The organism is Rhodococcus artemisiae (genome assembly GCF_036327795.1).
GTDB classification, from domain to species: domain Bacteria; phylum Actinomycetota; class Actinomycetes; order Mycobacteriales; family Mycobacteriaceae; genus Rhodococcus; species Rhodococcus artemisiae.
The window spans coordinates 168,614-283,956 of the sequence record NZ_JAUTXY010000008.1; the positions used below are offsets into that span (position 1 = coordinate 168,614).

Below are 115,343 nucleotides of genomic sequence, written 5' to 3' on the forward strand. Positions count from 1 at the left end.
GATCGAGGTCCGGCTCTACGCCGAGGACCCCGCCCACGACTGGCAGCCGCAGACCGGTGTCGTGCACCGGATCGCGGTACCGGGAACTGATACCGAATTCGGGGTACTGCGCAGTACCGGGATACGTCTGGACTCCGGCGTCGTCGACGGGTCGCACGTGGGGATCCACTACGACGCGATGCTCGCCAAGGTGATCTCCTACGCACCGACGCGGACTCAGGCTGCGCGGTTGCTTGCCAAAGCGCTCGTGGGAGCCGAGATCCACGGCGTCCGCACGAACCGCGACCTACTGGTCAACGTCCTGCGGCATCCCGCGTTCCGTGCGGGAGACACCGACACCGCGTTCTTCACCACGCACGGTCTCCCCGCGCTCTCGGAACCGGTCGCGACCCCGGAGGCGGAGGCGATCTCGGCTCTCGCCGCCGCCCTCGCGGATTCCGAACGCAACCGCGCCGCCGCAACGGTCGATGCGGGACTGCCCACCGGATGGCGAAATCTGACGTCGGCGCCGCAGGTCAAGACGTTCACCGGGATCCACGGTGAGCACGAGATCCGCTACCGCCGTGCTCGGAACGGGCTGGTAGCCGACGATTTCACGGACGCCGTCGCCGTCGAATTCGCAGCCGACCGTGTCGTCCTCGACCGAGGCGGGATTCGCCGTGAGTTTGTCGTCGCCCGGTACGGCGACACCGTATACGTCGACTCGTCTCTCGGGCCTGTGCGACTGGACGTGGTGCCCCGATTCACCGACCCTGCATCGCACCGCCCGGTGGGTTCACTGCTCGCTCCGATGCCGGGATCGGTGATCAGATTGGGTGCGGCCGTCGGCGACACCGTCGCCGCAGGCCAGCCCGTCCTGTGGCTCGAGGCGATGAAGATGGAGCACACCGTCACCGCGCCCGGAGCCGGGACGCTCACCGAACTCAACGTCGACGTCGGTTCGCAGGTCGATGTAGGTGCAGTGCTGGCCGTGGTGTCCAGCGAAGATCAGCCGTCGGACGAAGAACAATCCGCAACCTCAGGAGTAGGCGAATGATCGTCACCGAATCCGAAGAACAGCAGGCACTCCGATCGTCCGTAGCGGCTCTGGCGCAGCGCTACAACTACGTCGACTATGTGCTGCCGAAATCGCGCAGGCACGAGCCTCTGACCGAACTGTGGTCGGAAGCATCGAAACTCGGATTCCTCGGCGTGAACCTTCCCGAGGAATACGGCGGCGGCGGGGCCGGGATCTACGAATTGGCCCTGGTGCAGGAGGAACTCGCCGCGCACGGATGCGGCCTCCTGCTCGTAGTGGTGTCGCCGGCCATCTGCGGAACAATCATCTCCAAGTACGGCACCTCCGGCCAGAAGGAGCAGTGGTTGCCCGGACTCGCCGACGGATCGAAGATCATGGCCTTCGGAATCACCGAAGCCGACGCGGGTTCCAACTCCCACAAGATCGGAACCGTTGCCAAGCGTGACGGCGACGACTGGATCCTGTCGGGCAACAAGGTGTTCATCTCCGGCGTCGACCAGGCGGACGCCGTACTCATCGTCGCGCGCACCGAGGATGCCGCCAGCGGTAAGCTCCGTCCCGCACTGTTCATCGTGCCGACCGAGACCGCCGGGTTCGTCAGGACCCCGATGGAGATGGACATCATCGAACCCGACCGCCAGTTCGCTCTCTTCCTCGACGACGTCCGCCTTCCCTCGAACGCACTCGTGGGCGAACCCGATGCGGCGCTCGCGCAGTTGTTCGCCGGACTCAATCCCGAACGCATCCTCGGTGCAGCAATGGCTGTCGGTATGGGCCGCTACGCGCTCGATGCCGCGGTGAAGTACGCGAACGAGCGGACCGTGTGGAAGACGCCCATCGGTGCGCATCAGGGAATCGCACATCCCTTGGCGCAGCGCAAGATCGAAGTGGAACTGGCCAAGTTGATGATGCAGAAGGCCGCATCGCTCTACGACAGTGGCGACGACTTCGGTGCCGCGGAGGCCGCGAACATGGCCAAGTACGCGGCGGGTGAGGCTGCGATCGCGAGCCTGGACCAGGCCATCCAGACTCATGGCGGAGGAGGGCTCACCCAGGAGTACGGACTCGCGGCGATGCTCGGTGCCGCCAGGATTGCGCGGGTGGCCCCCGTCAGTCGCGAGATGATCCTGAACTTCGTGTCGCAGCACTCGCTGGGACTGCCACGCTCATACTGAGACAGGGGAACTCGATGACGTCCACCGAACCTGCGGATCCGTTCGTTCACTACGACGTCGCGCACGGTGTCGCGACACTGACATTGGACTCGCCGCACAACCGCAACGCCCTGTCGTCGACCCTGATACGTCAACTGCGGCAAGGGCTCGCTGACGCGGCCGCGGACCCTCACGTGCGCTCGATCGTCCTCACACACGCCGGCGGAACATTCTGTGCCGGAGCGGATCTTCGTGAGGCCGGCCGGGCCGGTTCGGGGGGGACACCGGACGTAGCGGCCGCGGACCGGACACATCAGATGATCGACCTGCTGCGACAGATCCTCGAAACACCCAAACCCGTTGTCGGGCAGATCGACGGCCATGTCCGGGCCGGAGGGATGGGGATCGTCGGTGCGTGCGACGTCGTTGTCGCGGGCCCGCGCACCACGTTCGCCCTCACCGAGGCGCGTCTGGGGCTGGCTGCCTCGATCATCTCCCTCACGGTGTTGCCGCGACTGTCGCCACGGGCAGCCTCGCGGTATTTCCTCACCGGGGAGCGCTTCGGCCCGGAAGTGGCCCTCGCACATGGGCTGGTGACGATCGCCGCCGACGACCCCGCCGACACCGTCGCGGAACTGCTCGCCGAGTTCCGCGAGTGCTCACCACAGGGGCTCGCGGAGTCGAAGCGGCTGCTCACCCGGCAGATCCTCGAGGAGTTCGATCGGCACAGCGGTGACCTCGCCGCACAATCGGCCCGGCTGTTCGGTTCGGATGAGGCGGTCGAGGGGATGACCGCCTTCCTTCAGCGGCGACCACCGTCGTGGGCCAGGCCGTGACGAACCGGTCGCCGATCCTCGGTCTGTCGGACTCAGGGCTCCGAGGTGGCAAGCAGCTCGCGCAGAATTCGTTCGAGTCCCCACCGCAGCGTGTCCGGTTCGGGCAGCGGCACCGTCTGCTGATACCCGACGAGGCAGTAGAGCGCCGTGCGAGCGAAGCCCTCGGCTACGGCACTTGCGCCCAGGATGGCCGACGTGGCCTCCACCACCACCAGATACCGCTGGTAATCGACGGTGGCCTGCACCGAACGCACCTCCGCGTCGGTGTGCGCCCATCCTCGGATCGACGATTCGGCACTGTGGGGGAGCCCGCACGCGAATTCGATCAGCATCTCGAGGCGCCGGACCGGGGAGGCTTCGAGGCGCGCCGTCGCGACGAGCCGGATCGTCTGCCGTTCGAGCCAGTTCTCGAGAAACTCCTTGCGGAACTGCGCCCAGCTGGCGAAGTAGTTGTAGAACGACCCCGTGGTGACGTCGAGGTGTGCACACAATTGAGCCTGCTTGAGCGCCCCGTAATCGTTCGACGAGAGAAGTTCGATCGCAGCGTCGAAATAGTCCTCGCGTCTCACCAACGTCGCCACAGTGAAACTGCCCTTCTGTCTCGTCCTGGGGTACGAGTGTACGGAGCCGTGATGTCCACAGACGGTCTCGGGACCAGGAGAATGCACTTCGATGACGCGCGAACCGAAGCAGGACCGAAGCAGAGCGACACGTCTACGCCTGCTCGAGGCCACCATCGACACTCTGGCCGAATCCGGCTGGGCTGCGACTACGGTCGGAGTCGTCGCGCAGCGCGCGGGGGTCTCGCGCGGCGCAACGCAACACCACTTCCCGACCCGGGAGGACCTCATCACCGCGGCGCTCGAGTACATGTTCGACAGTCGTATGGATCAGGTCCGCGATGAGAACCTCGACGTCGTTTCCGGCGTCGCGCACACCGAGCGGGTGGTCGCGGGCCTCATCGAGCAGTACTCCGGAACCCTGTTCAAGGCGGCGTTGCAGGTGTGGACGGCGGCCGCCGCCGATCCCGCTCTGCGTGAACGCATCGTTCCCCTCGAAGAGCGGTTCGGACGGGTCGCGCACCGTGCCGCGATCGAACAGCTCGGTGCCGATGATTCCGACCCCGTCGTCCACCGCATGGTCCAGGCGACCCTCGACCTGGCACGTGGACTGGGTCTCGCGGATGTGCTGACCGACGATTCGCGCCGACGCGCCGAGATCGTGCGGCATTGGGCGGCTCAGCTCGACGCCATCCTGGTCGATGCGCGAGGTCGACAAGCGAGCGGACGCACGGCTGGGTAGTGTCTGTGCACATGCCTGTCGAGGGGAACGGGAGGATGCCGACGATCGTGGCGATGGCCGCGCTCGCCGCGGTGTTCGTGACGGGGTGCGGATCATCGGACGATGACGCGCGCGGTGGCGCCCCGGAGACCACGGCGCTACAGGTCACCGAACCCGGGCCGTTCTTCGGCGAGTGCGGTTCGATCTCGGACGACGAGGTCGAAGCGGCCTTCGCGCTGGGAGAGTTCTCCGCGGTCACCCGGAACTCTGTGGGATGCGAGTGGGAGACCTACGTCGGTGGCCCGAGCGTGAGTTTCTCGTGGTATCGGGGCAGCCCGATCGGCCGTGAGCGTGCGGGTTCGGATCTGATCGGCCGGCCTGCGGCGGACGTCGAGGTCGGCGGCCGTCCCGGATTCATGGGGTCCGCTCAGAACGAACTGGGCCAGACCGTCCTGTGTGAGATCGGTGTGGATTTCGGTGGCGATTTCATCCACTGGTCTGTGACGTACGCGAACTTCACGCCTACGGCCGACTCCTGTGCCGTAGCGCGGGACCTCGCCGAACTCAGCGTGGAGAGGGCACAGTCATGAGAGCGGACGTGCACACGAACCGCGGCTCGCACCCGGCCTCCGTGCGCCCCAGGTCTCGTCGCATGGCCCTGAGCCTCGTCATGCTCTGCACCACCCTGCTGCTGGTCGCCGGATGCGCGCGCAGCATCGAAGGCCGCGCGGTGCCGCAGGGCGCGGGCGGCGGGCCGGGGCTGTCAGCGGAGTTCACGAAGTTGCTCACCGAGTGCGACGCCGTCGCCGACGACAAGATCGCGGAGACGGTGGGTGCGGCAGCGGTGTACCGAGGGTTCTTCGGCGCCATCTGCCGCTGGGAGGGGGACGGCCCGGCGGGCGTAGTGAAGGTCACGTTCAATTGGTTCGAGACCGGGTCGCTCGATCATGAACGCAAGGCGGGTGAGGAACTCGGCTACACGGTCGAGAACACCACCGTCGAAGGCAGGCGGGCCCTGCAGATGCGCAGGCCGAACGACCCGATGTCCTGTGGTGTTTCCGCCGGCGCAGCGACCACAGGGATCTTCGGATGGTGGGTGCAATACACGGCCGCCGGCACGGACCCGTGTGAGGCTGCTGCTACGTTGGCACGGCTCACCCTCAACCTCAGCAGTTGACTTCTCGCTCTCGCCGCGCGACGTGCGCGGTCATTCGTCGCGTCTCGCTTTGACCGCATGCGCCGCCGCCGGGTATCGTTGTGGGTCGTGTCCGGCATGCCCGGACCGATCTGTGTGCCTATGCGAGGCGATGCCGTACGCGCGGTCTGTAGATACCTGCAGGTGCGAGTCCCCGGCTGCCTGTGTGGGGGTACGCGACACACCCGACCTCGTGTGCGCACGGGGTGCGAGTGCGGGGCAGTTGCTTCCTTGCCCCAACCGATGGATCCCTAATTTCAGAACAGCCAGTGTTGCTCGCCTGAGCAGCTCCAGACAACGAGAAAGCCGATAGATGCCAACTATCAATCAGCTGGTCCGCAAGGGTCGCCGCGACAAGACCGCCAAGGTCAAGAGCGCGGCCCTGAAGGGCAGCCCGCAGCGTCGTGGCGTGTGCACCCGCGTGTACACCACCACCCCGAAGAAGCCGAACTCGGCGCTTCGTAAGGTTGCTCGTGTGCGCCTGACCAGTTCTGTCGAGGTCACCGCTTACATTCCGGGCGAGGGCCACAACCTCCAGGAGCACTCGATGGTGCTCGTGCGTGGCGGTCGTGTGAAGGACCTCCCCGGTGTTCGTTACAAGATCATCCGTGGCTCCCTCGACACCCAGGGTGTCAAGGGCCGCAAGCAGGCACGTAGCCGCTACGGAGCGAAGAAGGAGAAGGGCTGATGCCACGTAAAGGACCCGCTCCGAAGCGCCCCCTCATCGCCGATCCGGTCTACGGTTCGCCGCTGGTCACCCAGCTCGTGAACAAGATCCTCCTGGACGGCAAGAAGTCCACGGCCGAGCGCATCGTCTACCAAGCACTCGAGCAGGCTCGCGAGAAGACCGGCACCGATCCGGTCGTCACGCTCAAGCGCGCGCTCGACAACGTCAAGCCCGCACTCGAGGTGCGCAGCCGTCGCGTCGGTGGCGCCACCTACCAGGTGCCGGTCGAGGTTCGCCCCGGCCGTTCCACCACGCTGGCGCTGCGCTGGCTCGTCACCTTCTCGCGTCAGCGTCGCGAGAAGACCATGGTCGAGCGTCTCGCCAACGAGCTTCTCGATGCGAGCAACGGCCTCGGTGCTGCTGTGAAGCGTCGCGAGGACACGCACAAGATGGCTGAAGCCAACAAGGCGTTCGCGCACTACCGCTGGTGAGTCGACGCCGGTCGGGTGGATCATCGAATGTTCCCCCGACCGGCTGCTCGCACATCTGTGTCGGTCCCGTAAAGGCCGGCTGACATCATAAGAAATGTGGTCCGCACCCAAGGGCCGACACGAGCTACGAGCGGGGTTTACCTGTGGCACAGGAAGTGCTGACCGACCTGAACAAGGTCCGCAACATCGGCATCATGGCGCACATCGATGCCGGCAAGACCACGACGACCGAGCGCATCCTCTTCTACACCGGTGTGAACTACAAGATCGGTGAGACCCACGACGGTGCTTCCACCACCGACTGGATGGAGCAGGAGAAGGAGCGTGGTATCACCATCACCTCCGCCGCGGTCACCTGTTTCTGGAACAACAACCAGATCAACATCATCGACACACCCGGCCACGTCGACTTCACGGTCGAGGTCGAGCGGTCGCTGCGCGTCCTCGACGGCGCTGTTGCCGTGTTCGACGGCAAGGAGGGCGTCGAGCCCCAGTCCGAGCAGGTCTGGCGCCAGGCTGCCAAGTACGACGTCCCCCGCATCTGCTTCGTCAACAAGATGGACAAGATGGGCGCGGACTTCTTCTTCACCGTGCAGACCATCATCGACCGTCTCGGCGCCAAGCCGCTGGTCCTGCAGATTCCGATCGGTGCCGAGGACGACTTCGACGGTGTCGTCGATCTCGTCGAGATGAAGGCGCTCACCTGGCGCGGCGTCACTCCGATCGGCACCGAGGCCACGGTCGAGGAGATCCCCGCCGAGCTCGCCGACAAGGCCGCCGAGTACCGCGAGAAGCTGCTCGAGACCGTCGCCGAGTCCGACGAAGAGCTCATGGAGAAGTACTTCGGTGGTGAGGAGCTCACGGTCGCCGAGATCAAGGGCGCCATCCGCAAGCTGACCGTCAACTCCGAGCTGTACCCCGTGCTCTGTGGCACCGCGTTCAAGAACAAGGGCGTTCAGCCCATGCTCGACGCGGTCATCGACTACCTGCCCACTCCGCTGGACATCGGTGAGGTCATCGGCCACAAGCTGAACGACGAGGAAACCACCCTCACGCGCAAGCCGAGCAAGGAAGAGCCGTTCTCGGCCCTCGCCTTCAAGATCGCTGCGCACCCGTTCTTCGGCAAGCTGACCTTCGTCCGCGTGTACTCCGGTCGGGTCGAGCCGGGCGCCCAGGTGCTCAACGCCACCAAGGGTAAGAAGGAGCGCATCGGCAAGCTCTTCCAGATGCATGCCAACAAGGAGAACCCGGTCGAAGAGGCCGTGGCCGGCCACATCTACGCGATGATCGGCCTGAAGGACACCACGACCGGTGACACCCTGTGCGCGCAGGACGCTCCGATCGTCCTCGAGTCGATGACGTTCCCGGACCCGGTCATCCAGGTCTCCATCGAGCCGAAGACCAAGTCCGACCAGGAGAAGCTGGGCACCGCGATCCAGAAGCTCGCGGAAGAGGACCCGACGTTCTCCGTCGAGCTCGACGAGGAGACCGGCCAGACCGTCATCGGCGGCATGGGCGAGCTCCACCTCGACATCCTCGTCGACCGCATGCGTCGCGAGTTCAAGGTCGAGGCCAACGTCGGCAAGCCGCAGGTCGCGTACCGCGAGACCATCACCAAGCCTGTCGAGAAGCACGAGTTCACGCACAAGAAGCAGACCGGTGGCTCCGGCCAGTTCGCGAAGGTCATCATCGCCCTCCACCCCTTCACGGGCGAGGACGGCGCGACCTACGAGTTCGAGAACAAGGTCACCGGCGGTCGCGTCCCGCGCGAGTACATCCCGTCGGTCGACGCCGGTGCGCAGGACGCCCTGCAGTACGGCGTGCTCGCGGGCTACCCGCTGGTCAACGTCAAGGTCACGCTCCTCGACGGTGCGTACCACGACGTCGACTCGTCCGAAATGGCGTTCAAGATCGCCGGCTCTCAGGCACTGAAGGAAGCGGCCCGCAAGGCTGCCCCGGTGATCCTCGAGCCGCTCATGGCCGTCGAGGTCACGACACCCGAGGAGTACATGGGTGACGTGATCGGCGACCTCAACTCCCGCCGTGGCCAGATCCAGGCCATGGAGGAACGCAGTGGTGCCCGTGTCGTGAAGGCGCTGGTTCCGCTCTCGGAGATGTTCGGTTACATCGGGGACCTGCGGTCGAAGACCCAGGGCCGCGCGAACTTCTCCATGGTGTTCGATTCCTACGCAGAGGTTCCGTCGAACGTCTCGAAGGAAATCATCGCCAAGGCCACCGGCGAGTAACCTTCGGGTTGGAACCGGTCGCCTGCACGACCAAGTAATACAAACCGCACTGCTGCATACTGCACGCAACAACAGTCCAGGAGGACATTCCAGTGGCGAAGGCGAAGTTCGAGCGGACCAAGCCGCACGTGAACATCGGCACCATCGGTCACGTCGACCATGGCAAGACGACGACCACGGCTGCGATCACCAAGGTGCTGGCCGACAAGTTTCCGGATCTCAACGAGAGCTTCGCGTTCGACCAGATCGACAAGGCTCCCGAGGAGAAGGCTCGTGGCATCACGATCAACATCTCCCACGTCGAGTACCAGACCGACAAGCGCCACTACGCGCACGTCGATGCTCCGGGTCACGCGGACTACATCAAGAACATGATCACCGGTGCTGCTCAGATGGACGGCGCGATTCTCGTTGTCGCCGCTACTGACGGCCCGATGCCGCAGACGCGCGAGCACGTGCTGCTCGCTCGCCAGGTCGGCGTGCCCTACATCCTCGTCGCCCTGAACAAGGCCGACATGGTCGACGACGAGGAAATCCTCGAGCTCGTCGAGATGGAGGTCCGCGAGCTCCTCGCGTCGCAGGAGTTCGACGAGGACGCTCCGGTCATCCCGATCTCCGCTCTCAAGGCTCTCGAGGGTGACGAGAAGTGGGTTCAGTCGGTCGTCGACCTCATGCAGGCCGTCGACGACTCGATCCCGGACCCGGTCCGTGAGACCGAGAAGCCGTTCCTCATGCCCGTCGAGGACGTCTTCACCATCACGGGTCGCGGCACGGTCGTCACCGGCCGTATCGAGCGTGGCGTGGTCAACGTGAACGAAGAGGTCGAGATCGTCGGTATCCGTCCCGACGTCACCAAGACCACGGTCACGGGTATCGAGATGTTCCGCAAGCTCCTCGACCAGGGCCAGGCGGGCGACAACGTCGGCCTTCTGGTTCGTGGCATCAAGCGTGAGGACGTCGAGCGCGGCCAGGTCGTCATCAAGCCCGGCACCACGACTCCGCACACGGAGTTCGAGGGCCAGGCCTACATCCTCAACAAGGAAGAGGGCGGCCGTCACACGCCGTTCTTCAACAACTACCGTCCGCAGTTCTACTTCCGTACCACGGACGTGACGGGCGTTGTGACCCTTCCCGAGGGCACCGAGATGGTCATGCCCGGTGACAACACCGAGATGTCCGTCAAGCTGATCCAGCCGGTCGCCATGGACGAGGGCCTCCGCTTCGCGATCCGCGAGGGTGGCCGCACCGTCGGCGCCGGTCGCGTCACGAAGATCATCGCGTGAGCTAGTACTCACCGACGCTCGAACGGCGTCCACCCTCCGGGGTGGGCGCCGTTCGGCGTTCAGTGCGCATCCCATCGAACTCGATGCGGTGGAGTTCTGCCGGATTCTGCCGGGGCGGGGGTCCGGCAAGAGGCATCCTCTGCCGTGCAGAGTCCGTTCTGACCGGACAGCCAGGAGCCTGCCGCGGATCAGCGAACCTCGGCGGCGGGGTCCAGATGCAGGAGAACCTGGGTCGCGACACGGGCACCACCGACCGCGGCGGCGGCACGACGCGCGGCGTCCTCAGCGGCGGCCGTGAACTCGGGCACATCGATGCCGGACTCGGCGTGGACGGTTACCGAGAGTGTCGGGAGGTGACGTTCCACGACCGCGCGGCCACGCACGGACCGGACACCGGGGAACGTTTCGAGTTCTCTCGCCACCCCGGTGGCGACCGGACCGAGGTCGACGCCGAGCGTCGCATCGGTCACCTCGTCGTACAGTTCCACGGTCGAGGTCCGCCTTCGCGACAGGTTCACGACCAGAAGCACGATCCCGATCGCGCACCCCGCGGCCAGGACGGTCCACAATGCCGGCGTCCACCACGGCTGATCGGGCAGGTCCATGATGAGCGGCCGGTCGAGGTCGGCGAGTCGCTCGCGTGCGAACGGCACCCGCCACACCCACGCCAATGCGAATGCGCCTGAGCCGAGGAGAGCACACCCCACCACGAAGGCGAAGAACCTGTTGACGAGTACGGTGCGGAGCTTCACGGCAGGGTTCCCGTTTCGGTGGTGGGGGTGTGCGCCTCGTGGCGCGACACCTTCAGAACCAGCGGAATCGGATCTGTCAGCAGCGCCAGCCGCGGTTCCACTTCGGCGCGGATGGTGGCGCTCAGATCGTCGATCGAGCTGTCGGACGCCGCGACCACACGGATCAGCGCGCGCCTGCGGTCGACGACGGTCCGTGCGCTGAGCACACCGGGCAACGCGGATGTGCGTGCGCTGCACATGCGGGCGACGTCGGTCCGCCGCATCCAGACGGTCGGAACCGCGCCGGACAGCCTGAGCGGCAGGTGGGTGCGCCTGCGTGGCTTCAATGCCACCACGATCGAGGCGAGACCGAGCACGACGAGCACCACTGCAATGGGCGCGATCCACGGATGCCAGTGCAGCCGGCCGAACCATTCGAACGAGTTGCGGATCCACGGCGCTCCGTCGTAGGTGCCGCGGACGATGAGCAGTTCCCGTGCCGCGACGAACGCGAGACCGAGTGCCCCGATCGCGATGAGGGCCGCGGCGGGTGCCGCGGCCGGTGTGGCGAGTGGCGGAAGCGGCGACACCACCGGGATGTCGGAGCGGGGCCCGGTGTGTCCGGCGACGATGTCGGACTCCAGATATTCGACGGGCACGGGCTGCTCCGCCGGCTCGTCTTCGACCGCTCGCGCAGTCGACACGATCAGCACGTTGAGTTCGTGCACCACGAGACCGGTGTACTCGTGCAGATGCCAGGCGACGGCGTCGTGCACCCGCCGCGTGAGCGCAGCGGCGTCGTAGGGCCATTCCGCCGCGATGTAGAGGTTGACTGCCACGGCACTGCCCGCGGTGATCACCTCGGCGCGGGGTAGTTCGCGGCCTGTGAGCAGGCTCAGGTTGCTGCTCTGCCGGACGACGTGGGGTACCTGCAGTGCGGCGGACGCGGCAATCCGCTCGATGGCACGGTCCTTGATGGTGAGACTGCCGCGTGATCCTGCGAGACCGACCGATTCCGGGTCGGAGGGCGCGGTCGGTGTTGCAGGTTCAGCCACGGCCACGGCTTCGCAACAGCGCACCCAGGTCGAGGATGCCGTCGCGGTGCGCGCCGATGGCAGCGCCGAGGGCGCCCAGCAGTACTGCGAACAGCAGCCCGCTGAATCCACCCAGGATTCCTGCCAGGGCGAGCAGCAGGCCCGCGATGAGTCCGACAACGGTGTTCGTCGTTGGGTTGTGGTTCACGATGGCACCTGTTTCTCTGCGGAGACCTGGTCGGCAAGGGGTTGTCGGATGTCCTGGAACACCACGCGGACCGGACCGTCGACGATGGGTTCGACGTATCGCCGCACAGCTTCTCCGAGCGCGGGAAGGTCGGCGGGGTAGAGGGCGATCACGTGGATTTCGCACCCGGCGGGGCCGCCCAGTCGGATACCGGCGACACGCCGGCCCGGCAGATATGTGGCGATCTCACCGAACTCACCACCGTGCAGACCTGCGATTCCGGAGATGCTCAACACCGTGTTCGCGACGTCGTCGACGAGATCGGCCGCGGTGCGGTCGGTGCGGACAGGGGCCTCACGGTGAGAGGTCCCGCCGTTCGAAGTCCCGCCGTCAAGTGTCACTGCACGCGCGGTTTCTGTTCCGCTGCGGCGTCCGCTGCCTCGTCCGGGAGGACGACGTCGAACACGGTGATGTTGACTTCGGTGACCTCGAGTCCGGTCATGCGCTCGACGGCCACGATCACGTTGTGGCGGATGGCGACGGCCAGTTCGTGGAGTGCGACGCCGTACTCGGCGACGATTCCGATGTCGATCGCGGCCTGTTTCTCACCGACCTCGACTGCGACGCCCTGTCCGTGGTTGATCCGGGCGCCCGGAATCCGGTCGCGAAGGGCACCGACGACGCGTGCGGTACCGGCGCCGACGTCGAACACTCCGCTGATCTCGCGGGTCGCGATTCCGGCGATCTTCGCGACGACGGCGTCCGCGATGATCGTGCGCCCCTGGGTATCGACGGGGCCCGGAGACGAACCGACCCCGAATTGCACGCGGCTGAGTCCTGCGCCGCTGTCACTTGTCATGAAAACTCCCTCGTGGCTGTGTCGCGTGGGGCTGTGCCGGTCGCGTGTGGGGGTCTGCGTGTACGTTCGACTCTAATTATCCGCCAGGCCGGACGTGATGTGCCGCGCAGAAGGATCGACGCTCTGTTCACCGTCACCTGTATTTGGTATGAAGACCCGAAGCACTCGCGTGGCACACGTCACGAAATCAGGAGGATGGACTCAGGTGGCAGTTGATCGGATCGTCGTTGTCGGAGCGGGGCTCGCCGGTGTGCGAACCGCGGAGGAATTGCGCCGCGCAGGGTTCGAGGGGGAACTGGTCCTGGTGGGTGACGAGGCGCACCTGCCGTACGACCGTCCTCCGCTGTCGAAGGATGTTCTCCGTGGCGACCGCGACGACACGACGTTGCGCCCGCGGGAGTTCTTCGAGGAGCAGGCGATCGACCTGCGGCTCGACAGCCCGGCTGCTTCCGTGGACACGGGTGCGCAGACTGTCACGCTGGCCGACGGGACGGAGCTGAGGTACGACGAGTTGGTGATCGCGACGGGTTTGCGCCCGCGCCGGATCCCGGGTCTGAAGGAACTCGCCGGCGTGCACGTCCTGCGATCGATGGACGACAGCCGTGCGCTGCGGGACGAGGTCGTGTCGGGAGCGCGTGCTCTCGTGGTCGGTGCCGGGTTCATCGGGTGCGAGGTGGCGGCGAGCCTGCGCGCGAAGGGCGTAGAGGTCGTGCTCGTCGAGCCCCAGGAGACGCCGCTCGCGTCCGTTCTGGGTACCGAGGTCGGTTCGTTGGTCTCGCGGCTGCACGCCGAAGAGGGTGTCGATGTGCGGGCAGGAGTCGGCCTGACCGAACTGCGCGGTGGTGAGCGCGTCACGTCTGCGGTGCTCGGCGACGGTTCCGAGGTCGACGTCGATCTGGTGGTGCTCGGTATCGGATCGATCCCGGTCACCGAGTGGCTCGACGGTTCGGGCATCGAACTCGACAACGGCGTCGTGTGCGACGAGGTGGGTCGTGCGTCGGCGCCCCACGTCTGGGCGGTCGGCGACGTCGCATCCTGGCAGCTTCCGGACGGAGGCCGCAAGCGCATCGAGCACTGGACCAACGCGGGTGAGCAGGCAACCGTGCTCGTGAAGGCCCTGGTCTCGGGAGATGTGGGTGTCGCGTCTGCGGTGCCCTACTTCTGGAGCGACCAGTACGAGATCAAGATCCAGGGGCTCGGTGCAGTACGCGGCGACGACACCGTGCATGTGGTGCGCGACGACGGTCGCAAGTTCCTGGCCTTCTACGAACGTGATGGCCGACTCGTCGGTGTCGTCGGCGGTGGTATGCCGGCTCAGGTCATGAAGAACCGGATGAAGATCGCGGCGGGCGCACCCATCGAAGAGCTCTTGGCCACCATGGCGTGAGCCCGATCGCCCGGACCCGTTAGATTCGTAGGGTGATCGTTGCTCTCATCGACTCGGGTTTCGGGCTGCTTCCGACGTCCGCGTGCCTGCGGCGCTTGCGCCCCGACCTCGATCTGATGTTGTCGATGGATCCCGCAGGCTCCCCGTGGGGACCGAAGCCGTCCGATTGGGTGATCGAGCGTGTGATCACGACTGCGCGGCGGGCAGTGGATCGGGGAGCCGACGTCGTGGTGTTGCCGTGCAATACCGCATCCGTCACCGCCCTCGACCACGTGCGCGCCGACCTCGGCGACGCTGTACCCGTCGTGGGCACGGTTCCCGCGATCAAACCGGCGGCTGCCGCGTGTGAATCGGTCGCGATCTGGGCGACCGCGGCGACCACCGCGAGCCGGTACCAGGCGGATCTGATCGCGCAGTTCGCGAACGGCAGTGAGGTCGTCGGGGTCGCGTGCCACGGTCTCGCCGATGCGATCGATCGCGGCGACCGCGCCGGCGCATCCGCTGCGATCGCGTCGGCCGTCGAGCGCACACCCGACGATGTCCAGGGGGTCGTCCTCGGGTGCACGCACTATCCGCTGGTCGCGGACACGATTGCCGCGCAGTTGCCGACGGGGGTGCGTCTGTTCGACAGCGCCGAAGCGGTCGCGCAGCAGACGCTCCGACGCATCGACGCACTCGGCCGTGAATCGACGGGATCGGGGCGGGTCGAGGTGTTTCTCAGCGGCGCGCGCGGGATCCTCCCGGCCGGCGCCCGCGCCTTCGCGGCCGGTCGTGAGTTGCTCGGGACGGCGCCGAACCCGATCGGTTGACTCGTTCCGTGCCCGATGCCTCGTCACGTCCACGCGCGGGCCAGCATCCTCGGCAACGGTGTCATCCCCGACATGCCCGCCGCGATCAGGCGTGCAACGTTCTGCAGTTCCTCGTGGGCCCGCGGTAGTCCGTCGCGTCCGAACAGGCGGTCGGTCGTGGCGGCGGAGAGCATCGCCGACACCCATGCCGTTGCCGCAGTGCGCACGGCGCTGACGGACACGGGCGCCGGTGAACTCGCTTGGAGCACGCGCATCGTCGTGTCGTGGAGGTGCGCGCGGAGGGTCCGCACGTGGGTGCGTACGTCGGTGTGTGTTTCTGCCTCCCGCCAGATGATCACGCGGAGCACCGAGGAGTCGTTCTGTCCGAGGTTCAGTGCGGTGTCCAGATTGACCAGGCTCGTTGCCGGATCGCCCGGTGCGACGAGCGCGACGACGTCGGAGATCGGTTCGGTGGGGAGTCGTTCGGCGATCAACGCGTCGAGGATCGCCTCCTTGGTGGGGAAGTAGTAGAAGATCAGGCCCTTCGGCACGTGCGCTGCCGTCGCGATGGCAGTGGTGGCGGTCGAGTCGAATCCTTGCTCCGCGAACAGTGCCTCGGCCGCATCGAGGATGCGGGTGCGCGCAGCCTGCGCTGTGCTGCGAATTCCGTCACGGCGGTTGCCGCTCGAGGGATCGGGGTGCCTGCTCACTGATCACCTCCGGGTAGGAGAATGCCGGTGAAGTCGGCCGGGACGGCTCGCCCTCACCGGCGGGACGGTGATCGGATCAGTGATGGGTTGCCAGGCCGCCTCCGTGCATGCGGGTGTTCATGGCGGGCAGTGCCGCGACGGCGACCACCACGCTCAGTACGCCGACGATCCACGCGGTCCACGATGCACCGCTGAAGGCGGTGTAGCTCATGACCCACGGCGAGATGAACAGCAGTGCGCCGAAGAGTCCCATCGCATAGTCGATCCCGGCCATCGTGGGGCGCGCGATCTGCGCGATGCCACATAGAGCGACGAGCACGCCGAGGACGATGAGCGACCACATTGCGTTGGTGTTGGTGTCCAACCAGAGCGGAGACAGGGCGGCGAAGACGCCCAGGACGACGGCTACGTAATCCTGAAGCCGGCTGTCGGAGAACATGGTGAGCCTCCTTCGGGTGATGGTTCGTGAGAATGTGTCCCCTCTACTCGGTATAGGCCTGATCGACCGGTCGGTCAATGTCGAGGAGAGTTGCTAAGTGATAAATCTTTCTGCAGGTGGAGTGACCTTTTCGAAGTTGATCGTGACGTAGGCGAAATATTTCCTCCGCGGAGGGTGTTCATACAAGCAGCAGCGCCGCGTGGCGGCGCTGCTGCTTGTATTCGTAGCTTTGGTTCCTATTCGCTGTTTCCCTGCTGGAGGTTCGATGGTCTCGCCCGCCCCATCCGCTACCGGGTCTCGTGTGTTCGGATTCGCGGTCATGGGGGTGGGGGCGTTCACCCTCACCGGATCGTCGTCGGTGCCGTCGCCTCTGTATCCCGTCTACCAGGAGATGTGGGGATTCTCGGCGGCGGTGCTCACCGTGGTCTTCGCGATCTACGTCGTTTCTCTCCTCGCGACGCTGCTCACCGTCGGTGCGTTGTCCGACCGCATCGGTCGTCGTCCGATCATCGGGGCAGCGATGGTGATTCTCGCGATCTCGATGGTCGTGTTCATCTTCGCCGACAATGTCGGGTGGTTGATCGCGGCGCGCATCATCCAAGGGTTGGCGGTGGGCACTGCCACGGGAGCAGTCGCCGCGGGGATGATCGATCTGCAACCCAACCCTCGGGTCGGTCCGCTGATCAACAGCATCGCGCCGTCGTTGGGGCTCGGCCTGGGCGCGGCGGGCGCCGGTCTGCTGGTTCAGTTCGCGCCGTTCCCGACGGTGTTGAGCTATGCGCTCATCGCGGTCCTCGCGATCGGAATCGTCATCGCTCTCCTGTTCGTGCCGGAGAATTCGCAGCCCACAGGCTTCTCCTCTCGGGGAGACGCACTGCGTGCACTGAAACCGAGCGTGGCGTTACCCCAGGACGTGCGTGCGCAGTTCTTCTTGGTATTGCCCTGCTTGATGTCGGCGTGGGCGCTCGGCGGCCTGTACATGTCGTTGGGGACGTCGATCGTCGATGTGGTGTTCGGCATCGACGATCGGCTTGTTGCCGGGCTCGCCGTCGCGACCATGTTCACGTCGGGTTCGGTCGCGGCAGTGGTCATGCGCCGCTTCGCCGAACTTCGCGTCGTGGTGACGGGCGTGGTCCTGCTCGCGACCGGTGTCGTCGTGGTGGCGGGTGCGCTGTTGTCCGGCGTGGTGGTGCTGTATTTCGTGGGCACGGCAATCGCTGGGTTCGGCTGGGGATCGACGTTCTTGGGTGCCATGGGCATCGTCGCCGGGCTGGGTCGTCCGAACCAGCGCGCGCAGGTCTTCGCGACCACATTTGTTGTCTGCTACATCGCGTTCTCGGTTCCTGCGATCGGAGCAGGCGTGGCCACAGGACGGTTCGGCCTCACCGCCACAGCGGTCGGTTACAGCGCGATCGTCGCGACGCTCGCGCTCGCGTCCGGGGTCGCGCTGGTGCTACGTCGCCCGAAGCCGGAGCCGGTGCGTCTCGAGGAGGTCGCGCCGGCGCCGGAGCGGCAGGCAGGCTGACGGCCGTCAGAACTCGATCTTGAGTGTGTCCGTGACGGGACGCGCCTGGCAGCCCAGGATGTATCCCGCCTCGATGTCCTCGGGGTCGAGGACATCGCAGTGTTCCATCTCGACCTTGCCTTCGAGGACGGTGCACGCGCACGAGCCGCACTCACCCTCCTGACACGAATACGGCACGTCGATGCCCTTGGCGAGCATGATGTCGACGAGTGTCTGCTTGCGGGGCCACGACAGGGTGTGTACCTCGCCGTCGAGTTCGACTTCGACGGTCGCTGCATCGGCGGCCTCGTCGTCACTGATCTCGACGGGCTCGTGGTCGGCGAACGGATCGCCGGCGAGCGAATTGAACACCTCGGCGTGCACGCTGGTGCGCGGCATTCCGGCATCGTGTAGCGCCTGGTGTACCGCGTCCATGAACGGGCCGGGGCCGCACATGAATGCTTCACGGTCGGCGAACGGCGCTGCGACGGTGGCGAGCTGTGTAGCCGTGGGCAGGCCCTGCACCGACTCGAGCCAGTGGACGATCGTGAGCCGCTCGGCGTGCTTCTCCCCGAGTGCGCGTAGTTCCTCGGCGAAGATGACCGACTTCTCGTCGCGGTTGGCGTAGACGAGCGTGACTTTGCCGGATCCCTGGGTCAGCGCGGACTTGAGGATCGAGACGACCGGGGTGATGCCGCTGCCTGCCGCAAAGAGCAGGAAGTCGTGGTCGAAGGACTTCGGGGTGAACACACCGGACGGGGGGAGGACCTCGAGGCTGTCGCCGGCGGAGATGCGGTCGCAGAGCCAATTGGAGCCGTACCCGTCCGCGGTGCGCTTGATCGTCACCTTGGGGGCGTCGTCGCTGAACGGTGAACTCGCCAGCGAGTAGCAGCGCGCGACCGAGCCGGTGCGGTCGCTCGGGATGCGCAGTGTCAGGAACTGGCCGGGCCTGTACTCGAACTTGTCGCGTAGATCCTCGGGCACGGCGAAGACGATCGAGCGGCTGTCGGACGTCTCCTCGATAACGGCAGACACGGTGAGAATCACCGATCGCGATCCGTGCGGCACCTCGACTGTCGTCATAGGTATGTCACCTCTCGTGCAAGCGTGGGGCCGCAGTGTGCTGCTCACCACAATTCTAGAACGTGTTCTAGTTTGAGAATACCAGCCGGAAGGCGGCACCGACACGCTACCGGGAGTGGGGCCGGGATGTGCTGCCCACCCGTTCGGTCCTGGCCCGCCTGCCCGATCGGACGGTCCTGCCGCCGCGACCGGACGGTTTCCGTGCGCAGCCCTTCTCCGAGCGAACCCCCTGGTCGATTGTTGGTCGTGCATGAGGCGTACATCACACCCGCCGATCATCCCCGCCGATAATCGAGGAGAATCACGATGGCAATCGAGCTCAACCAGATCTGGGACTTTCCCATCAAGGAGTTCCACCCCTTCCCGCGCGCTCTCATGGGAGTCGGGGCGCACGACATCATCGGTGTCGAGGCCAAGAATCTCGGGTTCAAGCGCACCCTTCTGATGACCACCGGCCTGCGCGGTTCCGGGATCATCGAAGAACTCGTAGGCAAGATCGAGTACCAGGGTGTCGAGGTCGTCCTGTACGACAAGGTCGAGTCCAACCCCAAGGACTACAACGTCATGGAAGCAGCGGCGCTGTATCAGAAGGAGAAGTGCGACTCGATCATCTCCATCGGCGGCGGTTCGAGCCACGACGCTGCGAAGGGCGCGCGCGTCGTCATCGCGCACGACGGCCGCAACATCAACGAGTTCGAGGGTTTCGCGAAGTCCACCAACAAGGAGAACCCGCCCCACATCGCGGTGTCCACCACAGCCGGTACCGGCTCGGAGACCTCCTGGGCCTACGTCATCACCGACACCTCCGACATGGATCACCCGCACAAATGGGTCGGTTTCGACGAGGCGACGATCGTCACGCTGGCCATCGACGATCCGCTGCTCTACTACACCTGCCCGCAACACTTCACGGCGTACTGCGGGTTCGACGTCCTCGCTCACGGTTCCGAGCCCTACGTCTCGCGCCTGGATTTCGCACCGTCGCTCGGTAACGCCCTGTACTCGATCGAACTCGTCGCGAAGAACCTGCGGGAGGCGGTGTACGAGCCCCGCAATCTCAAGGCGCGTGAAGGCATGATGAATGCCCAGTACATCGCCGCACAGGCGTTCAACTCGGGCGGTCTCGGCATCGTGCACTCCATCTCGCACGCGACGTCGGCGTTCTTCGACAGCCACCACGGCCTCAACAACGCGATCGCGCTTCCCCGGGTGTGGGAGTACAACCTGCCGTCGCGGTACGAGAACTACGCGCGCATTGCGACGGCGATGGGTGTCGATACCCGCAACATGACGACCGTGCAGGCTGCCGATGCTGCAGTCGAGGCCGCGATCCGGCTGGCGCAGGACGTCGGGATTCCCGACAACTTCGGCCAAGTCCGCACCGACTCGTACGAGAAGAACCGGATGAACACCGGCAAGTACGCCGGCCGCGGCGAGACGATCCCGGGCGACGAGAAGACCGTGCGGGCGATCTCGGAGCACATCCAGGGTGACTGGTGCACCCCGGGCAACCCCCGTGAGGTCACGGTCGAGTCGATGATCCCCGTCGTCGATCACTGCATCAATCGGTCGTACTGACCCGACCAGACCCCGCGCCCGGGGGCGGCTTGCCCCCTGCCCGCTCCCGGGCGCGATCCTGAGCACTGCCCGCTCCCGGGCCCGAGCCCGCACGCACCGGAGGACCCATGACCATCTTCTCCAACGGCGCCGAACTGCAGGACGAGCTGCGTCGGCACGACTACATCGCCGACGACGAATTCGCGACCGTCGTTCACCTCGCCACCGCACTCGAGCGACCGCTGCTGCTCGAAGGTCCGGCCGGTGTGGGCAAGACGGAGCTCGCCAAGGCGCTCGCCGCAGTAGGAGGTCGCAGGCTCGTCCGGCTCCAGTGCTACGAGGGACTCGACGACAGCCGCGCGCTGTACGAGTGGGACTACGCCAAACAGTTGTTGCATGTACAGATGCTGCGCGACCGTATCGGTGAACTTCTCGGCCAGTACCCTGACATTGCCGATGCGTCCCGATTTCTCGCCGAACAGGATTTCGGCCTCTACTCCGAGGCGTTCCTCTCGGTCCGTCCGCTGCTCGATGCGGTGCTGTCGCCGGAGCCGGTGGTGCTCCTCGTCGACGAGGTGGACCGCACCGAGGAGTCCATGGAGGCGTTGCTGCTCGAGGTTCTCGCCGAGCGTCAGGTCACGATTCCCGAGGTCGGTACGTTCACCGCCCGTTCGATGCCGTGGGTGATCCTCACCTCCAACGACACCCGGGAGCTGTCCCCGGCCCTCAAACGCCGCTGTCTGCACTATCACGTGGGTTACCCCACCCTCGAGCGCGAACGCGAGATCGTGACCGCCCGCGCACCCGAGGTGTCCTCGGGTACTGCGGGGCAGGTCGTCGAGCTGGCCCGCACACTGCGCGATCTGCCATTGCGGAAAAGCCCGTCCATCTCCGAGGTGATCGATGCGGCTCGTGCCGCATCGGTGATGGAAGGCGTTGCACCCGAGTCGAATCCGGTCATCGATATGCGCGACGTACTGTTGTCGACGTTGCTCAAATACACCGGTGATGTGGACCTCGTCAAGAACCGCCTCGACGGTACGGCTCCGGCTCCGGCTCCGGTACCCGCTGCGGCGACGGTGCCCGCGGAACGTGTGACCGTGGCGTCGAATCCTGCCAACACCACCACTGCGGTCTTCCGAGGTCGTGGTGGAGGCGGTCGCGACGCGGCCGCCAGCGGTGCGCGGCGGTGACTGCGTCATGCATGTGAGTGCTCCCGAGCGCCGGCGCGCCGGGAATCCGCTGGACGTGGTGTCCGCGGTGTTCGGTCTGCTGCTGCGTAAACACGGTGTCGCGGCTTCACCCGCCGAAACCATCGAAGTGCGGAGGGTGTTCGGCCTTGTGGGGGCCCGTGAGCGCGTGGCGTTGCGGTCGTGTCTGCGCGCAGTGTGCGCGAAATACCCGCACGAACGTGCCGGTTTCGAGCGCGCTTTCGACGAGCTGTTCGGTGCGGTGGACGCGGCAAAGGCCGACGCTCACGACCCGCTGCGTGCCCAGTTCGCCGACTCCCTTCCTGCCGCTCTCGAGATCGACGACGATCCGAGCATCGCCCGTTACGCCGAATACAACGAGCGTGCTGCAGAAGTCGGCGACCACTTCGACACTCCCGAGGCCGAGAAGGGCTTCAATCCGCACAAGGACGACGACGATGTGTCGATGACGTCGTCCGATGCCGAGCTGTCTGTCGACACCGGTGTGGACTCGGGCCGGCGCGGCGTGACCTACACGGTCGACGTCGAGCGGGCCGGTTCGACGACGGTCGGCGATCTGTCCGCGGATCCTGGTGCCGCGGTCGTCGGGTCGTTGTCGTGGGACGACCCGACGTCCATCCTCGCGTGGCTCGATGCATACGATCCCCACCGAATGTACGGCGGCGACGTCCTCGACGGGCCACTCAGCGAGGCGCAACTGAGCCGTCTCGTAGACGCGGTCGAGGCGTTCGTGGCATCGCTGGCCGAGGTGAGTCCGTCAGGTACCGGGGAGGTCGAAGCTCCGGAGTCCCGTGACGCGGCGGGTGTCGATCGTGCCGAGATCGAGCTCGCGTGCCACGAGGTGCTGCGACGGATGCGCGGCCCCGCGCGACCACGCCCTCGTGAACTGACCCGCGGCCGGCTCGACATGCGCCGCACCGCGCGCGCCGGGATGCGCACCGACGGAGTGCCGTTCCACCTCGTCGTCCGCGCCCCGCGTCCCGATCGCGTGCGATTGCTCGTGCTCGCCGACGTGTCGCTGTCGGTCCGTCCGATCACTGCGTTCACGCTGCGTCTTGCACAGGCGATGCATGGTCGAGCGCATCGCTGCAGGGTGGTCGCGTTCGTGGATCGCCCGGTGGACGTGACACAGCAGCTGCTCGCTGCCGATGGAGACGGTGCGCTCGCGGCGGTGCTTGCGCATCCCGGCGTGGATCTCGAGGCCAGCAGCGACTACGGCAGGATGTTCGACGAACTGCTCGCCGAACATGCGGGCTCGATGGACAATCGAACCTCGGTTCTGGTCGTGGGGGACGGGCGGTGCAACGGGTTGCCGGCGCGGGTCGATCAGCTCGAAGAGTTGCGGCGACGGGTTCACCGCCTGGCGTGGATCACGCCTGAACCGGAGCGGTACTGGGCCCAGGCGACATGCGCGATGTCCGACTACGCGGACGTGTGCGATCACGTGGTCGTTGCGCGTGACGGCGAACAATTGCTTTCGCACGCAGCGGAACTCGGCCACGCACTTCGATGAATCGGTGCGTGGCCGAGCCCGGCTGTTCACGGCGCCGACACGCGTGCCAGAACTTCGTCGAGCTGGTCGTAGCCCTGGCTCATGCCGGTCTCCATCCCGGACGATGCCATTCCGTCGCGAGCTTCCATGCTCGGGTACACAGCGTGGCCTCTGAGCTTGCAGCGCCCGCCGCCGAGATCGGTGAAGGTGAGGAACTCGATGCTCACCACATCAGCGAAGCCGTCGAATTCGAACGTTTGAACGGCGAATTCGTTCTCGCGCACGGTGTGGAACATTCCCGTGAACGTGTACGAACCGTCGTTGTCGGTGTGGGTGTACCGGTAACTGCCGCCGGTGTGGAAATCGTAGTGGTCGATCGTCATCTCCATGCCGCGTGGGCCGAGCCACTGCACGATGAGATCAGGGTCTTTGTGGGCGCGGAACACGTCGGCGACAGGAAAGTCGAATTCGCGCTCGTAGTCGATGAAGGGGACGCTGTCGGGGACTGTGACGTTCAGGGCATTACTCATGACGAACCTTGCGAACCTTTCTGGGAGGTCCTCGGGGAACCCCTATGGTTTCGGGTCGGCCGATTCCCCGGCCAGCACGGCGTCGAGATCGCGGAACTGCTGTTCCTTGACCAACCGGTAGCGGTCGATCCAGGCGGTCAGCATCTCCAGCCGCGCGGGATTCAGATGGACGGGGCGACGCTGGGCGTCGCGTGTGCGCGTGACGAGTCCGGCGTGTTCCAGCACCTGAATGTGCTTCGAGATCGCCTGTTTGGTGATCGCGAAGGGTTCCGCGAGTTCGTTGACGGTGGCGGGCCCGCGGCTGAGCCGGGCGACGATGCGGCGGCGGACCGGGTCGGCCAGGGCAGTGAATGCCAGGTCGAGTCGGTCGTCGTTCGCGTCGTCGTGCATAGTCGGGCCTCCATTCCGCAACCTTCTGGTTTATCAACCATCTGGTTGAATAAAGGATGCGCTCGTACGCGCCTCCTGTCAAGGCCGTTCGGAGAAGTTCGAATGGCCGTGTAGTTCGAAGGCCGTGTAGTTCGAATGCCCGCGCAGCTGCGATCACCCGGTTACCGTCGGAGGATGATCTCGGGGGTGCGAATTCGGTCGGGAATCAGGGTCGCTGCGGCAGCGGCGGTGTCGCTCGCGCTCGTCGGCGCGTGCGCGTCGGGGTCCGAGGGCGAGGGAGGCGACGACACGCAGGGTGCCGCCGCGACCTGTACCGCGGCGCCCAACGGCACGCCGCTCACGGGCGCACCACCGTCGCCGGAGACGGGTGAACGCGACATCTCGACCAATCCCGAGATCGCGACCGGCTATCGCACGGGCATGACCGCGGTGACCGCCGATTCGTATGCGGTCTCGACCGCGAATCCCGTCTCCACCGAGGTGGCGTGCGCAGTCCTCCGCGATGGTGGCACCGCGGCCGACGCACTGGTGGCGGCGCAGATGGTGCTCGGACTCGTCGAACCCCAATCGTCCGGCATCGGTGGTGGCGCGTTCCTGGTGTACTACGACGCCGAATCCGGCGAGGTCCAGGCCTACGACGGCCGCGAGACGGCCCCCCTGTCCGCGACCGAGAACTACTTGCGCTGGATCAGCGACACCGACCGCACGGAACCGAAGCCCGACGCGCGCGCCAGCGGGCGGTCGATCGGAGTGCCGGGCGTGTTGCGCATGCTCGAAACGGTGCACGCCGAACACGGCTCGACGGGCTGGGCGGACCTGTTCGACCCCGCAATCGAACTCGCCGACCAGGGAATCGTGATCAGCGATCGCATGGCCGATTCGATCGCCGATTCCTCGGCGCAACTTGCGGTCGACGACGACGCCCGCGCGTATTTCCTGCTCCCGGACGGGAGCCCCAAACCGGCGGGGGAGACACTCACCAATCCGGCCATGGCCAAGACTCTGGGCGCGATCGCCACTGGTGGCGCCGACGCTTTCTACACAGGCGACATCGCGCAGGCCGTCGTCGACGCGACGGCAACCGACTCGGGTGGGCGCACCCCCGGCACGATGACCCTCGACGATCTCGCCGGATACGAGGCGAAGGTGCGCACACCCCTATGCACCTCGTACCGCGACTACGAGATCTGTGGGATGCCGAATCCGTCGTCCGGTGGTATGGCGGTGGCGGCAACACTCGGCATCCTCGAGAACTTCGACCTCGCCGGGTTGCCGCCCAGCGACGTCGATGCCGACGGTGGTGTGCCGAACGCCGATGCCGTCCACCTGGTCTCGGAGGCCGAGCGACTCGCCTACGCGGATCGCGACAAGTACGTCGCCGATTCCGATTTCGTTCCGCTGCCCGGCGGTTCGCTCGACACCCTCGTGAACCCCGACTACCTCGCAGAACGTGCCGGTCTGATCGATCCGGGTAAGAGCATGGGCGAAGCGCAGCCGGGCGACTTCGGCCCCGTACCACTCGGTGTTCCCGCGCAGAGCCCCGAACACGGAACCAGTCACATCTCGGTTGCCGACAGCTACGGCAACGTCGCGTCGATGACCACCACCATCGAGTCGGCATTCGGGTCGTTCCACATGACCGACGGATTCCTCCTGAACAACGAGCTGACGGACTTCTCCGCCGAGCCGGTCGACGAGGAGGGCCTGCCCGTCGCCAACCGCGTGGAACCCGGTAAACGGCCGCGCAGCTCGATGGCCCCGACCCTGGTGTTCGACCGCACCCCCGACGGTGGACGCGGCGATTTGCAGATGGTCGTCGGATCGCCCGGTGGCTCGGTGATCATCCAGTTCGTGGTCAAGACCCTCGTCAACTCGCTCGATTGGGGACTCGACCCGCAGCAGGCCGTCTCGGCGGTGTCGTTCGGGTCTGCGAACACCCCGGTCACCGGAGTCGGTGGAGAACACCCCGCGATCGATGCGTCCGACGACGGCGCACACGACCCCGTCGTGCAACAGCTTCGCGACATGGGGCACGAGGTGTCCGTCGCCCCGCAATCCAGCGGGCTCAGTGCGCTCCAGCGCGACGGCGAGGGCTGGATCGGCGGCGCCGATCCGCGCCGTGAAGGCGCCGTCATGGGAGACACCGGTCAGTGACCACGACCTGCACCCGACGAGACCTGTCGCGACCGGACCTACCCGATCGGGTAGGTCGAGCGCCCGCCCGCAGGTCCGGTGCGTGCCTGTCCGCAGCGGCCTAGGCTCGAGGTGCCCCGCGTAAGCTGGATCACAGCAATTTCGTCCGGATCGTCAGGAGTGAGAAGTGGCCGTCGTCGTGCCGGAACCCGGGTATGCAAGGGCGGGCCACCATATCGGCGAGGGGAGCCGCCCCGGGGTCGTGAAGTTCCACGCTCCCGAGATCGTGTTCGGGGAGGGATCGCTGGTCGAGGCGGCACACGCCACGGCGCGCCTCGGCGGGGTCCGGCCGATGCTTGTCACCGACCCGGGACTGACGGCAGCCGGCTGGGTCGACGAGTTGCGACGCCACCTCCTCGACCGGGGCCTGAGCCCCACCGTCTGGTCGGACCTGACTCCGAACCCCAAGGACTACGAGGTCACGGCAGGTCACGAGGTGTACCGGGAGGCCGGCTGCGACGTGCTCGTGGCGCTCGGTGGAGGCTCCGTGATCGACGCCGCGAAGGGGATCGCGATCCTCGCCGCGAACGGCGGCAGCATCCTCGACTACGAGGGCGTCGACCGCGCGAGCCTGCCGATCCCGCCGATGGTGATGGTGCCGTCGACGTCCGGTACGGGTGCCGACGTATCCCAGTTCTGTGTGGTCACCGACACCGCACGCGGCAGCAAGATCACCATCATCGGGCGGTCCCTGGTGCCGGATCTCACGGTGATCGACCCGCGCCTGCTCACCACCATGCCCGACGACCTCAACGCGGCAACCGGCCTCGACGCGCTGACGCACGGCGTCGAGGCATTCGTCTCCCTCGCACACAATCCCCTCACCGACCATCACGCGCTGCGGGCGATCGACATGGTCACCGGCACGCTGGTCCGCACGATCGACGACCCACACCACATGGCGGCGCGCGCGGCGATGGCACAGGCGAGCCTGGAGGCCGGGCTGGCCTTCACCAACGCGATTCTGGGTGCCACGCATGCAATGAGCCATCAGGTAGGTGGTCTCCTCGATCAGCCCCACGGCGTCATCAACGGGGTGTTGCTCCCGCATGTCATCCGATTCAACGGCGCGTCCGATCCCGACCCGTACGTCACGATCGCCGCGACACTCGGGCTCGACGAAGCACGTGGACCCGCAGCCGACGCAGTCGAAGCGGTGGCCGCGCGGATCGACGACCTCTCCCGCCGGGTGGGTGTGCCACGAGGGCTGAAGCAGCTCGGAGTCACCGAGGGCGACCTCCCGCGGCTCGCCGAGGGGGCACTCCGCGACGCCTGCATGTCCACAAATCCGCGTACCGCAACTCACGAGCAGATGATCGAACTGTTCCGGACGGCGCTGTGAGCGCGCCGGATCTCTCGGCGCTTACTGGCCTCAGGTCGGGAAAGCCGACGTTCTATCCTCAATATCGCGGTGCGGCAGAACGTCTCGAACGGGTTGTGTATGCGCTCGAATTGATCTCCCGAGCCCTGGTCCGCACCGTCGAGGGCCCCGAGACATTGATCTGCGCAGTTGCGGAGGCTGCCCGCGCACATCTGAGCGCCCGCTGGGTGGCGTTCGCACTCACCGACGGCACCCTGCCGGATGCGGGCCCGCGCCGGCTCGTGCTCGGGCCCGACGCCACCCCGTTCCTGGTCGACAACGTCGAAGGGCCACCGTTGCCCGACGAGGTGGTCTCCGTCCTCGAGGACATCCGCCGCGGATCGATCGAACAGGACACCGAGGTCGCGCCGCACCGTGCGTTCGTGCCGATCGTCCTCGACGGGGGTACGGCCGGAGCGATCGCGGCGTGGACACCCGAGCACCGCGTCCTCGACACCACGGATCGGGCGGTGCTGTCGATCCTGGCGAGCCAGACCGCGGTCGCGCTCCAGAACTCGGCGCTGTATCAGCGGGGTCAGTTGCTGCTTCACCGCGCCGAGCTGGCGTACCAGGAAGCCAATCGGTCGGCGGCCGACTTGCAGGCACGCAACGAAGAACTCGAGGCGACGCTGCGCGAGTTGGCACTGACCCAACGCAGGCTCGGTGCGGCGCACCGACATCAGGCGCTCGACGAGGAACGGCACCGTATCGCACGTGAACTCCACGACAGCGTCACCCAGGCCGTGTTGTCCGCCGGAATGCAGATAGAAGTGTGTCGCAGCGAGATTCCCACCGAGGAGCGCAGCGAGCGGCTCGATCTGGCCAAGGAGTTGACCCGCCGCGCCGTCGAACAACTCCGGTCCGCCATCTACGCCCTCAACCGCACCTCCGACGCCGATCGCTCGTCGCTCCCCGAGATGCTCGAGCAGCTCCGGGTCGCGCACACGCCCGCAGAACTCGACATCGCGGTACGGGTGGGCGGCACACCCGTCGAACTGTCCGGCGACGCCGAACACTCCCTCCTCCGGATCGCGGGTGAGGCCCTGTTCAATGCTGCCGTGCACGCGAACGCGACCAGGGCGATCCTGCGCCTGACCTACAGCCCCGATTCGGTGCTGTTGTCCGTCGCAGACGACGGTGACGGCGACCCTGCACGCATGCGGCTGATGTTGAAACTGGCCGACGGCAACGACCTCGACGGTCGTCATCGCGGGCTGGCCAACATGAAGGCCCGCGCACACGAACTCGGCGGCACCCTCGAGGTGCGCCGAGCCAGGATCGGCGGGGTTCGCATCGCCGTCCGGATCCCGGTTCGCCGCCCGGCTGCACCGGCCACGACGGGAGAACTGCAATGACCTTGCCGCAACAGCACACACAGCGTGCCCATTCCGGCACCATCAGGATCGCGCTGGTCGATGATCACGCGATCCTCCGCCAGGGATTGCGTTCGATCCTCGACCGCGAACCCGACCTCGAAGTGGTGGGGGAGGCGTCCACAGATGTGGAGGCGGTCGCGCTGGTGGACCGGATGCGCCCGGACATCGTCCTGCTCGACCTGAAGCTGTCGGCCGGGTCCGACTTCGAAGGTCTGGCCCTGTGCGGGCAGTTGTCCGCATCCCACCCCGGCACTGGATTGCTCGTACTCACTACCTTCCTCGACGAGCAGATCGTCGTCCGTGCGGTGCATGCAGGTGCCCGCGGCTACGTCGTCAAGGATGTCGACACCACCGAACTCGTTCGTGCCATTCGCGCGGTGTCGCGTGGGGAGAGCGCATTCGATTCGCGCAGTGCGGCGGCGGTGGTGCGGTCCCTCAACGGTCAGGGCGTCTCGGTCGAACAACTGACCGGGCGGGAACTCGAGGTGCTGCAACTGCTCGCGGGTGGCCTGTCGAACGCGAAGATCGGTGAGCAGCTGTATATCTCGGCGACCACCGTGAAATTCCATGTCAGCAACATCATGCGCAAGCTCGGAGTGAGCCGACGTGCGGAGGCGGTGTATGCGGCGAGCAAGCAGGGCCTGATCTGACCTCGTCAGGATGAGGGCAGCTGCTCCTCGAAGTTCTTGCCCCACTGGTCGAGCCAGGCGACTGCGGTGTCGAGTGTCCGCCCGAGGTCGGTCAATTCGTACTCCACCCGCGGCGGCACCTCGGCGAAGACGGTACGCGAGACGATGCCGTCGGTTTCGAGGTCGCGGAGCTGCCGGGTGAGGACTCGCGGACTGACAGGTCCGACGAGTCGTCCCAATTCCCCGAATCGACGCGGTCCGTCGAGCAGGTACTTGACGATCGTCAGCTTCCACGCCCCGCCGAGGACCGCGACCGCCACCTCGACCGGACATACCTGCAGCGCCGTCTCCACCGCTTTCCTGTGCATCGGACCTCCAATGCTTACATTTATGTCACTATCGGACATGAATGTGCGTACTTCACAATAGAGCTGCAGCATCAGAGTATGGGAGTATGACGTCGAACGAAAGCGTGCTGTGGGTGCACGCGCATCCCGATCGAACCTCGTTGAATCATGCGCTGTTCCGGTCCGGTACGGATCGACTGCGGTGCGTCGGCCATGATGTGTCGATTTCGGATCTCTATGCGCAGAACTGGAATCCGGTGCTCTCCGGCGCGGATTTCGTCGGTCCGGTGGGCGACACCTTGTCGGCGCAGCAGAAGCATGCCACCGCGACGGGAGGGCTCGCTGCCGACATTCGTCGTGAACAGGACGCCGTGCGGGCGGCACGGTACATCGTCGTGCAGTTCCCGCTGTGGTGGTACGGCATGCCCGCGATACTCAAAGGCTGGTTCGACCGCGTGTTCACCAACGGGTTCGCGTTCGGAGTGCACGACGAGCACGGACATGTCGTCAAGTACGGGGACGGCGGCCTCGCGGGCAAGACGCTCCTCGTCGTGGTGACCGCGGGTGACCGGGAGTCGGCGCTGGGGCCGAGAGGAATCAGCGGTTCCATCGATCACGTCCTGTGGCCGCTGCTCCACGGCACCGGCTTCTACACCGGAATGCGGGTGCTGCGACCGCATCTGATCGCGAGTGCGAACTTCATCGACGCGCAGGGTTTCGACGTGGAGGAGAAGCGGTTGCACGCCCGGCTCGGCAAGCTCGATGCCGAACCGGCAATCGATTTCCGGTCGCTACGCTCCGGTGACTACGACGCCGATCACGTGTTGTTGCCGCACATCCCTGCCGGTGAAGGCGGTCCGGACAGCCATGTGCGTCAGCGGGCGTCGAGCACCAGCCAGCCGCCGTGGTGCTCGAACGCCTCGTAGGGCAGGCCCGTGCCGCGACCCAGCGCCTCGAGCGCAGTGAGATCGAACGTCCGGATGTGCCCATGGCACGCGGTGGCCTCGTCCTCGAACGGCACGGCAACCACGACGCGCTCTCGTGCGACCCGCAGGGCCTCGCGCAGCACGGCATCGCCTATCTCGTCGTCGACGTGTTCGAGCAGGTGGATGGCGGTGACGGTGTCGGAGCTGTTGTCGGGGACAGGCACGTTCGCGGCGTCGCACACGATCGTGTCGAGTTCGATGCCGAGCTCGGGCGCGACGGCGTCGAGCAGGCGCATGGTGCCGGGCAGGATGTCGGTGGCCGTGACGCGAGCACCGGCGCGGGCAAGGCGGAGCGGGAGGAAACCGAAGCACGACCCGAGGTCGAGCACGTGGCCCCGGACGAGCTCTTCGGCCTTGTCGTGGATCGGGGCGAAATCTGCCGTGCCGTCGAGGAGCTCGCCCAGAGAATTGCGGTAGTAGGTAGCCCACGCGTCGAGTGCGCCGGTAACCGTGGAGCGGACGAGCCCCACCATGGTCAGTTCGAACTCCTCCTGCCCGAATGCGGCGTCCTGCACCGACGCGGTGACTGCGGCAACGAGCCGTTCGCTGAGCTGGTCGGCGGTGAGTGAGTGCGTCACGTGCAACCGGTCGTCGCCGCGACGCAGGGTGAGACCGCCGGACGGAACGTGCTCGACCGTCACGTGGTCATGAGACCAGCGTCCGGGAGGGCACGGGGCGAGGGAATCGAGCACGGTCATGGCAGGCCAACCTCGGTGGAGTGTGGAGCGACGGTGAGACCACTGTAGTCGAGTCCTGCTGTGAGGGGCTGCATTCCGGTTGCGAGAAGCTCTCGGAGATTCGCCGCGGGATTGTCGAGCCACTCCTCGTACGCGGCGAGTGCCACACCGAGGAGCAGGTACCCGCATGTGCGCGGCATGTGGTCGTCCGGGGACGCGCCGGTGCGCCGCGCGGTGAACTCGGCAACGACGCGTCGCCACCCTTCGTACATCACCGACGAGTACCCCTGGAGCGCCGGCGTGCGCAGGATCAGGCTCATCCGTGCACGATGGCGATCGGCCTCCGAGTCCGGGAAGGTGTTGAAGTCGAGTATCGCGGTGGTGAGTGCTTCGGTCAGCGGGACATCGTCGGGGATCGCTGCGAGGAGATTCCGCATGTGATCGAGGTGCGCATCGAAATCACCCCAGGCCAGAGCGTTCTTCGAGGGGAAGTACCGGAAAAAGGTACGCCGCGCGATACCGGCCTCCTCGGCGATGTCGTCGACGCTGGTCTCGTCGAAGCCGGCCCTCTGGAACAGCTCGATACCGATCGCGGACAGGCCCTCCTTCGTGGTGGACGGGCGTCGCCCTACCCGAGCGGACGGTTTTCGCCGGCTTCGCATCGTTGTTGCCCTCCTTGCGTGACATTCTGCACCCGATGCCATTACAGTGGTGAACCGGGTCACAGCGCAAGTGTCGTGTGACACCGGCTCCAGCCCTGGAGCGTGAACCAACCCGAGGAGGAAGCATGTCCGATCGTGACAACGCGGTGATCGAGTCCGGCCTGATCGAGGAATCCCTCGTCGAAGAGGTGTCCATCGACGGTATGTGCGGCGTGTACTGACATGACCGCGCCCGGAGCCACCGACGTGTCCCCCGAAAAGATGGATACCGAAACGTTCGATCCGGGTGCCACCTGGCGGCTCCATCCGCAGGTAGCGCTTCGCCCCGAACCCTTCGGGGCGTTGCTCTACCACTTCGGCACCCGCAAATTGTCGTTCCTGAAGAACACCGTCATCGTCGACGTCGTCAAGTCGCTCGACGACCATGAATCGGTGCGAGAGGCGTTGCGCGCCCACGGGATCGACGAAAGCGCCGAGCGGCCCTATGTGCGTGCCCTCGGCACGCTGGCCGCTTCGCACATGATCGTTCCCGCCTGACGTTCCGACCCAGCAAGGATCCGCCATGACGTCTCTGCTCGAACCGCCCGTTACCGCTGCTCCACCGAAGGTGGGTCGCCTCGTCGACCAGTTCGAGAAGGGCCTCGACGCCCCGATCTGCCTGACCTGGGAACTGACCTACGCCTGCAACCTGTCGTGCGTGCACTGCCTGTCGTCGTCCGGTAAGCGCGACCCGCGCGAGCTGAGCACAGAACAGTGCAAGTCGATCATCGATGAGCTCCAGCGCATGCAGGTGTTCTACGTCAACATCGGCGGTGGCGAACCGACGGTGCGCTCCGACTTCTGGGAGCTCGTCGACTACGCCACCGAGCACCAGGTCGGAGTGAAGTTCTCGACCAACGGCGTGCGCATCGACAAGAAGGTCGCCGCACGCCTCGCCGCCTCCGACTACGTCGACGTGCAGATCTCCCTCGATGGCGCGACCGCCGAGGTCAACGATGCTGTGCGCGGTCCCGGTTCGTTCGCGATGGCCGTGCGGGCACTGGAGAATCTGTCCGAGGCCGGATTCCGCGATGCCAAGATCTCCGTGGTGGTCACCCGCCAGAATGTCGACCAGCTCGACGAGTTCAAGGCCCTCGCCGACCAGTACGGCGCGACGCTGCGCATCACGCGCCTGCGACCGTCCGGGCGTGCCGTGGACGTATGGGACGATCTGCATCCCACTCACGAGCAGCAGCGGCAGCTCTACGACTGGCTCGTCGCGCACGGCGAAGGTGTGCTGACCGGCGACTCGTTCTTCCACCTGTCCGCCTTCGGAGGCTCCGACGGTGGAGGTGGGCTGCCCGGCCTGAACCTGTGCGGTGCGGGCCGCGTCGTGTGCCTGATCGACCCGATCGGCGACGTCTACGCCTGCCCGTTCGCGATCCACGACAACTTCCTCGCCGGCAACATTCTCACCGACGGTGGTTTCTCGCAGGTGTGGAAGACCTCCGAGCTGTTCCGATCACTGCGAGAGCCTCAGTCGGCCGGTGCGTGTGCGTCGTGCAACTTCTACGATTCGTGCCGTGGCGGCTGCATGGCCGCGAAGTTCTTCACCGGTCTGCCGATGGACGGACCGGACCCGGAATGTGTTCAGGGATACGGACAGTCGGCCCTCGAAGGGGAGCGCACCGTACCTCAGTCGAGTGTCGACCACTCGCGCACCGGTAAGCGTGCCGAGCGTCGCACTCCGGCGGCGCCGGTACCTCTGACCTTGCTCACCAAACCCCCCGCCAAGTTCTGCGACGAAAATCCGCTCGCAGGCCTGTAACTCCCGAGGAGACCACTTCAGATGGCCAAGCCCTCCTGGCTGAAGAACCCGTGGGCGCAGGACCCCTGGTTCGAAACGGTCGCGATCGCGCAGGAACGCGCCCGCAAGCGACTGCCCAAGTCCGTCTACGGCGCGCTGGTCGCCGGGTCGGAAGCCGGTCTCACGGTGGACGACAACACGGCTGCGTTCCGCGAACTCGGATTCGCTCCGCATGTTGCCGGGCTCTCGGACAAGCGTGAGATGAACACCCATTTCCTGGGGCAGGACGTGTCGCTGCCCGTGATGATCTCGCCGACGGGTGTGCAGGCCGTGCACCCCGACGGCGAGGTCGCGGTGGCGCGTGCCGCCGCTGCCCGAGGCGTCGCGATGGGACTGAGCTCGTTCGCGAGCAAATCCATCGAGGAGGTCGCGGCCGTCAACGACAAGACCTTCTTCCAGATGTACTGGGTGGGCAGTCGCGAGGTACTCGTCCAGCGAATGGAACGTGCGCGCGCAGCAGGCGCCAAGGGTCTGATCATGACCCTGGACTGGTCGTTCTCCAACGGTCGCGACTGGGGTAGCCCGGCAATCCCCGAGAAGATGAACTTCGACGCGATGGTCAAGTTCGGCCCCGAGGGCATCACCCGCCCCAAGTGGTTGCTCGAATGGGCCAAGACGGGTGCTGTTCCCGACCTGACCACCCCGAACCTCACGCCCCCGGGTGGGCGGGCTCCGACGTTCTTCGGTGCCTACGGCGAATGGATGACCACCCCGCTGCCCACGTGGGAAGACGTCGCGTGGCTGCGCGAGCAGTGGGGCGACGGCCCGTTCGTGCTCAAGGGCGTCATGCGTGTCGACGACGCCAAACGTGCCGTCGACGCCGGAGTCACCGCGATCTCGGTGTCCAACCACGGTGGCAACAACCTCGATGGCACCCCGGCGCCGATCCGTGCGCTGCCGGCCATCGCCGAGGCGGTGGGCAAGGACGTCGAGGTGCTGCTCGACGGCGGCATCCGCCGCGGTAGCGACGTCGTCAAGGCGCTCGCGCTGGGAGCCAAGGGGGTCCTCATCGGACGCGCCTACCTGTGGGGTCTCGCCGCGAACGGCCAAGCGGGTGTGGAGAACGTCCTCGACATCCTCAGCGGCGGAATCGGTTCCGCCCTGATGGGTCTCGGGAAGAACTCCATCCACGAGCTCACCCCGGACGACGTGTTCGTCCCCGACGGTTTCCGCCGGGACCTCGGAATCTGACGACCCGCCTCGGCCCGAGACAGATGAGCGCCGGCTCCGACGTTCCGACCAGGCTCACCGATCCGATCACCCTCGCCGGACGCACCGCTCCGGCGAGGGTGATCTTCGGTCCCCACGAGACGAATCTCGGTGAGGGAAGGTCGTTCTCGCGCCGTCACGTGGCCTACTACGAGCGGCGGGCACGTGGCGGCGCCGGGATCGTCGTCACCGAGGTCGCGTCGGTCCACCGGCTCGACCACCCTTACGAACGCGCACCCCTTGCCGAGACCAACGGTGACGGATGGGCGCGGATCGTCGCCGCGTGCAGGCCTCACGGATCTCTCGTCCTCGCCGGCCTCGGACATTGTGGCCTGCAAGGGTCGAGTGCCTGGTCGCAGTCGGCGCTCCGGTCGCCGTCGCGGGTACCGGATCCGTCGACCCGCGAACTTCCCGCCGAGATGACCGGCGCCGACATCGATGCCGTGATCGAGGGATTTCGGCGTGCCGCGGCGATCGCCGTCGTGGCGGATGCCGACGGTGTGGAACTCGATGCGGGAGCGACCGCGCTGCTGCGCCAGTTCCTGTCCGGGCTCACCAACCATCGCGAGGATGAATACGGTGCGGACAGACTGCTCCTGTTGCGCGAGGTGCTGACCGCAGTTCGCGACGAACTCGGAACGAAACGAATAGTGGCACTGCGCCTCTCGTGTGACGAGAACGCTCCCTGGGCAGGTGTCACCCCGGATGCTGCGGCCATGTGGGCCCGCGACCTCGCCCCGCACCTCGACCTGCTCACCGTCGTGCGAGGTGGCCTGTACACGCCCGAGACCTACCGGCCCGACGCACACACTCCCGAGGCATTCAATGGCGACCTGTGTAGCGGGATACGCCATGCCGTCGACGGCGCCGTGCCGGTGGTCCTCCAGGGCAGTGTCGTCGACCCTGTTCGTGCGGCACGCGCTCTCGGCGGGATCTGTGACATGGTCGAGATGACGCGCGCTCAGATCGCTGATCCCGATCTCGTGCGAGCGATCCGGGATGGGCGACAGCCGAGACCGTGTGTGCGCTGCAACCAGGCGTGTCTCGTCCGGGATTTTCGCAACCCTACCGTCGGATGCATCGGGAACGCCGAAGCAGGTCGAGAGGTACGACCGCCGGTTCGGCCCGCAAGGGCCGTCCGCGACGTGATGGTCGTCGGTGGGGGACCGGCGGGACTCGAGGCTGCGCGCGTGCTCGCCGAACGTGGGCACCGCGTCGTGGTGACCGAACGGGACGACCATGTCGGGGGCCTGCCGCACCTGATCTCGGTCGGGCAAGGGCGCGCCGACTTCGCTGCGCTCACCAGCTGGCTCGAGAGTCGGTGTCGTGCCCTCGGTGTCGAGATTCGGACCGGCGCCGAGACCGTCGAGACCGACATCGAATCGGCAGTTGCACAGGGCGTCGTCGTGGTGCTGGCCACCGGTGGTGAATCCCGCCCGCCGGTATTTCCCGTCACAGGTGAAGGCCGGTACCTCACGGCAGCCGAGGCGCTGACGAAGTTCGGCCGAATCTCGGGCCGGGTGGTCGTGTGGGACCCGGCCGGTGGCCCGATCGCCGTCGCGGTGGCCGAACGCCTCGCGGAGCTCGGAGCGGAGGTGCACTACGCGACCGTCGACCCGATCGCCGGGTCCCGGTTGGCACCCACCGGCGATCTCGTTGCGGCAAATGCTCGGTTCGCGCGGGCCGGGATCACCCGGCACCTCGACGTCACGATGTGTGCGGTCGATGGTGACGGTGTTCACCTCGAGCACCGCCACGCGAGCGGATCGACCATGGTGGAGGGCGCGATGCTCGTCGACTGCACACCGCTGCGTCCTGGTTCCCCGGGGGCTCGGCCGGGGATGACTCGTATCGGCGACTGTAGTGCACCGAGAACTGTCCGATCAGCGGTCGAGGAAGGGTACGACCTGGGGTGCACGCTGTAACCTCAAGAAACTGAAACAAGTTCTACTCGACTATCGAAGGGAACGGCTGCAATGGGCGAATTCGACGGAAAGGTCGTCTTCATCACCGGCATCGCGCGTGGACAGGGCCGAAACCATGCCCTGCGGTTCGCGCGCGAAGGCGCATCGATCATCGGAATCGACGTCGCGAAACCGGTCACGGAGTACGCCACCTACGAGCAGGCGACGGAGGACGACTTCCAGCAGACGGTCCGGTCGGTCGAGGAAGCCGGCGGCAAGATCGTGGCCCGAATCGGAGACGTCCGCGACAGCGCCGCATTGAAGGCCGTCGTCGACGAGGGCGTGGCGCAGTTCGGCAGGCTCGACGTGGTGGTGGCCAATGCTGGTATCTGCACGTGGAACCGATTCTGGGAAATGCCCGACGACCAGTTCGAAGAGCTCATCGACATCAACCTCACGGGCGTGTTCAAGACCCTCAAGGCTGCGGCACCCGCGATGATCGAGGCGGGCAACGGCGGTTCCGTCATCGTCGTCAGCTCGGTCGCGGGACTCAAGGCGATGCCTGGTCAGATCAACTATGCAGCAGCAAAATTCGGCCTCGTCGGACTCACGCAGGCTGCAGCCAAAGAACTCGGCGAGTTCAACATCCGCGTGAACTCCATCCACCCGTACGGTGTGAACACTCCCATGGGTACCGACGTCGCCGTCCTGAAGCTGTTCGAGAAGTACCCGTCGTGGGGTCCGAACTTCGTCCCGATCCTCACCGAGAAGCCCATCGCCGATCCCGACGACATCTCCGACTCGGTGCTCTTCCTCGCAAGCGACCGCGCGAAGACCATCACCGGAAGCCAGATGGCGCTCGACCAGGGCAATTCGAAGGTCTGACCGGTGTCGCGCGACGTGGGCGGAGCCGATCCGCAGAAAACCCTGCGGATCGGCCCGTTCACGTTGCGCAACCGAATGATCTTTCCCGCCCACCTCACCAACTTCTCGTCCGGCGGCACGATCACCGAGCAGCACATCGCGTACTACGAGGCGCGTGCACGCGGCGGTGCGGCCATGATCATCACCGAGGAACACACCGTGCACCCCTCCGATCGGCCGTACGAAAAACTGATCCGCGGGTGGGATCCGGCGGTGCTTCCCGGATATCGGCGACTCACCGACACCGTGCATCGACACGGAACCCGAATCCTCGCGCAGCTCAATCACAACGGCGCACAAGGTAGCTCGATGTACACCGGACGTCCGCTGTGGTCGCCGGGAACGGATCCGGACCCGTTGTTCCGGGAAGTGCCGATGGCGATCGGTGAACCCGAGATCGCCGAACTCGTCGACGGATACTCCGACGTCGCGCGTCGATGCATCGACGGCGGATTCGACGGCGTCGAGATCCAATGTTCGCAGGCCTCGATCCTGCGTGCTTTCCTGGCGTCCGGTACCAATCCGCGCACCGACCTATACGGCGGCGATCTGCACGGACGTGCACGGTTGCTGCTCGAGGTGGTAGCTCGTGTCCGGGCCGAGATCGGGCCGGACCATGTGGTCGGGGTGCGGCTGAGCGGATACGACGGCACCGACGGCGGTATCGACGTCGACGACGCGGTGCAGGTTGCCCGGATGCTCGAGACCACCGGTCACATCGACTACCTCAACACCTCGGTGGGTGTCGCGACCGAAACTCTGCACCTCATCGAGGCGCCGATGTCGACCCCGCATGGCTATTCCCTGTTCGTGCCCAGCACGATCCGCGCCGCGGTGTCCCTGCCGGTGGTGGGTGTCGGGCGGTTCACGAGACCGGACCAGGTTCGAGCAGCCCTGTCCGACGGTGTGTGTGATCTCGTCGGCGCCGTGCGAGCCCAGATCGCCGATCCGGAGTTCGCGGGCAAGGTTCTTTCGGGCCTCGACGACGAGGTGCGCCCGTGTATCGGGTGCAACCAGGAATGCATCGGCCGCGTCGGTCTCGGCCGGTGGATCGGTTGCACCGTGAATCCGCGCGCGGGCCGGGAGTCGGTGCTGTTGCCCGAGGTGCGGTCGCCGGGCCGCAGAGTGCTCGTGGTGGGCGGCGGACCGGCCGGTCTACAGGCTGCGGCGACGGCTGCACATCGGGGACACGTCGTCACCCTGTGCGAGCGGGAGGCATCGCTGGGAGGCCAGGTTCGAGGTGCAGCAACGGCACCCCACCGCGCTGAACTCCTCTCGATGGTGACGAGCCTCGAAGCGGAATGCCTGCGGGCCGGTGTCGAGATCCGGACCGGTATCGACGTCGTTATCGCGGTTGTCGAGGAACTGCGACCCGACGCGGTGATCGTCGCGACGGGCGCGCGCCCACTCCGTCCCGCATGGGCAGGTGAATCGCAGCGGGTCGTCGATGTGCGCGACGTGCTCGAGGGTCGCGCGGAGCCGTCCGGCCGGATACTCGTCGTCGACGATCTCGGATTCCACGAGGCGACGTCGGTCGCCGAGCTACTCGCCGACCGCGGCTGCGACGTGACGGTGTGTACCCCCGGAATGATCGTCGGCCAGGACCTCGGCCTCACTCTCGACATGGACGGCTGGCTGCGTCGCGCACACGAGAAGGGCATCGGGATGGTGCCCGACGTGGCGGTCGCGGGGCTGGTGGTCCGCGACAACAGTCTCCATGTGTCGCTGGTCCATCACCCCACCGGGAAGACTCGGGTGCTCACGGTCGACGGAGTGGTCGTCGCGACGCACCAAGCGCCGGTCGACGAACTGTGGACAGCTCTGTCGGAGAGCGGGATCTGTGTGTCGCGAGTGGGCGATGCCGTGGCCCCGCGCCGCGCCCACGCCGCGATCCTCGAAGGCGACCGTGCGGCACTGGAGTTGGGAGTCTGACGTAGGTGTCGCGAATGTCGGTTTGTGTATCGAAATATGCGACACCTACTGTCATTTCTGACCCCAACAGTCGTGCCGTGGAGAAAACGTCAGACAGACAGTGCCGTCAGACAGACAGTGCAGCGTGGTGCCGACGTAGCGCCGGATCCGGGACGGGCACCGCGTCGATGAGCGCTCGGGTGTACGGCTCGCGCGGTGAAGTGAAGACCGCATCGACCGGACCGGTCTCGACGACCGCCCCCGACTGCAGCACCACGACGCGGTCGGCGACCTGGTGTACCACAGCCAGGTCGTGACTGATGAACAAGCACGCGAACCCGAGTTCGCGCTGGATCTCGGCGAACAGGTCGAGCACCTCGGCTTGCACCGAGACATCGAGGGCGCTGGTGGGTTCGTCCGCGATGAGCAGTCGCGGCGTCAGAGCCAGCGCTCGGGCCAGCGCGACACGCTGCCGCTGTCCGCCGGAGAGCTGATGTGGGAAACGGCCGGTGAGGGCCGCAGGCAGGCGCACCGCGTCGAACAGATCGAGAACACGCTTCCGTCGTTCTGCCGGGGTACCCACGGAATGCACGTCCAGGGGCTCCCGGACACTGGCTCCGACGGAAAGCCGCGGATCGAGTGAGGTAGCGGGATCCTGCTGCACGAACGCCACATCGCGACGTAGGGTGCGGAGCCGAGTGGCGGAGATGGAGGCCAGGTCCTGGCCCTCGACGGACACCCGCCCGGATGTCGCCTGCACGAGACCGATCGCGACGCGACCGAGAGTGGACTTGCCGGAACCGGATTCGCCGACGAGGCCGACCACTTCGCCGGCGTGCACGGTCAGGTCGACGGAGTCGACAGCGCGGAACGCCGCGGTGCCGCGCCGCGCAGGATAGGTGACGCCCACCTTGGCGAGATCGAGGACGACGTCCCCGGCGGGCTTCTCGGCAACAGTGGTGCTCGCGTGCTCGGGCAACCGGGGTACAGCGGCGAGCAGTGCCCTGGTGTACGGGTGCTCGGGCGCATCGAAGAGCGAGTGCGCCGTGTCGGTCTCGACGACGTTCCCGTTGCGCAGGACCACCACACGATCGGCGTGCTGGGCGACGACGCCCATATTGTGGGTGATGAGCAGGATGCCCATGCCTGTGCGCTCACGAATGCGACCGAGCAGTGCGAGGATCTCCGCCTGGACAGTGACATCGAGTGCGGTCGTGGGCTCGTCGGCGACGAGCAGATCGGGATCGTTCGCCAGTGCGAGCGCAATCGCGACACGCTGTTTCTGCCCGCCGGAGAGCTGATGGGGAAAGTGGTCGACCCGCTCGGCGGGCTCGGGGATCTCGACCTGTTCGAGAAGCGAGATCGCGAGTGCCCTCGCCTCGGAGTTCGAGACCTTCCGGTGTGCACGGATGGCTTCGCGTAACTGCCAGCCGATGCGGCGCACGGGATTCAACGCGCTCTGCGGTTCCTGGAAGATCAGTGCGACGTCGGACCCGCGACGTTGTTCGAGGTCCTTGTCGTCGGCGCCGATGATCTCGGTGCCGGCGAGGAGGATCGAACCTGTCGCGGATGCACTCTCGGGAAGCAGACCGAGGATCGCCCGCGCGGTCATGGACTTGCCTGATCCGGATTCGCCGACCAGCGCCACGACCTCGCCGCGCTCGATCTGGAGCGAGACATTGTCGACGGCGGGATGCCCGGTTCCGAAGTCGATGGTGAGGCCGGAGACGGTGAGCAGTGGTGTGGTCACGGGAAGGTCCTTGCTAGTGAGTGCGGCCGGTGTCAGCGGCGACGCGAACGGGCGGCCAGTGCTTGCGAGATCAGGAGCAGGCCGAGGACGAGAACGACCACCACGACCAGCGGACCTACGACGAACAACGGTGAGTGATAGGCGTTCTGGGTGCCCTCCTTGATGAGCGAGCCCAGGGACGGTGTGGGCGGCGTGATCCCGAGGCCGAGGAAGCTCATTGCACCTTCGATGAACACTCCGACAGACATCGCGAGCGCGAGCTGCACCGTGAGTGGTTCGAGGCAATTCGGGAGGATGTGCCGGCGCATGATCCATCCCTCATCGGCGCCGACGGATCGTGCTGCCTCGACGTACGGTGCCTGGCGCACCGTGAGGACCGATGTCCGCATCAGTCGTCCGAACACCGGGATCTCGGCGAGCACGATCACCGTGGCGATCGTCCATACACCCGGGCCGATCACCATCGCCAGAGCGATGGCCAGCACGATGGTCGGGAACGCGAGGATCAGATCGAACGCGCGCTGGACGAGCGTGTCGAGCCGGTCGTACCGGGTTGCGGCCAGACCGAGCAGCGAACCGAGCGCTGCGCCCACCGGAACTGCCAGGAACACGACTAGCAGGTCGATGCGGATGCCGTACAGGGTGCGGGAGAGGACGTCGCGGCCGACGGAGTCCGTACCGAGGAGATGTTCGCCGCCCGGCGGCTGGAGGGTGGCACCGGGGATCTGCTGGTCGGGGGCGAACGGGGAAAGCCACGGCGCGAGCACTCCGGCGAGGACCACGATCCCGACCAGGATCAGACCGGCGAGTCCGCGGCCGCGGCGAAGTGCGCTCCAGGCGCCGGCGCGGTCCGCGCCGACCGGGGAGAGTGGTTCAGTGGTGACAGTCGTAGTGCTCATGCCTTGTCTCCCAACCGGATTCGTGGGTCGAGTGCTGCATTGATCAGGTCGGTGACCAACTGGATGATCACGAACAGTGCCACCGAGAACAGCAGCATCACCTGCACCACCGGATAGTCTCGGCTCGAGATGGCGCGCTCGATGAGATGGCCGAGCCCAGGCCACGCGAAGATCGCTTCCACGAGTACGGCACCTCCGAGCAGGTGGCCGATCTGGATGCCGAGGACGGTGATCGATGCAGGAAGAGCGTTCGGGAGGGCCTGTGTGAGCACGATCCGACGCCGGGAGATGCCCAGAGCCCGTGCTGTCGTGACGTAGGGCTCCTCGAGTTGGGTGCGCAGCGATTCGGTGAGGAATCGCGTCAGAGAGGCCGCGATCGGCAACGCCAGGCACACTGCGGGCAGGACCAGGTACTGCGCCGAGATGCCGATGTCGTCGAGAAATCCCCTGCGGGGTGTGCCCCCTGCCGGCAGGACGGCCCACACGACACCGAAGAGAACCACCAAGGCCGCACCGGTGACGAAGTTCGGAATGGCGACGGCGACAGTGCCGAAAGTGGTCACGACGCTGTTCAGCCACTTGCGGTCCACGATCACCGACACGGTGCTCAGAGTCAGTGCCACGGCAACAGCGAGGACCAGGGCCGACAGCGCAAGAACGAGGGTGTTCCCGAGTGCATCGAGCAGGAGCGAACTGATCTCACCGCCGAGGATCAGTGACCTGCCCGGATCGAACGTGATGATCCCGGATATCCACGAGAAATACTGTGCAATGGGAGATCCGGTGAGTCCGAGTTCGGCGCGCAGGGCGTCGATCGCTTCCGGGGGTGCGTCCGGTCCCGCGAGGACCATGGCGGGATCGCCGGGGACCAGGCGGAGCAGCGCGAAGATCAGAACGGATCCGACGGCGAGGACGATGAGCGCGGAGGGAATCCGTCGCAGAGCGTAGTTCAGCATATTCGGTCACTCACTCAGATAAGTGTCGCTGAGGTCGAGCTCGGCCTTCTTCGACCAGTCGACGCCGTGGACGTTTCCTGACATGGCGAGCCAGTTCTCGGAGGCGAACAACTCGATGAGGAACGCGTTGTCGAGCAACTCGGTGTTGAGGACCTTGTAGGCGGCCTCGGCCTCTGCGCTGGTCGGATCGACGATCTGCCACGCGTTCGCGACGGCTGCCTGATAGTCCGGATCGATGAAGTTCGAGGTGTTCTTCTGCGCGTTGAACGGGTAGGCGCTGGTCGGCAGCGTCGCGGGCGTGTACTGCGTGTAGGTGTGGGCCGTGATCCAGAGCCCGCCGTAGGTTCCGCCGATCAAGTGTTTGAGATTGGTTGCCTGGTCCACCGGCTCGAGCCCGGTCTCGATCCCGGCTGCGGCGAGATCCGCCTGGATGATCTGCGCAACGGCCTCGGACTCGCTCGAGCCCGTCGTATAGGTGATCGGGATGACCGGGATGGCGCCGACTTCCGCAACCAGAGCCTTGGCTTTGTCGACGTCCTGGGCGTAGGTGTCGTTGAGGTCCGCGTCGTACGCGGGGGAGTAGTCGGGCCAGGGCAGACTGCCGACGGTCCCGTATCCCTGGTAGACGTCGGCGAGGATGCGATCGTTGTCCACCGCGTAGGCGATGGCCTGACGAACCCGGACGTCGTTGATCCCGGGTGCCTGGACATTCGCGCCGATGTACCAGTTACGTTCCACGCCGACCTGATCGACCAACTGATAGCGGGTGTCGCTCTCGAGCTGTTCGGCGTCGCGCGGAGCTATCGCGAGCAGCAGGTCGAGCTGCCCGGAGCGCAGCTGGGAAACTCGTGTCTGGGCATCGGGGATGACGAGGTATTCGACGCCGTCGAGGTGAGGCGCGCCGTCCCAGTAGTCCTCGTTGGCTTCGAATGTCATCGACGTACCGGGTTTCCACTCCACGAAGCGGAACGCTCCGGTGCCGATGTATCCCGAACCGGCGTCGAAGCCGGCCATGGAGTTCTCGTCGATGATCGGCACGATGTCGAGCAGATCGAGGATGTTGCTCGCCGGCTGCGAGAGCGTCAGGGTGAGGGCGTGCGGGTCGGAGGTGTCGTACTCGGTGATCAGCCCGGCAGTACTTGCGAGCTGACCGGCCCGCATGGGGTCCGCGTACGTGCGAAGACTGAACTCGACGTCCGTGGAGGTGAACGGTCTCCCGTCGTGGAAGGTCACGTCGGGTCGCAGCGTGAGGGTCACCGACCTGCCGTCGGGCGAGATCTCCCACGACTGCGCCAGCGCGGGTTCCGGTTCCAATCCTTCGGGGGGATAGCTGATCAGGGTGTCGTAGACCAAACCGGTGAGGGTCGCCTGCGCCATGGCTCCCGAGTACAGCGACGCCGGGGTCAGGTCGCCGGCGTCGCCTATCCGGAGCACACCGCCCTCGGTGACCTCCGCGCTTCCGGCCTCCGTCGCGGCCTGGTCGACCGCCGAGGTACATCCCGCAACGGCGAGGACACCGGCGAAGGACAGTGCGATCGCTCCGAGCATGGAGCGGCGCCGAAGGTGTGCGGGGCGGCTGAACACGGAAGGTTCCTTTCGGGAGCGGTTCCGGTCACTCATGAGGGGGAGTGACCGGATCCGAAGGGGACGAGGTGAATCAGGATTCGAAACCGGGGAAACGGTCCGGGGTGTCGACGACGGAGAAGTGCGAGGCGTCGCCGGTGATGATGCGGCTGGCTTCGCCGTCGACCGAGACGGGGACATCGCCGGCCACGGTCACTCGGTGGACGCTACGCTTGTGGTCGCCGTAGTCCGCGATGCCGTAGTGCTGGGTGGCGCGGTTGTCCCAGATGACGAGGTCGCCCGGCGTCCAGGCCCACCGTAGGGTGTTCTCGAGCTTGATGATCCGCTCCTGCAGGAGCTGGTAGAGGGCGGTCGACTCGGAGCTCTTCAGTCCGACGAACTTCTTGACGAAATGGCCGAGCACGAGCGACTTCTCACCGGTCTCGGGATGGACACGAACCACCGGATGTTCGGTCTCGAACACCGTACGGGTGAAGTTCTGCATCGTCTCGTTCGTTCGTGCAGTGATGCCCTGCTTGTCGGCGTGCACCCCGGCGTAGTCGTATTCGTTGCTGTGGACCGCCCACAGGTTGTCCACGAGTGCCTTCAACGGAGCGGGAAGCTGCGCGTACGCGGCGGTCGTCGACGCCCACGTGGTAGCACCGCCGTAGGGCGGGATCTCGACGGCACGGAGGATCGAGGCCTTCGGGATCCGATCGATGAAGGTGACATCGGTGTGCCAGCTGTTTGCAGCGCCCTCGAGGATCAGGGTCCGGTTGTCCTCCGAGGTCAACGTCGGGTGTGTGGTGGTCGGTGTACCGAGCGTCCCGGCGAACGCGTACTGGATCTCGTCCGTGAGGTGATGCTGGCCGCGGAAGACGACCACCTTGTTGGCGGCGAGTGCATAGCGCACGGCGTATGCGGTGTCGGCCGAGATATCGCCGGAGACATGTACGCCTTCGATGAGCGCGCCGATGTTCTCACCGAGCTTGGTGACGGTGATCCCGCCGGCCGCATAGATGTCGGTGGCGGTGCTGGGACGGGTTTCGACGGTGGTCATGTGCATCTCCTCGTGTGATGTGAAGTAGTCGATGACGGGGTCAGCGGGCGGCGGCGGGTGCCTCGGGGGCCGCCTCGATGCGATGGATGCGGCGCGGCTCGTCGCCGTAGTCGTAGATCGCGTTGTGCTGGACGAAATGGTTGTCCCAGATCGCGATGTCGCCGACCTGCCAGCGGCGACGGACCGTGAATTCCGGGCGGATCGAGACCGATACGAGGAGTCGAAGAAGCGCTTCACTCTCGTCTGTGGACAACTCGTTGATGTGAGAGGTGAACAGATCGTTGACGAACAACGCCTCGCGGCCGGTTTCCGGATGACGGATCACCAGGGGGTGCGATGCTTCGGTCGCATCCGGCCGGGGGGAGATCCGATGTGTTGCGGTCAGACCGTACAAAGCTTCGCGGATCGGGGCAGACAGCGCTTCGAGCGCGGCGTACTGGTTCGACCACAGCGTGTCACCACCTGCCGAGGGCAGCACCTGCATGTGCAGGATGGAGAACCGCGACGGCGCGGCCCGCCACGAGACATCGCAATGCCAGCGATTCGCTTGATAGGCACTCCCATTGTCGGTGCCGATGACGCTGATCTCGCGATAGCCCTCGGACTCGAGGTTTGCCAGATACTGGTGCGGATACACGATTTCGCCGAAATGCTGCGAGAAGGCCCGGTGGACGGCCGGGTCGACACCCTGGCCCGGGAAGAACAACACACAGTGCCGAGTGAGCGCGTCCTCGATCGTGCGGACGTCTGCGTCCGTGAGCGAGTTCAGACGCAGTCCGTGGATCTCGGCGCCGATGGTCCCGGTGAGGGGCACAACGGTCACTGTGGGTTGTTCGAGCGTGGTCATCGGTCGGGCCTCTCGACGCATGGCGGTGGTTCAACGAGGGTCAAAGTAATTCCGAAAAATTAAGTTGGGTACGCATACGATCGGTGTGCGTCGAAGGGTTTACACAGGGTGAGTGATCCGGTAGAGCTACGGATCCGACAGGTCCGTTCCGCGGCGTATCGCCGCACGACTTCAGACTCGGGGTGGATGCTCGTGACGAGCCGACGTGGCCGGTACAACTCGGGGCAAGAGACACGACTGCTACTCGTCGAGACGGCCGAACGGCTGTTCGCGATACGGGGATATCACGCGGTGACACTGGCAGACGTCAGGGTCGCCGCGGGCCAGAACAACGCATCGGTCGTCAGGTACTACTTCGGCTCGAAGGAGGGTTTGCTCACCGCAATCCTGGATCATCGCCTCCCTCGGATCAGCGCCTATCGCGGCGAATTGATCCGTGAATGGGTCGCGGTCGGCGCGACATTCACTGCCCGGGATGCCTTGTGGTGTCTCGTCGAGCCTCTGGCGGACAGCGTCCGTCGTGGCGAGTACTACGTGGCCCTGCTCGACAGGCTCCTCGAAGCGGAGATCATCGGCGAGACCTTCACCGCGGCTGACCCAGGTGGCACCGCGAGTGGATTCGAGATCGACCGGGTACTGCGCGGCGTTATCGACGATATCCCGGAAGATACACGGAGACAAAGGATTATCATGGTTTACACGAGTGTTCTCGGAACGCTCGCGCAGTACGCCCGCACAGGAACCGAACTGGCGCCGACCGAGTTGCCCGCCCTTGTCGATGCGTGGGAGGGACTACTCTGTGCGCCGACGTCCGAGGAGACCCGCGAAATTCGGGCCCTGGCGGGGCGGTAGCGCCGATCAGTCGAGCGCGCGCACCATCGCGATGCGTGGCCACCGCCCGATGTTGCGTGCCCGCTCGTCCGCGAGGATCGCCCCCAATTCGGGTGTGAGGCGGGTATCGTCCACGTTCTCGAAGCCGAGTCGCTCGTAGTACGGGGCGTTCCACGGGACGTCGCGGAAGGTGGTGAGTGTCAATGCGGCGCAACCGCGATCACGTGCCCCTGCCGCGGCATGGTCGATGAGTGCTCGACCCACTCCGCGTCGCGCGGCATCCGGATGCACCGACACCTGTTCGATATGGAGTCCGTCGTCGACGTCTGCAGCGACGAGATATCCTATCGGGTAGTTCTTTTCGTCGATGGACACCCAGCATCGGCCGGCATCGAGATAGGTTCGGAGCTCAGCGATCGTGGGCGGTTCGTCGTCCGCCACCAACGACATCCCGATGTCGGCGAACGGTTGCCCGGCGGCACGTTCGATGTCCTGCAGGGCGGGCAGCTCGTGCTCGGTTGCACGGCGGATCGGCGGCAGGTCCTTGCAGAAGTACAACGCCACTTCTGTGTCGGCATAGTGACCGTAGCGCTCGGGCATCGGATCGTATCCGGCGGTCGCGTACATCGCGATTGCTTCGGGCTGCTCGATGCCGGTCTCGAGTACCATACGTCTGCGGCCCGCGTCGGCCGCCGTGCGTTCCAACGCATCGAGTAGCCGCCGTGCGATGCCCCGACGCCGTGCATCGGCCCGCACGTACATGCGCTTGATCTCGGCGTCGCCGTCGCGCAGCCCTCGGGACGCGGAACTGTGGGCGCGCCAGCCGCCGATCCCCACGGGTCCGTCGCCGAGTCGTGCCAGTAGGAAGAGTCCGTTCGGCTCGGTGAACTCGTCCGGTTCGAGGACGGTGTCGTCCGGTCCCCCGTAGCGGCGGGTGTATTCGAGCTGGACCTCGTCGATGAGTGTCTGGACTTCCGGGTCGTCGAGTGGTCGAGGTTCGATCTGCACTCGGGGGATCGTACTCACCGGCGGATGCACCCGGCGCACATACCGCGGTCTTGAAGAATAGATCACCCCTGGTCATCGGCCGGGTGTGGCGACGATCGCACCACCGCCTAGCATCGGAGCGGTGACAGGGGAGCTTGCCAACGCCTACTGGCCGGACGTCGAATCCGGCTCGGTCACGGTCGCCGTACCCGTGGGTGCATTCGAACAGCACGGTCCCCACCTGCCACTCGACACCGACACCCGCATCGCCGTGGCCGTCACCGAAGCCCTGCCCGGCGTCGCGCTCGCCCCGCCGATCGCCTACGGTGCGAGCGGCGAGCACGAGGGATTTCCGGGCACCGTGTCGATCGGCGCCGACGTCGCGAAGGCGATGTTCGTCGAGTACGGGCGCTCGGCGTGCCGGTGGGCGCATCGGGTGCTGTTCGTCAACGGGCACGGCGGTAATGCGTATCCGCTGGCCGAAGCCGTCGCGCTGCTGCGCTACGAGGGTCGGGACGTCGCATGGTTGCCGTGCGCAGTACCCGGGGCCGACGCTCATGCGGGCATCACCGAGACGAGCCTGATGTTGCACCTCGCCCCCGACACGGTCGATATGAGCCGTGCCGCAGCGGGTGCAACCGAACCGCTCCGCACTTTGATGCCGCGGCTGCGCGAAGCCGGTATCGTTTCGGTGTCTGCGAACGGTGTGCTGGGTGATCCGGCCGGATCAACCGCCGAACTCGGGGCCGACTTGTTCGCGAATCTGGTGGCGCGGGCGACCGCGCAGGTCGCCCGGTGGCAACCAGGGACGGAGGGGAGACTTCGGTGAGTCAGGCGACATCACCTCGGGTTGCGCAGACCCGACTGGCCAGGCTTCCCGATGGCTTCGGGGTGCGTATCGATCCACGGGTACGCAAGTTCGCTGCGGGCCGTGTCCTGATCGGCGGTTCGCCCACGCGGATGCTCAAGCTCGCGCCAGCGGCCGCGTCCATGATCGACGGAGATTTCCTGAAGGTCGTCGATTCGCAGACGGCGGTGGTAGCGAGGCGTCTGCTCGACTCCGGGGTGGGAAACCCCCGTCCCGCCGTGCTGCCGTCGACGTCCGACGTCACGGTGGTGATCCCCACCAAGAACAACGAGGCAGGCCTGCGACGACTGCTGGAAGCGTTGCACGGGCACGAGGTCATCGTCGTCGACGACGGCTCCGACACTCCGATCAAGACTCCCGAAAAGGGCAAGGTCCGTGTGCTTCGGCACGATGTGTCGCGAGGGCCTGCCGCCGCCCGGAACACCGGATTACGTGACGCTTCAACGGAATACGTGGCGTTTCTCGACTCCGATGTTGTGCCGCGGCTCGGGTGGCTCGAGGCGGGTCTCGGACACTTCAGCGACCCGGCGGTCGCACTCGTGGCCCCGCGCATCGTCGCGCTCGATCCGGACAACGGTGCGCTCGGACGGTACGAGCACGCGCGATCGTCACTGGACCTGGGGCGGCGCGAGTCCGCGGTGATCGCCGGCGGTCCTGTCTCCTACGTGCCCAGCGCTGCTCTGCTCGTGCGCCGTCACGCGCTCGAGGCGTGCGGCGGATTCGACGAGTCGATGCAGGTGGCGGAAGACGTCGACCTGTGCTGGCGACTGCAGACCGACGGATGGCGGCTCAGGTACGAACCCATCGCACGGGTCGCGCACGACCATCGGACCAAGTTCCGGAACTGGATCACCCGCAAGGCGTTCTACGGCACGGGCGCTGCCCCACTGGCCGAGCGACATCCCGGGTCGGTGCCCCCGATGGTGATGTCGATCTGGACTCTGCTTGCCTGCCTCGCGCTGGCGACCCTCACCCGGATCGGTGTGGTGGGCGCGCTGCTGACCCAGGTGGTGACGCTCGTCCGCCTGCGCCGGATGTTCGCCGAACTCGATCAGCCGACACGGATCGCCGCGGTCCTCACCGCGCAAGGGTTCGCCGGTGGTCTGTGGCAGGTCGCGTCGGCGGTGTGCCGGCACTACTGGCCGGTGACCGTGGTCGCGTCGCTGTTCTCGTCGAAGGTTCGACGAGCTGTCCTGGCTTTTTCTGTGGCCGAGGGTATCTGGGACTGGATCGGGCATCGTGAGGACGGTGGGATCGATCCGATCCGCTACGTGTTCTACAAGCGACTCGACGACCTCGCCTACGGCGCCGGCCTGTGGAAGGGTGCGATCGACGCCCGCGATCCGTCCGCGTTGATCCCGGACATCCGGAACTGACATGCTGCCGCAGCATGCCGACGTGGTGGTGGTCGGTGGTGGCAGCAGCGGCAGTGTGGTCGCCGCGCGGCTGAGCGACGATCCCGGTCGTTCGGTGTTGCTGCTCGAAGCCGGACAGGGATACGAACCGGGGCCCACGCTTCCGTCGGAGTTGCGTGATGCTGCACTGATCCCGGTCGGACCCGGCAGTGAGTGGACCGCAGCCTATTCGGCGCACCTCACGGAAGGACGCGACGCGACCGTGGTGCGTGGCCGGGGCCTCGGCGGTTCCGGAGCCGTCAACGGTGCGTACTTCATCCGTGCACGCCCCGGCGATTTCGAGCAGTGGCCACGATCCTGGTCGTACAACGAGGTACTCCCGTACTTTCGGGCGATCGAAACGGACGCCGACTTCATCGGTGGGATACACGGCAGTGACGGCCTCATCCCGGTCATGCGCACGCCGCCCCACCGGCTCCACCCGGTGTCCGCCGCATTCCACTCCGCAGCTCTGGCGTCGGGGCACCACCCGGTCGACGACCTCAACGCACCTGGACCGGTGGGGGTCGGCCGTGTGCCGATGAACGTGCGCGACGGCGCGCGCCACGGTCCCGGGCTCGCCTACCTCATGCCTGTGATGGGCCGACCCAACCTGTCGGTGCAGACCGGAACGAAGGTCGTTCGGATCGTTCTGTCGAAGCGGCGCGCGACCGGCGTCGAGGTCGCCGACGGTGCGAGTGTCCGCCGGATCGAGGCGGGGCGCGTCGTTGTGTGTGCGGGCGCGGTGTGCTCACCGCAACTCCTGATGCTGTCGGGAATCGGCCCCTCGTCGCACCTGCGGAGCCTGGGAATCGACGTCGTCCACCCTCTTGCAGGAGTAGGTGACGGATTCAGTGACCACCCGGAAATCGCTGTGCCGTACCGATACCGGGACGTGGTTCCCACGCCGGCACCCCTCCTGGAAACGGTGCTGCACACCGACGCGCTCGAATTCCGCGCGTATACGGTGCCGTTCGGGACGGCGATACCCGGTAGCGGTGTAGTCGACCCGGTGCTCGGCGTCGTACTCACGCGCCCCCGCAGCCGCGGAAGCGTGATCCTGAATCCACAGGATCCGTCGATGCCGCCCGTTCTCGACTACCGCTATCTCGCGCATCCCGACGACCGTGCCGCGGTGCGCGGCGGTGTCCGCACCGCAGCCGATCTTCTCTCGGGCATGACGGAGGTTGTTGCACCCGGCAGTGTCGCGGTCGAATCCGGGAGGGGCGAGCCGAGCGACGCGTGGCTCGTTTCCCACCTCGGGACATCGCTGCACCTGTCCGGTACGTGTCGTATGGGGGACGACGAGCACTCTGTGGTCGACGAGAGATGCCGAGTCCACGGCATAGAAGGACTGAGCGTCGTCGACACCTCCGTGTTTCCCGAGGTGCCGAGCCGGGGCCCGCATGCGACGGCAGTGATGCTCGCCCACCGCATCGCCGTCGAATCGAGCTGAACCGGCCACACACTTATGATGTGATTCGGACTACAGTGGCCGCATGGAGGACGCCGCCAGATGACCGATCGTGGGACCGCGACGACCAACCCCTGGGTGGCGCTGCGCCCGGGTGAGGATGCAATTGCGCATGCGCGGACGGTGCTCCGCGCGCACGGCACGATCGTCGGCGCATCCGGGGGACGGCGGCCCGACGGAGTGCGGTCGGTGGTGCACGACTCCTGGCTCCGCAGCCTGCAAAGAGGAATCGACCCCGATCTGGTCGCGCAGCCGGCTCTGCTCTCAGGTCATGAGCTCGAGCAGTACCGTGTCGGTCATCCGATGGCGCTGATCCGTCCGGTCGTGCGCAAGCTCCTCGTCGAGGATGCCGCCGACAGCGGACTCCTTGTCGCCATCAGCGACGAACAGGGCCGGCTGCTGTGGGTGGAGGGTGATCACAGCGCGCGCGACCGCGCACAGACCATGAGCTTCGTCGAGGGTGCGGACTGGAGCGAAGATCGCGTGGGCACCAATGCTCCGGGAACCGCTTTGGCGCTGGACCATTCGGTGCAGATCTTCGCGGCCGAGCATTTCAACCGCACCGTGCACGAATGGAGCTGCTCGGCAGCGCCCGTCCACGACCCGACCAGCGGGCGGATCCTGGGGGCCATCGACATCACCGGCGGCTCGCGGGTCGCGGTCCCGGAAGTCCTGCAGCTGGTCCGCGCGACCGTGGTGGCGGCCGAAGCCGAACTTCGGCTGCACATGATGACCTCGCCGCACCTGTTCGCCTCATCGGCCCCGCGACTCGACACATTCGGCTCCGGCCGGCCGACACTCCGCACCGGCGGTGAGCAGACATACCTGTCACAACGGCACGCCGAGATCCTGCTGATCCTGGCCGATCATCCAGAAGGGCTGAGCTCGGACCGGCTCGCAGTGCTGCTCGACGAGAGTGAACTCGACTCCGTCACGATCCGGGCCGAAATGTCCCGTCTGCGGAAAGCGCTCGGACCGGAGCATCTCGGGTCGCGGCCGTATCGGCTGCTCACCGAGCTCGACACGGACGTCGCGGAAGTGCGCCGTGCGCTCGATCGTGGTGACGCCGCGTCGGCCGTCCGTATCTACAGCGGCCCGGTGCTGCCCGGCTCCGACGCGCCCGGTGTCGAGGAGATCCGGGACGACCTGCGCACCCGGCTGCAGGCGGCGCTGTTGCGTGGCGGTGATTCGGATCTGCTCGCTCGGTGGACGGCTTCGATCCACGGGCGCGACGACCTGGCGGCGTGGTCGGCCTATCTGACCACCCTCGCCCCGGCTTCCGCGCAGTACGCGCAGGTGAAAGCGAAGATCGATCGCCTGGACAGGCAGCTCGCAACGTAGTTGCAACCTTTGTGTTCGTAGTGTTCCGAATCACACAAGATTCGAACCTCGACGCAACAGGAGATGCACAATGACCGTGTACGCCCGCCCCGGTTCGCCCGACGCCATCATGTCCTTCCAATCCCGGTACGACAACTGGATCGGTGGTCAGTGGGTGGCACCGGTGAAGGGGGAGTACTTCGAGAATGTCACCCCCGTGACCGGCCAGGTGTTCACCGAGGTCGCCCGGGGCACTGAAGAGGACATCGAACTCGCACTCGACGCCGCCCACGCCGCCGCACCGGCATGGGGCAAGACGTCGCCCGCCGAGCGTGCCGTGATCCTCAACAAGATCGCCGACCGCATCGAGGAGAACCTCGAATCGATCGCGCTGGCCGAGTCGTGGGACAACGGCAAACCGATCCGCGAGACTCTCAACGCCGACATCCCTCTCGCGATCGATCACTTCCGGTATTTCGCGGGTGCGATTCGCGCGCAGGAGGGTTCGATCTCGGAGATCAACTCCGACACGGTCGCCTACCACTTCCACGAGCCGCTCGGCGTCGTCGGCCAGATCATTCCGTGGAACTTCCCGATCCTCATGGCCGTGTGGAAGCTCGCCCCCGCCTTGGCCGCCGGTAACGCGATCGTCCTCAAGCCGGCCGAGCAGACGCCCGCGTCGATTCTTCACCTGGTCTCGATCATCGGCGACCTGCTGCCCCCTGGTGTGCTGAACATCGTCAACGGGTTCGGTGTCGAGGCCGGCAAGCCGCTTGCGTCGAGCCCTCGCATCCGCAAGATCGCCTTCACCGGCGAAACCACCACCGGGCGCCTGATCATGCAGTACGCGTCGCAGAACCTCATCCCCGTCACGCTCGAGCTCGGCGGCAAGAGCCCCAACATCTTCTTCTCGGACGTCCTCTCGGCGAACGACGACTACCAGGACAAGGCACTCGAGGGCTTCACGATGTTCGCCCTCAACCAGGGCGAGGTGTGCACCTGCCCGTCGCGTGCTCTCATCCAGCAGGACATCTTCGACGATTTCCTGTCGCTCGCGGCCGTCCGCACGAAGGCGGTCAAGCAGGGCGACCCGCTCGATACGGACACGATGATCGGTGCCCAGGCGTCGAACGACCAGCTCGAGAAGATCCTGTCGTACATCGAGATCGGCAAGAGCGAAGGCGCCAAGGTCATCACCGGCGGTGAGCGCGCCGACCTCGGTGGAGATCTGTCGGGTGGCTACTACGTGCAGCCGACCATCTTCCAGGGCAACAACTCGATGCGTATCTTCCAGGAGGAGATCTTCGGGCCAGTCGTGTCGGTCACATCGTTCAACGATTTCGACGACGCGATCAAGATCGCCAACGACACGCTCTACGGTCTCGGTGCCGGTGTGTGGTCGCGCGACGGCGGCGTCGCCTACCGGGCCGGTCGCGAGATCCAGGCGGGACGGGTGTGGACGAACACCTACCACCAGTACCCGGCACATGCCGCGTTCGGTGGTTACAAGCAGTCCGGCATCGGTCGCGAGAACCACCACATGATGCTCGATCACTACCAGCAGACGAAGAACCTCCTGGTGTCCTACGCGCCGAAGGCCCAGGGCTTCTTCTGATCGAAGACCCCGGCGCCTGTCACGTCTCGACGTGGCAGGCGCCGGTTCCATTCGCCCGACAGACCCGTCTGCCGGCAAGAGGAGGTTCACATGCCCGCTCCACTTCGTGTGGTCGCGACCGCGAGCGCCGTCGATCTGCTCCGGCGATTGTCGAGCCGGAACGGGTCGCTCATGATGCACCAGTCCGGTGGCTGCTGCGACGGCTCCGCCCCGATGTGTTATCCCGACGGCGACTTCATCGTCGGCGACCGCGACGTGCTGCTCGGTGTCCTCGATCTGCGACTCGCGGTGGGGGAGACCGCTCCCGATCTGCCGTCCGGGAAGGACGCGGTTCCCGTGTGGATCTCGGGTTCCCAGTTCGAGGCGTGGAAACACACGCAACTCGTCCTCGACGTGGTGCCCGGACGCGGGTCCGGATTCAGCCTCGAGACTCCGGACGGTCTGCGGTTTCTCAGTCGCGGTCGTGCGTTCGCCCCGGCCGAACTCGCCGAACTCGACAGGGTCGCAACGCTGTCGGGTCGCGACTGGGCCGCCGGAATCCGCCCCGCACCCGCTACCGCACCGCCGGTCGTCACCGAGGCTTCCGATGCCTGCCCGGTGCCGCCGAGAAAGCCCTAGCCCGAACAGTGTGATTCCGTATGCCGCGGGGCGTCTCCGCGCCACCACAGTTCCCGCGTCACCACAACTCTCCTGCGCATCGTGTGTTCCTCCAGCATCTTGTGGGCCGAGTTCGTCCGACGCGTCCCCACCCGACGCTCGAGTCCGTTGCGCTCCTCCTACGCCGCTCCACAGCAGTACGCTCGACTGGAGTGGCTCCGTCCGTAGTTCGAAAGAGGGCAGTCATGTCGTTGACAGATCCGGCCGCCGGCCACCTCGGCGCGCATCACGACGGTGCCGACTTCCACGAGGAGTCGCGCGCGTATCTCGAGAAGCGGACCCTGCGCAAGGGGTCCGCCGGGTGGGTACTCCTGGCCGGTCTCGGCGTCAGCTATGTGATCTCCGGCGACTACGCCGGCTGGAACAACGGCCTGGCCGAAGGCGGGTTCGGCGGATTGCTCGTTGCCGCCGTCGTCATCGCGGGCATGTACCTGGCGATGGTTCTTGGTATGGCAGAACTCTCGTCCGCGCTGCCGGCCGCCGGCGGCGGCTATACCTTCGCCCGCCGCGCTCTTGGGCCCTGGGGCGGATTCGCCACCGGCACTGCGATTCTCATCGAATACTCGATCGCCCCAGCGGCGATCGCGACGTTCATCGGGGCGTATGTCGAATCGCTGAATCTGTTCGGTATCACCGATGGTTGGTGGGTGTATCTCGCGGTGTACGCGGTGTTCATCGGTATCCACCTCACCGGCGCCGGGGAAGCGCTCAAGGCGATGTTCGTCATCACCGCGATCGCCCTGGTCGGTCTGGTCGTGTTCGCAGTCTCCGCGTTCGGGTTGTTCAATTCCGCACACCTGACCGACATCCCGGTGGACCCCTCGGCCGTCGGCGCCTCGGAGTTCCTGCCGTTCGGGTTGTTCGGCATCTGGGCGGCCGTGCCGTTCGCGATCTGGTTCTTCCTCGCTGTGGAAGGAGTCCCGTTGGCAGCAGAGGAGGCCCGTGAGCCGGAAAGGAACGTGCCCAAGGCATCATCACCAGCATGTTGCTGCTCGTGGTCACAGGCGCTACCGTTCTGTTCCTCGCGACAGGTGCGCTGGGCGCGGAGGCCCTCTCGACATCCGGTAACCCGCTCGTGGAGGCACTCGGCGACACCACCGGCGCCAAAATCGTCAACTATATCGGCCTGGCCGGCCTGGTCGCCAGCTTCTTCTCGATTATGTATGCATACTCGCGGCAGACGTTTGCGCTCTCGCGCGCCGGGTATTTACCCACGAGTTTGTCGGTGACCAACAAGCGCAAGGCCCCGATGCTGGCGCTGATCGTGCCCGGCGTCATCGGCTTCGCGTTGTCCCTCACCGGTGAGGGTGCCATGCTGCTCAACATGGCGGTGTTCGGTGCGGCCGTGAGCTATGTGCTGATGATGGTCAGCCACATCGTGCTGCGCGTGCGCGAACCCCATATGACCCGGCCGTACCGCACGCCCGGCGGTATCGTCACGACGTCGTTCGCGCTGGTGATCGCGGCGGCGGCAGTGGTCGCAACTTTCCTGGTCGATCCCATCGCTGCCCTGTGGACTCTCGGTGCCTTCGCTGCGTTCATGGCCTACTTCGGTCTCTACAGTCGGCATCGGCTGGTCGCCAATTCCCCGGACGAGGAGTTCGCGGCCCTGGAGAAGGCGGAGGCGGAACTCGAATGACGACCTACACCCAGCATCTTGCCGGCACCACCTACGCTTTCGACGGAATCGTCGAGCTGCTCGCCAAGGCCACCCCGCTGCGCTCGGGAGACGAACTCGCCGGGTGCGCCGCCGAATCGGACGCCGAACGGGCCGCCGCGCAGTGGGCGCTGGCCGACCTGCCGCTCGATACGTTCCTGCACGAGTTGGTGGTGCCGTACGAGGACGACGAGGTCACGCGGCTGATCATCGACTCCCACGACCGGCACGCCTACCGGGCGGTGGCGCACCTGACGGTCGGCGGTCTGCGGGACTGGTTGCTCGAGACCGCTACTCGGTCGGACGCTGCCGAACGGCTCGCGGCGGTGTCCTCGGGTCTGACACCGGAGATGGTGGCGGCGGTCAGCAAGATCATGCGCAACCAGGATCTGATCGCCGTCGCCCGCACCAGGACGGTCACAGCGGCCTTCCGTACCACGGTCGGAGCGCCGGGCCGGTTGGCGACGCGACTGCAGCCCAACCATCCGACCGACGATCCGCGGGGTATCGCCGCAGCTACGCTCGACGGGCTGCTCATGGGGTGTGGCGACGCGGTGATCGGCATCAATCCCGCCACGGACTCGCCGCAGGCCACCGCGGAGCTGCTACACCTGCTCGACGAGATCCGGCTGCGGTTCGACATCCCGGTGCAGTCGTGCGTGCTTTCGCATGTGACGACGACGCTCGGCCTCATCGAGGGCGGGGCACCGGTGGACCTGGTGTTCCAGTCCATCGCGGGCACGGAGGGCGCCAACTCCGGGTTCGGCGTAAACCTCGGATTGCTGCGTGAGGCGAACGTCGCCGGGAAGGCGCTGGCGCGCGGCACGGTCGGCGACAACGTCATGTACCTCGAGACCGGGCAGGGGTCGGCGCTGAGTTCCGGCGCGCACCTGGGCACCGATGGGCGCCCGGTCGACCAGCAAACCCTCGAGGCCCGTGCGTACGCCGTCGCGCGTGACCTGCAACCGCTGCTGGTCAACACCGTTGTCGGGTTCATCGGCCCCGAGTACCTCTATGACGGCAAACAGATCATCCGGGCCGGCCTCGAAGACCACTTCTGCGGCAAGCTGCTCGGTCTGCCGATGGGCGTGGACGTGTGCTATACCAATCATGCCGAGGCCGACCAGGACGACATGGACACCTTGCTCACGCTTCTCGGTGCTGCCGGGGTCGGGTTCGTCATCGCCGTACCCGGGGCGGACGACGTCATGCTCGGCTATCAGAGCTTGTCGTTCCATGACGCGCTCTACGTGCGGCGGGTGCTCGGACTGCGCCCGGCCCCCGAGTTCGAAGCGTGGTTGCAACGCCTCGGTATGGCCGACGAGCGGGGCCGAGTGCTGCCCGTCGATTTGTCCGGTTCGCCGCTGCGTGCTCTGGCAGGTGTGCGATGAGTGCCGCGGACTCGTCTGCAGCGCAACCGAATCCGATGGATCCATGGAGCGAGTTGCGATCGACCACCCAGTCCCGGATCGGCCTGGGCCGGGCCGGGGACGCTCTGCCGACCCGTCGCGTCCTCGAATTCCGGGTCGCGCACGCTGCTGCGCGTGACGCGGTGCATCTGCCGTTGGACGTCGCGGCGTTCACCTCCGCGGTGGGCGACGTCGGACTCGGCAAGCCGTCGGTGGTGCGCAGCCTCGCCGCCGACCGCGGACAGTATCTGCGCCGTCCCGACCTCGGACGTGCTCCCGCCGATCTCGATGCGATCCGCAGGGCTGGGGCGGACGTGGGTTTTGTCCTCGCCGACGGTCTGTCACCGCGGGCCCTGATGGATCACGGTGCGCCGCTGCTCGCCGCGATCGTGGCAGAGTTGCCGGGGCACTACACGCTTGCGCCGCCGGTGGTCGCCACCCAGGCGCGGGTCGCGCTCGGCGATCACATCGGTGCGGCGCTCGGAGTGACGACCCTCGTGATGCTCATCGGGGAGCGGCCGGGCCTGTCGGTGGCCGACAGTGTAGGTATCTACCTGACCCATCGCCCGCAGCCGGCTCGGACCGACGCCGACCGCAACTGCATCTCCAACGTCCACCCGCCCGACGGGCTCGGCTACGTCCAGGCGGCCCGAGTGGTCGCCGGCCTGGTCTCCGGTGCTCGCCGGCTCGGTCGCTCGGGTGTGGACTTGAAGGATACCTCGCGTGCCGCCGCCATCGGCACGGCCGAAGCTCTCGAACTCTGATCCCGGAACCGGGCACGCGCCCGATGGCCCGGTTCACGAAACCCGGCTTGCGCGAGCCTGTTTCAGTCCGGCTCCGGATGAGATTCGCTGGTGCTCGACGAGAAGGTGGAATGCCGGTGGTGGCGACGCGTTCACCGGGCATGACCAGTGGTCCACACGGACGTGTCCAGCACAGCGACCAGGGTCGATCCGGTATATGGGGTCTGACCGTCCACTGCACATCGCGCGCGGGCAGAATTGGGCGGCGGGCCCGGCCGGGTCCGGGCATGGTGCGTGGGACGGTAGGGTCCGCGCGGAGTGGCCCCTGCGGGGCCGGTGGGAGTGAATGATGGCCTTCGCGGGCAACGTGGACGAGTTGGCACTGCTGCAGACGGTGCGGTTGAAGAAGCAGGTCACGGCGGAGGTGCTGGCTGCTCACCTCGGTGTGTCGGTGTCGTCGGGGCAGGCCGCGCTCGCGGCGCTCGTCGAGCAGGGCAAGGCCGTGTCGTCCGACGGCGGTGTCGCGCTGACCGACAAGGGGTTTGCGGAATTGAGCGACCAGCTCGATGCGGAACGGGTGTCCATCGACGAGGACTCCATAGCGGACCTGTTCGAGCAGTTCGGCCCGCTCGACGAGACTCTCTCGAAGTTGCTCGAGGACCCGGACGCCGACGGCTTCCTCGATGCGCTGATCGGCATCGACCGGAAGGCTCAGAACCTGTTCGACGACGTGTCCGCCTTCGTTCCGCGTCTGTCGCGGTACCAGGACCTGTTCGCGGAAGCGCTCGAGAAGATCAAGGGCGGCTCGCTGGCGTGGGCGACCGCTGGCAACATCGATTCGTACGCGACGGTGTGGCGGGAGATGCGCGCAGAGCTCGAAGGCGCATCCGGGAACTGACCTCAGAAAGTAGTTCGTTCGGCACACTATGTGGTGTGATTCACAGCCACCCCCTTTCGGGGGTGGTGAGAGGGTGAGGCGGATCACTAGTTTTCCTCCCAACCCGCGGCGACGTATCCGACCGCGGTCAGGACGGACAACGGAGGATCCACGTGACCACTGTGTCGACACCCGGGGCAGGTGAGCCCCCAGTGGAGCAGGCGGTGGGCGCCGGGCAACCCGGCCCCGCCGCTACAGCACGGCCCGGCAACACCGGAGGACCGGGCATACGCCGTGTCGCTATCGCGAGCTGTATCGGCACGACGATCGAGTTCTACGATTTCTTCATCTACGGCACCGCCGCAGCGCTCGTGTTCCCCACGGTGTTCTTCCCTGCGCTCGGCGCTACCGCCGGCACGGTGGCGTCGTTCGCAACGTTCGCGGTGGCGTTCGTCGCCCGTCCTGTCGGAGCCATGCTCTTCGGTCACTTCGGTGACCGCATCGGCCGCAAGAAGACGCTCGTCTCGACCCTGCTCCTCATGGGCATCGCGACCCTGCTCATAGGCCTGCTTCCCGGCGCCGAGACCATCGGCGTCGCAGCTCCGATCATCCTGGTGCTTCTCCGGTTCGTTCAGGGCTTCGCGGTCGGCGGTGAATGGGCGGGCGCCACACTGCTGACCGCCGAATACGCCCCACCGGGCAAACGCGGCCTCTATGCGATGTTCCCGCAGCTCGGTCCCGCTATTGCGTTCGCCCTCTCGAGTGGAACCTTCCTCTTCACCGGGCTCGCGCTCGGCGACACCAACGAGGCGTTCCTCAACTACGGATGGCGGATCCCGTTCCTGTTCAGCATCGTTCTCGTCGCGATCGGCCTCTACATGCGCCTCGCGATCGAGGAGACACCGGTGTTCCGCGCCGAGACAGAAGCACGCGCCGCCGAGCCCGAGCAGAAGCGCACCCTGCCCTTCCTGGACGCACTGCGCCACCAGACGAAGGAAATTCTTCTCTCGGCCGGTGCTCTCGCGATCATGTTCGCGTTCTTCTACATGGGCACCGCCTACCTCACGAGCTACGCGACGTCGACGCTCGGCTTCGACCGGCCGTTCGTTCTCACGGTGGGAATCGCATCATCGGTGGTCTTCGGTGCGGCGATCGTGCTGTCCGCGCTCTACTCCGACCGGTTCGGCCGGAGGCGCGTGATCATGGTGTCGTGCGGATTCTCCGTCGTCTGGGCACTGGCACTGTTCCCGCTGCTCGATACGGGTTCCCCGGTTGCATTCGTCGTGGGAATGATGGTCACCCTCGCGATCTTCGGTATCGCCTACGGCCCATGCGGTGCGCTGCTGCCCGAGATGTTCCACACCCGGTATCGCTACACCGGCGCGGGTCTCGGGTACAACCTCGCGGGTGTGCTCGGCGGCGCCATCCCGCCGATGATCGCCGCCCCGCTCGCGGCTGCGTACGGCGGTATCGCGATCGGCGTCATGCTCATGGTGATCGGTCTCGTGAGCTTCGTCTGCACCGCGGCCCTCGTCGAGACCCGCGACCGAGCGCTCTAGGAGCGGGCGCCTTCCCCGACGTCCTCGGGGAAGGCGCATTCTGTCGTCGGCAGCTGTCCAGAATCCGCACACCTGCGGCCACGAAAAGACGAGGATGGTGGAAGAACCCGTCTGTCCGGCCGCGCCCCACCGCAGGAGATTCATCATGACCGGTATCGCCACCCCCGCACTGCCCAGCTACGACTCCGGGGCATGGGATGTCCCATTGCTGGGCGACACCATCGGCGACAACCTCGACCGCACTGTCGCCCGCCACGGCGACCGCGACGCACTCGTCGAACGAGCCACAGGTCGACGCTGGACATACTCCGAGTTCGCCGCCGAGGTCGACGCACTGGCCCTCGGACTGCTGCGAGCGGGCATCGGCAAAGGCGACCGCGTAGGAATCTGGGCTCCCAACTGTGCCGAATGGACGTTCGTGCAGTACGCCACCGCCAAGGTCGGCGCCGTGCTCGTCAACATCAACCCCGCGTATCGCTCGCACGAACTGCAGTACGTGCTCGCGCAGGCGGGTATCCGGATGCTGATCTCCGCACCGGAGTTCAAGACCTCCGACTACGCCGCGATGATCGGTGAGGTGCGCGGTGAGTGCCCAGACCTCGAGCAGGTCGTGCTGATCGGCCGCTCGGAGTGGGACGAGCTCGGCGCCGCGGGTCGGGCGGCGCTGGAAACCGATCGGTCGCCGCTCGACGCAGCCCGGAAGGGTTTGTCTCCTGACGACGCGATCAACATCCAGTACACGTCCGGAACCACCGGATTCCCCAAAGGTGCCACCCTCAGCCACCACAACATTCTCAACAACGGATTCTTCGTCGGGGAACTGTGCCATTACACCGAGCAGGACAAGGTGTGCATTCCCGTGCCCTTCTACCATTGCTTCGGCATGGTCATGGGCAACCTCGCGTGCACGAGTCACGGCGCGACCATGGTGATTCCCGCACCGGCGTTCGATCCGGCCGCCACCCTCGCTGCCGTCGCCGAAGAACGCTGCACGTCGCTGTACGGCGTGCCGACGATGTTCATCGCCGAACTCGCCGACCCCTTGTTCGAGACCGTCGACCTGTCGAGCCTGCGCACCGGCATCATGGCCGGGTCGCCGTGTCCGGTCGAGGTGATGAAGCAGGTCATGGAACGGATGGGGATGGCCGAGGTGTCGATCTGTTACGGGATGACCGAGACGTCGCCGGTGTCGCTGCAGACACGCAGCGACGACACCATCGAGCAGCGCGTGTCCACTGTCGGGAGGGTCGGGCCGCACATCGAGGTCAAGATCGTCGATCCCGCGACCGGACTCACCGTGCCGCGCGGTGAGCCGGGTGAGCTGTGCACGCGCGGCTATTCGGTGATGCTGGGGTATTGGGAGCAGGCAGAGAAAACTGCCGAAGCGATCGATGCGGCACGGTGGATGCACACGGGTGATATCGGTGTGATGGATTCCGCAGGGTACGTCTCGGTGACCGGCCGGATCAAGGACATGGTGATCCGCGGCGGCGAGAACATCTATCCGCGTGAGATCGAAGAATTCCTCTACACGCACCCTGACATCCTCGATGCCCAGGTCGTGGGTGTTCCGGACGCGAAGTACGGCGAGGAACTGATGGTGTGGGTGCGCCTGCGCGAGGGTGCCGACGCCCTCGACGCGGACGCGCTGCGCGAATTCTGCACCGGCAAACTCGCGCACTACAAGATCCCGCGCTATGTCCACATCGTCGACGAGTTCCCCATGACGGTCACCGGCAAGATCCGCAAGGTCGAGATGCGTGAGGTGTCGGTTGCGCTCCTCGAGGAGGCCGATCGGACGTGAACCCGTTGCGGCCCGAGATCGCGCTGTCCTGGAAGCGATCCGAGCTGAGCGGTCTCGATCCGGGGCACCTTCCCGAGCCCACGCTGCTGGGCCCCTCCGACACCTCCGGTCGGCTGCGCAGCGCGGCTCGGCCGGTGCTCGATGAGCTCGGCACGCAACTGTCCGGAACCGAGTGCTGCATTCTTCTGGTCGATCGTGACTGCCGGATCGTGACCCGCGTGTTCGACTCCGCATCCATGCAACGTGCCATGGACGATCTCGGTGTCCTTCCCGGCGCGGAGTTGAGTGAAGAGACGTTCGGCACGAATGCGCTCGGCACCCCGCTCGAGGTGAGGCAAGGGCTCGTCGTGCACGGGGAGGAGCATTTCCTCGAACCGCTCAAGGGGTTCAGCTGTTACGGCCATCCGCTGATCCACCCCGTCACCCGCAGGATCGAGGGCATCCTCGACATCACGGCGGTCGGGAAGACCGCGAATCCCCTGTTCGCGCCGGTTGTGGCCCGCGCGGCGCGCGATATCGAAGCGCGCCTGCTCGAGAGTGCCCGCGAGGCGGACCAGCGAGTGGTCGAGGCGTTCCAACGCGCCGCGCAGCGGCGCGGGCTCGCGGTCGCGGCGATGGGCGAGGACATCATGCTCACCAACAAGGCCGCCGTGGATCTGCTCGTTCCGGCGGATCATGCAGCGTTGCGCGCGATCGCGATGGACCTACCCTCCGGCGAGTCGCGAACGATGGACTTCGCACTCACCGCGGGTGGTCGCACCACCCTGCGGGTCGACCGCATCCCGGGTATCGACGGCAGCGCGCTGTTCCTCCTCGACGCCACGGGAGATCGGAAGCCGGTGCGTCGAACCGCGGCGGCGCAGACCACGTCGAGCAGCCTCCGAGACGAGCTCGCGCGTGTCCGCGCCGGCACCGGCAGCGTTCTCGTCGTCGGCGAACCCGGCAGCGGACGTACCTGGGCGGCCCGTGAATTCACCGGCCGCGGTGGAGTGTTCATCGACGCTGCGCGCATCGTCGCACAAGGGCAACGGGAGTGGTCCGCGGCGCTGCTGGCCACCGTGGACGGGGCCGCGAGCGCGGACGTGGTGGTGGTCGAGCACGTGCACGTGGCTCCGGACCCCGTCCTGGGATTGCTCGTCTCCGTGCTGGAATCGGGGCCGAGATTCGTGTTCACCTCGGATCCCCTCGACACGGTGCGCGAGCCGGTCCGTGAACTCCTCACGCGATGCGCCGGGCGCGTGCGCATTCCTGCACTGCGCCACCGTATCCGGGAGATCGGAGACCTCGCGGCCTCGCTTGCCGATGAGCTCGGCAGACCCGACATCCGTCTCGGTCCGGGTGCGGTCGCGGCGTTGGCAGGCCGCTCGTGGCCGGGCAACCTCGCCGAACTCCGCGCGGTGCTCGCCGGAATTCCGGAACGGGGGTCGTCACTGCCGCTCCGCGCAGAAGACCTCGCACCGGAATACCGCAGCAGCGGCCGAGTGGCGAAACTCGGTGGCCTCGAACGCGCCGAACGCGAAGCGATCATCGACGCTTTGCGCGACAGCGGCGGGAACAAGGTTCATGCCGCGGCTCGGCTCGGCATCAGTCGCACCACGCTGTACAGCCGGATCAAGGCGCTCGGCATCGTCTGACGTCGTGGCGCGCCCTTGGCGAGTGTCCAAACCTTGGACAGTTCGGAGACGCCCCTCCGGGGAAGTATGACTCGTGTCACACTACTTCTGGAGGTTCGTATGACTGCCGTGGCCGAATACACCGTCGCCCCGCGTGTCCGAGAGTTCCTTTCCGCAACCCGACGCCTCTATATCGGCGGCGAGTTCGTCGATGCTGCGTCGGGTCGCGTGTTCGCCACCCACGATCCCGCCACCGGCGACAAGCTCGTCGACGTCGCTCACGGCGGCGCGGAAGACATCGACCGAGCCGTCCGCTCGGCCCGCTCCGCATTCGACCACGGTCCGTGGCCGACGATGAAGGCAGCCGACCGTGAGCGGATGATCTGGCGGGTAGGCGATCTGCTGACCGAGCGCGCCGAGGAATTCGGTCAGCTCGAAGCACTCGACAACGGTAAATCTGCTGCGATCGCTGCGGCAGTCGACACCGCCTGGTCGGCCGACATCTTCCGCTACTACGCGGGCTGGGCCACCAAGATCGAGGGCAGCACCGTCAACGTGTCGATGCCGTTCGTGCCCGGCGGCGAATTCCACGCCTACACACTGCGCGAACCGGTCGGCGTGTGCGGGCTCATCGTGCCGTGGAACTTCCCGCTCCTCATGGCCGCGTTCAAACTCGCGCCGGCGCTCGCGGCAGGCAACACCGTCATCCTCAAACCGGCCGAGCAGACACCGCTGACCGCCCTGCTCCTCGCCGAGGTGTTCGAGGAGGCCGGCTTCCCGCCCGGCGTCGTCAATGTCGTGACGGGGTTCGGAGATGCAGGCGCCGCGCTCTCCGCCCATGACGGTGTGGACAAGATCGCGTTCACGGGCTCCACGGAGGTCGGGAAGAAGGTCGTGGACGCCGCGAAGGGCAACCTGAAGAAGGTTTCGCTCGAACTCGGCGGTAAGAGCCCCAACATCGTGTTCGCCGACGCGGATTTCGACGCGGCGGTCGCAGGGTCGCTCGATGCATGGTTGTTCAATCACGGTCAATGCTGTGTCGCAGGAACGCGCCTGTTCGTCGAGCGACCCATCTTCGAGCAGTTCACCGAGGCAATGGCCGATGCCGCGAGCAAGGTGAAGATCGGTCCGGGCATGGACCCGGCCACCCAACTCGGACCCCTGGTCTCCCAAGAACAGCTGGATCGCGTCACCGGCTTCCTGCGCGAAGGCCTGACCGACGGAGCACGTGCGCTGACCGGTGGACAACGCTGGGGCGACAAGGGCTTCTTCGTCGAACCGACCGTCCTCGTCGATGTACGGCCCGAGTTCAGTGTGGTGCGAGAAGAGATCTTCGGACCGGTCGTCTCCGCGATGCCGTTCGACGCCGAAGACGGTATCGACGCGGCCGCCAACGACTCGATCTACGGTCTCGCCGCGGGGATCTGGACACGTGACCTGTCCAAGGCCCACCGCACTGCCCGCCGGCTGAAGGCCGGATCGGTGTGGGTCAACCAGTACAACGGCTTCGACACCGCCATGCCCTTCGGCGGGTTCAAGCAGTCGGGCTGGGGTCGCGAACTCGGCTCGAGCGCGATCGACCTCTACACGCAGACCAAGGCCGTGAACATTGCGCTCTGAACCCCGCATGCGCTGCGAACCCCACCAGTACTGAGACAACAGCGAGACAACGGAGGACGAGATGAAGACCAAAGCAGCAGTTCTGCTCGAAGCAGGCAAGCCGTTCGAACTGATGGAGCTCGAACTCGACGGGCCCGGCCCGGGAGAGGTCCTGATCAAGTACACCGCCGCGGGTCTGTGCCACTCCGACCTGCATCTCACCGACGGGGACCTCCCCCCGCGCTATCCGATCGTCGGAGGCCACGAAGGATCCGGCATCATCGAAGAGGTCGGTCCCGGAGTCACCAAGGTCAAACCCGGAGACCACGTGGTGTGCAGTTTCATTCCCAACTGCGGAACGTGCCGATACTGTTCCACGGGCCGTCAGAACCTGTGCGACATGGGCGCGACCATCCTCGAAGGATCGATGCCCGACGGATCCTTCCGCTTCCATTCGGGCGGAACCGATTTCGGGGCCATGTGCATGCTGGGTACGTTCGCCGAACGGGCCACGATCTCGCAGCACTCGGTGGTCAAGGTCGACGACTGGCTCCCGCTCGAAACTGCAGTGCTCGTCGGCTGCGGTGTGCCGTCCGGCTGGGGCACGGCGGTGTACTCCGGTGACGTGCGCGCCGGCGACATCGTCGTCATCTACGGCATCGGCGGCCTCGGGATCAACGCCGTCCAAGGCGCAGTCCACGCCGGAGCGAAGTACGTCGTGGTGGTCGACCCTGTCGAGATGAAACGCGACGCGGCCCTGAAGTTCGGAGCCACCCACGCCTTCGCGACCGCTGCGGAGGCCGCGGAGAAGGTCAACGAGCTGAGCTGGGGGCAGGGCGCCGACGCCGCGCTGATCCTGGTGGGCACGGTCGACGAGGAGGTCGTGTCGGCGGCGACCGCGGTCATCGGTAAGGGCGGCACCGTCGTGATCACCGGCCTGGCGAACCCCGAGAAGCTGACCGTCCACGTATCGGGCACCGATCTGACTCTGTTCCAGAAGACGATCAAGGGCTCGCTGTTCGGTTCTGCCAACCCGCAGTACGACATCGTGCGGCTACTACGTCTCTATGATGCCGGCCAGCTGAAGCTCGACGAGTTGATCACCACCCGGTACACGCTCGACGAAGTCAACCAGGGCTATCAGGACCTGCGCGACGGCAAGAATCTGCGTGGAGTGATCGTCCACGCCTCGTGAACGGACTCCGGCCGCACAACTTTCGGTAGACGATCTTCGGAATTCGCCCCGGAGACACCACCTGGACGCACACACTGGCATACAGTTCGTCGCGGCAAGATCATCTACGAGAGGAGCACGCGATGTTCTGGGAAATCGTCGGCACCATCATCTTCGGTGCGGTCATCGGTGTGCTGGCCCGGCTCGTGATTCCGGGCAAGCAGTCGATGGGCATGATCATCACGGTCATCATCGGCATCGTCGGCGCCCTCATCGGTTACTGGGTCTGGGGCGCGATCTCGTCGGAAGGGAACGAGGACACCGGCGGAATCGACTGGATCCGGTGGATCATCAGTATCGCGGCCGCAGTCGTCCTGACTCTGCTCTACACATCGATGACCAGGTCGAAGAATTGATCCACCACTCCTGACCGCATCGAGCCGATGGCCTCGCCCTTTCGGGCGGGGCCATCGGTCTTTCCATCACTCGCGACGAAACGGTGACCGGACAGGCCGAGCGCGGGATGATCGGAAGTGGACGAACGAGGAAGGTCGACGACATGAGCGTGATTCCGGGACCGGCGTGGTTGTTCTGCCCGGCAGATCGGCCCGAGCGTTACGGCAAGGCCGCTGCGACCGCCGATGTCGTCGTCCTGGATCTCGACGACGGTGTTGCACCGGCCGACAAGGACTACGCTCGTCGGTCTCTTCTCGACCGGTCGCTCGATCCGGCGCGGACGGTGGTACGCATCGGTCCATCCGGCACCGACGAGCATCGTCAGGACCTGCGCGCCCTCGCTGACAGCCCGTACACCCGGGTGATGCTCGCGCGATGCGAATCGCCGGAGCAGGTGACGGCACTCGCCCCGCTCGAAGTCGTCGCGCTCGTCGAATCTCCGCGCGGCGTGCTCGCGGTCGCGGACATCGCGCTGGCGATGGGCACGGTCGGTGTCATGTGGGGAGCGGAGAGCCTCGCCGTGGGCCTCGGTGGACAGACCCTCCGGTATACGGACGGTACCTACCGCGACGTGGCGAAGCATGTCAGATCGTCGGTGCTGCTTGCGGCGAAGGCGTACGGACGCTGGGCTCTCGATGCGGCGTACCTCGACATCGGGGACCATGCCGGACTGCGCGGCGAGGCACTCGACGCGGTCGCGGTCGGATTCGATGTGAAGGTGGCGATCCACCCCGATCAGGTGGGTGTGATCCGAGAGGCCTACACGCCGAGCGCCGAGTCGGTCGAGTGGGCTCGCAGGGTCCTCGCGGCCGTGCCGGAGTCGCGCGGCGTGTTCCGGTTCGAGGGTCAGATGGTGGACGCGCCCGTACTACGACATGCCGAACAGGTCCTCCACCGATCGGTGGAAGCGCGCGCCAACGGTTACCGACCGGGTCGCACGGAGGTCGAACCGGAACGGAGGTGACGGTGATGGTCCAACCACAGTGGGTTCCCGGCGAGGTGGACTTCGCTGAGGCGAGAGTGACCGCGTTCGGCCGGTTCGTCGAACAACGGCACGCCGTGGAACTACCGGATTACGACACACTCCGGCAATGGTCGATCGAGCATTCGTCGGAGTTCTGGCAGGCGGTGTGGGATTGGTTCGAGATCCGCGGTGGCACCGATCCCGGGCCAGCGCTCGCCGACGCCACGATGCCGGGAGCCGTGTGGTTCCCCGGAGCGCGGCTGAACTATGCCGCACACGTTTTCCGGAACGCTCGTAGCGATCGGCCGGCGATGGTTCACATCGACGAGAATGGACAACGGCGGGAGACGAGTTGGTCAACGCTGCACGGCCAGGCCGCGGCCCTCGCGGCCACGCTCCGTGAATGCGGAGTGAAGGCTGGAGACCGGGTCGTGGGGTACCTGCCCAATATTCCCGAGGCGGTGGTCGCAATGCTTGCCACCACAGGAATCGGTGCCGTGTGGGCCGCCTGCGGGCAGGACTACGCCGCGCCCGCCGCGCTCGATCGGCTCGGCCGGCTCGAGCCCAAGGTCCTCGTCACCGCGGACGGCTACCGGTACAACGGTCGCCGACACGACCGAGTCGCCGAGGTCGCCTGGTTGCGTGAACACATGCCCGGCCTCGAGATGACGGTGCTCGTCGCCCGCAGCGAGACCTCCGGCGACACCCTGCTCGATCCGGGCATTCTCACCTGGGAAGAGGCAACCGCAGGCGAACATGAATTCGAGCCCGTCCCGGTACCGTTCGACCACCCGCTGTGGACGGTGTTCTCGTCCGGCACCACGGGCCTGCCCAAGGGCATCGTGCACGGGCACGGGGGAGTGCTGCTCGAGCACCTCAAGGCAGTATCGCTGCATCTCGACATCGGCCACCGCGACACGTTCTTCTGGTACACGAGCCCGAGCTGGATGATGTGGAACTTCCTCGCGGCGGGACTGCTCGTCGGCGCCACGATCATCTGTTACGACGGTGCTCCGGCGTACCCGGAAGTCGACCGGCTGTGGCGGATCGCCGCCGATGAACATGTCACGGTCTTCGGGACGAGCCCCGGCTATGTCCTGGCGTGCATCAAGGCGGGTGTCGTCCCGCGCCGCGAACACGACCTGTCCGTTCTCCGTGGGGTCGGCGTCACCGGCTCGACACTGCCGCCCACGTCGTCGCTGTGGCTCGGGGAGAACGCGGGGGAGCGGGTCCAGGTCATGTCGATCACCGGTGGCACCGACGTGGTGTCGGCCTTCATCGGGTCGGTCCGGACCGTTCCGGTCTGGCCGGGCGAGTTGTCGGTGCCGTGCCTCGGCGTCGCCGTCGATGCATTCGACGCGGCGGGTCGTCCGGTGCGCGGCGAGGTGGGGGAGCTCGTGGTCACCGCGCCGATGCCGTCGATGCCGGTTCGGTTCTGGAACGATCCCGACGGCGCCGGACTCCGAGAGGCGTACTTCTCGGTCTACCCCGGAGTGTGGCGGCACGGAGACTGGATCTCCATCACCGAGCGCGGTTCCGTCGAGATGCACGGGCGCTCCGACGCGACGCTGAACCGACACGGGGTCCGGATCGGCACTGCCGACATCTACCAGGTGGTCGAAGACCTGCCCGAGATCGTCGAGGCGCTCGCGTTGGGCGTCGAGAGACCCGACGGCGGGTACTGGATGCCACTGTTCGTCGTCCTCGCCGACGGTGTGGTCCTCGACGAGGCCCTCCGTGAGCGGATCCGGAGTGAACTCCGGATGAGAGTCTCGCCGCGGCATGTGCCGGACGATATCCTCGCCGCACCGGGCGTGCCGCACACCCGCACCGGCAAGAAACTCGAGGTCCCGATCAAACGGATCCTGCAGGGAGCCGACCCCACGGCAACCGTCGAGCGAACGGCACTCGACGTTCCGGAACTCATCGATTGGTACCGCGACCTGGGGTGATGTGCGCCACTTCGTGAGTGCTGCCTTACTGGACAAGGGAGCGCCCGAAATGTTCGCATTGCGGCCATGGATGTCGCCATCAAGATTCTTCTGATCCTGCACTTTATCGGCCTTGCCGGAATCATCGGCTCGTGGCTGGCGGTCATCAAGGAGCCCCGTGTCGTGGCGGGCATGCTGCACGGCGCGATCCTTCAGGTGGTGACCGGTCTCGCGCTCGTGGGACTGCGAGAGATGGACGGCGCCGACGTGAATCACATGAAGATCGGCATCAAGCTGGTGATCGCACTGATCATCCTCGCCGTCGCGATCTTCGGTCTGAAGAAGGAGAAGCAGACCCCCGGCTCGACCGCTGCGCTCGCCCACGCAGCCGGCGGACTCGGCATCCTGAACGTGATCATCGCGGTCGTGTGGTGATCCTCCTCTCATCGTCGCGACGGTGACGCCGTGTCCTGCCCGCGACCATTCGTGCGCTGGTCCGAACCCTGTAGATTGGGCCGGTGTGTATGCGAAGGGCACCTGATATGACCGGCGAGTAACCTGTCTCGAACGGTTGTTGCCGGTCAGTAGGGTTCGGAGCTGCGTCGTCAGGTCAGTGGGATCCCGCTGCAGGGCTCGCCGTAACGATCCTGACCTGATCTGCAGATATACGCGGGGTACGGTGATGTGCTCCGCAGGTCGGTGCGCAGGTCGGTCGTCGTCCGACGGTGAGAGGAAGGTTGGGGTTTGGACTCGCTGGGTATCGGCGGCTCGGAAACGAAGAGGACGAGTGCGGCAGCGGTGCCGCCCGGTGCGTTTCCCCTCTCGCCGGCACAGCTGGGTATGTGGTTCGCCCAGCACGTCGACCCGACGGTGCCAGCCAACATCGCCCAGTACGTCGAACTCGACGGTCATCTCGATCTCGACATACTTCGTGAATCCAGTGCCCGCGCGGCTCTCGAAACGGGGTCCGGGTTCCTCCGCTTCATCGAGGTGGACGCGCATCCCTATCAGCTTGTCGACCCCACGCTGGAGGCCCCGCTCGGATACGTGGATCTGCGCGAGGAGGACGACCCGCGCCAGGCCGCACTGGAGTGGATGCGCGAAGACCGAAGCCGGCCCGTGGACGTCCTCCGCGATCGGCTCATCGCCGCGACGGTGCTCCGCATCGGTGAGTCCCGCTACTTCTGGTACAACCGCGTCCACCATCTCGCACTCGACGGATTCGCCGCGGCAACGTTCATGACCCGCATTGCGGAGCTGTACACCGCGGCAGTGGAAGGGGTCGAACCCAGCCCGAACCGCGCGTCGGACCTGCGCAAGGTCTATGACGTCGAGATGGACTACCGCGACTCGAAACGGTTTGCCGACGATCGCGAGTACTGGGCGGGACAGATCGAGGGCATCGAGGAACCGTCGAGCCTGGCCGACCGCACGGCAGCGCCCGCGCCCGTCAGCCGCATCGACAGCGCTGCGCTGACCGACGACACCGAACACCACGTCGACCTGCTCGCCGAGCGTGAGGGAGCGAGTCTCGCGACGGCCGTCGTGGCTGCCTTCGCCGCGTACGTCGCGCAGATGACCGGGCGCACCGACGTCGTACTGAGCCTGCCCGTCGCCGCGCGGACGAACGCGGTGCTGCGTCGCTCCGGAAGCATGGTCTCGAACGTCGTGCCACTGCGCCTGGACGTCACCGACGACACCACCGTCCACGACCTGGTCGCCGCAGCGGGGTCCGCAGTGTCCGGAGCCCTGCGGCATCAGCGTTACCGGCATGAGGACATCGTCCGAGACCGCGACACGTCGGCCGGAGCACAGTCCACGTTCTTCGGGCCGTGGGTCAACATCATGCTGTTCGAGAACGAGATTCGCCTCGGCGACATGGTCGGGCACATCAACATCCTGTCGACCGGTCTCATCGAAGACCTCGGTGTCAACGTCTACAAGAGCGGCGGCACCCGCGTCCACATCGACTTCGAGTCCAATCCCAACCTCTACGCGGCAGAACAAGCACGTGCCAACCACGCGCGATTCGTCGAGTTCTTCGACCGTTTCGTCGCGTCCGGCGCCGATCGGCTCGTCTGGGACATCCCGCTCGCCGGAAACGCCGAACTCGACCGCGTCGTGGTCGATTGGAACCGCACCGATCACCCCGTCGAGGGGCGCACTCTGCTCGCCGATTTCCGGGCTCAGGCCGCCGCGACACCCCGCGCGACGGCACTGGTCTACGAGGGTGAATCGCTGACCTACGGCGAGTTCGCATCGAGGATCAACTCCCTCGCCCGCGAGCTCGTCGACCGCGGTGTCGGCCCCGAATCGCTGGTCGGGCTGTGTGTCCGCCGCTCCTTCGAACTCCTCGTCGGCATGTACGCGATCCTCGAGGCCGGCGGTGCCTGGGTTCCGCTCGACCCGGACCACCCGGCCGACCGCACCGAATACATCCTCGACACCGCGAAACCGGTCACGGTGCTCACCACCTCGCGCGACCGCGGCGAGCTCCCCGACGCCGCACCGATCGTCGAGATCGACACGTTCGACCACTCCTCGCGCGACGGTGGCCCGCTCACCGACTCGGAGCGTCGCGGTCCCGTGCGGGCCGACACCACCGCGTACGTGATCTTCACGTCCGGGTCCACGGGCCGCCCCAAGGGCGTCGCGGTCGCCCACGCTGCGATCGACAATCAGATCCAGTGGATGAACGACCAGTACGACGTGGCATCCACCGATGTGTACCTGCAGAAGACCGCCACCACGTTCGACGTGTCGCTGTGGGGTTTCTTCATGCCGTTGCGCGTGGGCGCGACCCTCGTGATCGCAACCCCGGACGGGCATCGGGACCCGGTCTACGTCGCGAACAAGATCGCCGAGCATCGGGTGACGCTCACCGACTTCGTGCCGTCGATGCTCACCGTGTTCGTGGCCAACGCACCCGAGGGGAGCTGCGACAGTCTGCGCGACGTCTTCGTCATCGGCGAAGCGCTGCCCTCCGAGACGGCCGCCGACTTCGCGCAGCTGTGCTCCGCAGGCCTGCACAACCTCTACGGCCCCACCGAGGCCGCGGTGTCGATCACCTACCACCGCGCCGGGCCGGGCGACGTGCACAGCGTCCCGATCGGCGTCCCGCAGTGGAACAGCCGCGCCTACGTGCTCGACCGCCGCCTCCGCCCCGTCCCGGTGGGACGCCCGGGAGAGCTCTATCTCGCCGGCGTCCAGCTCGCCCGCGGATACCTCGACCGGCCCGACCTGACCTCCGATCGGTTCCTTGCCGACCCGTTCGGTGCGCCGGGCGAGCGGATGTACCGCACAGGCGATCTCGTCCGCTGGGTGTCACCCGACGGCTACCACGGCATCCTCGACTACATCGGGCGCACCGACTTCCAGGTGAAGTTCCGCGGCCAGCGCATCGAACTCGGTGAGATCGAAGCAGTACTGCTCTCGCACGACGCCGTCTCACAGACCGTCGTGCTCGTGGTTCAGACCCCCACCGGCGATCAACTGGTCGGCTACGTCGTGCCCGCCCCGGCAGCGACGATCGATGTCTCGGATCTGGCGGATCACGCCGAGCGTGCGTTGCCGTCGTACATGGTCCCGGCATCGCTGATGGTGCTCGAGGAACTTCCGCTCAACACCAGTGGCAAGCTCGATCGCAAGGCGCTGCCGCAGCCGGTCTTCAGTAGTACCCGCACCTTCCGTGAACCCCGTACCCCGGCGGAACGGGCGGTGTCCGCCGCGTTCGGTGAGGTTCTCGGCGTCGAACGGGTGGGCCTCGACGACGACTTCTTCGAGCTGGGCGGCAATTCACTCGTGGCCACCCAGGTCGTCTCCCGAATCGGTGCCGCGCTCGACACCCAGATTCCGGTGCGTGCGTTGTTCGAGGCATCCACCGTGGTGGGTCTCGCCACCCGGGTGGCAAAGCAGATCGGATCGGGTGCGCGGAGCGCGTTGGTGGCGCGACCTCGGCCCGACGTGCTGCCACTGTCGACCGCGCAGCAGCGCATCTGGTTCATCAACCGGTTCGACACCACGACCGCGGCGTACAACCTGCCGTTCACCGTTCGCCTCACCGGCGAAGTCGACCCGCGGGCGCTGTCCGACGGATTCGCCGACGTGGTGGACCGGCACGAGACGCTACGGACCGTCTACCCCGAGGTCGACGGTGAACCCCGCCAGGTCATCCTGCCGACCGGGCAGGTCACCTCGGTCCTCGAGCCCATCGACGTCGACGAAGCCGGACTTCGGGCCGCTGTCGTGGCGATGGCCGGCGACGGATTCGACGTCACGACCGACGTTCCGTTCCGGGTGGCACTGTATCGGCTCGTCCCTGACATCGGTGCCGAGTCGGTGCCGCCGGCCACGTATGTGCTCGCAATGGTGTTGCACCACATCGCGTCCGACGGATCATCGTTCGGTCCATTCGCTCGCGACGTCGTCACCGCGTACTCGGCGCGGGCAGATGGACACGCGCCGCAGTGGGCGCCGCTGCCGATCCAGTACGCCGATTACGCGGTGTGGCAACGCTCCGCACTCGGCGTCGAATCCGATTCGGAATCCGTTGCTGCGCAGCAGATCGCCTATTGGGTCGAGGAGCTCGACGGGCTCCCCGATCAGCTCGACCTGCCATCCGATCGGCCGCGCCCCGCGGTCGCCAGCTACGGCGGATGCAAGCACCGGTTCGACATCGACGCCGAAACTCACCGGCGCCTGGTCGATCTCGCTCGCACACACCACGCATCGCTGTTCATGGTCGTGCACGCCGCGTACGCAGTGCTGCTGTCACGACTGAGCGGGTCCAGCGACATCGCGATCGGGACCGCTGTCGCGGGCCGCGGCGAGAAGGAACTCGACGACCTGATCGGTATGTTCGTCAACACCCTCGTGTTGCGCAGCCGGATCGACCCGGGCGCCTCGTTCGCGGAATTCCTCGGTGACGTCCGCGGAACGGACCTGACCGCGTTCTCGAACGCCGATGTGCCGTTCGAGCGGCTCGTCGAGGTACTGAACCCCACTCGCTCGACCGCGCGGCACCCGCTGTTCCAGGCGGCGTTGTCGCTCGAGCCGGCGCACGCGCGCGACGTGTCGTTCGCGGGCGTCCACGCGGTGGGCACCGAGCTCGACATGCCGATCTCGAAGTTCGACATCCAGCTCTGGGTCACCGAGCAGCTCGACGACGGACGCCCGGCAGGGCTCGGCGCGGTCTTCGAGTTCGCCACCGACCTGTTCGACGAGGCCACCGTCGCCGCGTTCGGTGAACGATTCGTGCGCATTCTCGATGGTGTCGTCACCGACCCCACGACCCCCGTCGGCGACCTCGAGATCCTCTCTCCCGGCGAGGTCGATCGCCTGGTTGCGAACCAGGGCTCCGTCGTCACCGAGCACGTCACACTCGTCGAGCTCCTCGTCGAGGGTGCCCGCCTTCACCCCGACCGCATCGCGGTGCGCGACGGCGACACGACGATCACCTACCGTGAGCTCGACGACATGTCGAATCGGATCGCCCGCTATCTCATCGGGATAGGAGCCGGTCCGGAAGAAATTGTGGCGCTGGCGTTTCCGCGTTCCTGGGAAATGGTCCTCGGCGTCTGGTCGGTGGCCAAGACCGGTGCGGCGTACCTACCGGTCGACCCCGAGCATCCGGCCGAGCGCATCGCCCACATGCTCGGCGATTCGGGCGCACTGGCCGGCCTGACGACAGCGGAGCGAACCGGCACCCTCCCGGCCGTCGTCGATTGGATCGACCTCGGCGATGATGGATTCGTCGCGGAGTGCGCGGCGCTCTCGAGTGATCCGATCGACGACGCCGACCGGATTCGCACGCTCCGCCCGGACCACACCGCCTACGTCATCTACACCTCGGGTTCGACCGGCCGGCCGAAGGGCGTGGCCGTCACACATACCGGCCTGGCCGGACTCGTCCGTGAGTCCGTCGAACTCTACGAGGTCACCGAGGATTCGCGGATCCTCCACATCTGTTCGCCGAGTTTCGACCCGTCGGTGCTCGACTGGACACTCGCGGGGTCGACAGGTGCCGAGCTCGTCGTCACTCCGCCCTCGATCTACGGCGGTGCAGAGCTGCGCGCACTCATCGCGGCCACGAAGGTCACCCATGCGGTCATCACCCCGGCAGTGCTCGGATCGGTCGATCCCACCGGCCTGGATTCGCTCCGGACGCTCAACGTCGGTGGCGACGCCTCCACGACCGATCTCGTCGCCCGGTGGGCACCGGGCCGCCGTTTCTTCAACGCGTACGGACCGACCGAGACGACGATCGTGTCGACCCGGGCCGAGCTGTCGGTCGACGGCCGGATCACCGTGGGTACCCCTGTCGCCGGTGTGGTCGCACTCGTGCTCGACCGACGTCTGCGACCGGTACCGGCGGGGGTGTCCGGCGAGCTGTATCTTGCCGGCGATGCTCTCGCCCGCGGCTATCACCGTCGGGGGCCGCTCACCGCGGATCGTTTCGTTGCGAACCCGTTCGGCGGCCCTGGCGACCGCATGTACCGCACCGGCGACCTCGTCCGCTGGAACGACGACGATCGGCTGGTCTTCACCGGCCGATCCGATTTCCAGGTCAAGGTCCGCGGTTACCGCATCGAGCTCGGTGAGATCGACGCGGCATTGCTGACCCACGACCTCGTGGACTTCGCAGCCACCATCGGTCACGAAATGCCTTCGGGTCAAACGGCTCTCGTGTCGTACGTGCACGCCCTTCCCGGTGTCGGAACCACAGACATCGATACCGCAGATCTCGCACGCCACGTGGGTCTGTCGTTGCCCTCGTACATGGTTCCGTCGCAGATCATCGTTCTCGACGACGTACCCCTCACCCCGATCGGGAAGCTCGACCGGCGTGCACTGCCGGAACCCGAACTCGTGATCACCTACCGCGAGTTCCGCGCGCCGACCACGCCGATCGAAGAGACCGTGGCAACGGTGTTCGCCGACGTTCTCGCGCTGCAGGTCGTCGGCCTCGACGACGACTTCTTCGAGCTCGGCGGCAACTCCCTGCTCGCGACGCAGGTGGTCTCCCGGCTCGGTGTCGCGCTCGACGCCCAGGTCCCCGTGCGGGCGCTGTTCGAGTCCACCACCGTCGCTGCGCTCGCCGTGCGGGTCGAGCAGGAGGCAGGTCGCGGTGCACGCATCGCGCTGTCGAAGATGCCTCGGCCCGAACGGGTTCCGCTCTCGCTCGCACAGCAGCGCATGTGGTTCCTCAATCGATTCGATACGCAGTCGGCGACCTACAATCTGCCGATGGCGCTGCGGCTTCGCGGCAACCTCGACGTCGCCGCCCTGCAGGTGTCGATCATGGACGTCATCGATCGCCACGAATCGTTGCGCACCGTCTTCCCGGACTCGCCCGAGGGGCCGCACCAGGTGATTCGGGCCGCGGCCGAGGTCGTTCCCGACCTGACCCCGACCGTGATCGCAGCAGACGAGTTGCCCGAGGCGGTCCGTCGACTCGCCTCCGCCGGCCTCGATGTGACCTCCGACGTCCCGATCCGCGCCGAGCTGTTCGAACTCGGCGACGCAGAACATGTGCTCGTCGTGGTGGTGCACCATATTTCGGCCGACGGCTGGTCGATCGGCCCGATGGCGCGCGACATCATGGTGGCCTATACCGCGCGGACAGACTGGGAAGAGCCGTCGTGGGCGCCGTTGCCCGTCCAGTACACCGATTACACGCTGTGGCAGCGACAGATCCTCGGCTCCGAGGACGACGAACAATCGCTGATCTCACGTCAGCTCGACTACTGGCATCGCACCCTGGCGGGGATCCCCGACCAGCTCGACCTTCCTGCGGACCGGCCGAGGCCGAGCCAGCAGTCGTACGCCGGCGCGACAGTGGAGTTCCGAATCGACCCCGAATTGCACCGGGGGCTGGTCGATCTCGCCCGCACTCGTAACGCGTCGCTGTTCATGGTCGTGCACGCGGCGCTGTCGGTGATGCTGTCGCGCCTGTCCGGACAGGACGACATCGCGATCGGCACGCCCGTGGCCGGCCGCGGCGAGCAGGCACTCGACGATCTGATCGGCATGTTCGTCAACACGCTCGTGTTGCGCACCGAGGTCGACGCAGCCGACGAGTTCACCGGCCATCTGGCCCGGGCCCGTGACAGCGCACTCGGTGCGTTCGGGCACGCGGATGTGCCGTTCGAGCGTCTCGTCGAGGTGCTGAATCCGGAGCGCTCGACGGCGCGGCACCCGTTGTTCCAGGTGATGCTGTCGTTCGAGAACCTCCGGGCCTCGCGCATCGATCTGCGCGGATTGACTCTCGACGTCGTCGACATCGACTCGGCCGTCGCCAAGTTCGACCTGCAGCTGACCCTCACCGAGGCATTCGACGGCGACGGTGTACCCAACGGACTCGGAGCTGCATTCACGTACGCGACCGACCTGTTCGACGCCGCAACCGCGCATGGTTTCGCCGACCGTTTCGTGCGTGTGCTCGAGGCTGTCGTGGCGGATCCGTCTGTGCGGGTCGGTGATATCGATCTGCTCGATGGTGATGAGCGGTCTGTGGTGTTGGAGCGGTGGAACGACACGGGGCATGCGGTCGAGTCGTCGTTGACGTTGGTGGATTTGTTCGAGGCGCAGGTGCGTCGGACGCCGGATGCGGTGGCGGTCGAGTTCGAGGGTCGGTCGTTGACGTTTGCGGAGTTCGATTCTCGTGTGAATCGGGTTGCGCGTTATTTGGTTTCGGTGGGTGTGGGGCCGGAGTCGACGGTGGGTCTGGCGGTGCGTCGGTCGTTGGATCTGTTGGTGGGGATGTATGCGATTGTTCGGGCCGGTGGTGCGTATGTGCCGTTGGATCCGGATCAGCCGGTTGATCGTAATGGGTACATTTTGCGGACTGCTGCTCCTGTGGTGGTGGTGACGACTGCTCGTGATGGGTTTGTTGCCGAGGGTGTGTCGGTGCCGGTGGTGGAGCTCGACTCGTTGGATGTGTCGGGGTTGTCGGATGCGGTGTTGTCGGATGTGGATCGTGTTTCGCCGTTGCGGTCGTCGAATGTTGCGTATGTGTTGTTCACGTCGGGGTCGACGGGTCGGCCGAAGGGTGTAGCGGTCTCGCACGCCTCGATCGTGAACCGCCTCCTGTGGATGCAGGACCGGTACCGGCTCGACGCCGACGACGTCGTGCTGCAGAAGACGCCGTTCACGTTCGACGTGTCGGTGTGGGAGTTCTTCTGGCCGCTGCAGGTGGGCGCCCGCCTCGTGATCGCCGCCCCCGACGGCCATCGCGACCCGGATTACCTTGTGCGGACGATGATCGAGAACTCGGTGTCGGTTGCTCATTTCGTGCCGTCGATGCTCGCCGTGTTCGTGGCGGCCTCCGGGGTCGAGGAGGTGTCGGCACTACGGGCCGTGTTCGCCTCCGGCGAGGCGCTCTCGGCGACGGTCGCGGATCGCCTGCGCACGGCACTGCCCCAAGTGCGTCTGCACAACCTGTACGGACCCACCGAGGCTGCGGTCGATGTGACCTACCACGAGGTCACCAGGGCCGACTCGGTGTCCGTCCCGATCGGTGTCCCGGTGTGGAACACCGGTGTCTACGTTCTCGACGGCCGGCTCAGGCCGGTCCCTGTGGGTGTCGCGGGCGAGCTGTACCTGTCGGGCGTGCAATTGGCGCGGGGATACGTGACACGCCCGGACCTCACCGCAGAGCGGTTCGTCGCCTCGCCGTACGCAGCGGGCGAGCGCCTCTACCGAACCGGCGACCTCGTCAAGTGGGGCCGGCGTTCCGGCGAGCTCGAATATATCGGCCGTACCGACTTCCAGGTCAAGCTGCGAGGCCTGCGGATCGAGCTCGGCGAGATCGAAGCCGCCCTCCTCGAAGCCGCCGATGTCTCCCACGCCGTCGTCCTGGTGCGATCGGATCCGCGTTCGGGTGAGCAGCTCGTCGCCTATCTCGTCGGACATCCCGGGGCCGCGCTCGACACGGCAGCGATCTCACGTGTTCTCTCGACCCGACTGCCCGCCTACATGGTCCCCACTGCGTACGTCGTGCTCGAGCGGCTGCCGCTGAGCCCGGCGGGCAAGCTGGACCGTAGAGCGCTGCCGGAACCCGTGTTCGAGGTCAAGGAGTTCCGGGCACCGACCACACCCATCGAGCAGATCGTGGCGTCGGTCATCGCCGACGTCCTCGGTCTCGACCGGGTCGGGCTCGACGACGACTTCTTCGCGCTCGGCGGCAACTCGCTGATCGCGACCCAGGTGGTGTCTCGGATCGGCGAGGCGGTCGGTCATCGCCTGCCGCTGCGAATGATCTTCGAGGCGTCGACTGTCGAATCGCTCGCTGTTGCGGCCGAGTCCAGTTCGGTCGAGACGGACCGGATCCCCCTGGTCGCACAGGATCGCCCGGCCCGGGTGCCCCTGTCGCTGGCGCAGCAGCGGATGTGGTTCCTCAACCGTTTCGACCCGGACTCGTCGGTGAACAACATCCCGGTTGCAGTGCGGTTGTCGGGCAAGCTCGACGTCGCGGCACTCGAAGAGGCACTGCGGGACGTCGTCGCGCGGCACGAATCGCTGCGCACCATCTACCCGGACGTCGACGGCTACGGATACCAGAAGATCCTCGCCCCGGTCGACGTCGCGATCGCGCTGGAGAGTATTCCCACAACCGAGGCGGACGTCCCCGCGGCGCTGCGCGAGCTCGCCGGCACCGCGTTCGACGTGGCGCACGAAGTTCCGCTCGCCGTCTGCCTGCTCGAGCTCGCATCCGACGAGCACCTGCTGGTGGCGGTCCTGCACCATATCGCCGCGGACGGGTTCTCGATGGTCCCGCTCACCCGCGACATCATGATCGCCTACGCGGCACGCTCGACCGGCGACGATCCGGCGTGGGAACCGCTCGAGGTTCAGTACGCCGACTACACGCTGTGGCAGCGCGACGTCCTCGGTTCCGAAGACGATCCCGATTCACTGGTCTCCCAGCAGATCCGGTACTGGATCGACGCGCTCGACGGAGTACCTGCGAGCCTCGAACTGCCCACCGACAGGCCCCGCCCGGCGGTGGCCACCAATGCCGGGGCAGTGCATCGATTCGAGATCAGCGCCGACCTGCGTACCGCGATCGATCGGCTGTCGCACGAACAGCGCACCACAGAATTCATGGTGGTCCACACCGCCCTCGCGGTGCTCCTCGCACGGCTCGGCGCGTCCGACGACATCACGATCGGCACCCCGGTCGCCGGTCGCGGTGAGCGTACCCTCGACGGCCTGATCGGGATGTTCGTGAACACTCTCGTGCTGCGCACGAATGTCGATTCCGCGAAGACGTTCGGCGAACTGCTCGCCCACGTACGTGAATCCGATCTCGGCGCCTTCGCGCATGCAGAGATCCCGTTCGAGCGGCTCGTCGATGTACTCGCGCCCGTCCGCAGCCAGGCCCACAACCCACTGTTCCAGGTGATGCTCGCATTCCAGAACGTCGGCCAGGTGTCGCTCGAACTGCCGGGCATGACCGTGTCCAACATCCCACTCGACAGCGGTATGTCGAAGTTCGATCTCGTGGTGACGGTTCTCGACGCTCCGCTCCACGACACCGCAGACGGCGGCTATTCGGTCGAATTCTCCTACGCCACAGACCTATTCGATGCTTCGACCATCGCGGGGATGGGCGAGAAGTTCGTCTCGTTGCTCGAGGCGATCACGAGCACCCCGGCATTGCCGGTCGGCGACCTTCCGCTGCTCACGGGCAGCGAACTCGCCGCGGTCGAGTCGGCGTCCCGAGGATCCGAGCGCAGCATCGACCCCGCGATCACGCTGCCCGACCTGCTCGACCGCCAGGTGGAACGCACCCCGGATGCTCGCGCACTGATCCCGGGTACCGACGCGCTCGGTACACCACGGACGTACCGGGAATTCGGACGCGACGTCTACCGGCTCGCCCGTTACCTCGTCCACCGCGGCGTCGGGCCCGACACCCGCGTGGGTGTCGCACTGACCCGGTCCGTCGATATGGTCGTCGCCGTACACGCGGTGATGGCCGCCGGCGGTGCGTACGTGCCGGTCGATCCCGACCAGCCCTCCGAACGCATCGAGTTCATTCTCGAATCCTCGGCGCCGTCGCTGCTCCTGACTGCCGGGTCTGCTGCATCCGTGCCGTCGGGAACCTCGGTCACCACATGTGACCTCGACGCACTCGACCTGTCGGGATTCGACGACAGGCCTCTCACCGACGCCGACCGCACCGCACCGTTGCGCGACGAGAACCTCGCGTACGTGCTGTACACGTCCGGATCGACCGGACGGCCCAAGGGCGTCGGCGTGACCCACGGCTCCGTCGTCAACCAGATGCTGTGGATGCAGGATCGATTCGCGTTCACGGAGACCGACGCAGTCCTGCTCAAGACGCCCGTGACGTTCGACGCATCGGTGTGGGAGATCTTCCTGCCGCTGCAGACCGGTGCGTCCATCGTCGTAGGGTCCCCGGATCTCCATCGCGATCCCGCTCGACTGGCAGCGGAGATCGGGAGAACCCCCACCACCGTGGTGCAGTTCGTCCCCACCGTCTTCGACGCGGTCCTCGAGCATCTCGAGGAGGCCGCGGCTGCATCGCTCACCCATGTGTTCTGTGGTGGCGAGGCGCTCGCCGCCTCCAGCGCAGCCCGCTTCGCCGCACTCGGCGATGCTCCCGTGCACAACGTGTACGGTCCGACCGAAGCGACGGTGCAGACCGTGTACCGCACCGCTGAGACGGACGACGATCGGGTCGTGCCGATCGGCCGCCCTGTCTGGAACACCGACGTGCTCGTGCTCGACTCGCGGCTGCGCTCGGTTCCCATCGGAGTGTCGGGAGAGCTCTATCTCACGGGTGCCCAGCTCGCCCGCGGCTACCATGGCCGAGCGGATCTGACCGCGGAGCGATTCGTCGCGGATCCGCGCTCGACGACCGGTGCGCGCATGTACCGGACCGGCGACCTCGTGAGATGGACCCCGGCGACGTCCGGCCGGTCCGACGCGACGCTCGAGCTCGAATACCTCGGCCGCACGGACCACCAGGTCAAACTTCGTGGCCTCCGGATCGAGCTCGGCGAAATCGAGTCGGCTCTCGTGGAGGTGAGCGGGGTCAGGCAGGCCGTTGCGATCGTCCGCGACGACCCGGGCGCCGGCGCGCAGCTCGTGGCGTACGTGGTGCCCACGTCCGGAAACACCCTCGACCCACTCGACATCAAGGCCGAACTCGCACAGGTGCTGCCGTCGTACATGGTCCCGTCGGCGATCGTCACCCTCGACGCGTTCCCCCTCAATGCCAGCGGGAAGGTCGATCGAAATGCGTTGCCGGTTCCGACCTTCGAGGTCCGCGAGTTCATGCCACCGCGCACTCCGGTCGAGGAGATCGTCGCGGGCGTCTTCGCGCAGGTTCTCGGGATTCCGCGAGCGGGCCGCGACGACGACTTCTTCGCCCTCGGCGGCAATTCGCTCGTGGCGACGCAGGTCGTCGCTCGTCTCGGCGACGCACTCGGCACCCGGATTCCCGTGCGCGCACTCTTCGACGCCCCCACCGTCGAAGCGCTGGCGGTACGCGTCGAGCAGGCCACCGGAACCGGAACCCGGCCGCAGCTCACACGTCGCGCGCGCCCGGAGCGGATTCCGCTGTCACCTGCCCAGCAGCGCATGTGGTTCCTCAACCGCTTCGACGCCGCATCTGCGGTGAACAACATTCCGGTCGGTGTCAGATTGACCGGGACACTCGATGTGGCGGCGTTGGCCGCCGCGCTCGGCGATGTCGTCGAACGTCACGAGTCGCTCCGCACGATCTACCCGGACATCGACGGTGTGGGATACCAGTCCGTACTCACCTCGCATGCGGTCGAGTTGACCACCGAGAGCGTCGACGAGGCGTCGCTGATCGTGCGTGCGGAGCAACTCACCGAGAAGGGATTCGACGTGACCGTCGAGGTCCCGATGCGGGTGGTGCTCTTCGAACTCGGCACACGCGAACACGTGCTGTTCCTCGTGGTGCACCACATCGCATCCGACGGATTCTCGCTGCGTCCGCTCGCGCGCGACATCATGGTCGCCTACGCGGCGCGGACACACGGCGAGCCGCCGGTCTGGTCGCCGCTCGCTGTCCAGTACACCGACTACTCCCTGTGGCAACGCGACGTGCTCGGATCCGAGGACGATCCCGAGTCGGTGCTCGCGGAGCAGATCGGATACTGGACCTCCCAGCTCGCCGGGATTCCGGATCAGCTGGATCTTCCGTCCGACCGGCTGCGCCCCGAGACCGCGACCGGCGAAGGCCGGACCAGCAGTTTCCGGATCGACCCCACGCTGCACGCACGCCTGCATACGCTGGCGCGCGAACACAACACGTCGTTGTTCATGGTGATTCACGCTGCTCTGAGCGTGCTGCTGTCGAGGCTGTCGGACACCGACGATGTCGCGATCGGCACTCCGATCGCCGGTCGCGGCGAGGCAGCACTCGACGACCTCATCGGCATGTTCGTCAACACCCTGGTGCTGCGCACCACGTTCGACAACGATGTGCCGTTCGAGCAGTTGCTCGCTCAGGTCCGCGAGACCGACCTCGATGCCTTCGCTCACGCCGACGTCCCGTTCGAGCGACTCGTCGAGATCATCGATCCCGAACGGTCACAGGCGCGACATCCCCTGTTCCAGGTGGCTTTGACGTTCCAGAACACCGGCGCCGTGGACTTCGAACTCGACGGGATCACCGCGAGTGCACTCGAATACGAAGCTCCCACAGCAAAGTTCGATCTGCAGTTCACCTTCGCCGATATCGTCGACTCAGGGTCGATCGGTGCCGGGGGCGGCGCCGGCGGTATGGATTTCGCGATCACCTACGCCACCGACCTGTTCGACGATCTGCGTGTCGCGGCGTTCGCAGAGCAGTTGCTGCGGATCCTTCGCGCGGTGGTGGAGAATCCGACGGTCGTGGTCGGCGACATCGGGATTCTCGACGACTTCGAGCGCGAGCTCGTCGTGTCGCGGTGGAACTCGCTGGGTGACGACGTGGCGCCGGCGGACGCGACGCTGGTGGACATGTTCGAGGCGCAGGTTGCTGCACGCGGTGATGCCGTGGCAGTGAAATTCGGCGACGACGCGGTGTCCTACCGTGAACTCGGCTCGCGGGTGCGGCGTCTGGCGCGGCACCTGATCGACGTCGGTGTGGGGCCGGAATCGCTGGTGGCGGTGACGCTGCCACGATCGGTGGATCTGGTGGTGGCGCTGCTCGCTGTGCTCGAGGCGGGCGGCGGATACCTGCCGGTCGACCCGAACTCGCCTACCGAGCGCATCGAGTTCCTGGTGTCGGATGCGCAGCCGGTCGCGGTCGTGACGCACTCGGACGAGGACGTGTCGTTCCCGAGTGGTATTCCGGTGATCGAACTCGACCGGGTCGATCTTTCCACTGTGGACGACGCACCGATCATCGATGCGGAGCGTCTCGGGACTCTTGCTTCGACGAACCTTGCGTATGTGATCTACACGTCGGGTTCGACGGGCCGGCCGAAGGGCGTGTTGATTCCGCATCGCAACGCGGTGCGGTTGATGGTCAACACCGAATCGGTGTACGGGTTCGGTTCCTCGGATGTGTGGACGATGTTCCACAGTTACGCGTTCGACTTCTCGGTGTGGGAGCTGTGGGGTCCGCTGTTGTACGGCGGGACTCTGGTGATCGTCGACTACTTCACGTCCAGGTCGCCGGAAGCGTTCCGGGAGTTGCTGGTTCGAGACCAGGTGACGGTGCTGAACCAGACGCCGTCGGCGTTCTACCAACTGGCTGAGGCCGATCGTGTGGCGTCCGGCGGTGCGCAGTTGGCGCTGCGGTATGTGATCTTCGGTGGTGAGGCGCTCGAGCCGCGCCGTCTCGCGGGGTGGTTCGAGCGGCACGGCGATGCCGGGCAAGCGCAGCGACGGGGAAGTGGCACTGCGCCGCGCCTCGTGAACATGTACGGGATCACCGAGACGACGGTGCATGTGTCGTATCGGGAGATCGGCGCGGAACTCGCCGAGGCCGGGTCGGCCAGTGTGGTGGGTGTGCCTATCGCGGGTCTGCGCGTGTACGTGCTCGACAGGCGTCTCCAGCCGGTCCCGGTAGGCGTCGCGGGCGAGATGTACGTCGGTGGCGGTCAGCTCGCGCGCGGCTATCTGCGTCGACCCGAGTTGTCGTCGGCGCGGTTCGTGGCCGATCCGTTCTCGGCGGACGGTGCGTTGTTGTACCGCACCGGTGATGTTGCGCGCTGGGTGGTCTCGGGTGATCTCGAGTATCTGGGGCGTGCCGACGACCAGGTCAAGATCCGTGGTTTCCGCATCGAACTCGGTGAGGTCGAGGCGGCGGTGCTGGCGCAGGATCCGGTTGCGCAGGCCGCGGTGATCGTGCGTGAGGATGCGCCGGGTGCTGCGCGGATCGTTGCGTATGTTGTTCCTGTCGAGGGTGTTTCGGTCGACGTTGATGCGCTGCGTGACGGCGTGGGTGCGGTGGTGCCCGAGTACATGGTGCCGTCCGCGTTCATGGTGATCGAGTCGATTCCGCTGACGGTCAACGGCAAGCTGGATCGTCGGGCACTGCCGGAACCGGTGTTCGAGACGCGCGAGTTCCGGGCGCCGTCCACTCCGATCGAGGAGATCGTGGCGGGTGTGTTCGCCGATGTGCTCGGTACCGAGCGGGTCGGTGCGGACGACGACTTCTTCGCCCTCGGTGGTAACTCGCTGATCGCGACGCAGGTGGTGTCGCGGCTCGGTGCGGCGTTGGACGCGCAGGTTCCGGTGCGCGCGCTGTTCGAGGCGTCGACGGTGTCGGCGTTGGCGGCGCGGGTGGAGCAGGAGTCGGGTCGTGGTGGACGGGTTCCGCTCGAGGCGCGGCAGCGTCCGGTGCGGGTGCCGTTGTCGTTGGCGCAGCAACGGATGTGGTTCCTCAACCGGTTCGATCCGGAATCGACGGCCTACAACATTCCGTTCGCGTTGCGGTTGACCGGCGAACTCGACGCCGCAGCGTTGCAGTCCGCAGTCGCCGACCTGGTGGCGCGGCACGAAACGCTGCGCACCGAGTATCCCGAGACCGGCGACGGTCCCGTGCAGAAGATCCTCCCCGCTTCCCAGATGTCCGTCGATCTCACTCCGATGAACATCGACGGGGGCGACCTCGAGATGCGCCTTCGGGCGATCGCCGCGACGACCTTCGACGTGACGGCCGAAGTGCCGATGCTCATACAGCTGCTGCGAGTGGCCGAGGACGAGCATGTGCTCGCGGTCGTGGTGCACCACATCAGCGCCGACGGCTCGTCGATGGTTCCACTCGTGCGCGATCTCGTCACCGCGTACGCGGCGCACACCTCCGGCACCGATCCGGTGTGGGCGCCGCTGCAGGTGCAGTACGCCGATTACGCCTTGTGGCAGCGCGAGGTACTCGGCTCCGAGGGCGACCCGGAATCGATTGCGGCACAGCAGCTCGGCTACTGGCGAGATACGCTCGCCGATCTGCCCGATCAGTTGGACCTGCCGCTCGACCGTCCTCGGCCGGCGCAGCAGTCCTTCCGCGGTGACCGCATCGAGTTCGTTGTCGGCGCCGATGTGCACGCCGGGCTCAGAGACCTGGCCCGCAGCCACAATGCGACCGTGTTCATGGCCGTGCACGCGGCGTTCGCGGCGCTGCTCGCACGACTGTCCGGAACCTCGGACATTGCGGTGGGCACCCCCATCGCGGGTCGCAACGAACAGGCCGTCGAAGACATCATCGGCATGTTCGTCAACACCCTCGTGCTTCGGCTCGAGGTCGACGCAGGAGCATCGTTCACCGATCTCCTCGCGGCGGCCCGCGAGACGGATCTGCAGGCGTTCGCGCATGCCGACGTGCCGTTCGAGCGACTCGTCGAGGTGCTCAATCCGGAGCGTTCGACGGCCCGTCATCCGCTGTTCCAGGTGGGCTTCTCGTTCCAGAACCAGGCCGGAACGGAGCTGCAACTCCCCGGACTCGCGGTGGCTCCGCTGGATCTCGAGGGCGGAACGGCCCAGTTCGACCTGCACCTGATCGTCGCGGACCGCTATGACGATGCGGGCGCACCCGCCGGCATCGACGCGATCCTGACGTACGCCACCGATCTGTTCGACGCCGACACCGCCAGCGATGTGGCTGCCAGGTTCGAACAACTCCTCGGTGCCGTCCTGCAGGCACCCGCCGCGCCCGTCGGTGATCATGCGGTGCTGCTCCCCGGCGAGCGCGACGACGTGCTCACCACGTGGAACGACACCGATCACGACGTCGACGGTTCTCGCACGCTCGTCGACCTGTTCGACGCGCAGGTCCGACATGACGGCGACGCGGTGGCGCTCGTATACGAGGACGCACAGTGGACGTACACCGAGTTCGATACGGCGGTCAACCGTCTCGCCCGGCACCTGATCGGTCTCGGGGTCGGTCCGGAGGACCGCGTCGCGCTCGCCGTCCGCCGCTCACCCGAGTTGCTGATCGGTATGTACGCGATCGCGAAGACCGGTGCCGCCTACGTGCCCGTCGACCCGGATCAGCCGTCCGAGCGCAACCGGTACATCCTCGGCACCGCCGCACCCACAGCGGTGATCACCACGGCGGCAGACAGGATCGAGCAGCCTGCTGTGCCCGAGGTCGTACTCGACGAGCTCGACCTGTCGGACTACTCCGACGCGCCGATCACCGACCGCGACCGCACGTCGCCGCTACGCGCACACAACACCGCCTACGTGATCTTCACGTCCGGGTCGACCGGTCGCCCGAAGGGCGTCGCAGTGCCGCACGCCGCGATCGTCAACCAGCTCGAGTGGAAACGATCCGCGTTCGATCTCGGGCCGGACGACGCGGTGCTGCTCAAGACCATCGCGACGTTCGACCTGTCGGTGTGGGAGTTCTGGTCCGCCCTGACCTCGGGGGCGCGCCTGGTCGTCGCGACAGCCGACGGTCACCGCGACCCCGACTACCTGCTGACCCTGCTGCGCGAGCAGCACGTGACGACATTGCACACGGTGCCGTCGATGCTGTCGATGCTCATGACCGTCGCGCACGGCGAGGTGTCGCCGTCGTTGCGGCGGGTGCTCGCCATCGGTGAGGCGCTTCCGGCGCCGGTCGCCCAGCAGTTCCGCGCGTCGAACGGTGCGGTCCTGTTCAACCTGTACGGACCGACCGAAGCCGCCGTGTCCGTCACCGTCCACGAGGTGGGCGACGACGACTCCGTCGCGGTACCCATCGGTGTGCCCGAGTGGAACACCGCCGTGTACGTACTCGACGGTCGGCTGCGGCCGGTCCCGCCGGGTGTCGCCGGTGAGCTGTACCTTGCGGGTATCCAGCTCGCCCGCGGCTACCACGACCGCGCCGACCTCACCGCGGACCGGTTCGTCGCCGACCCGTTCGGCCGCGGTCGCATGTACCGCACCGGCGATATCGTGCGCTGGAACCGCGAAGGCAACCTGGAGTATCTCGAGCGCGCCGACTTCCAGATCAAGGTCCGCGGCTACCGCATCGAACTCGGCGAAATCGAAGGGGTGCTCCGCGACCTGGACGCGGTCCGTGACGTCGCGGTGCTCGTCCGCAATGACGCCCACATCGGCGATCGCCTCGTCGCGTACGTCGTGCCGTCGGGCAACGGTGCCGACGGGGTGCCGGCGCACGAGGGCGTCGACGTCGATGCGCTCAGGGTGCGCCTCGCGGCGCGTCTGCCGTCGTACATGGTGCCGTCGGCCTTCGTCGTCCTCGACTCGCTGCCGCTCAACACGAACGGCAAGCTCGACCGCGCGGCACTACCCGAACCGGAACTCGAGGCGGTCGCCTTCCGGTCGCCCACCACACCGGTCGAGGAGATCGTCGCGGCGACCGTGGCGGAACTGCTCGGCATCGAACGAGTCGGTCTGGACGATGACTTCTTCGAACTGGGCGGCAACTCGCTGCTCGCGACGCAGCTGTCCGCCCGGCTCGGTGCGGCCCTCGAGACCCGTGTCGCGGTGCGCACCGTGTTCGAGGCATCGACGATCGTGGCACTCGCGGCGCACATCCAGCCGTCCGTCGGACACGGTGCACGCGCCGCGCTCGTCGCCGGCCCGCGACCCGATCGGGTCCCGCTGTCGCTCGCACAGCAACGCATGTGGACCCTCAACCGGGTCGACCCGGAGTCCGGCGTCTACAACATCCCGGTTGCGGTGCGGCTCACCGGTGCTCTCGACACGGACGTGCTCCGTGCGGCGGTCGCCGACGTCGTCGCCCGGCACGAGGTGCTGCGCACGGTGTACCCGGACACCGAGGACGGCCCGGTCCAGGTCGTGCTGGCTGTCGCGGACGCGACGCCAGATCTCGAACCGATCGCGGTGTCGGCGGGCGATCTCGTCGGACGGCTCACCGAGGTGCTCGGCACCGGGTTCGATGTCACCGCCCAGACCCCGCCCGTGCGGGTCGCGCTGTTCCGGGTCGCCGACACCACCGAGCATGTGCTCGCCGTCGTCGCCCACCACATCAGCGCCGACGGTTATTCGATGCGTCCGCTGATTCGCGACGTGATGGTCGCGTACCTGGCGCGCGTGGAGGGCACGACACCGGACTGGGCTCCGCTCGACGTCCAGTACGCCGATTACACGCTGTGGCAGTCGTCGGTGCTCGGCGACGACGCGGATCCGGACAGCGAACTGGCGCGCCAGCTCGCGTACTGGACCGCCGAGCTCGCCGGTGTACCCGAGGTGCTCGCCCTGCCCACCGACCGGCCGCGTCCGGCGCGACAGTCGACCGACGGCGAGTCGATCACGTTCGCGCTGGGTGAGACACTCGCCCAGCGGGTCGAGAAGACAGCGCGTGATCAGGGCGCCACCGTGTTCATGATGATGCACGCGGCGTTCGCAGTGTTGATGTCGCGACTGTCCGGATCCGAGGACATCACGGTCGGTACCCCGACCGCGGGCCGCGGGGAAGAGGCACTCGACGACCTCGTGGGCATGTTCGTCAACACTCTCGTGTTGCGCACTCGGGTCGCGGGAGGGTCGACGTTCGCCGACCTGCTCGGGCAGGCGAAGGAGAAGGACCTGGCGGCGTTCGGCAACGCCGATGTCCCGTTCGAGCGGCTCGTGGACACATTGGGGGTGCGCCGCACCGGCGCGCACACTCCGCTGTTCCAGGTGATGCTCACTTTCCAGAACATCGACACCGGCACCCTCGAGCTCCCGGGTCTGGTGGTCCAGCCACTCGAGACCGGCGCCGACCAGGCGAAGTTCGACCTCCAGTGCACCGTCGTCGAACGGTTCACCGACGGCGGTTCCCTGGGCGACATGGATGTGACATTCACTTTCGCGACCGCCTTGTTCGACCGCGGCACGATCGAGGTGTTCATCGAACGATTCCGCCGTGTCCTCGACGCCGTGACCGACGACCCGCAGATCGTGCTGCGCTCCATCGACCTGCGCAGCGAGGACGAGCGTGCCCGCGCGGCCCGCCCGCGGAAGGCCCGGACGGTTGCGGACCTGCCGGATCTTGCAGCCCGTGCGGCTGCGGCAGCGCCGGACACCGTCGCGTTCCGCCATGGAGACCGCGACGTCACGTTCGGCGAGTTCGCGCAGCGTCTGGAGACGATGGCCTCGACGACGGGCGGCGCACTCACTGCCGAAGCGCTGGTGTCGGTCGTGCTCAACGGTCTCGTCCCGGGCATGCTGCCGCAACTCGGCGCCGACGGCTTCGCTCGACTGATCCGCGACGTGGTCGCAGCCGCCGAAGCCGTCACCGATGGGGATTAGTCCGCTGCGGACTCGTTCGGGATAATGGAGGATCGACTGTCGTTCGAACACCGGGGGCCGTACCGTCCCCGGTGGAATCGGGCTGCGGCGCGTTCGGTGATACTCCGGGCGTAAGCAATTTCAGGAGGATGACGTAGATGACGGGTGGTATGGCGGGCAAGCCGGCGCTGACGATCGAGGATCTTCCTCGGTTGCTTGCCGCAGTTGTGGACGTCGACCCCGACCGCATCGCTCTCTCCGAGGGTGACACGCACCTCACCTACGCCGGGCTGCAGCAGGAGATCACCACGCTCGACGCAGCGATGGGTGGGGTGCTCGGATTCGACGCGCTCCTTCCCGTGGTCCTGTCCAACGTCGCACCCGGTCTCCTCGGCGGCGGCGGTCTCCCCGCTGTCGTCGACACCCTGCTCACCGACGCGTCCGAGGTCCTCGGCGACGGCGCGGTCGCGCCCGTGACAGCGGACCCGAACACGCTCGTCGCGCGCTTCGACGCGCAGGTCGCGGCCACCCCCGATGCCACCGCACTCGAAATCGAGGGCGAGAACCTCACCTACCGCGAGTTCGACGCCCGCGCCAACCGCCTCGCACGGCACCTCATCGGGCTCGGCGTCGGACCGGACACCCGGGTCGGCCTGTCGATCCGTCGGTCCTTCGATCTGCTCATCGGTATGTACGCCATCGTCAAGGCCGGCGGTGCTTACGTCCCCCTCGACCCCGACCACCCCGCAGACCGCAGCGCCTACGTCCTCGAGACGGCCGGACCGGTCGCGGTCGTCACCACTGCGCGCGATGCCGTCGACCTCCCCGAAACCGTGCCGGTCGTCGCGATCGACACCCTCGACGTGTCGGGATACGCCGACGATCCGATCGGTGAGGACGAGCGGACGGGTGCACTGACTGCCGATCACCTCGCCTACGTCATCTTCACCTCGGGTTCGACCGGCCGCCCCAAGGGCGTCGCGGTCGAGCACCGCGCGATCACCGCGAACATCGCGTGGCGCCAGTCCGAATACGCGATGCGCGCCGACGACGTCGTGCTGCAGAAGACACCGTTCACGTTCGACGTGTCGGTGTGGGAGTTCTTCTGGCCACTGCAGGTGGGGGCCACCCTGTCCATTGCGATCCCCGACGGGCATCGCGACCCCGCCTACCTCGCCCGGACGATGATCGACCGGGGAGTGACCATCGCACACTTCGTGCCGTCGATGCTCGCTGTCTATCTCGCCGAACCCACTGCCGCATCGGTGAGCACCCTGCGATACGTCTTCGCGTCCGGTGAAGCCTTGCCTCCGCAGACGGTCGCTCGCTTCCACGAGATCAGCTCCGCCGGTCTGCACAACCTCTACGGCCCGACCGAGGCCGCAGTCGACGTCACCTACTTCGCGACCGCCGCGGACAACACCGTCGTCCCGATCGGTGAGGCGGTGGCCGACACCGGGCTGTACGTACTCGACGAAGGTCTCCGGCCCGTCCCCGCGGGTGTCGAGGGAGAGCTGTATCTCGCAGGCGTGCAGCTCGCACGCGGTTACCTCCGCCGCCCCGACCTCACGTCCGACCGGTTCGTCGCTGATCCCTTCGGTGAACCCGGCGACCGGATGTACCGTACCGGCGACCTCGTCGAACTCGACGACGCCGGACGCCTCGTGTACATCGGCCGCACCGATTTCCAGGTCAAGCTGCGCGGTCTGCGTATCGAACTCGGCGAGATCGAATCCGCCCTGCTCGATCATCCGGGTGTGCGACAGTCCGTCGTGGTCGTGCATTCCGATCCCGGGCTCGGCGATCACCTCGTCGCCTACCTCGTCACCGACGGGCGGCATATCGAGCGGACCGAGCTCGCCGACGCAGTGCGCCGTCGGCTGCCCGACTACATGGTGCCGTCGCTGTTCGTCGAGATGGACGAATTCCCGCTCGGCGCAAGCGGAAAGCTCGACCGCAAGGCTCTGCCCGAGCCCGACTTCAGCTCACTGGCCCGCGAATACCGCGCACCGAGCACGCCGACGGAACACGCCGTCATTGCGGCCTTCGAACAGGTACTCGGTGTCGAGAAGTTCGGTGTCGAAGACGCCCCCAGGCTCGGTGTCGAAGACGCCCCCAGGCTCGGCGTCGACGACGATTTCTTCGAGCTCGGTGGTAACTCACTGAGCGCGACCCGCGTGGTGGCGCGCATCAACGCCGACCACAAGGTCCGCATCGACGTCCGCGAATTCTTCGACGCGCCCACCGCGGCCGAACTGTCGTCCCTCATCGACACTGCCATCGCCGCCGGTGGTGACGGGCGTGCTCCGCTGGTGGCTCAGGTGCGTCCGGAGCGGGTGCCGTTGTCGTTGGCGCAGCAGCGGATGTGGTTCCTGAACCGGTTCGAGCCGGATTCTGCGGTGAACAATATTCCGGTGGCGATCCGGTTGTCGGGGTCGTTGGATGTGGCGGCGTTGCAGGCTGCGGTGTCGGATGTGCTGGGTCGGCACGAGTCGTTGCGGACGGTGTATCCGGATGTCGACGGTGTCGGGTACCAGCGGGTGCTGCCGGTGTCGGAGGTCGTGCCCGATCTGTCGCCGGTGACGGTCGACCCGTCGGGTGTCGTCGAGAAGATCACCGATCTCGTGTCGGCGGGATTCGACGTCACCTCCTCGGTGCCGGTCCGCGTGCAACTCTTCGAGCTGTCCGACACCGAGCACGTCCTGGTCCTGGTCCTGCATCACATTGCGGCCGACGGTTTCTCGATGGGACCGCTCACTCGCGACGTCGTCACGGCCTATGCCTCCCGCGCCGCGGGCAGTGCGCCCGCGTGGGAGCCGCTGCCGGTGCAGTACGCGGATTACGCGTTGTGGCAGCGGGAGGTGCTGGGTTCGGAGGACGATCCGGACTCGGTGGTCTCGTCGCAGGTGGCGTTCTGGCGTCAGGCACTCGCGGGTGTCCCGGAGCAGCTGGACCTGCCGTCCGACCGTCCCCGCCCGTTGGTGGAGTCGTATCGCGGTGCGGCGCAGCAGTTCACCATCGGTTCCGGCCTTCGTGCGCACATCGCTGACCTGGCGCGCCGTACCGGTACCACCGAATTCATGGTCGTGCACGCCGCGTTGTCGGTGCTTCTCGCACGGTTGGCCGCCACCGACGATGTCGCGATCGGTACTCCGGTGGCAGGTCGCGGTGAGGCTGCACTCGACGATGTCATCGGCATGTTCGTCAACACCCTGGTGCTGCGGACACAGATCGATGGCGGTGAGTCCTTCGACGAGGTGCTCTCACAGGTTCGCGGCAGCGACCTGGAGGCGTTCGGGCACGCGGATGTGCCGTTCGAACGTCTCGTCGAGGTGATAGACCCCGAGCGTTCGACCGCGCGACACCCGCTGTTCCAGGTGATGCTGGCGTTCCAGAACCTCGACACCGACTCGCTCGAACTCCCGGACCTGACCGTCTCAGCGCTCGACACGGATGCTGCGGTGGCCAAGTTCGACGTGCAGGTCACTGTGTCGGACGATGCCGCCGACGGCTATCTCGTCGACCTGACCTACGCGACCGACCTGTTCGACGAGTCCACCATGACGGCATTCTCCGACCGTTTCGTGCGTGTGCTCGAGGCTGTCGTGGCGGATCCGTCTGTGCGGGTCGGTGATATCGATCTGCTCGATGGTGATGAGCGGTCTGTGGTGTTGGAGCGGTGGAACGACACGGGGTATGCGGTCGAGTCGTCGTTGACGTTGGTGGATTTGTTCGAGGCGCAGGTGCGTCGGACGCCGGATGCGGTGGCGGTCGAGTTCGAGGGTCGGTCGTTGACGTTTGCGGAGTTCGATTCTCGTGTGAATCGGGTTGCGCGTTATTTGGTTTCGGTGGGTGTGGGGCCGGAGTCGACGGTGGGTCTGGCGGTGCGTCGGTCGTTGGATCTGTTGGTGGGGATGTATGCGATTGTTCGGGCCGGTGGTGCGTATGTGCCGTTGGATCCGGATCAGCCGGTTGATCGTAATGGGTACATTTTGCGGACTGCTGCTCCTGTGGTGGTGGTGACGACTGCTCGTGATGGGTTTGTTGCCGAGGGTGTGTCGGTGCCGGTGGTGGAGCTCGACTCGTTGGATGTGTCGGGGTTGTCGGATGCGGTGTTGTCGGATGTGGATCGTGTTTCGCCGTTGCGGTCGTCGAATGTTGCGTATGTGTTGTTCACGTCGGGGTCGACGGGTCGGCCCAAGGGTGTAGCGGTCTCCCACGCCTCCGCGGTCAACCAGGTGCTGTGGCTGACCTCCGAATACGACCTCGGGCCCGCCGACGTCGTGCTGCAGAAGACGCCGTTCACGTTCGACGTGTCGGTGTGGGAGCTGTTCGGTGCGCCGGCAGTCGGCGCCCGACTCGTCATCGCCACTCCCGACGGTCACCGCGACCCCGCCTACCTCGGGCAGGTCATCAGAGACCGGGCAGTGACGACGACGTCGTTCGTGCCGTCGATGCTCGCTGTGTTCGCCGGCGCTGTCTCCGCGGAGGAATGCGCCTCCCTCCGCGTCGTTCTCGTAGCAGGGGAAGCCTTCCCGGTCTCGGTTGCCGAGCAGTTCGCGCGCGTCAGCGATGCGGAACTCCACAACCTGTACGGACCCACCGAGGCGACCGTGCACGCCACGGCGCGGCCGGTGGGCGAGCTCACCGCAGGATCCGTGCCCATGGGCTCGCCGGTGTGGAACACCGGCGCCTACGTCCTCGACGACCGCCTCGCACCCGTTCCGGCGGGCGTGGTGGGGGAGCTGTACCTGTCGGGCATCCAGGTTGCACGCGGATACTTCGGCCGCCCGGAGCTGACGGCCGAGCGCTTCGTGGCCTCACCGTTCGACGAGGGTGCGCGTCTCTACCGGACGGGAGACCGCGTTCGGTGGACATCCGCCGGTGAACTCGAATACCTGGGGCGCAGCGACTTCCAGGTCAAACTGCGTGGTCTGCGCGTCGAGCTCGGCGAAGTCGAATCGGCGCTCCTCGAACACACTCCTGCGACCCACGCCGCGGCCGAGGTGAGGCACGAGCAGCTGGTTGCGTACGTCGTTCCGGCGCAGGGGGGCACGTTCGACCGGGGGGCGGCGCAGGAGGCCCTGTCCTCGGTGTTGCCCGCGTACATGGTCCCCACGACCTTCGTCGTGCTCGACGCCATGCCGCTCGGCAGCTCCGGCAAGATCGACCGCAAGGCGCTGCCCGAGCCCGTCTTCGAAACCCGCCGTTTCCGTGCCCCCACGACACCGATCGAAGAGATCGTCGCAGGTGTCTTCGCGGATGTGCTCGACCTCGACCGCGTGGGCCTCGACGACGACTTCTTCGCGCTCGGCGGTAACTCGCTGATCGCCACTCAGGTGGTGGCCCGTCTCGGCGCAGCACTGGGGATCACCGTTCCGGTTCGCGCACTGTTCGAAGCACCCGGTGTCGAAGACCTTGCGGCCCGCGCCGAACGGTCCGGTGGTGACGGGCGTGCTCCGCTGGTGGCTCAGGTGCGTCCGGAGCGGGTGCCGTTGTCGTTGGCGCAGCAGCGGATGTGGTTCCTGAACCGGTTCGAGCCGGATTCTGCGGTGAACAATATTCCGGTGGCGATCCGGTTGTCGGGGTCGTTGGATGTGGCGGCGTTGCAGGCTGCGGTGTCGGATGTGCTGGGTCGGCACGAGTCGTTGCGGACGGTGTATCCGGATGTCGACGGTGTCGGGTACCAGCGGGTGCTGCCGGTGTCGGAGGTCGTGCCCGATCTGTCGCCGGTGACGGTCCCGGAGTCCGACTTGGTGACGCATGTGCAGTCGCTGATCTCGGCCGGCTTCGACGTGTCGATGACGGTGCCGATCCGCGCCCGACTGTTCGCACTCTCGCCGTCCGAGCACGTATTGGTCCTGGTGGTGCATCACATCGCCGCGGACGGTTTCTCGATGGGACCGCTCACGCGCGACGTCGTCGCGGCGTACTCGGTGCGCGCTGCCGGCGGTGAACCGGCCTGGGAGCCGCTGCGGGTGCAGTATGCGGATTACGCGTTGTGGCAGCGGGAGGTGCTGGGTTCGGAGGACGATCCGGGCTCGGTGGTCTCGTCGCAGATGGCGTTCTGGCGTGAGACGCTCGCGGGTATCCCGGAGCAGCTGGATCTGCCTGCCGACCGACCGCGTCCCGGCGTCGCCAGCAACGGCGGTGCCCAGTACGAGTTCACCGTGGGCTCACGGATCCACGACGGAATCCTGCGCCTCGCGCGCGAACGCGCGGCAACGCCGTTCATGGTCGTGCACGCCGCGTTGTCGGTGTTGCTGGCACGGCTGGCCGGTACCGACGACGTCGCGATCGGTACTCCGGTGGCAGGTCGTGGTGAGGCTGCACTCGACGATGTGGTGGGCATGTTCGTCAACACGTTGGTGTTGCGGACCCGCCTCGACGGTGGTGAGTCGTTCGACGAGGTGCTGTCCAAGGTCCGCGGTAGCGATCTGGATGCGTTCGGGCATGCGGATGTGCCGTTCGAACGTCTCGTGGAAGTGCTGAATCCGGAGCGTTCGACGGCGCGGCATCCGTTGTTCCAGGTGATGCTCTCGTTCCAGAATATCGCGGCCGATAGCGTCGAACTTCCGGAAATTACGGTGTCGGGTATCGATATCGACACCACCACAGCGAAATTCGACCTTCAGTTCGTCGTCACCGAGACCCGGGATGCTGAATCCGGAGCGTCGAAGGCTTCGGCTGCGTACTCGGTGGGTCTGACCTACGCGACCGACCTGTTCGACGAGTCCACCATCTCCGGTGTCGCCGACCGCTTCGTGCGTGTCCTCGACGCCGTGGTCACCGATTCGTCCGTGGCGGTCGGTGATGTCGGCCTGCTCGACACAGACGAGCGTACCCGGATGGTTGAGGAGTGGAACGACACGGACCGGCTGTCGGACGCCTCGTCGACCCTGATCGATCTGTTCGAGGCCCAGGTACTTCGCACTCCGGATGCCACTGCTCTCGAATTCGAGGGCGAGACACTGACCTACGCGCAGTTCGCCGACCGCGTCCATCGTCTCGCGCGTCACCTGATCGCGCTCGGTGTGGGCCCGGAATCCCATGTGGGTCTGGCGATCAGGCGCTCGATCGATCTGCTGGTCGGTATGTATGCGGTCGTCGAGGCCGGTGGCGCGTATGTGCCGCTCGACCCCGATCAGCCTGCCGACCGCAATGCCTACATTCTCGAGACCGCAGCGCCCGTCGTGGTGTTGTCCACCGAGCGCGACGGTTTCGAGGTCCCGGGTGAGGCAGACGGGGCGAGCGAAGCGACGGGGACTATGAGCGTCGCCGTCGTCTCGATCGACACGGTCGACCTCTCCGAGGTCGCATCCGTACCTGTCACGGATGCGGAACGCACCGCGTCGATCCGTGCATCCGATACCGCGTACGTGATCTTCACTTCCGGGTCGACCGGCCGGCCGAAGGGTGTCGCCGTCACCCATGAAGCCATCGTGAACCGCCTCCGTTGGATGCAGGGCGAATACGGCCTCACGCCCGCCGACGTCGTGTTCCAGAAGACCCCCTTCACGTTCGACGTGTCGGTGTGGGAGTTCTTCTGGCCCCTGCAGGTCGGCGCGCGCCTGCTCATCGCAGCGCCCGATGGTCATCGCGATCCGAGATACCTGGTGTCGACGATGCGTGAGAAGTCGGTGTCGGTGGCGCATTTCGTTCCGTCGATGCTCGCAGTGTTCGCGACCGAACCGGCGGTGTCGGAGTTGTCGGAGCTCCGATACATCTTCGCGTCCGGTGAGGCGCTTCCGGCGACACTCGCCGCCCGGGTCCTGGCGACCCTGCCCACCGTGAAGATTCACAACCTCTACGGTCCGACCGAGGCCGCTGTCGATGTGACCTACCACGAGGTGACCGCCGCGGACACTGTCGCGGTGCCGATCGGCGCTCCCGTCTGGAACACGAAGGTGTTCGTCCTCGACGGCCGGCTGCGACCGGTTCCGCTGGGTGTTGCGGGTGAGCTGTATCTGTCGGGCGTCCAGCTGGCCCGAGGTTACGTCCGCCGGCCGGACCTCACCGCTGAGCGGTTCGTTGCATCGCCCTTCGGATCGGGCGTGCGGCTGTACCGCACGGGCGACCTCGTCAAGTGGAGCGCCGCCGGCGAGCTCGAGTACATCGGGCGCACAGATTTCCAGGTCAAGTTGCGCGGTCTGCGCATCGAACTCGGGGAGATCGAGTCGGCGCTGCTCGAACGGGACGATGTGGATCAGGCGGTCGTGCTGGTCCGTCAGGATCAGCTCGTCGCGTACGCCGTCCCTGTCGCCGGTCGGACCTTCGACGACGCTGCGGTCAGCAGGGAACTGTCTTCGGTCCTGCCCGCATACATGGTGCCCGCGACGTATATCGTGCTCGACGCGCTGCCTCTCGGTGCGTCCGGCAAACTCGACCGCAAGGCCCTCCCGGATCCGGTATTCGAGGTCAAGCAGTTCAGGGCGCCCACCACGGCGATCGAAGAGGTCGTCGCAAGCGTGTTCGCCGAGGTCCTCGGTCTCGATCGCGTCGGCGTCGAGGACGACTTCTTCGCGCTCGGCGGTAACTCGCTCATTGCGACACAGGTCGTGTCACGGATCGGTGCGGCACTCGACTCGACGGTGCCGCTGCGCATGCTGTTCGAGGCGTCGACCGTCGAATGTCTTGCAGCTCGTCTGGAACACGGCGACGCGGCCGGACCTCGACGTCCGCTGGTGGCAACCGAGCGACCCGCACAGATCCCGCTGTCCCTGGCTCAGCAGCGCTACTGGTTCCTCAACCAGTTCGACACCGCGTCGTCCGCAGTCGACAACATCCCGATCGCGGTGCGCCTCCTCGGCGAACTGGATACCGCGGCCCTGCATGCCGCAGCCCTCGATGTGATTGCGCGCCACGAATCGTTGCGCACGGTGTACCCGGATTCGCCGGACGGACCACACCAGGTCGTGATCCCGATGGATCAGGTCGAGCCGGATCTCGCGATCCAGGACGTGGCCGACGACGAGCTCGAACCCGCGATCGTCGCATTCATGTCCACCACGTTCGATGTGACGCAACAAGTTCCGGTTTCGGTCCGCATCTTCCGGGTGCGCGAGGACGAGCACATTCTCGCACTCGTGGTCCATCACGTGTCGGCCGACGGAGCATCGGTCGGTCCATTGACCCGCGACCTCATGCGCGCCTACGCAGCACGTTCGCAGGGCGAGGCCCCCGGGTGGGAGCCCCTGCCCGTGCAGTACGCGGACTACGCGCTGTGGCAGCGAGAGATTCTCGGTTCGGAGGACGACCCCGATTCGCTCGCCGCGAAGCAGGTCGACCATTGGAAGCGTGCGCTGGACGGCCTGCCCGATCAACTCGATCTGCCGTCGGATCGTCCGCGTCCGCCGAGCCAGAGTTTCCGCGGAGAATCCCTGCAGTTCACGCTGGCTCCCGAACTTCACGGACGGCTACAGGGGCTCGCGCGTTCGAAGAACGCCACCCTGTTCATGGTGGTCAATGCCGCCTTCGCGACCTTGCTGGCGCGGTTGTCGGGGACCGACGACATCGCGATCGGTACGCCCATTGCGGGCCGCGGCGAGCGCGAGCTCGACGACCTGATCGGTATGTTCGTCAACACACTGGTGTTCCGCACCCGGGTGGACGGCAGCACGAGTTTCGCCGAGCTCCTCGAGCAGACCCGCGAGACGGATCTCGGTGCATTCGCGAACGCAGATGTTCCGTTCGAGCGTCTCGTCGAGGTGCTCAACCCGGTCCGTTCCACCGCGCGCAACCCGCTGTTCCAGGTGGGCCTGTCGTTCCAGAACCTGGCGCGCACAGAGCTCGAGTTGCCCGGATTGACGGTCAGCTCCACCGACTTCGAGCTCCAGCTCGCCAAGACCGACCTGCAGCTCACCGTCTTCGATCACTACGACGACGATGGCGCGCCGGATCGGATCGACGCCACCTTCACCTACGCGACGGATCTGTTCGACGAGTCCACGGTCGACGGCTTCGCGCATCGCTTCGTGCGAGTCCTCGAAACGGTGGTCGAGGATCCGACGATTCCGGTGGGCGACATCGAGCTACTGGAGCCGGTCGAGAAGGCCCGTGCGCTCGAGACTTGGAACGACACCGCACGCGAGGTCACCGACTCCGCGACGCTGGTGGATCTGTTCGATGAGCAGGTCCGCGTCGATCAGGGCGCGACCGCGGTGGTGTTCGAGGGTCGGTTGCTGACCTACGGGGAGTTCGACGCCCGCGTCAACCGTCTGGCCCGGCACCTCATCGGGCTCGGTGTGACGCCGGAGTCGACGGTCGTGCTGGCGATGCGCAGGTCGGTGGAACTACTGGTGGGCATGTACGCCGTGGCGAAGGCCGGCGGTGCGTATGTGCCGGTGGACCCTGCTCAACCGGACGAGCGCAATGCGTACATTCTCGACACGGCCGCTCCGGTCGCGGTGTTGACGACGACCCGGGACGGGTTTACGGGGGGGAACTCCGGGGCGAGCGTAGCGACGGGGGGGAACTCCGGGGCGAGCGTAGCGACGGGGGGGAACTCCGGGGCGAGCGTAGCGACGGGGGGGAACTCCGGGGCGAGCGTAGCGACGGGGGAGAGGTCTGTTTCCCTCGTCGAGATCGATGCTGTCGACCTGTCCGAGTTCTCGGCAGAGCCGGTGACGGACGCAGACAGGCAGGCGCCGCTGCGGTCGTCGAACAGCGCGTATGTGATCTTCACGTCGGGTTCGACGGGCCGCCCGAAGGGTGTGGCGGTGCCGCATTCGGCGATCGTGAACCAGATGCTGTGGAAGCGGGATCATTTCGGTCTCGGCGCGGACGATGCGGTGTTGCTCAAGACTGCGGCGACGTTCGACCTGTCGGTGTGGGAGTTCTGGTCGGCGCTGGTCTCCGGTGGTCGTGTGGTGATCGCATCGCCGGACGGGCATCGTGATCCGGCGTATCTGAATGCGCTGATTGCCGAGCAGGGTGTGACGACGTTGCATGTGGTGCCGTCGATGCTCGAGGCGCTGCTGGTGGAGTCGTCGGGTGTGTTGTCTCGGTCGTTGCGTCGGGTGTTGGCGATCGGTGAGGCGTTGCCGCCGTCGACGGCGCAGCGGTTCGTGGCGTCGAACGAGGCGCGGTTGGTGAACCTGTACGGCCCGACCGAGACTGCCGTGTCGGTGACCGCGGGTGAGGTGGTGGACCCGTCGGGTGCGTCGGTGTCGATCGGTGTGCCGGAGTGGAATACCCGGGTCTATGTGCTCGATGACCGGTTGCATCCGGTGCCGGTGGGTGTTGCGGGTGAGTTGTATCTGGCGGGTGTGCAGTTGGCGCGGGGTTATCACGGTCGGGTGGATCTGACTGCGGATCGTTTCGTGGCGTCGCCGTTTGCGGTGGGGGAGCGGCTGTATCGCACGGGTGATCTCGTTCGGTTCACTGCTGAGGGTGCGTTGGATTATGTGGGGCGTACGGACTTTCAGGTGAAGGTGCGTGGTTTCCGGATCGAGCTCGGTGAGATCGAGTCGGCGTTGCGTGGTGTGGACGTTGTCCGTGACGTGGCGGTGGTTGCGCGTGAGGACGAGCGCACGGGTGCGCAGTTGGTGGCGTATGTGGTGCCGGGGTCGGGCACGGAAATCGACGCGGCGTCGGTGAAGGCGGTGTTGGCGGCCGAATTGCCGTCGTACATGGTGCCGTCGGCGTTTGTGGTGCTCGAGGCGTTGCCGTTGAATGTGAACGGTAAGTTGGATCGGAAGGCGTTGCCGGAGCCGGTGTTCGAGGCTCGTGAGTTCCGTGCGCCGGTGTCGCCGGTGGAGGAGTCGGTGGCGGCGGTGTTCGCCGAGGTACTCGGAATCGACCGGGTGGGTCTCGATGACGACTTCTTCGAGCTCGGCGGCAACTCGCTCCTCGCAACCCAGGTGGCGTCGCGGTTGAGCTTCGCGCTCGGCACGAAGGTCCCGGTGCGAGCCTTGTTCGAAACACCGACGGTCGAGGCGCTTGCCGCGGTGGTCGAGTCGCAGGACACGGAGATCCGCGTGCCGCTCGAAGCCGGTCACCGGCCCGACCGGATCCCGCTCTCGCCCGCTCAGCAACGCATGTGGTTCCTCAACCGCTTCGATACCGACACGGCCGCGTACAACGTGCCGATGGCGATTCGGCTGAGCGGCGATCTCGACGTGGATGCGCTGCAGGCTGCTGTAGCCGACGTTCTCACGCGTCACGAATCGCTGCGCACCTACTATCCGGAGTCCGTCGACGGCCCGGTCCAGGTGATCGTCCCGGCCACCGAGGTCACCCCGAATCTGTGCCCGGTGAGGGTGGCAGAGCACGAGATCATCGACGCTGTGACCGCTGTGGGAGCCACCACGTTCGACGTCACGGATGAGGTACCGCTCGCTGCGAAACTCTTCCAGGTCGGAGATACGGACTACGTGCTTGCGTTCGTCGTCCACCACATCTCGGCGGACGGCTCGTCGATGGGCCCGTTGACCCGCGACCTGATGCAGGCGTATGTGGCGCGCTCCGAGGGCGGTGTCCCCACGTGGGAGGCGCTCGAGGTGCAGTACGCGGACTACGCCGTCTGGCAGCGAACGGTGCTCGGCTCGGAGGACGATCCCGACTCGATCGCGTCCAAGCAGGTCGGCTACTGGACGCAGGCCCTCGCGGGTCTCCCGGATCAGCTCGATCTTCCGACCGATCGCCCGCGCCCCGCAGTGCAGTCGTTCCACGGTGCACGGGTCGACTTCACTGTCGACGCCGCCCTGCATCAGCGCCTGACCGATCTCGGCAGGCAGACCAACACGACGCTGTTCATGGTGCTGCACACCGCATTCGCGGTCTTCCTCGCGCGGATGTCGGCGAGCGACGACATCGCGATCGGTACGCCGATCGCGGGTCGTGCCGAGCGTGAACTCGACGACCTGATCGGCATGTTCGCCAATACCCTGGTCTTCCGCACACATGTGGATGGCCAGGTGGGCTTCGCCGAACTCCTCGAGCAGACCCGCGAGACGGATCTCGGCGCGTTCGCAAACGCAGATGTCCCGTTCGAGCGTCTCGTCGAGGTCCTGAACCCGGCTCGTTCGACCGCACGGCACCCGCTGTTCCAGGTGGGTCTGTCATTCCAGAACCTCGCCCAGTCGTCGCTCGAACTGCCTGGGCTCACGATCTCGGGAATCGACGCCGACATGGCGATCTCGCAGTTCGACCTGCACCTGATCGTCACCGATCGATACGACGCCGACGGCCGAGCCGCCGGCATCACCGGCTTCTTCACCTATGCGACCGATCTGTTCGACGAGTCGACGGTGGCAGGGTTCACCGAGCGCCTCAACCGGGTGCTCCGCGCGGTGGTCACCGACGCGGCGATGCCGGTCGGCGACGTGCCGTTGCTCGACCCGGTCGAGAAGACCCGGGTACTCGAAGCGTGGAACGACACCGTGCACGAGGTGGACGGTGCAGCCACACTCGTGGATCTGTTCGACGAGCAGGTGCGTGGTGACGCGACCGCCACAGCGCTGGTGTTCGACGGCGAGTTCGACTCGGGGGCCTACGGCGAGTTCGACTCGGTGACCTACGGCGAGTTCGACGCTCGCGTCAACCGGCTTGCCCGGAAACTGATTTCGATGGGGGTCGCGCCTGAGACGACGATCGTGCTGGCCATGCGTCGCTCGGCCGAACTGATCGTGGGTATGTATGCCGTCGCCAAGGCGGGCGGTGTGTATGTGCCGGTGGATCCGGATCAGCCGGACGAGCGCAATGCGTTCATCGTCGACGCTGCCGCGCCCGCGGTGATACTGACGACCGGGCGCGACGAGTTCGTCAATCCCGGGGAGATCTCTGTCTCCACCGTTCTGGTGGATTCTGCGGACCTGTCCGAGTTCTCGGCAGAGCGGGTGACGGACGCCGACAGGCGCGGACCTTTGCGGCCGTCGAACACCGCGTACGTGATCTTCACATCGGGTTCGACCGGCCGGCCGAAGGGTGTGGCGGTGCCGCACGCGGCGATCGTGAACCAGATGCTGTGGAAGCGCGAGTACTTCGGACTCGGCGCGGACGATGCTGTGTTGCTCAAGACGGTCGCGACGTTCGACCTGTCGGTGTGGGAGTTCTGGTCGGCACTGGTCTCCGGCGGTCGCGTGGTGATCGCATCGCCGGACGGCCATCGTGATCCGGCATATCTGAACGCGTTGATCGCCGAGCACGGTGTGACGACGTTGCACGTGGTGCCGTCGATGCTCGAAGCGTTGATGATCGACGGTGATGGCCGGTTGGACGGGTCGCTGCGCCGCATCCTCGCTATCGGTGAGGCGTTGCCGGTGGCGACGGCCGAGCGTTTCGTCGAGCGCAACACCGCCCGGTTGGTGAATCTGTACGGCCCGACCGAGGCTGCGGTATCGGTGACCGCGGGTGAGGTGATCGAGCCGTCCGGTGCGTCGGTGTCGATCGGTGTGCCCGAGTGGAATACCCGGACGTTCGTCCTCGACGAGCGGCTGAACCCGGTGCCGGTGGGTGTGCCGGGTGAGTTGTATCTGACGGGTGCACAGTTGGCGCGGGGTTATCACGGTCGGGTTGATCTGACCGCCGAGCGTTTCGTGGCGTCGCCCTTCGGGTCGGGGGAGCGGCTGTACCGCACCGGCGACCTCGTGAGGTGGACTGCGCAGGGCGAGTTGGATTACCTGTCGCGGACCGACTTCCAGGTGAAGGTTCGTGGTTTCCGGATCGAGCTCGGTGAGATCGAGTCGGCGTTGCGGGAGCAGGACGACATCCGCGAGGTTGCGGTGATCGCGCGTGAGGACGAGCGCACCGGTGCGCAGTTGGTGGCGTATGTGGTGCCGAAGTCGGGCATGGAACTCGATACGGCCGAGCTGAAGACCGCGCTGGGCTCCCGCCTCCCGTCGTACATGGTGCCTGCCGTGTTCATGGTGCTCGGCGCGTTGCCGTTGAATGTGAACGGTAAACTGGACCGTAAGGCGTTGCCGGAGCCGGTATTCGAGATCCGTGAGTTCCGGGCGCCGCGTACGCCGGTCGAAGAGATCGTCGCGGGTGTGTTCGCGGATGTGCTCGGCGTGTCTCGGGTCGGTGTCGATGACGACTTCTTCGAACTCGGTGGTAACTCGCTTCTCGCAACGCAGCTGGTCTCGCGCATCGGGGCAGCGCTGGGCACCCGCGTGCCGGTCCGGATCGTGTTCGACGCCCCGAATGTCGGTGCGCTCGCTGTCGCTGCCGAGCAGCATGCGGACACCGAGTCGAGGGCACCACTCGTACCGCAGCCGCGCCCCGACAGGGTGCCGCTGTCGCTCGCGCAGCAGCGCATGTGGTTCCTCAACCGCTTCGACACCGACTCGTCGGTCAACAACATTCCGGTCGCAGTGCGTTTGACGGGTGAACTCGATGCGGGTGCGTTGCAGGCCGCAGTGCGGGACGTTCTGGCGCGGCACGAGGTGCTGCGCACGATCTACCCCGAGATCGACGGTCACCCCTTCCAGCAGATCGTTCCCGTGGCCGACGCCGCACCCGAGGTCGTCGCCGAGGTCGTCACCGAGGGCGACCTTCTCGCACGTGTCGGCGAGGTCGTCTCGGCAGGGTTCGACGTCACCTCCGAGATCCCCCTGCGAGTTGCACTGTTCGCCCTGTCGGGCAATGAGGGGGAAGTTCTTGCCCACCACGTGCTCGTGTTCGTCGCGCACCACATCAGTGCGGACGGCTGGTCGATGGCACCGCTCACGCGTGACGTCATGACCGCCTACGTCTCCCGTGCCGCGGATTCGGCTCCGGGTTGGGCCCCTCTGCCCGTGCAGTACGCGGACTTCGCGCTGTGGCAGCGCGCAGTCCTCGGGTCCGAGGACGATCCGCAGAGCGTGCTGTCCGCGCAGGCAGAATTCTGGAAGCGCACACTCGCGGGTGTCCCGGACGAGCTCAACCTGCCGATGGATCGTCCGCGGCCGTCGGTGCAGTCGTTCACCGGCGGCAAGGTCGAGTTCGCGCTCGACGCGTCCACGCACCGCGAGCTCGCGGCGCTGGCCCGCCGGACCGGCACGACCATGTTCATGGTTCTGCACACGGCATTGGCGGTGTTCCTCGCGCGCATGTCCGACTCCGACGACATCACGATCGGCACGCCGATCGCGGGTCGTGGCGAATCGGAACTCGACGATCTGATCGGCATGTTCGTCAACACCCTGGTGTTGCGCAGCCGTGTCGATGCCGGTGACGGCTTCGAGGACTTGCTCGCGCGGGTGCGCGGGGCAGACCTCGACGCGTTCGCACACGCCGATATTCCGTTCGAGCGCCTCGTGGAGGTGCTCAACCCCGAGCGGTCCACCGCGCGGCATCCGCTGTTCCAGGTGGTGCTGTCGTTCGAGAACATGCCGGAAACCGCCCTCGAACTGCCCGGGCTGAGTGTGTCCGGCGTTCCGTTCGAGCTCGACATCGCGAAGTTCGATCTCGGTCTGACCTTGCGCGAACACGTCGACGCCGCCGGAGATCCGGACGGACTGTCCGCGGAGTTCTCGTACGCGAGCGCATTGTTCGACCACAGCACGGTCGAGCGGTTCGCGGAGCGGTTCACGCGACTCGTGAACGGCATCGTCTCCGGAACCACGACCCCGGTCGGCGATCTGCCACTGCTCGGCGACGAGGAGTTCGCGCAGCTCACACGCATGCGCGGGCACGACGTCCTGACCGAGCCGAAGACCCTCGCGGATTTCCTCACCATCGGTGTGACGATGGACCCCGACGCCACCGCGGTGCGTTACGAGGGGCGGTCGATCACCTACCGCGAGATCGACGAGGCGTCGTCGAGGCTCGCCCGGGTGCTCATCGATCGGGGAATCGGAGCCGAGGACTTCGTCGCCGTCTCCTTCCCGCGTTCGTACGACATGGCGATCACTGTCATGGCCGTCGCGAAGACCGGCGCCGCACATGTGCCGGTGGACCCCACGTACCCCGCCGAGCGCGTGCGGTACATGCTGTCGGATTCCGGTGCAGCACTGGGTATCACCTCATCGCAGCACGCCACCGGTCTACCCGACGACGCGGAATGGCTGCTCGTCGACGACCCCGACCTCATCGCGGAGGTCGCCGTTCGTGCGTCCACACCGATCGGCGACGCGGATCGCGTGCGCCCCACCCACGTGCACCAGCCCGCCTACCTGATCTACACCTCGGGTTCGACGGGACAGCCGAAGGGAGTCGTCGTCACCCACTCGGGTCTCGCCGGTCTGAAGGACATGGTCACCGACCTGTACGGCGTGACCTCCGAGTCGCGGTTCCTGCAGATCTGCTCGCCGAGCTTCGACCCGTCGGTACTCGAGTGGATGGCCGCCTTCTCGTTCGGTGCGACGTTGGTCATCGTGCCATCGACGATCATCGGTGGCCCGGATCTCGCGGAGTTGCTGCGCACCGAACGAGTCACGCACACGATCATCACCCCGGCGGTGCTCGGGACGATGGAATCCGACGGGGTCGACAGCTTCGAAGTGCTGTCGGTCGGTGGCGACGTCACCACACCGGAACTGTTGTCGGAGTGGTCGAAGCGCACGACCTACGTCAACGCGTACGGGCCCACCGAGGCCACAATCGTCTCTACCTTCGGGCAGATGGTGCCGGAGCGTCCGATCACGATCGGTGAGCCCATCGTCGGCATGACCACTCTGGTGCTCGACTCGCGCCTGCGTCCGGTGGCGGCCGGTATGGCCGGCGAGCTGTATGTGGCCGGTCGAGCTCTTGCCCGCGGTTACCACCGACGCAACACCCTCACCGCCGAGCGGTTCGTTCCGAACCCGTACGGCAAATCCGGCGATCGCATGTACCGCACGGGTGACGTGGTGCGGTGGCGTGCAGTCGAAGATCGGCTCGAGCTCGAGTTCGTGGGGCGCAGCGACTTCCAGGTCAAGGTGCGCGGATTCCGCATCGAACTCGGCGAGATCGACGCCGTGCTCTCGACGCACGAATCGGTCAACTGGGCAACCACTCTCGGCCGTTCGACGGCGTCGGGTGCGACGGTGTTGGTGTCGTATGTGTTGCCTGCGGCGGGCCGGACTGTGGATGTGGCGGGGTTGACGGAGTTCGTGGCTCGGTCGTTGCCGCCGCATATGGTGCCGTCGGCGATCGTGGTGCTCGATGAGGTGCCGTTGACGCCGGTGGGCAAGTTGGATCGTGATGCGTTGCCGGAGCCGGTGCTCGAGGAGCGTGAGTTTCGTGCGGCCGGTAGTGAGGTCGAGGAGATCATTGCGGAGGTGTTCGCGGAGGTTCTGCACTTGGAGAAGGTGAGTGTGGACGAGTCGTTCTTCGCGCTCGGTGGTGATTCGATCGTATCGATTCAGTTGGTGTCGCGGGCGAAGGCTCGTGGTGTGGTGTTCTCGCCGCGGGATGTGTTCGAGCGGCGTTCGGTGGCGGGCCTGGCCGAGGTCGCAGTTCGAAGCGACGAATCCCAGGACCTCGTGCGCCTCGAGGAACTGCCGGGTGGCGGTGTCGGTGATGTTCCGTTGACGCCGATCATGCGTGAGGTGCTGGGCTGGCCCGGCGGCTTCGACCGGTTCTCGCAGACCATCGCGGTCAACCTTCCGCAGGACATCACTGCGGACGTGCTCGAGCGGACGATCGGTGCCGTGGTGGATCACCACGATGCGCTGCGGTCGATCCTCCAACGCAGCGGCGATGAGGCAACACTGCGTATTCGCGCGGCGGGCACCGTCGACCCCGCGTCCCTGATCACCAGGGTCGAGGTCGGTGCGGAGATCTCCGACGCCGATCTCACCGAGATCGCCTCGCGCGAACTCGATTCTGCGCTCGGACTCCTCGACCCCGCATCGGGTTCGGTGCTGCAGTTCGTGTGGTTCGACTTCACCGGCGGCACCCGACCGGGTGTGTTGCTGATCGTCGCCCATCACCTGGTGATGGACGGTGTGTCGTGGCGAATCCTGTTGCCGGACCTCGGTCTTGCGTGGGGGCAGATCGTCTCCGGGCAGGAGAAGATCGAGCTTGCCGCTGTCGGTACGTCGCTGCGACGCTGGGCGCACGGTCTCGTCGAGGCGGCACCGTCGCATCGCGACGAACTGGAACTGTGGGAGCGGGTTCTCGAGGGCCCCGACCCGCTGCTCGCACAGCGGCCGTTCGACCCCGCGGTCGATGTCACCTCCACTGTGGAACGCATCGAGATGACCCTGGATTCACGACAGACCGAGGCGTTGTTGACGTCGGTGCCGTCGTTGTTCCGTGGTGGTGTTGCGGATGGTCTGGTGGCGGCGTTGGGGTTGGCGTTGGTGCGGTGGCGTCGTGATCGTGGTGTCGAGTCGTCGTCTGCGTTGGTGAAGTTCGAGGGTCACGGCCGTGAGGAAGCGGTGGTGCCGGGGGCGGATCTGTCGCGGACGGTGGGGTGGTTCACGAGTGCGTATCCGGTGCGGGTGGATCTGTCGGGTGTGGATGTGGATGCGGCGTTTGCTGGTGGTGTGGCGGTCGGTGCTGCGGTGAAGGCTGTGAAGGAGCAGTTGCTGGCGATTCCGGACCGGGGGATGGGTTATGGCCTGTTGCGGTATCTGGATGGGGAGTCGTCGGTTCGGTTGGCGGCGGTGGCGAAGTCGCCGCAGGTGAGTTTCAACTATTTGGGTCGTGTGTCTGGTGCGGATGTGCCGGAGGAGTTGGCGGCGATCGGGTGGGCGCCGACGGACGCCCTCGGCAAGGTCGATGCCGCGCTCGACGCGGACATGCCTGCCAGCGCAGCGATCGACATCAACGCGATCGTCAATGATGGGCCGGACGGCCCGCAGCTCGGTGCCGGAATCGCATTCCCCACCGGCCTGCTGGACCGCGACGATGTCGAGGAATTCGCCCAGCACTGGCGTGCAGCGCTCGACGCACTCGTCGACCACGTCGGCGCACCGGACGCAGGCGGGCTCACCCCGTCCGACGTCCCGCTGGTGAACGTGACCCAGTCCGACCTGGAGCGGTGGGAATCGCGGTATCGGCAGGTGGCCGATGTGTGGCCGCTGTCGCCGTTGCAGTCCGGTCTGCTGTTCCACGCGTTGATGACGGCCGACGATGACGTCGACGTGTACACGATGCAGGCCGTGCTCGATCTCGAAGGCGCGGTCGACGCGGAGCGTCTGCACCAGGCGGCTCAGGGGCTGCTCGATCGGCATGCGAACCTGCGCACCGTCTTCGTCACCGACGACGAGGGCGATTCGGTCCAATTGGTGCTCGACGACGTGCAGGTGCCGTGGCGCACTGTCGACATGTCTTCGGAGGTCGCGTCGTCGGGCGTGACGGTCACCGTCCCGTTCTGGCGCGACGAGGAGACCCGCGGGTTCGTCATGGACACCGGACCGCTCATGCGGTTCGTGCTCGTCTCGCTCGGTGGTGATCGCTACCAGCTCGGCGTGACCACGCACCACGTGCTGGTCGACGGCTGGTCGATGCCGCTGCTCATGCAGGATCTGATGGCCCTGTATGCCACCCGCGGCGATACGTCGATGCTGCCGCGTGCGCGGTCGTACCGCTCGTTCCTCGAATGGGTCGGCACGCGCGACCTGGATGCCTCGCGCGATGCCTGGTCGCACGTGTTCGACGGATTCGACGAACCGACACTGCTTGCCCCGCAGTCGCCCCGGCATCCGGGCGAGCAGGGCGACGACCGTGTCAAGATCGAGCTGGACGCGCAGCGTCTGACCGCGATCAGTGAGGCCGCGGCGCGGCTGGGCGTCACTGTGAACACTCTCGTGCAGGCCGCATGGGGTGTGCTGGTCGGCCGGCTCACCGGCCGCGACGACGTGGTGTTCGGCGCTACCGTCTCCGGACGTCCTGCCGACCTGCCCGGCGTGGAGTCGATGGTGGGTCTGTTCATCAACACCCTGCCGGTGCGGGTGTCGTTCGATCCCGACGAGCCGGTCGCCGAGTTCCTCGGTCGTCTGCAGAGCGAACAGGCCGCGCTGCTCGAACACCACCACCTCGGCCTGACCGACATCCAGCGGGCCTCTGGTCCGGCGGTGGCCTTCGACACCCTCACCGTGTTCGAGTCCTACCCGCTCGACGAAGAGGGCCTCGCCCAGCAGGCCTCGTCGATCGACGGTATGTCTGTCACCGGTGTCGGCACGCACGATGCAACGCACTACCCGTTGAGCCTGTTCGTTCACGTCAAGTCGGGAATGGAAGTCGAACTGCGCTACCAGCGCGCCCTTTTCGACCGCGACCAGGTGTCCACGCTCGTTGCCCGCTTCGTGCGCGCACTCGAGTCGCTCGCTGCGCAGCCCGAGAATCACGTGGGTGACATCGGGCTTCTCGACGCTGCGGAACTCGACCGGATCCTCCACGACTGGAACGACTCGGCGCACGAGCTCGACGCGTCGGCACTGCTCACCGACCGTTTCGACGCGCAGGCTGCCCGTACACCGGACGCTGTCGCTCTCGTCTACGAAGGTGTATCTCTCACCTACGCCGAGTTCGATGCTCGCGTCACGCGTCTCGCGCGACACCTGATAGCGCAAGGGGTCGGTCCGGAGTCGTTGGTGGGCTTGGCCATCCGACGGTCCCTCGATCTGATGGTGGGCATGTACGCGATCGTCCGGGCAGGTGGCGGCTGGGTGCCGATCGATCCCGACCACCCCATCGACCGTGTGCGGC

At 66.4% G+C, this 115,343-nt stretch carries 70 protein-coding genes and 1 pseudogene (2 of these 71 running past the window's edge); 50 read left to right on the forward strand and 21 right to left on the reverse strand.

Going from position 1 to position 115,343, the window contains the following annotated elements; all coding sequences use genetic code 11:
- The 3 genes in view from Q7514_RS18275 to Q7514_RS18285 are tightly spaced (at most 14 nt apart) and all read left to right on the forward strand, a layout consistent with a single transcriptional unit that may run on beyond the window.
- Window positions 1-1,036, forward strand: the 3' portion of a protein-coding gene (locus Q7514_RS18275) for an acetyl/propionyl/methylcrotonyl-CoA carboxylase subunit alpha (protein WP_330134682.1). It extends 1,001 nt beyond the left edge of the window; 1,036 of the gene's 2,037 nt are visible here — the last part of the coding sequence; its start codon lies off the left edge, out of view; the stop codon is at window positions 1,034-1,036.
- Window positions 1,033-2,193, forward strand: a complete 1,161-nt coding sequence (locus Q7514_RS18280) for an acyl-CoA dehydrogenase family protein (protein ID WP_330134683.1) — start codon at window positions 1,033-1,035, stop codon at window positions 2,191-2,193. The genes Q7514_RS18275 and Q7514_RS18280 overlap by 4 nt, the downstream gene beginning before the upstream one ends.
- 14 nt (window positions 2,194-2,207) lie before the next feature.
- Window positions 2,208-3,008: an enoyl-CoA hydratase family protein gene (locus tag Q7514_RS18285; RefSeq protein ID WP_330134684.1), complete on the forward strand. Its 801-nt coding sequence runs from the start codon at window positions 2,208-2,210 to the stop codon at window positions 3,006-3,008.
- Between the two features lie 32 nt (window positions 3,009-3,040).
- Here the strand turns inward: Q7514_RS18285 and Q7514_RS18290 are convergent, their stop codons facing one another.
- Entirely contained in the window at window positions 3,041-3,577 is a 537-nt protein-coding gene (locus Q7514_RS18290) for a TetR/AcrR family transcriptional regulator (RefSeq protein WP_330134762.1), read from the reverse strand.
- Between the two features lie 103 nt (window positions 3,578-3,680).
- Between Q7514_RS18290 and Q7514_RS18295 the strand changes: the two genes are divergently transcribed.
- From Q7514_RS18295 to tuf, 7 genes are all read left to right on the forward strand, one after another.
- On the forward strand, window positions 3,681-4,310 hold the full coding sequence (locus Q7514_RS18295) for a TetR/AcrR family transcriptional regulator (RefSeq protein WP_330134685.1): 630 nt from the start codon (window positions 3,681-3,683) through the stop codon (window positions 4,308-4,310).
- Window positions 4,311-4,345: 35 nt separating this feature from the next.
- Window positions 4,346-4,879: a DUF3558 domain-containing protein gene (locus Q7514_RS18300; protein ID WP_330134763.1), complete on the forward strand. Its 534-nt coding sequence runs from the start codon at window positions 4,346-4,348 to the stop codon at window positions 4,877-4,879.
- A gap of 62 nt (window positions 4,880-4,941) precedes the next feature.
- Window positions 4,942-5,466: a DUF3558 domain-containing protein gene (locus Q7514_RS18305; protein WP_330134686.1), complete on the forward strand. Its 525-nt coding sequence runs from the start codon at window positions 4,942-4,944 to the stop codon at window positions 5,464-5,466.
- Between the two features lie 331 nt (window positions 5,467-5,797).
- Window positions 5,798-6,172, forward strand: a complete 375-nt coding sequence (rpsL, locus tag Q7514_RS18310) for a 30S ribosomal protein S12 (RefSeq protein ID WP_132471708.1) — start codon at window positions 5,798-5,800, stop codon at window positions 6,170-6,172.
- Window positions 6,172-6,642 (forward strand): 30S ribosomal protein S7, encoded by a 471-nt coding sequence (gene rpsG, locus Q7514_RS18315; protein ID WP_054714779.1) that lies wholly within the window; start codon window positions 6,172-6,174, stop codon window positions 6,640-6,642. Before rpsL ends, rpsG begins: the two co-directional genes overlap by 1 nt.
- Window positions 6,643-6,785: 143 nt before the next feature.
- On the forward strand, window positions 6,786-8,888 hold the full coding sequence (gene fusA, locus Q7514_RS18320) for an elongation factor G (RefSeq protein ID WP_330134687.1): 2,103 nt from the start codon (window positions 6,786-6,788) through the stop codon (window positions 8,886-8,888).
- Window positions 8,889-8,980: 92 nt separating this feature from the next.
- Window positions 8,981-10,171 (forward strand): elongation factor Tu, encoded by a 1,191-nt coding sequence (gene tuf, locus Q7514_RS18325; RefSeq protein WP_132471706.1) that lies wholly within the window; start codon window positions 8,981-8,983, stop codon window positions 10,169-10,171.
- 188 nt (window positions 10,172-10,359) lie between these two features.
- Here the strand turns inward: tuf and Q7514_RS18330 are convergent, their stop codons facing one another.
- Genes Q7514_RS18330 through Q7514_RS18350 form a run of 5 tightly spaced genes read right to left on the reverse strand, consistent with a single transcriptional unit; the run spans window position 10,360 to window position 12,982 of the window.
- Window positions 10,360-10,923, reverse strand: coding sequence for an Asp23/Gls24 family envelope stress response protein (locus tag Q7514_RS18330; RefSeq protein WP_330134688.1), 564 nt, complete (start codon window positions 10,921-10,923; stop codon window positions 10,360-10,362).
- Entirely contained in the window at window positions 10,920-11,957 is a 1,038-nt protein-coding gene (locus Q7514_RS18335) for a DUF6286 domain-containing Asp23/Gls24 family envelope stress response protein (RefSeq protein WP_330134689.1), read from the reverse strand. Before Q7514_RS18335 ends, Q7514_RS18330 begins: the two co-directional genes overlap by 4 nt.
- Entirely contained in the window at window positions 11,950-12,144 is a 195-nt protein-coding gene (locus Q7514_RS18340) for a hypothetical protein (RefSeq protein WP_054714775.1), read from the reverse strand. Before Q7514_RS18340 ends, Q7514_RS18335 begins: the two co-directional genes overlap by 8 nt.
- A complete protein-coding gene (locus Q7514_RS18345; protein ID WP_330134690.1) occupies window positions 12,141-12,524 on the reverse strand; it encodes a hypothetical protein in 384 nt (127 codons plus the stop codon). Before Q7514_RS18345 ends, Q7514_RS18340 begins: the two co-directional genes overlap by 4 nt.
- Window positions 12,521-12,982, reverse strand: a complete 462-nt coding sequence (locus tag Q7514_RS18350) for an Asp23/Gls24 family envelope stress response protein (RefSeq protein WP_054714778.1) — start codon at window positions 12,980-12,982, stop codon at window positions 12,521-12,523. Before Q7514_RS18350 ends, Q7514_RS18345 begins: the two co-directional genes overlap by 4 nt.
- A gap of 205 nt (window positions 12,983-13,187) precedes the next feature.
- Here Q7514_RS18350 and Q7514_RS18355 point away from each other — a divergent pair, with 205 nt between their 5' ends.
- Together Q7514_RS18355 and Q7514_RS18360 are read left to right on the forward strand one after the other, a co-directional pair.
- Window positions 13,188-14,369 (forward strand): NAD(P)/FAD-dependent oxidoreductase, encoded by a 1,182-nt coding sequence (locus Q7514_RS18355; RefSeq protein ID WP_330134691.1) that lies wholly within the window; start codon window positions 13,188-13,190, stop codon window positions 14,367-14,369.
- A 32-nt stretch (window positions 14,370-14,401) separates the two neighbouring features.
- Window positions 14,402-15,178, forward strand: coding sequence for a glutamate racemase (locus tag Q7514_RS18360; protein WP_330134692.1), 777 nt, complete (start codon window positions 14,402-14,404; stop codon window positions 15,176-15,178).
- A gap of 23 nt (window positions 15,179-15,201) precedes the next feature.
- On the opposite strand, the gene Q7514_RS18365 is transcribed toward Q7514_RS18360, so the two are convergent.
- Together Q7514_RS18365 and Q7514_RS18370 are read right to left on the reverse strand one after the other, a co-directional pair.
- Window positions 15,202-15,867: a TetR/AcrR family transcriptional regulator gene (locus tag Q7514_RS18365; protein ID WP_408016126.1), complete on the reverse strand. Its 666-nt coding sequence runs from the start codon at window positions 15,865-15,867 to the stop codon at window positions 15,202-15,204.
- Window positions 15,868-15,943: 76 nt separating this feature from the next.
- A complete protein-coding gene (locus tag Q7514_RS18370; protein ID WP_054718273.1) occupies window positions 15,944-16,306 on the reverse strand; it encodes an SPW repeat domain-containing protein in 363 nt (120 codons plus the stop codon).
- 265 nt (window positions 16,307-16,571) lie between these two features.
- Between Q7514_RS18370 and Q7514_RS18375 the strand changes: the two genes are divergently transcribed.
- Complete coding sequence (locus tag Q7514_RS18375) at window positions 16,572-17,831, forward strand: MFS transporter (protein WP_330134693.1); 1,260 nt, start codon at window positions 16,572-16,574, stop codon at window positions 17,829-17,831.
- Between the two features lie 6 nt (window positions 17,832-17,837).
- Here the strand turns inward: Q7514_RS18375 and Q7514_RS18380 are convergent, their stop codons facing one another.
- Window positions 17,838-18,893 (reverse strand): ferredoxin--NADP reductase, encoded by a 1,056-nt coding sequence (locus Q7514_RS18380; RefSeq protein ID WP_330134694.1) that lies wholly within the window; start codon window positions 18,891-18,893, stop codon window positions 17,838-17,840.
- Window positions 18,894-19,199: 306 nt separating this feature from the next.
- On the opposite strand from Q7514_RS18380, the gene mdo reads away from it, so the two are divergent.
- The 3 genes from mdo to madC all read left to right on the forward strand — a co-directional run bounded on the left by mdo (window position 19,200) and on the right by madC (window position 23,174).
- Complete coding sequence (gene mdo / locus Q7514_RS18385) at window positions 19,200-20,471, forward strand: NDMA-dependent methanol dehydrogenase (protein ID WP_330134695.1); 1,272 nt, start codon at window positions 19,200-19,202, stop codon at window positions 20,469-20,471.
- Window positions 20,472-20,578: 107 nt separating this feature from the next.
- Complete coding sequence (locus Q7514_RS18390; protein WP_330134696.1) at window positions 20,579-21,643, forward strand: MadB family AAA-type ATPase; 1,065 nt, start codon at window positions 20,579-20,581, stop codon at window positions 21,641-21,643.
- A gap of 13 nt (window positions 21,644-21,656) precedes the next feature.
- Complete coding sequence (gene madC, locus Q7514_RS18395; RefSeq protein WP_408016127.1) at window positions 21,657-23,174, forward strand: MadC family VWA domain-containing protein; 1,518 nt, start codon at window positions 21,657-21,659, stop codon at window positions 23,172-23,174.
- 26 nt (window positions 23,175-23,200) lie between these two features.
- Here madC and Q7514_RS18400 read toward each other — a convergent pair whose 3' ends face one another.
- Window positions 23,201-23,683, reverse strand: a complete 483-nt coding sequence (locus tag Q7514_RS18400; RefSeq protein WP_330134698.1) for an SRPBCC family protein — start codon at window positions 23,681-23,683, stop codon at window positions 23,201-23,203.
- 42 nt (window positions 23,684-23,725) lie between these two features.
- Window positions 23,726-24,073, reverse strand: coding sequence for an ArsR/SmtB family transcription factor (locus tag Q7514_RS18405; RefSeq protein WP_330134699.1), 348 nt, complete (start codon window positions 24,071-24,073; stop codon window positions 23,726-23,728).
- A gap of 174 nt (window positions 24,074-24,247) precedes the next feature.
- Between Q7514_RS18405 and ggt the strand changes: the two genes are divergently transcribed.
- The 4 genes from ggt to Q7514_RS18425 all read left to right on the forward strand — a co-directional run bounded on the left by ggt (window position 24,248) and on the right by Q7514_RS18425 (window position 29,652).
- Complete coding sequence (gene ggt / locus Q7514_RS18410; protein ID WP_330134700.1) at window positions 24,248-26,227, forward strand: gamma-glutamyltransferase; 1,980 nt, start codon at window positions 24,248-24,250, stop codon at window positions 26,225-26,227.
- Window positions 26,228-26,441: 214 nt separating this feature from the next.
- The gene (locus Q7514_RS18415; protein ID WP_330134765.1) at window positions 26,442-27,608 is read left to right on the forward strand and encodes an iron-containing alcohol dehydrogenase; all 1,167 of its coding nucleotides are present in this window, start codon (window positions 26,442-26,444) and stop codon (window positions 27,606-27,608) included.
- Window positions 27,605-28,981, forward strand: coding sequence for a MadS family sensor histidine kinase (locus tag Q7514_RS18420; RefSeq protein WP_330134701.1), 1,377 nt, complete (start codon window positions 27,605-27,607; stop codon window positions 28,979-28,981). Before Q7514_RS18415 ends, Q7514_RS18420 begins: the two co-directional genes overlap by 4 nt.
- A complete protein-coding gene (locus Q7514_RS18425) occupies window positions 28,978-29,652 on the forward strand; it encodes a MadR family response regulator transcription factor (RefSeq protein WP_330134702.1) in 675 nt (224 codons plus the stop codon). The genes Q7514_RS18420 and Q7514_RS18425 overlap by 4 nt, the downstream gene beginning before the upstream one ends.
- Before the next feature lie 5 nt (window positions 29,653-29,657).
- Here the strand turns inward: Q7514_RS18425 and Q7514_RS18430 are convergent, their stop codons facing one another.
- The gene (locus Q7514_RS18430; RefSeq protein ID WP_330134703.1) at window positions 29,658-29,999 is read right to left on the reverse strand and encodes a winged helix-turn-helix transcriptional regulator; all 342 of its coding nucleotides are present in this window, start codon (window positions 29,997-29,999) and stop codon (window positions 29,658-29,660) included.
- A gap of 86 nt (window positions 30,000-30,085) precedes the next feature.
- On the opposite strand from Q7514_RS18430, the gene Q7514_RS18435 reads away from it, so the two are divergent.
- Window positions 30,086-30,904, forward strand: coding sequence for an NAD(P)H-dependent oxidoreductase (locus Q7514_RS18435; RefSeq protein WP_330134704.1), 819 nt, complete (start codon window positions 30,086-30,088; stop codon window positions 30,902-30,904).
- Here the strand turns inward: Q7514_RS18435 and mftM are convergent.
- Together mftM and mftR are read right to left on the reverse strand one after the other, a co-directional pair.
- Window positions 30,853-31,662 carry a mycofactocin oligosaccharide methyltransferase MftM gene (mftM, locus tag Q7514_RS18440; RefSeq protein ID WP_330134705.1) on the reverse strand — a complete coding sequence of 270 codons (810 nt, stop codon included), beginning with the start codon at window positions 31,660-31,662 and terminating at the stop codon, window positions 30,853-30,855. The two genes, Q7514_RS18435 and mftM, sit on opposite strands and share 52 nt — an antisense overlap.
- On the reverse strand, window positions 31,659-32,303 hold the full coding sequence (mftR, locus tag Q7514_RS18445; protein ID WP_330134706.1) for a mycofactocin system transcriptional regulator: 645 nt from the start codon (window positions 32,301-32,303) through the stop codon (window positions 31,659-31,661). Before mftR ends, mftM begins: the two co-directional genes overlap by 4 nt.
- Before the next feature lie 125 nt (window positions 32,304-32,428).
- Here mftR and mftA point away from each other — a divergent pair, with 125 nt between their 5' ends.
- Genes mftA through Q7514_RS18480 form a run of 7 tightly spaced genes read left to right on the forward strand, consistent with a single transcriptional unit; the run spans window position 32,429 to window position 40,118 of the window.
- Entirely contained in the window at window positions 32,429-32,524 is a 96-nt protein-coding gene (mftA, locus tag Q7514_RS18450; RefSeq protein ID WP_330134707.1) for a mycofactocin precursor MftA, read from the forward strand.
- Between the two features lies 1 nt (window position 32,525).
- Window positions 32,526-32,840: a mycofactocin biosynthesis chaperone MftB gene (gene mftB / locus Q7514_RS18455; protein WP_408016128.1), complete on the forward strand. Its 315-nt coding sequence runs from the start codon at window positions 32,526-32,528 to the stop codon at window positions 32,838-32,840.
- Window positions 32,841-32,865: 25 nt separating this feature from the next.
- Window positions 32,866-34,110 carry a mycofactocin radical SAM maturase gene (gene mftC / locus Q7514_RS18460; protein ID WP_247274948.1) on the forward strand — a complete coding sequence of 415 codons (1,245 nt, stop codon included), beginning with the start codon at window positions 32,866-32,868 and terminating at the stop codon, window positions 34,108-34,110.
- A 21-nt stretch (window positions 34,111-34,131) separates the two neighbouring features.
- Window positions 34,132-35,340 (forward strand): pre-mycofactocin synthase MftD, encoded by a 1,209-nt coding sequence (gene mftD / locus Q7514_RS18465; protein WP_330134708.1) that lies wholly within the window; start codon window positions 34,132-34,134, stop codon window positions 35,338-35,340.
- Between the two features lie 23 nt (window positions 35,341-35,363).
- Window positions 35,364-37,283, forward strand: coding sequence for a mycofactocin system FadH/OYE family oxidoreductase 1 (locus tag Q7514_RS18470; RefSeq protein WP_330134709.1), 1,920 nt, complete (start codon window positions 35,364-35,366; stop codon window positions 37,281-37,283).
- Between the two features lie 51 nt (window positions 37,284-37,334).
- Window positions 37,335-38,147, forward strand: coding sequence for a mycofactocin-coupled SDR family oxidoreductase (locus Q7514_RS18475; RefSeq protein ID WP_330134710.1), 813 nt, complete (start codon window positions 37,335-37,337; stop codon window positions 38,145-38,147).
- A 3-nt stretch (window positions 38,148-38,150) separates the two neighbouring features.
- Window positions 38,151-40,118 carry a mycofactocin system FadH/OYE family oxidoreductase 2 gene (locus tag Q7514_RS18480; protein WP_330134711.1) on the forward strand — a complete coding sequence of 656 codons (1,968 nt, stop codon included), beginning with the start codon at window positions 38,151-38,153 and terminating at the stop codon, window positions 40,116-40,118.
- Window positions 40,119-40,224: 106 nt separating this feature from the next.
- Here Q7514_RS18480 and Q7514_RS18485 read toward each other — a convergent pair whose 3' ends face one another.
- The 6 genes from Q7514_RS18485 to Q7514_RS18510 form a co-directional block, all read right to left on the reverse strand.
- Window positions 40,225-41,847, reverse strand: coding sequence for an ABC transporter ATP-binding protein (locus tag Q7514_RS18485; protein ID WP_330134712.1), 1,623 nt, complete (start codon window positions 41,845-41,847; stop codon window positions 40,225-40,227).
- 32 nt (window positions 41,848-41,879) lie between these two features.
- On the reverse strand, window positions 41,880-42,746 hold the full coding sequence (locus Q7514_RS18490) for an ABC transporter permease (RefSeq protein ID WP_330134713.1): 867 nt from the start codon (window positions 42,744-42,746) through the stop codon (window positions 41,880-41,882).
- The gene (locus tag Q7514_RS18495; protein ID WP_330134714.1) at window positions 42,743-43,702 is read right to left on the reverse strand and encodes an ABC transporter permease; all 960 of its coding nucleotides are present in this window, start codon (window positions 43,700-43,702) and stop codon (window positions 42,743-42,745) included. The genes Q7514_RS18490 and Q7514_RS18495 overlap by 4 nt, the downstream gene beginning before the upstream one ends.
- A gap of 6 nt (window positions 43,703-43,708) precedes the next feature.
- Window positions 43,709-45,286 (reverse strand): ABC transporter substrate-binding protein, encoded by a 1,578-nt coding sequence (locus Q7514_RS18500; RefSeq protein ID WP_330134715.1) that lies wholly within the window; start codon window positions 45,284-45,286, stop codon window positions 43,709-43,711.
- A 73-nt stretch (window positions 45,287-45,359) separates the two neighbouring features.
- Complete coding sequence (locus tag Q7514_RS18505) at window positions 45,360-46,325, reverse strand: TauD/TfdA dioxygenase family protein (protein ID WP_330134716.1); 966 nt, start codon at window positions 46,323-46,325, stop codon at window positions 45,360-45,362.
- A 40-nt stretch (window positions 46,326-46,365) separates the two neighbouring features.
- Window positions 46,366-47,172: a TauD/TfdA dioxygenase family protein gene (locus tag Q7514_RS18510; RefSeq protein ID WP_330134717.1), complete on the reverse strand. Its 807-nt coding sequence runs from the start codon at window positions 47,170-47,172 to the stop codon at window positions 46,366-46,368.
- Between the two features lie 186 nt (window positions 47,173-47,358).
- On the opposite strand from Q7514_RS18510, the gene Q7514_RS18515 reads away from it, so the two are divergent.
- Window positions 47,359-48,024, forward strand: a complete 666-nt coding sequence (locus tag Q7514_RS18515; RefSeq protein WP_330134718.1) for a TetR/AcrR family transcriptional regulator — start codon at window positions 47,359-47,361, stop codon at window positions 48,022-48,024.
- Between the two features lie 6 nt (window positions 48,025-48,030).
- Here Q7514_RS18515 and Q7514_RS18520 read toward each other — a convergent pair whose 3' ends face one another.
- Window positions 48,031-49,011, reverse strand: a complete 981-nt coding sequence (locus Q7514_RS18520; RefSeq protein ID WP_330134719.1) for a GNAT family N-acetyltransferase — start codon at window positions 49,009-49,011, stop codon at window positions 48,031-48,033.
- Between the two features lie 121 nt (window positions 49,012-49,132).
- On the opposite strand from Q7514_RS18520, the gene mftE reads away from it, so the two are divergent.
- From mftE to Q7514_RS18625, 21 genes and pseudogenes are all read left to right on the forward strand, one after another.
- Complete coding sequence (gene mftE / locus Q7514_RS18525) at window positions 49,133-49,819, forward strand: mycofactocin biosynthesis peptidyl-dipeptidase MftE (protein ID WP_330134720.1); 687 nt, start codon at window positions 49,133-49,135, stop codon at window positions 49,817-49,819.
- The gene (gene mftF / locus Q7514_RS18530) at window positions 49,816-51,234 is read left to right on the forward strand and encodes a mycofactocin biosynthesis glycosyltransferase MftF (RefSeq protein WP_330134721.1); all 1,419 of its coding nucleotides are present in this window, start codon (window positions 49,816-49,818) and stop codon (window positions 51,232-51,234) included. The genes mftE and mftF overlap by 4 nt, the downstream gene beginning before the upstream one ends.
- Before the next feature lies 1 nt (window position 51,235).
- Window positions 51,236-52,708: a mycofactocin dehydrogenase MftG gene (gene mftG / locus Q7514_RS18535; protein ID WP_330134722.1), complete on the forward strand. Its 1,473-nt coding sequence runs from the start codon at window positions 51,236-51,238 to the stop codon at window positions 52,706-52,708.
- Between the two features lie 60 nt (window positions 52,709-52,768).
- Window positions 52,769-54,067: a sigma-54-dependent transcriptional regulator family protein gene (locus Q7514_RS18540; RefSeq protein ID WP_330134723.1), complete on the forward strand. Its 1,299-nt coding sequence runs from the start codon at window positions 52,769-52,771 to the stop codon at window positions 54,065-54,067.
- A gap of 70 nt (window positions 54,068-54,137) precedes the next feature.
- The gene (adh, locus tag Q7514_RS18545) at window positions 54,138-55,661 is read left to right on the forward strand and encodes an aldehyde dehydrogenase (protein WP_330134724.1); all 1,524 of its coding nucleotides are present in this window, start codon (window positions 54,138-54,140) and stop codon (window positions 55,659-55,661) included.
- Window positions 55,662-55,751: 90 nt separating this feature from the next.
- Complete coding sequence (locus tag Q7514_RS18550; RefSeq protein WP_330134725.1) at window positions 55,752-56,279, forward strand: DUF779 domain-containing protein; 528 nt, start codon at window positions 55,752-55,754, stop codon at window positions 56,277-56,279.
- Between the two features lie 224 nt (window positions 56,280-56,503).
- Window positions 56,504-57,957 (forward strand): annotated as a pseudogene (eat, locus tag Q7514_RS18555) (ethanolamine permease).
- Window positions 57,954-59,366, forward strand: coding sequence for an ethanolamine ammonia-lyase subunit EutB (locus Q7514_RS18560; protein ID WP_330134726.1), 1,413 nt, complete (start codon window positions 57,954-57,956; stop codon window positions 59,364-59,366). Before eat ends, Q7514_RS18560 begins: the two are co-directional and overlap by 4 nt.
- A complete protein-coding gene (gene eutC, locus Q7514_RS18565; protein ID WP_330134727.1) occupies window positions 59,363-60,148 on the forward strand; it encodes an ethanolamine ammonia-lyase subunit EutC in 786 nt (261 codons plus the stop codon). Before Q7514_RS18560 ends, eutC begins: the two co-directional genes overlap by 4 nt.
- A 328-nt stretch (window positions 60,149-60,476) precedes the next feature.
- Entirely contained in the window at window positions 60,477-61,025 is a 549-nt protein-coding gene (locus tag Q7514_RS18570) for a hypothetical protein (protein ID WP_330134767.1), read from the forward strand.
- Window positions 61,026-61,177: 152 nt separating this feature from the next.
- Complete coding sequence (locus Q7514_RS18575; RefSeq protein ID WP_408016129.1) at window positions 61,178-62,563, forward strand: MFS transporter; 1,386 nt, start codon at window positions 61,178-61,180, stop codon at window positions 62,561-62,563.
- Between the two features lie 145 nt (window positions 62,564-62,708).
- Window positions 62,709-64,367, forward strand: a complete 1,659-nt coding sequence (locus tag Q7514_RS18580; protein ID WP_330134728.1) for an AMP-binding protein — start codon at window positions 62,709-62,711, stop codon at window positions 64,365-64,367.
- Complete coding sequence (locus tag Q7514_RS18585) at window positions 64,364-66,001, forward strand: sigma-54-dependent Fis family transcriptional regulator (RefSeq protein WP_330134729.1); 1,638 nt, start codon at window positions 64,364-64,366, stop codon at window positions 65,999-66,001. The genes Q7514_RS18580 and Q7514_RS18585 overlap by 4 nt, the downstream gene beginning before the upstream one ends.
- Before the next feature lie 99 nt (window positions 66,002-66,100).
- Window positions 66,101-67,600: an aldehyde dehydrogenase family protein gene (locus Q7514_RS18590; protein ID WP_330134730.1), complete on the forward strand. Its 1,500-nt coding sequence runs from the start codon at window positions 66,101-66,103 to the stop codon at window positions 67,598-67,600.
- A 61-nt stretch (window positions 67,601-67,661) separates the two neighbouring features.
- The gene (locus Q7514_RS18595) at window positions 67,662-68,774 is read left to right on the forward strand and encodes an NDMA-dependent alcohol dehydrogenase (protein ID WP_330134731.1); all 1,113 of its coding nucleotides are present in this window, start codon (window positions 67,662-67,664) and stop codon (window positions 68,772-68,774) included.
- Between the two features lie 122 nt (window positions 68,775-68,896).
- On the forward strand, window positions 68,897-69,169 hold the full coding sequence (locus Q7514_RS18600) for a GlsB/YeaQ/YmgE family stress response membrane protein (protein WP_330134732.1): 273 nt from the start codon (window positions 68,897-68,899) through the stop codon (window positions 69,167-69,169).
- 143 nt (window positions 69,170-69,312) lie between these two features.
- Complete coding sequence (locus tag Q7514_RS18605; RefSeq protein WP_330134733.1) at window positions 69,313-70,173, forward strand: HpcH/HpaI aldolase/citrate lyase family protein; 861 nt, start codon at window positions 69,313-69,315, stop codon at window positions 70,171-70,173.
- Window positions 70,174-70,178: 5 nt separating this feature from the next.
- The gene (locus tag Q7514_RS18610) at window positions 70,179-72,125 is read left to right on the forward strand and encodes an acetoacetate--CoA ligase (protein ID WP_330134734.1); all 1,947 of its coding nucleotides are present in this window, start codon (window positions 70,179-70,181) and stop codon (window positions 72,123-72,125) included.
- 66 nt (window positions 72,126-72,191) lie between these two features.
- Entirely contained in the window at window positions 72,192-72,539 is a 348-nt protein-coding gene (locus Q7514_RS18615; protein ID WP_330134735.1) for a hypothetical protein, read from the forward strand.
- Between the two features lie 309 nt (window positions 72,540-72,848).
- On the forward strand, window positions 72,849-93,803 hold the full coding sequence (locus Q7514_RS18620) for a non-ribosomal peptide synthase/polyketide synthase (RefSeq protein ID WP_330134736.1): 20,955 nt from the start codon (window positions 72,849-72,851) through the stop codon (window positions 93,801-93,803).
- A 137-nt stretch (window positions 93,804-93,940) separates the two neighbouring features.
- Window positions 93,941-115,343, forward strand: the 5' portion of a protein-coding gene (locus Q7514_RS18625) for a non-ribosomal peptide synthase/polyketide synthase (protein ID WP_330134737.1). It continues 8,462 nt past the right edge of the window; only the first 21,403 of its 29,865 coding nucleotides appear in the window; its start codon is at window positions 93,941-93,943; its stop codon lies off the right edge, out of view.

Coding starts and splice junctions, on each gene's coding strand:
- Q7514_RS18280 (WP_330134683.1), top strand. CDS start 1,033: ATGATCGTCACCGAATCCGAAGAACAGCAGGCACTCCGATCGTCCGTA.
- Q7514_RS18285 (WP_330134684.1), top strand. CDS start 2,208: ATGACGTCCACCGAACCTGCGGATCCGTTCGTTCACTACGACGTCGCG.
- Q7514_RS18295 (WP_330134685.1), top strand. CDS start 3,681: ATGACGCGCGAACCGAAGCAGGACCGAAGCAGAGCGACACGTCTACGC.
- Q7514_RS18300 (WP_330134763.1), top strand. CDS start 4,346: ATGCCGACGATCGTGGCGATGGCCGCGCTCGCCGCGGTGTTCGTGACG.
- Q7514_RS18305 (WP_330134686.1), top strand. CDS start 4,942: ATGGCCCTGAGCCTCGTCATGCTCTGCACCACCCTGCTGCTGGTCGCC.
- rpsL (WP_132471708.1), top strand. CDS start 5,798: ATGCCAACTATCAATCAGCTGGTCCGCAAGGGTCGCCGCGACAAGACC.
- rpsG (WP_054714779.1), top strand. CDS start 6,172: ATGCCACGTAAAGGACCCGCTCCGAAGCGCCCCCTCATCGCCGATCCG.
- Q7514_RS18350 (WP_054714778.1), bottom strand. CDS start 12,982: ATGACAAGTGACAGCGGCGCAGGACTCAGCCGCGTGCAATTCGGGGTC.
- Q7514_RS18370 (WP_054718273.1), bottom strand. CDS start 16,306: ATGTTCTCCGACAGCCGGCTTCAGGATTACGTAGCCGTCGTCCTGGGC.
- Q7514_RS18375 (WP_330134693.1), top strand. CDS start 16,572: ATGGTCTCGCCCGCCCCATCCGCTACCGGGTCTCGTGTGTTCGGATTC.
- Q7514_RS18380 (WP_330134694.1), bottom strand. CDS start 18,893: ATGACGACAGTCGAGGTGCCGCACGGATCGCGATCGGTGATTCTCACC.
- mdo (WP_330134695.1), top strand. CDS start 19,200: ATGGCAATCGAGCTCAACCAGATCTGGGACTTTCCCATCAAGGAGTTC.
- Q7514_RS18390 (WP_330134696.1), top strand. CDS start 20,579: ATGACCATCTTCTCCAACGGCGCCGAACTGCAGGACGAGCTGCGTCGG.
- Q7514_RS18400 (WP_330134698.1), bottom strand. CDS start 23,683: ATGAGTAATGCCCTGAACGTCACAGTCCCCGACAGCGTCCCCTTCATC.
- Q7514_RS18405 (WP_330134699.1), bottom strand. CDS start 24,073: ATGCACGACGACGCGAACGACGACCGACTCGACCTGGCATTCACTGCC.
- ggt (WP_330134700.1), top strand. CDS start 24,248: ATGATCTCGGGGGTGCGAATTCGGTCGGGAATCAGGGTCGCTGCGGCA.
- Q7514_RS18425 (WP_330134702.1), top strand. CDS start 28,978: ATGACCTTGCCGCAACAGCACACACAGCGTGCCCATTCCGGCACCATC.
- Q7514_RS18430 (WP_330134703.1), bottom strand. CDS start 29,999: ATGCACAGGAAAGCGGTGGAGACGGCGCTGCAGGTATGTCCGGTCGAG.
- Q7514_RS18435 (WP_330134704.1), top strand. CDS start 30,086: ATGACGTCGAACGAAAGCGTGCTGTGGGTGCACGCGCATCCCGATCGA.
- mftM (WP_330134705.1), bottom strand. CDS start 31,662: ATGACCGTGCTCGATTCCCTCGCCCCGTGCCCTCCCGGACGCTGGTCT.
- mftR (WP_330134706.1), bottom strand. CDS start 32,303: ATGCGAAGCCGGCGAAAACCGTCCGCTCGGGTAGGGCGACGCCCGTCC.
- mftA (WP_330134707.1), top strand. CDS start 32,429: ATGTCCGATCGTGACAACGCGGTGATCGAGTCCGGCCTGATCGAGGAA.
- mftB (WP_408016128.1), top strand. CDS start 32,526: ATGACCGCGCCCGGAGCCACCGACGTGTCCCCCGAAAAGATGGATACC.
- mftC (WP_247274948.1), top strand. CDS start 32,866: ATGACGTCTCTGCTCGAACCGCCCGTTACCGCTGCTCCACCGAAGGTG.
- mftD (WP_330134708.1), top strand. CDS start 34,132: ATGGCCAAGCCCTCCTGGCTGAAGAACCCGTGGGCGCAGGACCCCTGG.
- Q7514_RS18470 (WP_330134709.1), top strand. CDS start 35,364: ATGAGCGCCGGCTCCGACGTTCCGACCAGGCTCACCGATCCGATCACC.
- Q7514_RS18475 (WP_330134710.1), top strand. CDS start 37,335: ATGGGCGAATTCGACGGAAAGGTCGTCTTCATCACCGGCATCGCGCGT.
- Q7514_RS18490 (WP_330134713.1), bottom strand. CDS start 42,746: ATGAGCACTACGACTGTCACCACTGAACCACTCTCCCCGGTCGGCGCG.
- Q7514_RS18495 (WP_330134714.1), bottom strand. CDS start 43,702: ATGCTGAACTACGCTCTGCGACGGATTCCCTCCGCGCTCATCGTCCTC.
- Q7514_RS18505 (WP_330134716.1), bottom strand. CDS start 46,325: ATGACCACCGTCGAAACCCGTCCCAGCACCGCCACCGACATCTATGCG.
- Q7514_RS18510 (WP_330134717.1), bottom strand. CDS start 47,172: ATGACCACGCTCGAACAACCCACAGTGACCGTTGTGCCCCTCACCGGG.
- Q7514_RS18515 (WP_330134718.1), top strand. CDS start 47,359: ATGCTCGTGACGAGCCGACGTGGCCGGTACAACTCGGGGCAAGAGACA.
- mftG (WP_330134722.1), top strand. CDS start 51,236: ATGCTGCCGCAGCATGCCGACGTGGTGGTGGTCGGTGGTGGCAGCAGC.
- Q7514_RS18540 (WP_330134723.1), top strand. CDS start 52,769: ATGACCGATCGTGGGACCGCGACGACCAACCCCTGGGTGGCGCTGCGC.
- adh (WP_330134724.1), top strand. CDS start 54,138: ATGACCGTGTACGCCCGCCCCGGTTCGCCCGACGCCATCATGTCCTTC.
- Q7514_RS18550 (WP_330134725.1), top strand. CDS start 55,752: ATGCCCGCTCCACTTCGTGTGGTCGCGACCGCGAGCGCCGTCGATCTG.
- Q7514_RS18560 (WP_330134726.1), top strand. CDS start 57,954: ATGACGACCTACACCCAGCATCTTGCCGGCACCACCTACGCTTTCGAC.
- eutC (WP_330134727.1), top strand. CDS start 59,363: ATGAGTGCCGCGGACTCGTCTGCAGCGCAACCGAATCCGATGGATCCA.
- Q7514_RS18570 (WP_330134767.1), top strand. CDS start 60,477: ATGGCCTTCGCGGGCAACGTGGACGAGTTGGCACTGCTGCAGACGGTG.
- Q7514_RS18580 (WP_330134728.1), top strand. CDS start 62,709: ATGACCGGTATCGCCACCCCCGCACTGCCCAGCTACGACTCCGGGGCA.
- Q7514_RS18590 (WP_330134730.1), top strand. CDS start 66,101: ATGACTGCCGTGGCCGAATACACCGTCGCCCCGCGTGTCCGAGAGTTC.
- Q7514_RS18595 (WP_330134731.1), top strand. CDS start 67,662: ATGAAGACCAAAGCAGCAGTTCTGCTCGAAGCAGGCAAGCCGTTCGAA.
- Q7514_RS18600 (WP_330134732.1), top strand. CDS start 68,897: ATGTTCTGGGAAATCGTCGGCACCATCATCTTCGGTGCGGTCATCGGT.
- Q7514_RS18605 (WP_330134733.1), top strand. CDS start 69,313: ATGAGCGTGATTCCGGGACCGGCGTGGTTGTTCTGCCCGGCAGATCGG.
- Q7514_RS18610 (WP_330134734.1), top strand. CDS start 70,179: ATGGTCCAACCACAGTGGGTTCCCGGCGAGGTGGACTTCGCTGAGGCG.
- Q7514_RS18615 (WP_330134735.1), top strand. CDS start 72,192: ATGGATGTCGCCATCAAGATTCTTCTGATCCTGCACTTTATCGGCCTT.